Source organism: Microbacterium trichothecenolyticum (assembly GCF_000956465.1).
Taxonomy (GTDB): domain Bacteria; phylum Actinomycetota; class Actinomycetes; order Actinomycetales; family Microbacteriaceae; genus Microbacterium; species Microbacterium trichothecenolyticum.
In genome coordinates this window covers 167,463-280,080 of the sequence record NZ_JYJA01000037.1, presented here as the reverse complement: position 1 = coordinate 280,080, position 112,618 = coordinate 167,463, and the positions used below count along the sequence as shown (strand labels likewise).

Sequence of the window (112,618 nt, the reverse complement as noted above, 5' to 3'; positions counted from 1 at the left end):
CCGTTTCCTCGGCTCCGGTGCTCGAAGTGAAGAAGATCGTAAAGACCTTCCGACACGTCGAAGCACTCCGAGGCGCAGACTTCGATGTCCGAGCTGGCGAGATCGTCGGCCTCGTCGGAGACAACGGTGCGGGGAAGTCCACGCTGATCAAGACCATCTGCGGGGTCTACGAGCCCACCTCGGGGGAGATCTTCGTGAACGGCAACAAGGTGGACATCGACTCACCCTCCGTGGCTCGTGGGCTGGGCATCGAGGTGGTGTACCAAGACCTGGGACTCGCCCCTGATCTCAGCGCCGTCGAGAACCTGTTCCTCGGGCGGGAGATCATCCGCGGCGGCAAGTTCGGGCAACTGTTCGGATTTCTGAATCGCCGCGCCATGCTCCAAGAGACGAACGAGGCGATGGCCAAGTTCAAGCTCGAGATCGTCAAGCCGACCCGTGAAGTCGGCACCATGTCGGGCGGTCAGCAGCAGCGAGTGTCGATCGTGAGTGCCGCGATGGGCGAGGGGCAGGTGCTGCTTCTCGACGAACCGACGGCTGCTCTCGGCGTCGAAGCCCGCCGCCGGGTGAACGACCTCATCCGCAACATCCGCGATGGGGGGGCCGGCGTGGTCATCATCAGTCATGACCTCCCCGACCTTCTCGAGATCGCGGACCGCATCCACATCATGCGTCAGGGCCAGCGAGTGGCCGTGCTCGACCGCGAGGACTTCGACCTCGAACTGATCGTGGACATCATGTCAGGAGCCTTCGTATGAGCACCTCAGTACCCGAGTCGGCGGGCAATCCGGCGGACGGTGGCGCGACCGGGGCCCCCGTCACGCGCACGATGCCCCGTCTCTCGGCCAAGTCGCAGATCTTTACGATCGATGACCGCACCTCAACGGTCGCCGTCGTTGAGTCGACGAAGTCGGTGCGCAACTTCGGAGCCCAGGCGCAGCGCCTCGGCCTTGTGATCGCGCTCGTGGCCCTGTTCGGCTTCTTCGCGATTATCGAGCCCCAGGCGTTCCTCAGCCCGATCAACATGCGGGCGCTCGCGGAGACAGCCGTGCCGATTCTCATCGGTGCGGTGGCCATGACCTTCATTCTGGCCAGTGGCGGCATCGACCTGTCCGTCGGCAGCGTGATCGTCTTGTCCGGGGTTACCGCGCAGACATACTGGGACGCCATGGGCGGGCGGGACGTCAGCGGCGAAATCCTCCTCGTAGGCATCCTGATCGCCCTCGCAACGGGTGTGGTGTGTGGCCTGATCAACGGGATCATCATCACCAGACTCGATATACCCCCGCTGATCGCCACTCTCGGGATGATGGGTGCCGCGCTCGGCGCCGCGCAGTTGATCACGGGGGGGCAGGACAAGACCAACGTCCCTGAGATCCTCACCGAAGCGGTGCGGCTGCGGCCGTTCGGCATTCCGGTGACAGTGTTCGTCGCACTGGCGATTGCGATCCTCGGTGCGGTGATCCTCAAGAAGACCCGATTCGGCCTTCGCGTGCTTGGCATCGGATCGGACGAGCGGATGCTCAAGCGCCGCGGTATCGGCGTCGACGCGTACAAGGTCCGCATTTATGCTCTGTCGGGGCTGCTCTACGCCATCATTGGCATCCTGACTCTCGGTCGGTTTTCCACGACTGCGATCGGCGGCCAAACGGAAACACCGCTGGTGATCATCGCAGCGGTTGTCATCGGTGGCACGAGCCTCTTCGGTGGATCCGCGACGATGCTCGGGACCCTGATCGGTGTGCTCATCCCGGCCGTGCTATATGACGGACTCGTGATCGCCGGCATCGAGTCCTACTGGCAGGAAGTTGTGATCGGCATCGTCCTCATCGTTGCGGTCTTCTTCGACCAGCTGCAGCGACGCCGTCGGGGCACCTGATCCGATCCAGCCGTTCACGAGCGCTCGTGACCGGCGAGCCCCATACGCAGTATTGGAAGTAATTAGGAAGGAATGCGGTAGCGCAAATGTCAGACGCGGCGAATGAGACGAAGCCTCTCGGCTGGGCGGTAATCGGTACCGGTTGGATGACCCGCACGCACATGGTGCGGGCGATCAACAAGGCCTCCGGCAGCAAGGTGGTTGCCGTGTTGAGTTCCTCGCAAGAGCGTGCCGAGGAGTTCGCGAAGGAGTTCGACATCCCGAACGCGTACAGCTCGCTTGACGACCTGGTCGCGGACCCGGCAGTGGATGTCGTCTTCGTCAGCTCGACCAACGAGCTGCACAAGCCCCAGACCCTCGCCGCAGCGTCTGCCGGCAAGCACGTGCTGTGCGAGAAGCCTCTGTCGACCAACATCCAGGACGGGCTGGACATCGTCGAGGCCTGCCGCGAATCCGGTGTCGTGCTGGGCACCAACCACTACCGTCGACTCAAGACCACGATCCAGACGGTCCGTCGCCTCATCGCCGAGGGGGCGATCGGACGCCCGATCCTCGCTCGCGCGACGAGCACAGGATGGCTGAGCGAAGAGCAGCAGACTTGGCGACTCACAAGTGTCGAGGCTGGAGGAGGTGTGGTGCTCGACATCGGCGTGCACGACGCTGATCTGCTCCGCTACCTGCTGGACGACGAAGTCGACGAGGTGTCGGCAGCGACCGGGCACAGCGGTCTGCTCAAGGGCGAACTCGAGGACTACGCGGTCACTACGCTGCGATTCCGCAACGGAACGATCGCAACGTCGACGGTGAGCTTCTGCACCCCCGGTTCCATCGGAGCGATCGAGGTCATGGGATCCGAGGGCACGATCTTCGCGCGTGACCTGCTTGCTGACAAGCTCGGCGGAGAGATCTACCTCCGCCGGGGCGGACTGGACCTCGAGAAGGTCGACATCGGCTCCGAAGAGGAGCACTATGCGGAGGCTGTGCACCAGTTCAACGAAGCCGTCCGCGGCAACGGCGCACCGGCGGTCACCGGTGAAGACGGTGTCCAGTCTCTCGCTGTGGCCATCGCGGCGCTGCGTTCTGCCGAGCGCGGAACGGTGGTCAAGCTCAGCGAAGTGCTCACCGAGAGCGCTCTCGTCGCATCCTGAGCTGGCGAGCCGCGGGACGACCTATGCGGAAGGTGTGTCGTCCCGCGGCCCGCTGTTTTCATCGCACGGCGCGACTCGTGCGATACACGATCGTGAGTGGAGATCAAATTGGAAGAGCGATCTGCGGCACCGCCGCAACTCGTTGTCATGGGCGTATCGGGCGCTGGAAAGACCACCGTCGGTCAAGCACTGGCCGAAGCGCTGTCTCTTCAATTCGTTGACGCAGACAACCTCCACCCGGCGTCGAACGTTGCGAAGATGGCCGCAGGCATTCCCCTGAACGATGAGGATCGATTCCCGTGGCTAAGGCAAGTCGGAGCCGAGTTGGACCGCTTTCAGGGTGAGGGAATCGTCCTCGCGTGTTCGGCGCTGAAGCGGCGGTACCGGGATCTGATCCGGGAGCAGGCGGCGGGGACCACCTTCGTTCACCTCTCCGCGAGCGAGCGCGTCCTGGCAAACCGCGTGATCGGCCGTCCCGGCCACTTCATGCCGGCGAGCCTGCTGCAGAGTCAGATTGCGACGCTGGAACCCCTCGAGCAGGGGGAAGCCGGAGTGACTGTGGACTGCTCTCAACCGGTGGCGGAGTTGGTACGAGAGGTCGTTTCAGCGCTCACCGCGGCCGCACCAGGCGCGGAATCGCACGCTCTCTAGGCTGCGCGCTGCCGCACCTTGCTGTGGAAAGGAGCCACCGTGATCGATCGCGAACGATTCCCCGTCGACCCGTGGCGTCTGGTCGAGACGTCGTTCGAATCGTTTGACGCGAGTGTAACGGAGAGCATCTTCGCTCTGTCGAATGGCTACCTGGGTCTGCGCGGCAATCAGCCCGAGGGGCGTCACGCGCACGAGCACGGCACGTTCATCAACGGGTTCCACGAGACGTTCCCGATCCGTCACGCCGAGCAGGCCTATGGATTCGCCGAGGTCGGTCAGACGATCATCAACGCCCCTGACGCGAAGGTCATGCGCGTCTACGTCGACGACGAGCCGCTGTCGCTCGATGTCGCCGACGTGCGCGAGTACGAGCGGACGCTCGACATGCGCGACGGCGTGCAGCGCCGGCACATCCTGTGGGTCACGCCGTCGGGCAAGGAGGTGCGGATCGATTACGAGCGGCTGGTGTCGTTCGAGGAGAAGCACCTCGCGGTCATGACGGTGGACGTCACCGTGCTGAACGCCGACGCGCCGGTCACCGTGAGCTGCCAGATCCTCAACCGGCAGGACGGCGAGGACGTCTACGGCGGCACGCCGCTGGCGCCGCGCAAGGCCGGGTTCGACCCGCGCAAGACCGAGAAGCTCGAGGAGCGCGTCCTGCAGCCGCAGGAGTACTGGCAGGACAAGCTGCGCTCCGCCCTGTCGTACCGCGTCACGGACTCGGGCATGACGATCGCGGTCGTCGCCGACCATCTGGTCGAGACGGCGAACGAGTACACCTCGCGCACGCTCATCGAGCCCGACATCGCGAAGAACGTGTTCCGCGTGAACGCGAAGGCCGGAGTGCCGATCCGGGTCACGAAGCTCGTGAGCTACCACACGTCGCGTGGCGTGCCCGCGCGCGAGCTCGTCGACCGCTGCCGCCGCACCCTCGACCGCGCCCTCGGCGAGAGCGTCGACGCGATCCGCGCGCAGCAGCGTGCGTGGCTCGACGCGTTCTGGGAGCGTTCGGACGTGCGCATCGGCGGCCACGACGACCTGCAGCAGGCGACCCGCTGGTGCCTGTTCCAGCTCGCGCAGGCCTCGGCGCGTGCCGACGGACAGGGTGTGCCGGCGAAGGGCATGACGGGCTCGGGGTACTCCGGGCACTACTTCTGGGACACCGAGATCTACGTTCTCCCGTTCCTCGCGTACACGACGCCGTTGTGGGCGCGCAACGCGCTGCGGATGAGGTACCTGATGCTGCCCGCCGCGCGTAAGCGCGCGTTCCAGCTCAACGAGGCGGGCGCGCTGTTCCCGTGGCGCACGATCAACGGCGAGGAGGCTTCCGCCTACTACGCGGCCGGCACCGCCGGCTATCACGTGAATGCCGACGTCAGCTTCGCGCTCGCGAAGTACGTGCGGGCGACCGGCGACACCGACTTCCTCTTCCGCGAGGGCGTCGACATCGCCGTCGAGACGGCGCGGCTGTGGGCGACCCTCGGCTTCTGGCGTTCGAACGACGGCGTGGTCGACGGCGAGGGCGACACGTTCCACATCCACGGCGTCACCGGGCCCGACGAGTACACCACCGTCGTCAACGACAACCTCTTCACGAACGTCATGGCGCGGTTCAACCTCCGCTTCGCCGCCCGCACCATCCGCGAGATGGCGGAGGCCGACGGCGAGGTCTACCGTCAGATGGTCGACCGCCTCGCCCTCGAGCCCGGTGAGCCCGAGGCGTGGGAGCGGGCCGCCGAAGCCATGCACATCCCGTTCAGCCCGAGCCTCGGCATCCATCCGCAGGATCATGTGTTCCTCGAGCGCGAGATCTGGGACCTCGAGAACACCCCGCCCGACAAGCGGCCCCTGCTGCTGCACTTCCACCCGCTGGTGATCTACCGGTACCAGGTGCTCAAGCAGGCCGACGTCGTGCTCGCGCTGTTCCTGCAGGGCAACCACTTCTCCGACGAGGACAAACTCGCCGACTTCGAGTACTACGACCCGCTGACCACGGGCGACTCGACGCTGTCGGCGGTCGTGCAGGCGATCCTCGCCGCCGAGGTCGGCTACCAGGACCTCGCGCTCGAGTACTTCCGGCAGTCGATCTTCGTCGACCTCGGCGACCTGCACCACAACGCCGCGGACGGCGTGCACGTGGCCTCGGCCGGTGGCGTCTGGACCGCACTCGTCGCAGGATTCGGCGGCATGCGCGACCACTTCGGTGAGCTGTCGTTCAATCCGCGGCTTCCCGTCTCGTGGCCGTCGCTCGAGTTCGTCCTGCACTGGCACGGCACGCGGCTGGTCGTCACGGTCACCCGTGAGGAGCTGCGTGTGCGCGCCACGGAGGGCGACCCCGTCGGCTTCAGCGTGCGAGGCGTGGGCTACGTGGTCGGCGCGGGCGAAGAGGTGGTGGCACCGCTCGACGGGCAGGGCCCGGTGATCCCGGGGCGTCCGTCGCTGCGCGAGCTCGGCGACGCCCGCCGCGAGGACGGTTCCCTGATGTCCGCGTCAGTGCCCACCGTCACAGCCGCGATCCCCCTAGTAGTCGAGGACGGGGTAGTTGGGTCGAGCACCTCAGGGTGAGGGCGGCTTGAGTACCAGCCCCGCCGATCGCTCCGGCAGCCGGCCGACCGTGCTGCACGCGCTGCGGCGCCCTCGCCTCGTCACGCGCGAGGTCGTCGCCGGCCTCGTCGTCGCGCTCGCCCTGATTCCCGAAGCGATCGCCTTCTCGGTCGTCGCGGGCGTCGACCCGCGCGTCGGACTGTTCTCATCGTTCGTGCTCGCCGTCGTCATCGCGTTCGCCGGCGGGCGTCCGGCCATGATCACCGCCGCCGCGGGCGCGGTCGCGCTGGTGATCGCACCCGTCGCGCGCGAGTATGGCTCGGACTACCTCATCGTCACGATCGCGCTGGCCGGCCTCATCCAGGTGCTGTTCGCGGTGCTGGGCGTCGCCCGGCTCATGAGGTTCATCCCCCGCAGCGTCATGGTCGGCTTCGTGAACGCCCTCGCGATCCTGATCTTCCTGTCGCAGATGCCGCAGCTCGTCGACGTGCCCTGGGCGGTGTACGTGCTCGTCGCCGCGGGTCTCGGCATCCTGTTCGTCTGGCCGCGCATCACGCGCGCGATCCCCGCACCGCTCATCGCGATCGCGGTGCTCACGGTGGTCGTCGTGGTGTTCGGCCTCTCGGCGGTGCCGAACGTCGCCGACCAGGGCGAGCTGCCCCGGAGCCTTCCGGAGCTCCTCATCCCGAACGTCCCGCTGACGTGGGAGACGCTGCAGATCGTCGCGCCCTACGCGTTCGCCGCCGCGCTGGTGGGGCTCCTCGAGTCGCTGATGACCGCGAAGCTCGTCGACGACATCACCGACACCCACTCACGCAAGACCCGTGAGGCGTGGGGACTCGGCGTCGCCAACATCGCGTCGGCGTTCCTCGGCGGCACCGGCGGCTGCGCGATGATCGGCCAGACGATGATCAACGTGAAGACGTCCGGCGGTCGCACGAGGATCTCGACGTTCATGGCGGGCGTGTGGGTGCTGATCCTCGTGGTCGCCCTCGGCGACATCGTCGGGCTCATCCCGATGGCCGCGCTCGTCGCCGTGATGATCGTGGTGTCGGTCATGACGTTCGACTGGCACAGCATCCGTCCGTCGACGCTGAAGCGGATGCCGCTCAGCGAGACCCTCGTGATGCTCGTCACCGTCGTGGCCACGGTCTGGACCCACAACCTCGCCGTCGGCGTGATCCTCGGCGTGCTCGCCGCCATGGTGCTGTTCGCCCGCCGCGTCGCTCACTTCACGACCGTGACGCGCGAGGTCGACGGCCACACCGCCCGCTACCGCGTCGACGGCGAGCTCTTCTTCGCCTCGAGCAACGACCTCACCACGCAGTTCGAGTACGCTGCCGATCCGCCGCACGTCGTCATCGACCTCTCGCGCACCCACGTCTGGGACGCCTCGACGGTCGCCGCCCTCGATGCCATCGTCACGAAGTACGAGGCGCGCGGAACGAGCGTCGAGCTGTACGGGATGACGGATGCTGCGGCCCGCTTCCATGGCCGCCTCAGCGGAGAGCTCGGCTCGACCTGATCAGGCGTCGGTCACGGAGCAGGATGCGTCGTTCACGGGTAGGTGGCTCGCGAGTGCGGACGTGCTGAGTGGGAGTTTCGTGGGGTCGACACGCGCCACGTCAACCGCGAGCTCGGGCGTCGGCTGCAGCCTTGTTCGCGGGGGCATCCCAAGGCGTCAGAATTGTTGCCGCGACAGCGACGAGGATCAAGACCAGTGGGATCAGCATGGCCGTGCGCAGGCCAAAGTGCTCGCCGAAGAAGCCGAGCACTGGGGGACCCACGAGGAATGCGAAGTACCCCGCGGTTGCGACAAGCGAGAGTCGGGCCGCGGCGTCTGGTCCGGAGTCACCCGCGGCGGACAGCGCAACGGGGAAGCCAAGGGAGGCGCCGAGACCCCACAAGATCACGGCGGCTACCGCAAGTTGTGGGTTGGGAGAGAGCGACACAACTGCGAGCCCGATGGCCGCACTGATGGCGCTCGCCGCCAGCACGGGACGTCGACCCAAACGATCGACCAACGCAGCCCCCGCAAACCGGCCAACGGTCATTGAGATCGCGAAGATGGCAAACACCCCCGAACTCCACGCCGGGTCGAAGCCATGACCGTCAACCATGATGAGCGGAAGCCAGTCATTGGCTGTGCCCTCTGCGAGTGCCATCGCGAGGAGGATCACTCCGATCAGTTGGATCCGCCTGTCGCGGAGCAGAGATGACGTGCTAGCGACGATGTCGCCGTCATGACGGGCGGATGCCGCCCGTCGACCTACCCCGCGGGGAATCGCCGGCACCGCCGCGGGCACCGCGACCAGACACACGGTCGACACAGCGAACAGGTGCCAACTTACGGGCATCGCGATTGCCGAAAGCGCCATTCCGACCACTGCCCCGATGGCCGTACCCAAGCTGAAGCAGCCGTGCATGACGGGCAGGAAGGAGCGGTGGGTGAGTTGCTCCACCTCACCCCCGTCCACGTTCATCGCGACCTCTGCGGAGCCCATCCCCAGTCCGCAGATGCCGAGTCCGATCGCGACGATGACCATGGTCCCCGACATCGACCCGGCAGCGACCACTGGCAGGCTGAGGGCCGATCCGCTGGCCCCGAGGAGGATGACGGTGCGGGTTCCTAACCGTGCCACAAGCGACGCGGAGAACAGGATGCCGATCATCGAGCCGATCGCAAGCCCGAACATCGCGAGACCCATCTCTGCAGTAGATGCAGTCAAGGAATCCCGTATCGCCGGGGTTCGGGTGACCCAGGACGCCATCACCAGCCCTGGCGTGAAGAACAACACGCAGAGCGCGAGGCGCCGGGAAGCTGTTGCCCGGGCAGCCGTACTCCGACGTTGAACCGCGCGCGATGGCTCTGAGTGAGACGGTCTCTCCCTCAAAGTCGGACACGCTCGCCGGATCGTGAGGACGTCTGAATCGCGGTCGCGACGCTGAGGGCTCGAGTCGCTGTCTCACCATCGACGATCGGCGCCCCCTCCCCGCCGGACGCCGCGACGAACGCTCTGATCGTGCGTTCATACGCATTTCCACGGTCCTCGACATCAACACGACGCTCGCCGCGTGCGTCGACGAGGGAGACCTCCCCGATCGGATCGGGGGTCATGATCTCCGGTGCACGGATGCTTCCCGCGGTCCCGTGTACTTCGGCGAGACTGCGCGCGAATGGCGTGGCGTAGCTGTCGTGGAAGGAAGCAATGACGTCATTCTCGTATCGGACCACTGCTACGGAGGTGTCTGCGCTCTCAGACGGGCGTTCTCCGTGGGCCACGGTCACGGCAGCAACCTCCACCGGACGCAATCCGAGAAGGTGCTCAGTCACAGACGCGTCGTGGGTTGCGATGTCTAGAACGATGCCAGCGCCAGGTCCGCTACCAAGACGCCATCCAGCCAGATGTTCGGGGAGTAATCCGGTATTGCGGATCGCCACGCTGAGAGGACGTCCAATCGCCCCGCTCGCCACAAGCTCGCGGATCTTGCGATGCGTCTCCATTGCGGGGAGATGATGATTGATCGCTAGCGTCACCCCGCGATCGCGGCAGAAGTCTGTCATCGCCGACGCGTCGGAGACGGTCACGGCGATCGGCTTCTCACAAAGCACGTGCTTGCCCGCAGTCGCCGCCGCCTTCGCCTGGTCAAGGTGGCGCTCGTTGACACTGGAGATGTAAACCCCGTCGATGTCGTCACGGGCCAGCAGCTCCGCGAGGTCTGTGTGCACTGAGGGGATCCCGTTCCGCGCCGCAAAGTCATCGGCATGGTAACCCGACCCGCTGCTCACGGCGGAAATTCGCTGACCAAGCGCTCGAATCGCAGGGATCACCCGGGTATCCGCGATATCGCTGGCGCCGACCAGGCCCCAGCGGAAGAGTGCGACGTCAGTCATTTTGTACGATTCCTCGCTTCAGAAGGCACGCGTCGACGCGGTGGTGAGTTGGGGAGGCCAGCGCCCCGCGCGACAGCGAGCGTCCCGTGGAAGACGGAAGTCCGGGACCCCGCACCGGGGCCCCGGACAATCGCTCCTCAACGTTTCTATCGGTGAAGCAACGCGGTGGATACGAGCCAAGTGTGCAAATCACGCGCGGCCGATTGCACACCCTGACAGCCGAGTCCGGGTCCATCGCGTGGCTGGTCACAGCCGCCTTGGACAGTCATCGAGCTCATAAGGCAACCAGATGAATAAGACAAGATGACTGACCGTTGTCTGATACATGCCGCATTTGTAGCCTGACCAAAGTCGATCTGGGCTGAAGGAGGAGAGATCCGATGGTTGGATACGAGCGATTCATGGCTGACGAGCTGCCAGAGCTGACCGAAGAGGAGAAGCGGTCGCCTTTCAGCGGCTTCTACAAGCGCGACATCGGGGATCTCGCGCCTGAGATCGCGGCCGCGTTCCAGCCCGGCGTGACCATCGATCCTTCGGAGGCGGTCATGCCTGAGGACCTCTGGGAGTATCTGCTTCCCGACGGGCCCACGCCCGAGATGGGGTACTGCCTGCTTCCCAACGGTGCCGGATATACGTGTCTCGTCGCTGACGTGCCCGGCGTGACCAAGGCGATGTTCGACTTCCGGCTGCGTCTCGTCCTAGCCGACCACATGGGCTTCATGATCGAGTTCCCAGGCAAGCAACTCGGACATTGGGAAGGCCTCTGCGTCGAAGACTTCGGCGTCGGCTACATGCACGGCACCATCCTCACTCGCAACTACTCCGCGTACGAGCTGGGGTACCCGACTCATCCGACGCTCGCCAACCCGGAGATCGTTGAGTTCATCGCTAAGGAAGCCGACGAGATCTCACTTGAGGGCCCGATAGACCCGACGCGTGGCAAGTGCATGGTGGTGTTCGTGACGAGGGAGACGGCGACCGGTCTGCGCTGCTGGGCGATCACCTACTCTGGACTGCATCTCGTCGATGGAGTATCGACCGCGGTGCTGGCGCCGGACGAGGAGATCACGCTCGAGATGTGCCGCCTGCGCGGCCTGCACCACGCCTACGAGTACGTCGGGCGCAAAGAACTCCTCGACCAGTACTACGAGGAGTACAAGGATAAGCAGCTTGCTCCTGCGAAGCCCTGGCCCGAGCGGTTCCTTCCGTACCGCCACTGACGGCGCCGCCACCCCCTGACTTGACTAGCAACGTTCGAGGGCCGACATCGGAGTCGACCTCGGGGAACGCGAGAGGTCGCGGTGGGGCCCACGTAGGCGCTCGGTCACCGTCGGCGTGGTCCGGGTGCCGCGCAGCGGACGTAACGCGTCAGGCGCGATAGCGCATCGGCACGGAGGACACGACGTCTACTTCGCCGTGGAGCTCGCGCTCGCGACGCAGGTGCTGCCCGACCCCGACAATCCCGCCAAGGATCTCGGCATCCTCAAGATCGCCGACAACCTCCCCGTCTCGATCGTCGCCGCCGTCGCGTCCGCGCTGCTCGCGATCGGCGCCGCATCCGCTGCCGACCAGCACTTCGCCGCCCTCTTCCTCGCCGGTGCACTCTCGGCGATCGTCGGCGGCTTCGTCATCCTGCTCGTGAAGGGAGCCCGCTGATGTCCATCACCGATTCCGAATTCCTCTGGGGCGTAGCCACCGCCGGTCACCAGGTCGAAGGCGACAACGTCGACAGCGACGTCTGGTTCCTCGAGAACACGACGCCGTCGTTGTTCCGCGAGCGCAGCGGTCCCGCGTGCCGCAACTACCAGCGCTGGGAGGAGGACCTCGACATCGTCGTGGGTCTCGGTCTTTCGGCATACCGCTTCTCGGTGGAGTGGTCGCGCATCGAGCCGGCTCGTGGCGAGGTCTCGTCGGACGCGCTCGACCACTACGAGCGCCTCGTCGACGGATGCCTCGCCCGCGGCCTCGCGCTGCTGGTGACGTTCAACCACTTCGTCGCACCGCGCTGGTTCTTGGCGGCAGGATCGTGGCTGGCCGATGACGCCGCGGACCTCTACGCCGACCAATGCGCGCGCGTGATGGACCGCTTCGGTGATCGTCTCGCGGTGACCTTCAACGAACCGAACCTCGAGCAGTTCCTCCACTCGACCGGACGGCTTTCCCGACTTGCTCGAAGGCGTGAAGACCGAGATGCTCGCCGCCGCCACGCAGCGCGCAGGCTCTGACCGCTACTTCGCCGGCAATGTCATTCCCTTCGCCGCGCAGGATCAGTTCCAGGAGGCGCAGACGCTCGCGCACCTCGCCGCGAAGGCCGCGATCAAGAGCCGTCGCGCCGACCTCCCGGTGGGGCTGTCGATCGCTATCGCCGACGAGGTCGCGCTCCCGGGCGGCGAGGCCCGCCGGGATGCGAAGCGCGCCGCAGCCTACGACCACTGGCTGCGGCTCGCCGTCGCCGACGACTTCATCGGCGTGCAGAACTACGAGCGCATCGTGCACGGACCCGACGGCGAGGTGATCCCCGAGGGCGAGGTCAGCGGCATGGGCACGGTCATCGAGCCGGGCTCGCTGGCGGGCGCCGTGCGCTACGCCTTCGAGACCGCGGGCGTTCCCGTGCTCGTGTCGGAGCACGGTCTGCAGAGCGACGACGACACGCAGCGTGCCGCGTTCATCCCGGCGGCGCTCGATGCGCTCGCCGCGGAGCGCGCGGCCGGCGTGCCCGTGCTCGGCTACTGTCACTGGACGCTCATGGACAACTTCGAGTGGATCTTCGGGTACGGCCCCAAGCCGGGTCTGTTCTCCGTCGAACGCGCAACCTTCGAGCGCACGGCCAAGCCGAGCGCCGGTGTCTACGCGGAGTATGTGCGGCGCGCGTAGGGGAACCAAGGTTGAGGCCCGCTGAGTTACAGCGATGACGACCGACCGAAGATCAGCGTCGCTGCAATGCGGATTCCGCGCCAGGCCGAGGACATTCCCGAAGTTTGCTGAGCAACACGCGGGCGGGGCGTCCCGGTTATCAGGAACCGCAGCCACGAAGTGCGCTACGACGCGCTGACGACGGCAAGACGCGCGGCCGCGGGGGAATGAGCCTCCCTGGGGTCAAATCCCACCGTCTGCGCGGACATGGGTCTCGTGTAGTTGGCCGACCTTGGGTGTTATCCGAGCGCGCCGTGTAACGTGCTCGCTACGGAGTCCAGGTTGGCGCTGCGCATTAGCCGAGTGAGGCGCGTGCCCGCAGTGCGACGGTGCCTCGGTGAGGAAGGCGACGATGGCTGCGGCGCCTGCGCCCCGCGGTGGTGTGTAGAACCGGCCCCAGGTGATGACGGTCGCGAGCAGGATGCCGTGCGCCAGGTTGGCGATGACGATCGCGACGATGTTGATCTGGTCCCTCGAGATCATCTCCACGACTTCGGGCGTGAGTTCGCTGAAGCCGGCGAGGAGGTCCTGGAAGAAGGTCGCGTAGATGAGCAGGGTGAGGCCGAAGACGGGGACGGCGCCGACGACGGAGGCGACCAGGAAGGCTGCGGTCCCGGTGTGCTTCATGGATGTCGTCCGATCTGTTCGAGGCTTCGTGAGGGATCACTCGTAGCGGAGCGAGTCGACCGGATCCGCCTTCGCCGCCCGGGCGGCCGGGAGCGTCCCCGCGAGGAAGGCGATCGCCATGACAAGCAGGATGATCGCGGCGACCGAGGCCGGGTCGAACGCGATGAGGGTCAGCCCGGGGAGGTCGGCGAGCAGCGTCCCGGAGAGCACTGAGCTCAGCCCGGTGCCGGCCGCGATCGCGACCGCTGCGCCTATCGCGGATCCGAGGAAGCCGATGAACGTGGCTTCGAGGCTGAACAGACCGAAGAGCCTTCCGCTTCCCATACCCATCGCCTTCATCAGGCCGATCTCCCGGGTGCGTTCCTGCACCGACATGTAGAGCGTGTTCACGATCCCGAACGCGGCGGCGAGGAGCGCGATGATCGCGAAGGCGTTGAGGACGAGGACGACTCCGTCGATCACGGTGGTGATCGTGCCCAGCTGATCTGCGATCGTCGTGCCGGTGAAGCCTGCGCCAGCGAGTCGTTCCTTGAGCGCCTCCACCTCGGCGTCGGTCGCATCCGGGTCGAACCAGACGCTGGCGGACGAGTGCCGGTCCGCTTCCTCGGCGGGGATCCCGGTGGACTGAGCCTCGAAGAGTGCATCCGTGAGCGTGGCGTTGATCAGAATGCTGGAGCCTGTCGGCGAAGCGAGGGCCGCCTCCGTGATCCCGACGACGGTCGCGTCGATGCTGTGCCGGGTGCGCAGGGCGTCGGTGATCCCGATGGTGACGGTCTGTCCGATCGCATCGGCGTCGGTGTCGAACCCCAGCGGCTGCACGTACGACTGAGGGAGGGCCACCTGATAGTCGGCGGTGTCGTTGTCGGGTTCTGTGCCGTCGGCGAGGACCGTGGTCTGGCCGGCCACGAGGCTGCCGACCGAGGCGACGAACCTCGTGCCGTCCTCGAACTGAACGAAGTCCGGGCTGATGTTCCGCTGCGGGTCGACGCGGATCACTCCCTCGATTCCTTGAATGGTGTCGATGTCGTCGGGGGTGAGGGCGGTGACGGTCATCCCGGGAATGCCCGTGGAGACGGCGTCCGGATCGTACTCCCGCGGTTCATCCGTCGCGAGCGGATCGCCCGCGCCCTCGGCGGTCTTGGTTACCGTCATCGCGTCGGAGGCGCCGACTCCGGAGACGGTGTCGTCGATGTAGGCGTTGATCCCGGTGCCGAGGCCACTCGTGATCGCGAGGGTGAAAGCGCCGATGAAGATGGACAGGATGGTGAGGATCGTGCGGGTCTTCGACCGGAACGTGTTGGTGACGGCGGAGCCGATCAGATCGGGGGTCTTCACGCGGCCACCCCCTGGGCGGTGTCGTCGACAAGCTCGCCATCGCGGATCCGCAGCTGTCGGTCGCACCGGGCGGCGAGGTCCTCGTCGTGAGTGACGATGATGAGGGTGATGCCGTGCTCCCGGTTGAGGCCGAACAGGATGTCCTCGACGATCGCCCCGGTCTTGGAGTCCAGATTGCCGGTCGGCTCGTCCGCGAAGATGATCCGCGGGTTGTTGACCAGGGCGCGGGCTATCACGACGCGCTGCTTCTGCCCACCGGAGAGGTTGACGGCCTTGTTCTTGGCTTTGTCGGCGAGCTCGAGCTGCTCGAGCGCGGCGATGCCGCGGCGCTTGCGTTCGGGGGCGCCGACGCCGGCGATCTTCAGTGGCAGGGTGACGTTGTCGAGCACGGAGGCGTTGGGGACGAGGAAGAACTGCTGGAACACGAACCCGAAGGTCTTGTTCCTGGTGCGATTCAACCGTCGACCCTTCAGTGAGCGCGTGTCGATTTCCCCCAGCGTCAGGCGCCCGTTGGTGGGGGCGTCGAGGAGGGCGAGGATGTGCATCAGCGTGGACTTCCCGGAACCGGACTTACCGAGGATGGCGATCGACTCGCCCTCACCGATACTGAAGCTCACTCCTTTGAGCGCGTCGAAGCGGGTCTGGCCGCGGCCGTACGACTTGTGCACGTCGTCGGCGCGGATGATCGAGGTACTCATGGGATGGCTCCTGAATGCCCAAGTGGCGTGGTCGGTTGATGAGTCGACTTCCACCATCCGCTCCCCGCGCCGTTCATGCGTCACCCGGCCGCAGACACTCGTGTACCGCGGTCGCGGTATCTTCGGATCCCGCACGAGGGTGACGACCTGCCGCTCTCGTCGCGGCACACTGGTGGGGTGACCCGCGACCCGACCAGCCCGGCCCCGACGCCGGACACGCTCGCACCGCCGCACCCGGTGATTCCGGCATGGGTGGGCGATGTGATCGCTGCTGTCCTGATCGTCGCCGTCGCATTCGCCCCGCTGCCGGGACCCGAGTTCCGGCCGGACGGGTGGGCACAGCTCGCGCTGGTGGTCGCGCCCGCCGCGCTCCTGCCGTTCCGCCGGCGGTGGCCGGTCTCGGTGCTGCTCGTCTGCCTTGCGCTGTACGGAGTCGCGGCGTGGATCGGGTTGCTCTCACCCGGGATCGGACTGGGAGTCGCGATCGCGATGTTCGGCGTCGCGAATCGTTCCACCCGCCGCCGCACCGTCATCATCGGCGCGATCACCGTCGTGATCGTGTTCGTGTTCAGCATTCCGGCGGCGGTGGGCAGCGTGTTCGATCCACGGGTGTTCCAATTCGTCTTCGCGGTGGCGTTCGCCGCCGCCGCCGGTGACGGGGCTCGCTCACGCCGCGCGTACATCGCGGCGATCACCGAGCGCGCCGAGCGCGCCGAACAGACCAGGGAGGCCGAAGCTCGCCGCAGGGTCACCGAGGAACGGCTGCGCCTGGCGCGCGACCTGCACGACGCCGTCGCGCACCAGATCGCGGTGATCAGTCTGAACGCGGGCGTCGCCTCTTCCGCACTTCCCGGCCACCCCGAGCGCGCCGCAGCCGCCCTCGGCACGATCCGTGGTGCCGCCCGCACCGTGCTGGGGGAGATCGGCGGGCTGCTCGCGATGCTGCGCGCCGATGACCCGGACGACGGCGTCGATGCGCCGCAGGTCGGTCTGGAACGGCTGCCCGATCTGCTCGATCAGTTCCGCAGCACCGGCTTGGACGTGCAGGTGCGCATCGAAGGAGGTATCGATCAGGCGACCGGGGCGGTGGGGATCGTGGCGTATCGGGTGATTCAAGAGGCGCTCACGAATGTCCACAAGCACGGCGCCGAGCATCGCGCCCACGTCTTGATCGACGTGGGCACCGCTGCTCTGCGGGTGGTGGTGACGAATCCGGTCCATGCCCGCTCTGCTCGCGGGGGCGCCGGTACCGGGGTGGGGCTGATCGGACTGAGGGAACGCGTCGGCTCCGTGAGGGGGTCCGTGCACGCCGGCCCCGCACCCGGCGGGTGGAGGCTGTCCGCGATCCTGCCGCTGACGAAGGAAGGAGCCCCATGATCGACGTGCTCGTCGCCGACGACCAGGCGCTGATCAGGCAGGCCGTCACCGATATCCTCGCCGGCCACTCCGATATCACCGTCAGTGGTCGTGCCGTCGACGGAGCCGACGCCGTCGACCAGGCCGGGCGACTCCGCCCGGACGTCGTCGTGATGGACATCCGCATGCCCGCCCTCGACGGCATCGCGGCGACCGCCCGTATCTGCGCCGACCCCGCCCTCGCCGATACCCGCGTACTCATCCTCACCACGTTCGAGGAAGACGAGTATCTCGTGGCCGCGCTGCGCGCCGGTGCGAGCGGATTCATCGGCAAGGGCGCCGAACCTGAGGATATCGTGCGCGCCGTGCGCGCCGTGCACGCGGGCGACGCGCTGCTGTCCCCGGCGGCGACGCGCGCCCTGATCACACGGTACGTCACCGTCCCCGCGCGCCCGGCGCTCGAGACCATCCCGGAACTGGCGGAGCTGACAGATCGGGAACGGGAGGTGCTGCTGCTGGTCGCCAGAGGGCGGTCCAACCAAGACATCGCCGAGGACCTCGTCATCTCCCCGCACACGGCGAAGACGCACGTGAACCGGGTGATGACGAAACTGCACGCCCACGATCGCGCCCAGCTGGTGATCATCGCGTACGAGACCGGCCTGCTCGCCCCGGGGACCTGAGCGCGTACTGTGGACGCGGTACGCGAAAATGCCGCAGTGGGGGGACGCGCCACGGGCGATCGGCTCGGACGATTGAGGGGTGAGTGAATACCGCCCCGACACGACGACCGCGAGCCGGACCGGTTCCCGCCATATCCTGCCCGTCTTCGCCGGGCTGCTGGTGGCGATGCTGCTGGGTTCGTTGGATCAGACGATCTTCTCCACCGCGCTGCCGACCATCGTGGGCGAGCTCGGAGGGGTGAACCACATGCTGTGGGTGACCACGGCGTACCTTGTCGCGTCGACGATCATGATGCCGATCTACGGCAAGCTCGGCGATCTGATCGGCCGCAAGGGCCTGTTCATCGGGGCGCTGTCGATCTTCCTGATCGGGTCGGTCGTCGGCGGGCTCGCACCGGACATGACGTGGCTCATCATCGCCCGCGCCGTGCAGGGCGTCGGTGGGGGCGGGCTGATGATCCTGTCGCAGGCGATCATCGCGGACGTCGCCCCGGTGCGCGAGCGCTCCAAGTACATGGGGGTCATGGGCGCCGTCTTCGGCCTGTCCGCGGTCGTCGGACCGCTGCTGGGCGGGTGGTTCACCGAGACGGCGCACTGGCGGTGGGCGTTCTGGATCAACATCCCTCTCGGCATCGTCGCGATTGCGCTCGCCGCGTTCTTCCTCAAACTGCCGAAGCACGACACCAGGATCCGGTTCGACACCTGGGGCGTGCTCACCATGGCGATCGCGGTCTCCGCGATCATCCTGGTCGCGTCCTGGGGCGGCACCGAACATGAGTGGGACTCACCGCTCATCATCACGCTGATCGTCGTCGCGACCCTCTTCAGCGGGCTCTTCGTTCTGGCGGAGCACAAGGCGGTCGAACCGATCATCCCGCTCGCGCTTTTCCGTTCCCGGAACTTCGTGCTCGCCACGGTGGCCGGGCTCTTCATAGGTGTCGCGATGTTCGGCGCGATCGCCTACCTGCCCACCTATCTGCAGATGGTCACCGGCGTGAACGCCACGGTGTCGGGGCTGATGCTGATCCCGATGATCGCCGGTCTCATGGTCGGGGCGATCACCACCGGACAGCTCGCGGCGAAGACGGGACGGTACAAATGGATGCCGATCGCCAGCATGATCGGGCTTGGCATCGGTCTGTGGCTGCTGTCGACCCTCGCCGTCGATACGCCGCTCGGGGTCCTGATGAGCTATCTGTTCGTCCTCGGACTGGGCGTGGGCCTCGGCATGCAGATCCTCGTGCTCGTCGTGCAGAACTCGTTCCCCGACTCCCAGGTGGGCACCGCCACGGCGTCCAACAACTTCTTCCGTGAGATCGGCGCCTCCCTCGGCGGCGCGATCGTCGGCGCACTGTTCACGGCCAACCTGACGAGCCTTCTCGCCGAGCGGATGCCTGCGCGAGGGGGCGAAGCCGGCGATCTGAACTCGCTCACGCCGGCGATGGTCCGCGACCTGCCGGATCAGCTCCGGGAGACGATCATCGGCGCCTACAACGACGCCCTGACTCCGGTCTTCGCGACCCTGATTCCGATGGTCGTCGCCGGATTCATCGCGGTGCTCTTCATCCGGGAGGTGCCGTTGCGAGCTTCGAGGGATGACCGGGAAGCCGCCCCGCGGACCGAAGGCGGCGCTGATGCCGCGGAGTCCGCCGCGAGCGGCATGGCCGACGTCGACTCGTCTGCGTAGCGGCGGGGCAGGCGCCCCGCTTGCGAGCTGGAGGAGTGCGGATCGCGGGGGCGCGACCTGATGTGCGCGGATGTGCGCTTCGGTGCGTTCGGGGGGATCGTCGGTCCATCATGGTGGCGAATCGAGTCGGGAAACGATTTCCCACAATGATCGAGGAGGATCCGATGGTTCAACGGACTGCGAGGCGACGCTCGGCAGGAGTCGCCGCAGCCACGATCTCCGTACTGGCGGTCGCACTGCTGCCTGGCGTGAGCGCGATCGCCGCAGAGAGCGTCACGGACGTGTCGTTCGACTTCGGCCCCGTGGGCAGCGCGTCACCCGAGGGATGGATCGGGGTCGACCCCACCGTTGCGTACTCGCCCGAACTCGGATACGGCTTCACGACAGCCCCGAGGGACGCGAAGGACCGCGGCGGGGAGGACCTGATGCGCGGGGACTTCGTGAACTCGACACCATACGAATTCGTGGTGGACGTTCCGAACGGCCTGTACAACGTGACGGCCTGGATGGGAGACATCCAAGCCGGCTCCGGGAACCGCACAAACCTGGAGATCGAGGGGACGCTGTACCCGGGGCCCAGTACGCCCGGCGGTGAGATCCGTGAGCACACGTTTGCGAGCATCGCCGTGACGGACGGACAGCTGACGATCAAGGCGCTCCAGAACGTCGGCCGGCTGAACGGCCTGCATGTCTACGCGTTGCCGAACGCGCCGACTGGGTTCGTGGCATCCGATACCGACCCGGCGGCAGCGACTGTCACGCTGGCGTGGGACGCGATGCCCGGTGCAACCGGGTACACCGTGTACCGGACGGGCGGGGGACAGAGCCGCGTCGAGGCGGGCACGACGACCGAACCGACGTTCACCGACACCGGTCTCATCCGCGGAGAGGCCTATAGCTACACCGTGACACAGCAGCGGGGTGAGTACGCTTCCCCGGACAGCGATCCCGTCGAAGTGACCGTGGTCGACCCCGACGCCGAGGCACCCGCTCCGCCCACAGGATTGCGCGTCGAAGCGCTCGAGCGTGAGTCTGCCACCATCGCGTGGGACGGGGGTGGTGGGGACGCCCTCGAGTGGATCGTGTACCGGACGACGCAGACGGACATTCCGTTCGAACTGATCGCGCGCGTCGACGAGCCGACGTATGTGGACAACGACGTCTTCACGACCATCCCCTACATCTATCAGGTGGTCGCTGTCGGTGTAGGCGGCTCGTCGGAGGCCTCCGAGTCGCTCACGACGGAGATCACGGAGCGTCTTGTGCGTCCGATGGAGCGCCTCGACCGCGGCGTCGTCGCGGTTCGTGCCAACGAGACGGATGTGCATGTCAGCTGGCGCCTGCTCGGCCTCGACCCCACCGATCTCGGATTCGTCGTCGAGCGTTCGACTGGTGGTGCGCCCTACAAGACGCTCACTCCGGCGCCGCTGACAGGTGGCACCAGCTTCATGGACGCGACGGCCGATCTGTCGAAGTCGAACTCATACCGCGTGCGACCTGTGGTCGATGGCGACAAGCAGACTCCGAGCAAGGCGTTCACGCTGTCGGCCGACCACGCCATCGAGCCGATCGTGCGCATCCCGCTGCGCGAGGACAAGGGGCCGATCAAGTTCACGTGGACCGGTGACCTCGACGGCGATGGGGCGTATGACTACCTCGTCGACCGTCACAACGAGCAGCAGCAGATCGAGGCCTATCGCAGCGACGGGACCTTCCTGTGGTCTGTCGACTTCGGCTACAACAGCATCGACCAGGACAACGTGGAGGGCGGCTCGGCCACAATCGACGTCGGGCACAACGATGGTGTGGCCGTCTACGACTTCGACAGCGACGGCAAGTCAGAGGTGGCGATCAAGCTCGCGAACGGTGTCACGTTCGGCGACGGTCAGGTGTTCACCGGGGGATCTGACGATCTCGACCAGTACGTCGCAATCCTCGATGGTGAAACCGGCACGTTGCGGGCGACAGCGCCGCTCCCGGACAATTACGTGTCCGACGGCGCTCTGTACGTCCGTTTCAGCGTCGCCTACCTCGACGGCGAAACGCCGAGTCTCGTCGCGTACATGAAGAATCGCATCGGCGGGGGCCAGCCGGCGAGGATGAACCTCGCGCACGCAGCCTGGAACTTCGACGGTGAGCAGATCTCCGAACTGTGGCAGTTCCACCGCGGATCCCAGGATCTGCACGACGGCCACAACTCGCGGATCGTCGACCTCGATGGCGACGGGCGGGACGAGATCCTCGAGATCGCGTATGCGCTCAACGGCGACGGAACACTCCGGTACAGCCTCACCCCGCAGGACATCCGTCACGGCGACCGCTATTACGTCACCGACATCGACCCGGCACGGCCTGGACTCGAGGGCTACGGCATCCAGCAGACCCACGCAGGGAACCTCCTCGACTACTACTACGACGCGTCGTCCGGCGAGGTGATCTGGAAGCACTTCTCGAACAAGCCGATGGGCGAGGGCGATGCCGGTCGAGGCAACGTCGCCGACGTCGACCCGCGCTTCCCCGGTCTGGAGACCTACACCCTGGACGGCGAGCCCAACTGGGAGGCGAGCCAGATCGGGCTGTGGAACGCCGCGACCAACCAGCTCGTGGAGGCCGACACCGCGAAGCAGCCGTGGCCTGGCCACAACGTCTGGTGGGACGGAGACCCGCTCCGCGAGATCTGGCACGCCAACCCCACCCCCGACAACCGCGACGCGCGCGTCACGAAGTGGGACTGGGAGAACCCGACCAACTGGGACGAGACCCCGACGCTGCTGCGCACGGAGGAGTATGGCGCGGTCACCGCTTCCGGCGGTTCGGTGAATTACCTGCACGTGGGTGACATCTTCGGCGACTGGCGGGAGGAGATCGTCCTGACCACGCCCGAGTTCGACGAGCTGGTGATCTTCACCACCGACATCCCGACGGACCAGCGCCTCTACACACTGGCCCACAACCCGCTGTACCGCGGTGGAATGAACCAGAAGGGATACGTCCAGTCCGGCCAGGTCGACTACTTCCTGGGGCACGACATGGAACAGCCGCCGACCCCCGACATCCGTTACGCCGGCGCCGAGCCGGCAGCGGACACGGTGCGTCCCGAGGTGTCGCTGGTGGCGCCGTCGGCTGGTCTGGTGCGTGAGCTGCAGATTCAGGTCGACGCGTCGGACGCTGGTGGTCTCGAGAAGATCGTCGCGAACGTCTACCGCGGAACCCAGTTGGTCAAGAGCACGCAGACCAACGTGAACGGCGCTTCCTCGGGCACGCACTCGGCGACAGTCGGCCTGGCAGACGGCGCTTACACGATCAAGTTCAATGCTCACGACTGGGCAGGCAACGTATCGCGAACGGGCGCATTCCACGTCGTCGTGGACGCGAAGGCACCGACAGCAACAGTCAAGGAAGGGTCGAGCTTCACGCGCGCCACCGGCGATACGTTCGATGTCGTCAGCTACAAGCTGTACGACGCAGGCAAGATCGACCGCGTCGAGCTGAACGGCGTCGTGAAGGATCTGACCGACAACACCTGGTCCGACGTAAACGGCATCCGGCCGGGCGTCTTCGGCGCTGTCAGCGGCCCGAACGAGCTCGTCGTGTTCGATGCGGCAGGAAACAGCCAGAGCTACAAGTTCACCCTCAACTGATCTGACATCCCCACTGCTGCTGCCCCTTCCGGCTACGGGAGGGGCAGCAGTTTGGTTGTACGAGGGGTAGCGCGTGGTGGCGAGTCGGAGCAGTGCAGGATCAGAGAGTCGTAGGGCCTCAAACCAGGAGGCGAAGTCCGACTTCGCGAGCGGCTAGAAAGGCTGCGAGCACATCCCCGACCGATCAGGTGGCGCCGCTCACTCTCGAGGACAGCCGCCAGCATCCTGCCGCGGCATCGTGCCGACGAGTCCGGAATCGGATCGGGCGGCGAAAGTCACCGCGCGAGGTCGCCATCGGCGAGGAACCCCGTCGCCCACAGCGCGAGTCGTCGCACCAGGTCGCGGTGTCCGGCGGACTCGAACGAGCGCTCATCGTGACCGAGCACATCCACGGCGATCCGCGCGGCGCCCGCGCGACGTACCCACGCGGTCGGCTCCATGCCCGCGATGCCCTCGTGGTCCGCGACGACCCTTGAGCGCCCGATCCGTTGCAGCGAGCAGTATCGCTCGTCGAACACCTCGAAACAGCCTCGCTCCGAACCGTCCTGCGCGAGTTCGCGCACTGACGTGGGCCCGATCGGCGGATGGTGCGAAACTCGTGGCACCCAAATGGCGCCGACGGCCGGCGCCCACTCCGGATAGTCGCGCAGTGACGACACAGCGGAATGCATCGCGAGAACGCCGACCCCGCGGTCGAGTGCGCGTGCGAACGGCGCCGTATCCGGCGTCGTAGCCACGACGGCGTCGCCTGCGGGGGACCGCCAAGGATCGCCAGCGTTGACTACGAGCAGGTCGAATCCGTCCAGACGGGTGAGCGCGCGGTCTACATCGTGATCGATCGATACCAGAAACCCCGCGGCGTGCAAGATGGAGCCGAGCCGGGCGCTGCTGCGCGGGAACGGGTGCCAGGGATCCCCGTAGCGCCCGCTCCCGCTGGCGATGAGGGCTTTCACAGAGGCACTTCAGGCGATCTTCGCCAGATCGGGCGAGGTCACCTCGCCGGCGAGCTCGTCGCTGGTGACATAGCGTTCGACCTCGTCGACGACGGACGAGCCGATACGCTGCAGCTCGTTACCCAGCGAACCCGCCACGTGAGGGGTGAGAGTCACGCCCGGCAATGTGAACAGCGGGTGGCCCGGCGGGAGCGGTTCCGGATCAGTGACGTCGAGGACGGCGCGGAGACGGCCCGACGCCACTTCGGCTACGAGCGCGTCCGTGTCGACGAGCGCTCCGCGCGCGGTGTTGATCAGGACGGCATCGTCCCGCATGAGCGCGAGTTGCTCACGTCCGATCATCCGCCGTGTCTCCGGCAGCGAAGGTGCGTGCACCGTGACGACATCCGAACGCGTGAGAAGCTCCGCGAGGGTCGCCGGCTGCGCGCCGAGGGCGCGTGCCTCCGCGTCGGTGAGCGAGGGGTCGTAGAGAAGACAACGGATGTCGAAAGGACGGAGCAGTTCGATGACGCGCCGCCCGATCCTGGATGCCCCGATGATGCCGACGGTCACGCCGAACGCCCCGAAACGGCCGCTCGGGAGGGACGCCAGGAGGTTCTGCGTCGACGCGAACTCTCGCGACGACTCCAGCGTGCGCTTCACGCTCAGCAAGATCATCGCGAGTGTGTATTCGGCCACGGGATAGGCGTTCGCCTGCGCACAGCTGGAGACACGGATCCCTCGGTCCCAGAGGTCGGGGGTGACGAGACGCTTCACCGAGCCGGCGGCATGTACGATCGCCCGCAGATTGGGCCAATGCGACAGCATCTCCGCATCGAAGCGGGGTGCACCCCAGCCCGTGATGAGGAGTTCGACGTCGCGAGCCCGCGCCGGGATGTCGGTGAGGTCCGCCGTGAGCAGCTCATCGTCCAGGGTGATGTAGCTACGGAGTCTGGCGACGGCATGCTTGTCGAACAGATCGTCGAAGAGGCTCGCCGAGCCTGCCGCGAACATTGCGTGAGGAAGGCTCATCAGCGGACCACGCCTTCAGCAGCAACCTCGTCAACCGTGCCGTCGGCCCACCTCACCGTGATCGATCCCGGTGTGACGTCGAGCGAGACGATCGGGTCGCGGTCGGGTGAACCGGTGCCGAGAATCACGAGTGCAGCGGCAACCTGACCGGGGGAGACCTCGGGGGTCTCGGCCCAGGGAGTCAGCGAGTTGCGCGAGAACGGAGTCGGGATCCCGCCACGGCGGACCCCGCTGCTGTCGACTACGCGAATGCCGATGACACTCGTTCGGATGCCATCGGCGCGCACCGCGCTGCCTGCGGATGTCTCGGCCTCGTGCGGGTCGTCGACGGGAAGTGCCCACCCATCGAAGCGGACTCGCCAGGGGCCGGAGGCGGCCGGCCATGCCGCGTCGGCATCGTCGATCTTCGTCGGATGGGCGACGACCGGAACCGGCTCGTACCAGGCGAGGCGCAGCTCATGGACCCCGTTCACCACTGATGCGGTCGTGACGACGGGTCCGCGACGCATCCCCACCCAGACATCGGAGTCCGGTGTGTGGACGGAGCCTGGCATATCGAGCCAGTGCACCCGCGATCTCGACACCGCGACACGTTCGCTCAGGTGCAGGCGCTCGATCCTGCCGCGATGGGACGGCACGCCGTCGGCGTCGAGCAGCGACGTGTGGCTCTCGCGGGGCCCAATGATGCCGTTCGGCGAGAGATCGGGCGCCGTCACGTTCGAGTACGCAAGGCGCTGATAGAGCGGCTTGTCGGCCCGCGCACCCTCCGGGTGGTGGCGGTCGCCATCGGTGCCGTGGTTCAGGGCGCGCACGATTCCGTCTTCGGTTCGCACAACGATCCAGCCGGGTGCTTCGAGGGCGCGCTGCCTCACAGGCTCGCGTGCGTCCGCAGGAGGTGAGTCGACCCATTCCGGGTGATCGGCCGGCAGCAGCAGACCGAGCAGACCCTTGCTGGCCCAGTACGTCGAGCCTGCACCGGTATAGAGCTGGCGGATAGGCAGGAACTCGCGGTGCCACCCGATCGAGAGGAGGCCGCGCTCATCGACGGCGCCCGCGTCGCGGAAGTACTGCAGGACGCGATCGGCGATGACCCGTGTCTCGCCGCTTCGCAACGGGCCCGCATCGGCGATCGCCGCGGCCCAGAACGGCGCGAGCATCGCGAACCGATAGGTGAGAGAGCGCCCCTGGAACAGCGGAGCTCCGCGTGTTCCGATCAGGTCGACCGCCTGCTCGACATACGCGGCGAGGCGCTCCTTGTGCGTGGCCGACAGCTCCCGCCGCTGGATGCGCGCGTGCAGCAGGGGGTAGACGTGCCAAGCCCAACCCGCGTAGTAATCGAAGTTCTGCTTTGCGCCGACCGGGTTCGCGCCGTCCGAGTACCAGCCGTCGCGGACGTAGAGCCGCTCCTGAATCTCATCATTGCGGTCGAGGTCGGCTTGACTCCACGGACCGCCCACCTCGGCCAGGAACGCCTCGATCACGTTCTGGAACCAAGTCCAGTTGTTCGTGTACCCGGCCGTGCCGACGACGCCTGCGAGATAGTCGATCGTCCGAGCCTGTACCGATTCGTCGAGGCGGTCCCACAGCCAGGGTTTGGTCTCGCTCAGCGCGATCGCGATCGAGGCGGCCTCCGGAACAGACTGCCGGCGCTCGGCGATCGTCGGCCACCTTTCGGCATGGTACGGATCTACTCCGGCGGCCAGACCGCTCGCGTACCGCTCCATCCAGCGTGAGGGGTCGACGCCGTCGGCCCCTCGGACGCGGAATGCGGCCGCGAGGAACGTCCGGGCATAGCCCTCGTGCGCCGTGCTCCAACGGCCTGACGCGCTGACAGGGCCAGGAAGGTCCAGCAAGGCCCCGGACGGTGAGGCGTAGTTCCATGCGGATGCGACGAGTGCGTCGGCGAAGGACTCCCACCGAACGCGGCCGACCCGCGCCGGGTCGACGTCAGTGAGGCCGGTCACTGGCGGGGGGAAATCAGAGTGGTGCGTCATCGTCACAATCCCGATCGTGCACTAAGCTCTGGTGCTCGTTCACGCATCGCACATTTTCGATCACGCTGAACAAGCATCAGGATCCGCAAAGGAGTGGAATTGACTGTGAGCACCTCGCTGCCGAGAGCTCGACACGAGCACATCCTGCGCCACATCGAGCTACACGGAACAGTCAGCGCGACCGGTGTCGCCCAGGAACTGGGAGTGTCGCCCATGACCATCCGACGAGACATGGACGAACTCGAAGAGGCAGGGAGGCTCGTTCGTGTACACGGCGGTGCGATCGCCGCGACCGCACCGCCCGTGCCGCAGTCCGCGCTCACGAACATCGGAGTGGTCGTTCCGGGGACCGTCGGGCACTTTCCGATGATCATTCGTGGCATGGATGCCGCCTCCCATGCGCTGCGAGCGCGTTTGGTGCTGGCCACGTCGCAGTATCACCCGGATGTCGAGCGCAGACAGGCCGAGCGACTGGTCGAGGCCGGAGTAAAGGGGCTCATCCTCGCACCCACCCTGAGGGAACAGACGGAAGAAGAGCTCGCTGAGTGGGTGCGCCAACAGCCCGTTCCGGTCGTCTTCCTGGAGCGCCGGCTGGAATCGACCGCGTTGGCGTCGTTCGACAGTGTGCGCAGCGACCACGCTCGGGGAGCGGTCCTCGCAGTGGAGCATCTGCACCGACTGGGCCACGAGCGTGTGGGAATAGCCCTTCTTGAACGCACCGCGACCGCGCCCCTCATTCGTGAAGGGTATGCCCGCGCTATCGAGCGGCTCGGGATGAAGTCGGCCCCGTATCGTGCACTGCCGAAGCGCGATGAGGAGCACGACGGGCGCTTGGACATCGAACTGGCCGCTTTCATCGACGAGTGCCTCGAGTCCGGGACCACCGCAGCACTCGTTCACACCGATGTCGAAGCCGCGCGAATCGTCGAACTCGCCGTGGATCGTGGGCTGCGAATTCCGGACGATCTCGCGCTCGTCGCGTACGACGACAACACGGCCGCTTTCGCCCTGGTCCCTCTGAGTGCCGTCACCGCTCCACGTCGCGACCTCGGAGGCGAGGCTCTGAGCACCGTGATGCACCGAGTGTCGGAAGCCGGCGACGGCGATCGGGCTCCGCGGAACCTCGCGATACTTCCGCGACTCACCGTCCGAGAGTCCTGCGGCGCGAGAGCTTGAGCGAAATTGTGCGCTTGGTTCTAGATGCACACCATCGTGCGTACATTCATCTCGCACGCCCCTCACTGTGTCCGAGTGGGCGAATGAGGCAACTGAGCAAGGAGGCTCCGATGACATCCCGAGCATTCAAGAGCGTCGGCGCAGCTCGACGGCGCCGTTTCGCTTTGACGGCGGGGAGTGCCCTCGCGATCGGCGCGATGGCGATTCTGACCGGCTGTGCCGGCGGGGGCGAGCAAGAGCCCGCCGCCACCCTCGACCCTGACGAGGAGGTGACACTCAACTTCGCGTGGTGGGGCGACGCCAGCCGCGCCGAGCGATACGAAGCCGCCATCGACATCTTTGAAAAGGCCAACCCGAACATCACCATCCAGACGAGCTTCGCAGGGTTCGGTGACTACTGGACGGCTCGGAACACGGAGGCCGCCAGTCGCAGCCTGCCTGACGTGTTCCAGATGGACCTCGCGTACCTCGCCGAGTACGGCGGTTTCGGCCACGTCGTCCCTCTCGACGACTACTTCGGCGACCTCATCAACGTCGACGCGATCGATCCCTCTCTGGTGGATGCCGGCGCGGTCGACGACGAGGTGTTCGGCCTGTCGTCATCCAGCAGCACGTTGGCCACCCTGTTCAACGGCCCGCTCCTGGAGCAGCTCGGGGTCGAGGTGCCCGAGGGTCAGGTGACGTGGGACGAGTGGGACGAGTTCCTCGCTGAGGTGAGCGCAGCCGGAGCGGCCAACGACCCGGCCGTGTACGGCGGTCAGGACTACACCCAGTACTTCTGGCTCTTCCAGATCTGGCTCGGCCAGCAGGGCCTCTCGTTGATCGAGGATGGCGAGCTCGGGTTCGACAAGAGCGACCTCGTGGACTGGTGGTCGCGCAGCACGGTTCTCAACGAAACCGGAGCCGTCATGCCGCAGGAGCGCAAGGCACAGCTCGACGGTGTCGACGCGCTCGGATCGGGTGAGGTCGCCACCGATGTCAGCTGGGCGAACTTCCTCCCGCGCTTCAGCGAAGGCCCCGCAGCGCCGGAGCTCTCCCTGGTGATGCCCCCGTACGACGATGAGGACAACACCGGAATGTTCCTCAAGCCGGGCCTCATGCTCTCGATTGCGGCAAACTCGGAGCACCCGGAGCACGCCGCCAAGTTCATCGACTTCCTCGTGAACGACCCCGAGGTCGGCGCGATCTTCGGAATGTCGCGTGGTGTTCCCGCATCGCAGACGGCCGCAGACGGCATTGAGGCGACGGAGCTGGACGCGCAGATCCTCGCGTACCAGGAGGAGGTCACCGACAAGCTCGACGGTGCCTCACCTCCGGCCGTCAAGGGTCTGGGGACGCTCGAGCAGACCTTCGTGGCCATCTCGGGAGACGTGTCGTACGGGGTCACCACCCCGGACGAGGCTGCCGATCGCTGGTTCGCTGAAGCCGAGATCGCCCTGGGCTGATGATCAATGTGGACGGCGCGCGGCACCGCGCGCCGTCCACCTGATCCTGGAGACACCATGACTCTTGAAATGACCGCACCAACCGTGGTCGAACCTCCCGAGCTTCCTGCGCCGCCACGGAAACGTCGCCGCAAGTGGGAGGACATCCGCGCCGCCTACGTCTTCCTCGGGCCATGGCTCGTCGGCTTCCTGCTGCTGACTGCGGGTCCGATGGTCGCTTCGCTCTACCTCGCCTTCACCGACTACAACCTCTTCACCGCCCCTGAGTGGGTCGGCTTCGACAACTTCATCCGGCTCTTCAACGACCCGGACTACCACCAGGCGTGGAAGGTCACCGCAACGTATGTGGTGCTCGGAACCCCGCTGAAGCTGGCCGCCGCTCTCGGGGTCGCACTCATCCTGAACGCGACGTTCCGGGCCACGGGCTTCTACCGCTCTGCGTTCTACCTGCCGTCCCTGGTGGGCGCTTCCGTGTCGATCGCGGTCGTGTGGAAAGCGCTGTTCATGGATGACGGTCCGGTCGACAGCATCCAGCAGTTCTTCGGCTTCCCCGCCGGCGGCTGGGTCGGTGATCCCGACATGACCATGCCGATGCTCATCCTCTTGACGATGTGGCAGTTCGGCGGCCCGATGGTCATCTTCCTCGCGGGACTCAAGCAGATCCCGGCGGAGCTGTATGAGGCGGCATCCGTCGACGGCGCCGGCCCGATCCGCAAGTTCGGCGCCATCACGATCCCGATGCTGTCCCCAGTGATCTTCTTCAACCTGCTGCTGGAGACGATCAACGCGTTCCAGATCTTCGGGTCGGCGTTCATCATCTCAGGAGGCACCGGCGGCCCGGCGCGATCGACCCTGTTCTACACCCTCTACCTCTACTTCCGCGGATTCCGCGACTTCCAGATGGGATACGCCTCGGCTATGGCCTGGGTCCTCACGCTGGTGATCGCCGTGATCACAGTGATCTACTTCCGCAGCTCCCGATTCTGGGTGCACTACGCAGGAGACGAAGGACGATGAGCGCAACGCAGCTGCTCGTGACCACCCGGACGAATAAGCCCCGCCGACGCTGGACGGTGCGCGAGGTCGTCTTCCATCTGATCGTGCTGGCGATCCTCGCCGTGATCCTCTATCCGGTCGCCTGGATGCTCTTCTCGACATTCAAGCCCTCCGAGCAGATCGGCGGCACCGCCCAACTCCTTCCGAGCGAAGTCACCTTGGACAACTACACGAAGGCGCTCAGCGGGATCGGGGGCGTGTCGTTCTGGACGTTCTTCCAGAACTCCGTGATCCTGGCCGTTCTCGCGGTCATCGGCACTGTGCTGTCGTCCGCGCTCGCCGCGTACGCGTTCGCCCGGATCAACTTTCCCGGCCGGGCGGTGTACTTCGCCATCATGATCGGCACCTTGCTGCTGCCGTTCCACGTCGTGATCATCCCGCAATACATCATGTTCAACGCGGCCGGGATGGTGAACACGTACACGCCGCTGCTGCTCGGCAAGTTCCTCGCGACGGAAGCGTTCTTCGTGTTCCTGATGGTGCAGTTCATGCGAGGACTTCCGCCAGAACTCGACGAGGCTGCGCGCATCGACGGAGCAGGCCACTACCGCACGTTCTGGGCGATCATGCTGCCGCTGCTGAAGCCCGCCCTGGTGACGAGCGCGATCTTCACATTCATCTGGACATGGAACGACTTCCTCGGGCCACTCCTGTACCTCAAGGACCCGGACCTCTACACCCTCCCGATCGCGCTGCGCCTGTTCGTCGACCAGACCTCGGGAGCCGACTACGGCGCCCAGATGGCGATGGCCGTCCTGGCACTGATCCCCGTGTTCCTCTTCTTCCTCATCTTCCAGCGGTACCTCGTCGACGGTGTCGCCACCCAGGGATTGAAGGGCTGACGGATGGCCACCATCAGCACTCCCGTGGCGAACGCAGGCAAGAAGCCCCGGCGCGGCGGGGCGCGGAGGATCACTCGCGCCCTCTCGGGCCAGAGCCTCGGGCTCTTCGCGGAGACGATCGTGGTGAGCTTGGCGGTCGCGCTCCTGGCCCTGCCCGGGGTGACCGCGCTGCCTGCCATGGCAGCGGGGGCGGCGCACCTGCGTCGCCACGTCGAGGGGGAGACGGACTCGCTCTTCGCCCTCGTCCGCGACTTCTGGCGTGCGCTCCGCGGTGGCTGGGCATGGGGAGTGCTCAGCGCGGCCGGGTTCGCCGCGATCACCATCACCCTGACCAGCCCGATGACAGCCGATATGCCGGGCGGCGAAGTCTTCCGCTGGGTGTCGGTCGCGTTCGGCGCGGTGGCTGCCGTCGTGCTCCTCAGGGCGACGACAGCGTGGCAACCCGACTCGCGGTGGAGCGTACTTGTTCGGACCGCCGCCGAGTCCGCGGCGAGGGACGTACGCGGTTCGCTTCTTCTGGTGCTCGCGCTCGGGCTCAGCTTCCTGATCGTGTGGATGTTCGCGCCGCTGGTCGTTCTTGTTCCAGGGCTGTTGGTGCTCGCTGCGCGGGCCGTGGAGATGCGGACGAGGTGATGATTGCCGCGGCTCGGCGGTCTGCCATCGGTCGCCGGAGAGACAGGCAACTCGAGCACGGGATCGGCTCGAAGGACGTCGGTGCCACCCTGGTCGACGTCGCCCGAGCCGCCGGTGTCTCGCAGTCGACGGCGTCGCGAGTCCTCAACGGCTCAGCACGATCGGTGCTCCCGGAGAACGAAGAACGCGTGCGCGCTGCAGCACAGCGACTCGGATACTCGGTAGATCTCCACGCTCAAGCAACCGCGCGACGCGACTCCACGATGGTCGCGATCGTCGTCGACTCGCTCACCGATCCGGAGTCCATGGAGATCGCGATGGGAATCCATGAGCGAGCTGAGCTGAATGGATACGCGGTTCGCGTCGCCGTCTGCCGGCTTGCGTCGGACGAGGGCCTTGCGGTGCTCCGCGCTGTCCGCGGGGAGAGGCCTCGCGGGATCTTCGTGATCGTGCCCAGAGACAAGACCATCCACGATGCCGTCAAGGCAGAGGTCGTGGAGTACCAATCACAGGGCGGTTCCGTGATCGTGATCGATCAGGCGGTGCGACGAGATCACTGCGCGGAGTCGTCCGGACTATGGCAATACGGTCGCCGCCTCGCCGTACGGATGCTCGCCGAGCGGTCTTCGAGCAGCCGATCCGATCGGAATCTGAAAGGACAATCGTGACAGACCACCCCTCACGCCCTCGACTCGGAATCCAGGGACCCGTCGTCGCATGGCAAGACCCGTGGGCGAAGGAAGAATCGGATGCAATCATGCGGACTGGCACCGGTGTGCGTCTCGACTCACAGGATCCGACGCCGACCGTCGCGGGATACCTCTCCCTACTTCGAGATCTGGGTGCCGACTTCCATGTCCACCACGTCATCCCCGGCCTCCAAGGCCAGGCGCAGATGTTGTACGACTCCGCTCGCGCCGGTCTCGACTTCGTCCTCGGCAACGAGTACGGGAACATCAACGGGCCGTTCGTGCCCGGGACCAACCGCTGGGACGTGCCGGCAGAGCTACTGGAAGATGCTGCGGCGACGGGCGGTCTCATCGGCGTACTCTACGATGAGCCGGAGCACCTCCAGATCAACGCAGATCAGTACCGGAAGGATGCCTTCCACCCGCATTTCGCCTCCACCGACGGGCTCGCGGCAGAAGCGGCCGCCGACCGGGTCGCGGATTCGGCCGCGGCGATCGTTCACGATGTGGACACCGCCACGACAGGTGCGGGTGCCCGTGTCCCCGTGCTGGCGGAGCAGGTGTTCCCTGTCCTCTTCCACACGCTCGCCCGCGGAGGGATGACGCCGACCCCGAAGATCATGAAGGAGTCGTTCCAACCCCTTCAACTCTCGACCGCCCTCGGTGCCGCCCTCCAGTACGGGCGCGACTTCTGGGTGTGTGCCGATCTGTGGGGTCCTGACGTCGGGCCGTGGTTCACCCGCGCGCCGGGTTTCCCCGGTCACGCGCCGGCCGAGTATGCGTCCGCGCTCCGCATGGGGTATCTCTTCGCCCCGTCGCACCTCTTCACCGAGAACATCGATGTGCTCATCCATCACCGGGGCCACGATCGATTCGAGCGGACCGAGTTCGGAGACGTCTGGGACGAGTTCGTGCGCGACTTCATCCCGCGCACTCCTCTCGAATGGAGCTTCGCTGATGCCCGACCGGACATCGTCTTGATCCACGCAGAAGACAGCAACTTCGGACGCGGCACGCTGCCGTTCGGCAATCGCGGCGCCTCCGCCCCACGAGCGTCGAAGAGCGTCTTCGCCGCCTGGCACCTGCTGAGCCACGGATCGATACCGCCGGACGGGAGCTGCATGCACATCGACCGCTACACGTTCCCGCGCCATGCGCTCAACGGCATCCCGCGCTCCACGTTCCCGTTGAGCCAGGGCGCGGAAACCGTCACGCACACGCACCCGCTCTTCCATCCCGTCCGCAACACGCTCGTATTCGACGAGACGGTCACGCCCGACCGTCTGGGGGAGCCAGAGCTGATCGTCGTGGCTGGTACACGGTTGCCCGCACGGACCCGTGACCTGTTGCGACGGCGTGCCGAGTCGGGCGCTGTCGTCGTCATCCCTCGGTGGCTGGCCGGTCCCACAGGTGGAGATCGTGAACGGGTCGGATCGGGCGCCTGGATCGTCTACGACGACCTGCTGCACGACGATGACGCGAAACTGGCGATCTCGACGCACCTCGGTTCGCCCGACCGCTGGACGCAGCGCTTCGGCGACACGGAGGTCGTCTTCGAGGCGGCCGACGCTGACGGAGTGACGCTTCACGCGGAGGCAGTTGCTTCGCGTAGCGCGCGGGTCTGACGCCCTCGCCTGCCAGCAGGCTTGACCGTTCTCGGTACACGCCCCCGATGGTCATCCGTCCGATACGTACGGGCTTGCCTCGTCAGGAGATCGAGGGCGCCTCCCGTGCGATGCGCTGCAGGATGCGGTGCGCGAGCCGCATGAACTGCGCCGTGGCCGGTGAGATGGCGCCGCCCCGACGTGTCACGAAGGCGTAGTGCTCGACGATGGGCGGGTCCAGCGGCGCCCATGAGAGGCCGCGCGCCTTCATGAACGGGCGCCCGACGTGGAAGGAGACCAGGGAGTCCCCGACGCCCTGGGCGGCGAGTTCGAGTGCGTGGGTCTGGAACTCCACCTCGACGATCGGGTGTATGACGGCGCCCTCGCGCTGTGCGCGCTCGGTGAGGGACACACGCAGCGGGTCGTCGTGCGACCACCGCGCCTCGGACAGGATGAGGGGGCGCGAGGCGAGGGTCACGATGTCGATCGGCCCGACTGTGTGCTCTGGGTTCCGCGACACGTACACGGCCTGATCGCGGAACACCGAGGGCGTCAGCTCGAGTTCGCGGTCGTCGATCGGCAGCTGCACCAGCCCGGCCTCGAGCCGCCCCTCGCGCACTTCGTCGGCCACCTCTGACGAGTTGAGTCCGACCACCTGGATGCGCACCGAGGGGTACAGCTCGTGGAACTCGCGGATCAGATCGGTGAGCAGATACAGGTGCGCGCTGTTGAAGGTGCCGAACGAGACAGTGCCCTCTTCGAGCGATCGCAGCCGCCTGCTCCACTCCGAGAACTCCCGCGCATCGCTCAACGTGCGCTCGGCGAGCGGGAGCAGCTGCTTGCCTGCATCGGTCAGAAGCAGTCGTCGTGACGTCCGGGTGAAGAGCGCCACGCCGAGCGAGGTTTCCAGCACACTGATCTGCTCCGAGAGGCTGGGCTGCGCAATGTGATGCTCGGCCGCCGCTCCCGCGAACGTTCCGACACGGGCCGCCGAGACGAAGTACTCGAGCTGGCGGACGGTGGGAAGCGCCATCCTGGGCTCCTTTCTCAAGGTTCAACCTATGTCTACCATCTGAGACAAAGCATTGCCCTGCCTTTTCTGGACTGGTGCACTGGGTTCCCAACAGCGAACAACGCAGCGAAAGGTCGGAACTCACATGCAGGGCACTCAGCGCACCGTCGTCGTCACGGGAGCAGCATCGGGGATGGGGCTGTCCACCGTCCAGACGTTCCTGCGCTCGGGATGGCGGGTCGTCGGCCTCGATGTCGTCGAGAGCGGCGTGGACGGGAGCGAGCCCGGGGCATACCTCTCCGCCGTCGCAGATGTGCGCTCCCGCGATGCCCTCGAGCGCGTCCTCGGGGAGTTGCTGCCGGCCGGCGAGCCCATCCACGCCGTGGCGAACATCGCCGGCGTCTACCCTCCCACGAGCCTCGAGACCTACGACGAGGCGACCTACCGGCGGATCTTCGACATCAATGTGCTCGGCATCCTGAACGTGATCGCCGCGGCCCGCCCCCGGCTGGTCGACGGCTCTGCCGTCGTCAACTTCGCATCGGTCGACGCGTTCACGGTCTCGCCCGGCCAGTTGCTCTACGGCGCCTCGAAGGCTGCGGTCGTGATGCTCACGAAGGCTCTGGCCCTCGAGTTGGCCCCTGCGGGCATCCGGGTGAACGGCATCGCGCCGGGTTGGGTCGCGACGCCGGGAAACGCCGCGACGGGACGGATGGATGCTGCCGCCGCCGGCATTCCGCTCGGCAGGGTCGCACAGCCCGAAGAGATCGCGGACTGGGTGCTGCTGCTCTCCACGCCGAACGCGGTCGCGTTCATGACCGGGGAGACAGTCGTACTCTCGGGCGGGGATGTGATCCGATGAGCGCCCCCGACACGATCGTCATCACGGGTGCCGCGCGCGGCCAGGGCGCCGCCCACGCCGCACACCTCGCACGCGGCGGGACCCGGGTGGTGCTCACCGACGTGCTCGACGAGGAGGGCGAGAACACGGCCGCCGTGCTGCGGGCCTCCGGGGGCGATGCGGTGTACCGCCACCTCGACGTCACCGACGAGGAGTCGTGGGCGGAGCTTGCCGCCGAGCTGTCCGGCGCGAAGCACCGGGTGCGCGCGCTCGTGAACAACGCCGGGATCCTGCGCTACAGCGCCATCGCCGACACCAGCCTCGACAGCTGGCGGCTGCACGAGCGGGTGAACGTGCACGGGGCGTTCCTCGGCATCCGCGCGATCGCCCCGCTCCTCGTGACCGGCGGATCGATCGTGAATGTGTCGTCCACTGCGGCGCTCGTCGGCAGCGCCGGCTATAGCGCCTACGCGGCGTCGAAGGCCGCCGTGATCGCTCTGACCCGTGTCGCGGCCGTCGAGCTCGCACCGCGGGCCCGCGTCAACGTCATCTGCCCGGGAGGCGTCTCGACCGCCATGAACGACGACGAGCCCGCCGGAGGGACGTCTTCGCTCACGCCGCTCGGCCGCCGCGCGCACGCCGACGAGATCTCGCCGCTGGTCGAGTACCTGATCTCGCCTGCCGCGTCGTTCGTCACCGGCTCCGTCTTCACCATCGACGGCGGCCTCACCGCCGTCTGACACGTCCCCGTCCGCCCTCGATCAGAAACCCGCACCACCCGCACCCACAGCACCACCCCCACAGAGAAGAGAACCCGATGAACACCCGCACCTTCCCGCGCCGAATGGCGGCCGCCATCGCCGCCCTGAGCCTCGCCGGCCTCGCACTCGCCGGATGCGCCAACGCGTCGGCATCCACCGTCGATGCGAGCTGCGAGCCCGCCCACGACGGCCTCACCACCTACACCGCCGGCACCCTCACCGTCGGCGTCCCGGAGAACCTGCCCTACACCCAGACGAAGGGGTCTGACGCGGCAGGGCTCGAGATCGACCTCGTCAAGAAGATCGCGGCGGCCGAGTGCCTGAACATCGCATTCGTGCCGATCACGTACGCCAACGGCATCCCGATGATCAGTGAGCAGAAGAAGGCGGACCTGATCACTGGCGGCTGGTACGTCACCGAGGCCCGCGCCGAGCAGGTCGGGTTCACGGCGCCGACCTTCTACGACAGCATGGGCATCATCTCCAAGGACGGCCTCACCACGGTCACCGAGCTGGAGTCCGCCGGCGATGTCGGCAGCGTCGCCGGGTTCTCGTGGGAAGCCGACATGAGCGCCGTGCTCGGCGACCACCTGAAGACCTACCCGGGCACGGTCGAGACCAAGCAGGACCTCCTCAGCGGGCGCATCCAGGCCGCGCTCGACGGCTACGCGGTCGCCACGGTCGCCTACGCGGGCACCGACTACAAGGTCGAGCCGGCCGAGGTCGACGAGCGGATCGCGATCACCACCTCGATGCCGATCATCGCGTTCCCGATCGCCAAGGAGAACTCGGCGCTGTCGGATGCGATCAGCGAGCACATCAACCAGTTCCGTGAGGACGGAACGCTCGAGGAGGTGCTGGCCGACTACGACTTGCCGGCCAGCCTGCTCGTACCGGCCGACGTCGCCGAGACCTCCATCCGCTGACAGGATCCGGGCGCCGGCGAGATGCCGGCGCCCGGCACCATTCCCGAGGAGTCCCCATGAACCCCGGACTGATCACCCAGAGCAACGCGATCGCCCATGCGGGTGTCGAGATCTCGCACCTGTCGAAGAGCTACGGCGACAACCTCGTGCTCGACGACATCTCCATCTCGGTCAAACCCGGCAGCGTCACCGCGCTGATCGGCCCCTCCGGCTCCGGCAAGAGCACGCTGCTGCGCTGCGTCAACCTGCTGGAGACGCCCGACAAGGGCACCATCACCGTCGGCACTCAGACCATCGAGGCCGGCCGCAAGGTCAAGGACCGACAGCTGCTCGAGCTGCGCCGGCAGGTCGGCATGGTCTTCCAGTCGTTCAACCTGTTCCCGCACTTCTCGGTCCTGCGAAACGTCGCCTTTCCTCAGGAGAAGATCCTCGGACGCAGTCGCGAAGAGGCCGAGGCGCGTGCACTGACACTGCTCGAACGCGTCGGCCTGAAGGACAAGGCACACCAGCACCCGAGCCGGTGCTCCGGCGGCCAGCAGCAGCGCATCGCGATCGTCCGGGCGCTCGCTCTCGACCCCCGCGCGATGCTCTTCGACGAGCCCACGAGCGCGCTCGACCCCGAGGTCGGCATCGAGGTGCTCGCGGTGATGCGCGAGCTCGCCGACGCGGGCATGACGATGATCGTGGTGACCCACGAGATGTCGTTCGCCCGCGACGTGGGGGACCACCTCGTGGTGATGGCCGAGGGGCACATCGTCGAGGAGGGTGACCCCGCCCGGATCATGGCCGACCCCCGCGAGGAGCGCACCCGTCGCTTCCTCAGCGCCGTGCTGGATCGCTGACATGCAGGACGCACTCATTGCCGTCCTCATGGGACTGCCGATGACGCTGCTCGTGACGGCCCTGGCCTTCGTGATCGGCGCGATCGGCGGCGTCCCGATCATGCTCGGCCTGCGGTCGAAGTGGGCGCCGCTGCGCGCGACCATCCGCTTCGTCGTCGACCTGATCCGCGGCATCCCGCCCATCGTGTGGCTGTTCCTCATCTACTTCGGAGTGCAGATCGGCTCGATCCGGCTCGACTCGCTCACCGCCGCAGTCATCGGCCTCGGGATCATCTCGAGCGCCTACCTCGCCGAGATCTACCGCGGCGGCTTCACGACGCTCCCACGTGGGCAGGGCGAAGCGGCGGCCGCGCTCGGCCTCGGCACCCGCACCACGTTCGGCAGGATCCTCGCGCCGCAGGCGCTGCGCACCGCGCTCCCGTCGATCACCACGCTCCTGCTGTCACTGCTGAAGGACTCGTCGATCGCCTCCACGATCGGGGTGGCCGACATGGTGTTCGCAGCGAACATGTTCGCCCGTCAGAACCCCGCGACGGCCGGCATCCTGCCGTTCTTCATCGCCGCGGCGGTGTACCTGATCGTCAGCATCCCGATCGCGATCGCGGCGCGACGACTCGATACGCGACTGAGGAAGGCGCAGTGATGGACATCGTCGAATACCTCCCGCGACTCCTGCAAGGACTCGTCGTGAGCCTGCAGCTCACGGTGCTCTCCGTCGTCTTCGGCTACGCGATCGGCCTCGTCTTCGCGCTGGGGGTGAGTTCGGTGCGGCCGTGGCTGCGCTGGCCAGCGCTCATCGTCGTCGAGATCGGCCGCGGCATCCCGGCCCTCGTCGTGCTGTACATCGTGTACTTCGGGCTCCCGGCCCTCGGCATCCTGTTCGAGAACTTCTGGGCGGCCGTGATCGGCCTGACCTTCTCGGCGGGCGCCTACTCTTCCGAGATGATCCGCGCCGGCATCCAGTCGGTGCCGCGCGGGCAGACGGAGGCGTCATCCGCCCTCGGGCTGCCGCGCTCCACGTCGTTCACGCGCATCGTGCTGCCGCAAGGGCTGAGATCGGCGATCCCAGCGCTCATGGGCTTGGCGATCATGTCTTTCCAGGCGACATCGCTCGCCTACTCGATCTCGGTCAACGAACTGATGAGCCAGGCGTACCAGATCAGCAACATCACCTTCGAGTACCTTGCCGTCTACTCGGTCACCGGCCTGATCTACGCCGCGATCGCTGTTCCGGCCACGTGGCTCTCGGTCGGCGTCGAACGCCGGCTCTCGCGCGCGCACGCCTGAACACGCCGGTTCGTGGATGCTGCACCCCGCCGTTCGGGCGGGGTGCAGCATCCGTCTTCCTGCCCTGAAAATGCCATAGGAGAAACCTTTATCTCTCATCAGAGACTGAGTCTTTCCCTCTGCCGCACACGCTCATAACGTCGTTCACAAGCACGAACACCCCAAAACGAAGGAAACGACATGACCCGCTACGCGGTTATCGGTGCCGGCGCCGCCGGCATCTCGGCCCTGCAGCAGCTGCGCCAGGCCGGGTACGAAGCCGACTGCTTCGAGAAGACCGACCGGGTCGGTGGCCACTGGCACACCGACTACGACGCCCTGCACCTGATCACCTCGCGCGACATGACGCACTTCGAGGACTTCCCGATGCCGGCCGGCTACCCGCACTTCCCGCGCCGCGACCAGGTGCGCGAGTACATCGAGTCGTACGCCCGGCACCACGGCCTCTACGACGTGATCCGGTTCAACACCGCCGTCGTCTCGGTCACGCCCATCGCCACCGACGGCCCCGTCGGATCGGCCGGCTGGACCGTGACCCTCGACACCGGCGAGCGCATCGACTACGACGGCGTGCTGGTCGGCAACGGGCACCTGTGGGACCAGAGGACACCCGCGGTCGCGGCCGACTTCACCGGCACGCAGGTGCACTCCGGGTCGTACCGCAACACCGGCGACATCGACGGCACGCGCGTGCTCGTCGTCGGCGCCGGCAACTCCGGCTGCGATCTCGCGGTCGACGCCGCCCAGCACCGCTACGACGTCGACATCGTGATCCGCGAGGGCACCTACTTCCAGCCGAAGTCGTACTTCGGCGTCCCGCGGCAGGAGGTCGCCTGGCTGGCCGAATTCGCGCCCGATGAGCAGGACCTCATCTCGCGGCTACTGGCTCGCGTCTCGATCGGCGAGGCCAAGGACTACCCGGGACTTCCCGTGCCGAAGCACCGCACCCTCGCCGAGGGCAGCACGGTCGTCAACAGCCTGCTGCTCTACTGGCTGCAGCACGGCCGCGTCACGGTGCGCCCCGGCATCGAGCGCATCGCCGGCGCCACCGTGCACTTCATCGACGGCACTGCCCGCGAGTACGACACGATCCTGTGGGCGACGGGCTTCCACTCAAGCCTGCCGTTCCTGGCCGACGAGCTCGTCGAGCGCCGTTACGGCGCGCCGCTCCGCTACGCCGGAGGCGTCGTCCCGAAGGGCCTCGAGAAGCTCTACTACATCGGCATGGCGGCCCCGCGAGGCCCGCAGATCCCGGTCTACGGGGTGCAGGCGAAGCTCGCCATCCGTATGATCGCGCTGCACGAGGCGGCCGACGGCGGCTTCGCCGGCGTCGCGGCGTACCTCGGTGGCCTGCAGGACGACGAACACCGCATCGACATCGTGCGCGCGATCTGGAACGACCAGATGGCCGACACCGAGCGGCTGCTCGACGCTTTCGCCGCCGCCCGCGAGACGGAAGCCCGCGAGATCCGCGAGAGCCACCCGGTGCCCGAGGCGGTGGCGTGATGGACCCGCATGACGCGTCGGCGATCGAGGACCAGTGGGACCCCATCACCGAGGCTGTCGTCGTCCTCGGCTACGACTGACCGACGCCCGCCTGTCAGACCCACCGATCCGATCGATACGAAGAAGGCAACTGCAATGACGCTCACCGCCCCCATCCCGATCATCACCTCGCCGCTCGCCTCTGCGCGGCGCCAGCTCTCGGACGCCGCCGCGTACCTCGAGCTCGACCACGGCCTCTACGAGATGCTCGCCCGGCCCCGCCGGGAGATGACCGTCAGCGTGCCGCTGCGGCGCGACGACGGGTCGATCGTGCTGTACACGGGCCACCGTGTGCAGCACAACCTGTCGCGCGGCCCCGCCAAGGGCGGCATCCGCTTCAGCCCCGGCGTCGACCTCGATGAGGTGCGCGCTCTCGCGATGTGGATGACGTGGAAGTGCGCGCTGGTCGACATCCCCTACGGCGGGGCGAAGGGTGGCGTCACGATCGACCCGCGCTCACACTCGCAGGCCGAGCTCGAACGGGTCACCCGCCGCTACGCCAGCGAGCTGGGCGAGTTCATCGGCCCCGAGCGCGACATCCCGGCACCCGACATCGGCACGGACGAGCAGACGATGGCCTGGATCATGGACACCGTCTCCACCGGCCGCGGCGTCACCCTCCCGGGCACCGTCACCGGTAAGCCGCTGGCGCTCGGGGGATCCCTCGGCCGCGCCGACGCCACGTCCGTGGGCGTGACCGTGGTCGCCCTCGAGGCGCTGAGCTCCTACGGGCTGCTCCCATATCGCCCGACCGCCGCGGTGCAGGGCTTCGGGAAGGTCGGTGCCGGCGCGGCGCGCCTGCTCGCGGCATCCGGAGTCCGTGTCGTCGCGGTGAGCGACCAGTACGGAGCGCTCCACGCTGACGGCGGGCTCGACATCGACGCCCTCGAGACGCATGTCGCCCGCACCGGATCGGTGGTCGGGTTCGCCGGCGGCCAGCCGATCGACGGAGCCGAGCTGCTCGAGTTGCGCGTAGACGTGCTCGCACCGTGCGCCGTGGAGGGAGTGCTGCACGCCGGCAACGCCCACCGCGTCCAGGCGCGCATCGTCGTCGAAGGGGCCAACGGCCCGACGACGCCCGAAGCCGACGACGTGTTCCGCGAGCGCGGCATCGTCGTCGTCCCCGACATCCTCGCGAATGCCGGTGGCGTCATCGTCAGCTACTTCGAGTGGGCGCAGGCGAACCAGGCCTACCGCTGGACGAGCCGCGAGGTCGAGGAGCGCCTCCGGGAACGGATGTCGGAGAGCTGGGCGCACGTGCACACCCAGGCGCAGCGCACCGGACGCTCCCTCCGCCAGACGGCGACCGTGATCGCCGTCGAGCGCGTCGCCGACGCCCACCGCCTGCGCGGCCTGTACCCGTGATCACCATCCCCGCAAGGAGTCCTTCGTCTATGACACCTACCGCCAACGCGCGTGCCCTGCAGCTCATCGATGACGAGCTGAGCGGCGTGATCGGCCATCTCGCGTCCGAGCGCGCGGATCGAATCGCCGCGCTCGCCGCCGAGCTCGTGGGCGCCCGCCGCGTGTTCGTGCTCGGGCTCGGCCGGTCCGGCCTCGCGCTCGAGATGACCGGGATGCGCCTGATGCACCTCGGTCTCACCGTCCACATCGTCGGCGACGCCACCACCCCCGCCATCGGCGTCGGCGACGTGCTCCTCGCCGCGAGCGGCTCCGGCACCACCGGCGGCATCGTGCGCGCGGCAGAGAACGCGGTCTCCGCCGGCGCCCGCGTGGTCGCGATCACCGCGAACGCGGACTCGCCGCTGGCGGCAGCATCCGTCGCCACCGTCGTGGTTCCGGCGGCCGGCAAGCTCGACCGCTCCGGAGCTGCCTCGGCGCAATACGCCGGGAGTCTCTTCGAACAAGCCGTCGTCGTGATCGGCGACGCCGTCTTCCACACGCTGTGGCTCGCCTCGGGCGCCACCGCCGACGACCTGTGGCCCCGCCACGCGAACCTCGAATGACCGCAGCAAACGAAAGGAACCCTATGAAGCTGCAGTTCGCCATCGACACCCTGACCACCGAGCACGCGCTCGCGCTCGCCGCGGCCGCTGCGCCGCACGTCGACATCCTCGAGCTCGGCACCCCGCTCATCAAGAGCGAGGGGCTCTCCGCGATCACCGCCATCAAGCAGGCGCACCCCGACAAGGTGGTCTTCGCCGACCTGAAGACGATGGATGCCGGCGAGCTCGAGGCCGACATCGCCTTCGGCGCCGGCGCCGACCTCGTGACCGTTCTCGGCTCAGCCGACGACAGCACCATCGCGGGCGCTGTCAAAGCGGCGAAAAAACACGGCAAGGGCGTCGTCGTCGACCTCATCGGCGTCGCCGACAAGCCGACCCGCGCGAAGCAGGTCGTGGACCTCGGCGCCCAGTTCGTCGAGATGCACGCCGGCCTCGACGAGCAAGCGCAGCCCGGCTACTCGCTCGACAGCCTGCTGCGCGACGGCGAGGCAGGGGGAGTGCCGTTCTCCGTCGCCGGAGGTGTGAACGTCTCGAGCATCGCCGCGGTGCAGGCCTCGGGGGCGCGCATCGCCGTCGCCGGCAGTGCGATCTACAGCGCCGACAACGTGGCTGAGGCCGCGGCGCTCCTTCGCGCCGGCATCACCGTTTGATCCGGGCGGGGTCGGGTGCGCAGCGCCCGGCCCCGGTCGATGTCAGCATGTGTGCACGCATGTGTGCACTTGCCCATGAAATCCGCGGAATCACACGGAATCCGCCTCGTATCCCGCTTGTCTACGGATCAGACGGTTCAGAAGGCGCTCATTTCAGCCGCTGACCGCCACGCGTCCACTGTCGAAAACTCAGGCATGCAAAAGCCGTTGCCTCCACGCCCACGCTCGGACAGGATAAAACCGGCACTGACCTGCGAAGAAGGAGAGATCATGGCCGGCAAGTACGAGCTGTACAAGGACTCGGCGGATGGCTTCCGATTTCGTCTGAAGGCCGCGAATGGAGAAGTCGTCGCGACTTCCGAGTCCTATGTTTCCAAGTCTGGTGCGCAGAGCGGGATCGAGTCGGTTAAATCGAACGCCAGCTCCCCGGTCGTCGATCTCACCTGAACCCTGAACAGGGTCTATGGCGCGACTGCGGCCGCGCATGCCGCCGCACTCGAACACGGAGTCCCCTGATGGCAAGGACACGAGCCAGCGCAGTCAGGGTGACCCCGGCCGTCGATCTCAGTGACTCAAGGGGCACCTTGCCATGGGCGCTCAGTGTCGAACGAGGTGGCTCGGCGGGGGCTGCGCGTGCCCACAGTTTGCCCACGAACCGCGCAGAACGGCGCCGATCGGCGCGTCTGGAGACATGGCCAGATCCGCGAATTTCCGCGGTTATCGGACCATATCGGGTCGACGGCAGACCCAGGGTCAGTCCTCATAATCGTGAGGTCGCGGGTTCAAGCCCCGCTCCTGCTACAGATCGAAACCCCCGGAACTCCGGGGGTTTCGTCGTGTCAGACCTCCGGCGCAGGAGCTTGAGCACTTCGTCTTGCGTTCCCGAGCCTTCGGCGACGACGCATGTGAGGCTCGTCCTCGCCCACATTCCGGTCACGGACTCGAAGACCTGGTGTTGAAAGCCGCCGGCCGGCCAGCTGTACTGCCCAGGGGGAGTAACTGCCGAGACCCAGCCCACTCACGCCGGTCGTCAACGCGCTCGAAGCGTCCTTGACGCACTCATTGCCCAGGGGCCACCGGGCGTCGGCCGCGCTACGCGCCCGACTTCTTCTGCGCCACCACAGCCGCCCCGATCAACCCACCCGCAGATGCCAGCAGCGCGAGAGCTCCAGTGATCATGGCGATCTCAACGGCCGTCGGCAACTCCAACGCCACCGACAGGACGCACAGAACAACGGCGAGACCCGCGACACACGCCGCAAGAGCGCCGACCGACTTCGTCTCCATGCTCGAACTCTACCGAGCGAACGCGACACCCATCGCACGTCAGACGCCGGAGCCAGGCGGGCTGCACCGAACCCGCCCATCGCCGCCCGGCGATGGGTCGTTCACTGCGACAGCCTGCCTGAAAGGCGGACCGATCGCCGCAACGTCGAGAGCGGTGACAGCGGCAAGCGGAGGGCAATGATCCCACGCCTGCTCGGAGCGGCGGCCCGTTCAGCGTGCTGGCCCGAGGTCGACGACTGCACGGTCACCCGTAAGAGCGTGTCCTACTCTCTGCCGTCCTCTAGGGGAATGAGCATGGTGCGGAACGGACCCGCGACGGCGTGGAGGTCCCAGATGCGATCGGCGACGTCGTCGATGCCATTGACAAGCTGAAGCTTGGGAATCGATCCCGGGATCACGAGTTGCGCGACTCGGACGCCCTCACCCTCGAGTGCGTCGTGGAGCATCTCACCGTAGGCGCTCTCGGCCGGGAACGCGACCGATGTGCCTGCGAAGTCGGCGCGTGCCTTCACCGATGTTCCGCCGTTGATCAGGATGACGCTGCCGTCTCCGGCCCCGCGCATTGCCGGCAGCACCGCACGCACTGCGTGGATGAGCCCGAGGGCCGAGAACTGCAACGCTTCCAGTGCCAGCTCCGGGGTCATCTCGAGGACCGGCTTCAGGTATTCACGCGCCGGAAGGGGGCTGTACTGCAACGCGGTGATGGGTCCCAACTCCGCCGCGGCCCGTGCAAGGGCTTCCCCAAGCGCGGTCGGCACTCGAACGTCCGCGGCGTACCCACGGGCGATCACGCCTCCGGCGTTGAGCTCCGCAGCCATCGCGTCAAGCTTCGACTGGTTCCTCGAGATCAGGGCTATCGAGAAGCCTTCGCGCCCAAACCTTCGAGCAACGGCCGCTCCGAGTCCCGGTCCAGCTCCGATGATCGCGATAACAGGCACGGTAGATTCCTTCGATTCATGGGTCTTGTCTCGACCATAGCGCTGGCCAGAGTGGGCGACAGGCTATCGTCCTCACCGAGGGAACCCCCCAATGGCCGACTGAGGATCCGCGGGTCAGAAGCCGTCCCGCAGCGCGCGGGACGATGCTTCCGCGCCGCGTAACGAGGACGTCGTGGGATGGACCGTCGCCCGTGTTCGCCGGCCCTCCCCACGACCGTTGAACGTACGATCAGCAGATGGATGACGAAGACGTCTCGGAGCTGGTTGACGGCGCAGCTCCAGCGCCGGTGAAGATCGCTCGCCTGTGGTGGGTGGTGTCGGCGGCCGGCGCGTTGCTGCTTGTCGTTCTGCTCGGTGCGGTGATCTTCTATCGCCAGGCGGACAAGCCGTTCGGTTTCGAGGTGGAGTGGATGGGAGAACTGGTCGAGGCTCGCGCGCCGGTGTTCACGGTCCCCGCGCTGGCCTTGAATTGGATCGGCGGGGGCATCAGCGGGGTCGCGATCGTTCCGCTGGTCATCATCGCCGGGCTGCTCATCTGGCGACGGCCGTGGGCGGCGCTCTATTTCGGCTGTGCCTCGATCGCGAGCGCGCTGGTGGTCCTCGTCATAAAGAACCTCGTGGGTCGTCCGCGTCCGACGGATATCCTCGTCGCGGCCGACGTCGGCTCGTTCCCGTCCGGCCACAGCGCGAATGCGGCGCTCATCGCCACAACGCTGGGAATCATCTTCTGGCGGACGTGGGTATGGATCGTGGGAGCCGCCTACACACTTCTGATGATGCTGAGCCGCACCTACCTCGGAGCGCATTGGATATCCGACACCGTCGGGGGGATGCTGGTCGGAGTCGGTCTTGCGGTGATCATCTGGGCCCCGTTTGCGTTTGTGCTCTATCGCGAGCGCCGCAAACCACATCCGCCGATTTGGGTGAAGGTTGCACCCTCCGCGGCGGCGATCCCTCAGCCTGGAGAGGGCTCACACTGACCAGCGGCCGCGAGGCGCCGGTTGTGCAGGGGAACGACGGCAAGGCCGGGCATCAGCGCAAAAGCGATGACGGCAACTGACCAGTACCCATTCGAGCTCGACCGAACCGGGACGTGCAATCGTCGATGAAGACAACTGATCAGCGGCAAGAAATCCCTGACCGTCGCCGGCGAACGGATAGCTGTGAGTGCGCGGTGCGAGTGAGCGTCCATGCCGGCGTGCTCTGCGAGCGGGGCCGGCCGGGATTCCGACCGGCCCCGGCAAGTCAGAGGCTCGCGAGGATCTCCTCCATGGTGGCGATCTCGGCGGTCTGCGAGGTGATGATGTTCTGCGCGAGCGCGAGCACATCGGCGTTCTGTCCGTTGTCGACTTCGTTCTGCGCCATCTCGATCGCGCCCTGATGGTGCTCGATCATCTGCTCGAGGAACAGACGGGATGCCTCATCGCGGTTGGCGCCCTCGAGGGCTTGCATGTCGGCAGGGGACATCATGCCGTCGCCCATCCCGCCCATGTCACCCATTCCGGTGCCCCAGTCATCGAGCCACGACTCCATCTGCTCGATCTCGGGCCCCTGAGCGGCCTTGATCTGCTCGGCGAGGGCGGTCACCTGCTCGTCTATGTCGTCCTTGGCGAGGATCACGTCGGACATCTCGATGGCCTGCCGGTGGTGGGGGATCATCATCATCGTGAACTGGATGTCGGTCTGGTTGACGTCGGCAGCCGATGCGGATGCGCCCATTCCGGGCATGTCGTCGTGCATGCCGCCATTGCTGGTGGTGTTGGCGCAGCCGGCCAGGGCGATCAGGGCGGTCAGCGTGATTGCGGCAACTGCCGCGGCACGGATCTTCATTTGAGTTCTCCTCAGTCGTTGGGTGGCGTGCACGATCCGAGTGATCGCGCGCGAAAGCTCTGCTGACCTGCGAAGGGTCAGCGAGGGCGTATCACGTGCGACTGATGCAGAGAACGAGAAGAGACGGTGGTTTCGAGAGCGGTGTCACCCAGGACAGCGGGGAGGGGCCGGCGCGGCGTAGCGCCGCTGTCCGGGTGATGCCAAGTCGTGGCAACAGGAGCAACAGCGAGACCACCAGAAAGGCGAGGACGCAAGTCAATGCCAGCATGCTCGTGTGACCGCCGCAGTCGCTGCAATGCTCCTCCGTCGCCGGTTGGGTGGTGCCGTGATCGGTGGCATTCGCGTCATGGACGGACACCACCGCCGTCGGTTCCGCGGGCGCAGTGTGGCTGTTCAAGGAGTGCATCGCGAGCAGCCCGACGATGATCGCAGCGGTGACACCGATGAGCAGCAAGACGGAACGGCGCAGCCCGCCTGGGCTGCGGCGCAGGTGATGCGCGAGGGCGATCATCGACATGTCACCTCCTCCGGTCCAGGCTAAATCGTCGACGCAGATGACGTGAAGCTGGTCTGTATCGCTGATGCCTGCTGCGGTGCCATCTGGGCTTCACACGACGGCGACGGCCGGTGCGGGCGGCCGGAAGCCGAGCACGAGATCGACGGGCACGACCACGCCAGGCGCCACGCGCAGCCTGGATTCGTGCGAGTGACCTCGCTGCGCAACCCCGGCATCCGGGCCGCCCTGGTGGCGGCGCTGCTGTTCGGTGCGGGCACGCCGATCGCGAAGCCAGCACTCGACATCGGGCACGGTCGTGCGTGAGGAGACGCGCGAGCAGAGATGAATCGCGATCGCGGCAGACGAAGGTAGAGGGTGAGTGAGTTCGGGCTCGTCTGCCGCGGTCGGCACGCTGTGCAGGTCCGTCGACGGCCTCTCGCCCGCGCCGACGTCGCGGGTGCCGCTGTGCCGCCTGACCCGAGTCCGGAATGCACATTCCGCGGCGGGAGAGAACCCCCTGTCCCCGGGCAGGGTGGACTCGCTACGCTTCGGCCGTGACCAAGAAGAGCGCCAAGAAGTCGTCCGTGAAACGTCTGAACAAGCGGCTGTACAAGGCGGAGCTGGAGCGGCTGCAGACCGAGCTGGTGGAGATGCAGCAGTGGGTCGCTTCGTCAGGGAACCGCGTGCTCGTCCTCTTCGAGGGTCGCGACGCAGCGGGCAAGGGCGGGGCCATCAAACGTGTGATGGAGTACCTGAACCCGCGGCACGCGCGCGTGGTCGCGTTGCCGAAGCCCTCCAAGAAGGAGCGCGGGCAGTGGTACTTCCAGCGCTACATCGAGCGCCTGCCCACCGCGGGGGAGATCGTGCTGATGGATCGCTCCTGGTACAACAGGGCCGGGGTCGAGCGTGTCCTGGGGTACTGCACCGAGGAGAAGTACCAGGAGTTCCTGCGCCAGGCTCCGGTCGTGGAGCATCTGCTCATCGAAGACGGGATCATCCTGATCAAGTACTGGTTCTCCGTCTCTGACGACGAACAGCAGGCGCGCTTTGCTTCCAGAGTCGGTGATCCGATGCGTCGATGGAAGCTGTCGCCGACAGACCTCGAGTCGATTCTTCGCTGGGAGGACTATTCGCGTGCGAAGGACGCGATGTTCGCTGCGACGGATACCAAGGAATCGCCGTGGTGGACCGTCGAGAGCGACGACAAGAGGAGTGCTCGGCTGAACGTGATCAGCCACCTGCTCAGCGCCATTCCCCACGGGCGGCTCGAGCTCGACGAAGTATCGATCCCCGATCGGCCGGATGGCGACGGCTACGAGCGACCGCCCGCAGACCAGTTCAACTATGTCCCTGACATCGCCGCCGACCTCAGTGCCGCCAAGTCGAAGAAGGCCGCCTGAGATGCGGGCTGCGATCGTCTGGAACCCGTCCAAGATCGAACGCGACACCCTCGAAGCGGAACTCGCGCAAGCCAGGGGGGAGGCCCCGATCGAGGACGTGCGGTGGTGGGAGACAACGGAGGAGGATCCCGGCCAGGGTGCTGCCGAGGCGGCCCTCGCGGCGGGTGCGGAGGTGCTGATCGTCGCCGGTGGCGATGGCACGGTCCGGGCAGTCGCCGAGCATCTCGCGAGCACATCAGCCGACGCCGAGATGGCGATCATCCCGCTCGGCACCGGCAACCTCTTCGCGCGCAACCTCGATATCCCCATCAACGACCTCGCGGCGGCGTTGGAGCTCGCTCTGGCGGGTGAAGCTCGACCGATCGACGTCGGCTGGGTCGAGATCGAGCGCGAGGGGGGCCCTGAACGGCACGCGTTCGTCGTCATGGTGGGTTTCGGGTTGGACGCCCACATGCTCGCCGAGACCGACGACGATCTCAAAGACAAAGCGGGATGGCTCGCGTACGTCGAGTCGCTCGGACGAGCATGGTCGGCCAGCGACGTCATCCCGTTCACCATCACCACGGATGACGGGGCGGCGCAGGACCGGGAAGGTCATACTGTCCTGGTCGCCAATTGCGGCACGCTCCAGGGCGGCATGCGGCTTGTCCCGGACGCAGACCCGTCAGATGGCGAGCTGGACTATCTCGTGCTGAGCGCGGAAGGGCTGGCGCAGTGGCTGGGGACGCTGAAGACGATGGTGTGGGACAACGGGCTGAAGAGACTCATCCACACGTCCGACGAACCGACCAGCACCGACTCGACCGAGCACGGTCGCGCTCGCAAGGTTGCCATCGCACTTCCTGATGCGCACGCGTTCGAGATCGACGGCGAGGAGGCCGGCGACGCTCGCGCATTCACGGTGACGATCCAGCCATCCGCCCTCCGCGTGCGATCGCTGATCACCGATACCCGCTAGTGTCGATGGGCGCTGCGGGGTCCGCGGCGGATCGCGAGAGAGGGCACCATGTCATCGACGTTCCGGATCGAAGGACTGCCCGAACTCGAGTGGACGCATTCCGCGTCCACGGCGCGGTACGACGAACAGGCCCGTGCCCTCGAGCTGACCTCTGCCGCCGGCGTCGACTGGACGAACGATGCGACGGGAGCACCGCCGCAGCACGAGGCATCCAGTCTCTCCTTCGTCGCCCCGGCTTCGCCCTTCACCCTGCAGGCGCGTGTCGAGGTGGTCGGCGAACGCACGACGTTCGACGCCGGCGCCCTGACGATCTGGCGCGACAGCGATCACTGGGCGAAGCTCTGCTTCGAGTTCTCACCGCAGGGCGAGGCGATGGTCGTCAGCGTGGTCACGCGCGGCCTGTCGGATGATGTGAACTCCGCCGTCGTCACGGACCGGGCGGTGTGGCTGCGGATCGCTTTCCTGGGCGGGGATGCGTGGGCGTTCCACGCCTCTCAGGACGGCGTCCGGTGGGACTTCGTCCGGCTGTTCTCGCTGGTCGACGGCGCCGCGCCGGTTCGGGTGGGTTTCATGGTCCAGGCACCGCTCGGGGACGCCTGCACCGCGGTGTTCGGCCAGATCGGTCTGCGTGCGACCCTCGTCTCGGATCTGCGCGACGGATCGTAGACGGATGCCGCGCCTATGAGTGGGCGCGAGTGCCGCCGCGTCGCGCGGCCAGGTACTCCGCGGGCATGCCGGGCCCGATGCGGATCGCCACCTCGTCCGCCGGCACGGAGCCGCACGCGTCGCAGGTCGCGGTGGCGTGGATCGCGCTGTCGCACACCGAGTGGCGGTAGAGGATCGGCGGATCGATCGGCGACGCCCACTCGTCGCCCCACTCCGTGAGGGCGATGAGGGAGACGGCCAGCGCCCGGCCCTTCGGCGTGAGCACGTAGTCGGCGGCGCCGTCCCGCTGCATGATGCCGGCGGTCACGAACGCCTCCAGTCGCGAGGTGAGGACGTTCGTCGCGATGCCCAGGTTGTGCTGGAAGTCGCCGAATCGCGTCACACGCGCGAACAGGGCGTCGCGGATGATGAGCAGGCTCCAGCGTTCTCCGACCATCTCGAGGGAGCGTGCGATCGAGCACACCTGGGTGTCGTACGTCCTGCCGAGCATGGCTCGAATCTATCACTTGCGTGATGCAAGTTGCGGCACTATGGTCGCTTGCATCACGCAAGTCATCGATCCGATCGGATCGCGAGCAAAGGAGCAGGAAGCATGACCGCGAGCTTCACCACGACGATCACCGTGAACGCCTCGGCGCAGGACGCGTTCGACGCGATCAACGACGTCTCGGGCTGGTGGGGCCGGACCACCGGTTCGACCACAGCGGTGGGGGGCGAGTTCGTCTACGTGGTCCCAGGCCTGCACTACAGCGGATTCCGGGTCACCGAGCTGGTGCCGGGCCGCCGCGTGGCGTGGCTGGTCACCGGCAGCCACCTCGACTTCGTCGCCGACAAGCAGGAGTGGAACGGCACGACCGTCCGGTTCGACATCCTCGAGGGGGAGGGCGGCACCCGCGTCGTCTTCACCCACGACGGGCTCACCGCCGACGACGACTGCTACGACATCTGCACCAACGCGTGGGGGATGTTCGTGAACGGCAGCCTCAAGGCGCGCATCGAGACGGGCGAAGGCGCGCCGTACGTCTTCGGCGGCGACGAGGAGCTGACCGCTGAAGACCACGATGAACTGCACAGTCAGGTCGCGGCGGCCAAGGGGCGTGTCGGTGGTGCCGCTTAGAGTGCGCCCATGCCGGAGCGGGTGGAACTGTGGTGGGCGAGGCGCCAGTTCTCGAAGGGCGTCGACGTGCCGTACCCCGTGGGCACCTACCGAATGCAGTGGGCGGCGTATCCCGCGCTCATTCGGCAGTATCACCCCGATCTGAACGCCGGCATCACCCTCACCCAGGTGCCGCCTGCCGCAGACGTGCTGCTGCTGTGGCAGTGCGAGGCGGGTCATACGTTCGCCGCGACTCCGTCGGAGCAGCGCGAGCGGCCCGGTCGCGAGCGGCGCCGCTCGGCGTGGTGCCCGGAGTGCTCCGCAGTGGCCAAGCCGCCTCGCATCGTCGCCCGATCTCCCACCGCGGAGCGCGCGCCGCGCCGCAAGCCTCTGCGGACACTGTGCGCCAAGACGCCTGATCTGCCGGTGGGGGAGCCGTTCGTGAGCGTGTGCGCGCCGAAGCCGGCGTCGGCGGTCGAGGCGCGGATGCGTGCCGATGTCTTCGCGATGCTGGCGGTCACGCCGGGGTTCACCGCGATCCGGACGCCGCGGCCCTTCTTCGATCACCTCGAGGTGTGGCCCGACATCCTCCTCCCTGAGCTCCGGGTTGCGCTCGAATACGACACCGTCGGCAAGCACGGGCTGGAGCATGTCGGCAAGCGCGAGGAGGCCGACCGGCGCAAGGACCGGGCTGTGCGCGCCGCGGGGTGGGAGGTGGTCCGCGTGCGCACGGGCAAGCTGGAGCGGCTCGGTCCGCACGACGTCGTGATGTCGGCGTGGACCACGCGCAGCCGGGAGGCGCTCCTCGACGCTCTGCGCGGCATCCGGGGCGCGCTCTTCGTCGATGCGTACCTGAGGTGAGTCCGCGCGTGAGGCGCGCGCGTGTCGGAGGTCGTCGCTACGGTGGTGGGCGGAGGGGACATGAAGACGAAGAGACTCGCCCGCACCCCGTCGCGTCTGCCGCGCCGAGGCCACGTTCTGGTGACCGTGTCGGTGGTCGACGAGAACGGATTCACCTCCCAGTACGAGACCGTCGAGGTGCCTGTCGGGGCGCTGCGCGACGGCGTCGCGGCGATCCATCTCGCAGCGGTGGATGCTGCCGCTGAGGCCGACAGCCGAAGCGCGTAGGCCGAACGAATCCACTGTTGCGCCGGGGCTTCTTGCGTCCTAGAATCGAACATAGATTCGACGAAGGAGGAGCATCATGCGGATGGTGGCACGTGAAGATGTTCAGGTCTGGTGCGAGCACGGGCGGCCGGTGCGACTCGTCGTCGATCATGAGCGGTGGCGCATCATCGACACCCCGACGCGCAGTGACGGCGGCCGGCTCTTCCAGAGCTGGCGGTTCACGGCGCGCAGTGATGTCGACCACCGCACGCGCGTGATGGACGTCGAAGAGGTCGACGGCCACTGGATGCTCGTCGCCGCGTGGGAGTGAGCGGGGGTCCGCGACAAGCCGGCCGGCTGTCGAAAGCGAGAAGATCCGGCGAACTTCACTCGTCTGCCTGAGTCAACCCCCTTGAAACCTGAATCGCTCGTCAGGTAACGTCCCGCAGGGCGGTTCCCCCCGAGCCGCTTCCGCGCTCTACAAGGAGGTACCAGCGCATGGCATCACCCCAGACACCCCCGGCCTCGATGAAGCAGTCGAGCCTGCGCCGGGTCGTCACGGCTTCGATGGCGGGCACCGTCGTCGAGTGGTACGAGTTCTTCCTCTACGCCACCGCCGCGACGCTCGTCTTCAACAAGATCATGTTCCCGCCGTCGGACGACCCGTACGCCCCCATCATCGCGGCGTTCGTCACGTACGCGGTCGGCTTCGTCGCGCGGCCGCTCGGCGGCATCGTGTTCGGCCACTTCGGCGACAAGTACGGGCGCAAGAAGCTGCTGCAGTTCGCGATCATCCTCGTCGGCGTGGCGACCTTCCTGATGGGGTGCCTCCCCACCTTCGACATGGTCGGCTACTGGGCGCCCGCGCTCCTGGTTGCGCTGCGCTTCGCGCAGGGCTTCGCCGTCGGCGGCGAATGGGGCGGGGCGGTGCTGCTCGTCGCGGAGCACTCGCCCAACAAGACGCGCGGCTTCTGGGCATCGTGGCCGCAGGCCGCCGTGCCGATCGGAAACCTGGTCGCGACCGTCGTCCTGCTCGTGCTCAGCCGCACGCTCACCGAGGAGCAGTTCCTGTCGTGGGGCTGGCGCATCGGCTTCTGGCTGTCCGTCGTGATCGTCGCGATCGGCTACTACGTCCGCACGCGGGTGACCGACGCGCCGATCTTCCTCGAGGTTCAGAAGGAGGTCGAGCAGTCCAAGGCACTGCGCTTCGGTGTGCTCGAGGTGATCAAGCGGTACCCGCGCGGGGTGCTCACGGCGATGGGCCTCCGCTTCGCGGAGAACATCATGTACTACCTGGTCGTGACGTTCTCGATCACGTACCTGGCGGTGGCGCTCAAGGTCGACACGGCCGAGATCCTCGGCCTCCTGGTCATCGCGCACATCGTGCACATGATCGTCATCCCGCTTATCGGCGGGCTGACCGACAGGATCGGCCGCAAGCCGGTGTACCTCATCGGCACGCTCGGTGCAGCGGCCTGGGGCTTCGTCGCCTTCCCGATGTTCGACACGCGCAACCCGGTGATCATCGTCGCCGCGATCTGCCTCGGCCTGTTCATCCACGCGTTCATGTACGCGCCGCAGCCCGCGATCATGTCGGAGATGTTCCCGACGCGCATGCGGTACTCCGGCGTCTCGCTGGGTTACCAGGTGACGTCGATCGTCGCCGGTTCGCTGGCGCCGATCATCGCGACCGCGCTCCTGGCCAGCACCGGCTCGTACGTCCCGGTCGCCGTCTACCTCGCGATCGCGGCAGCTGTCACGCTCGTCGCGGTCATCTCCATGCGCGAGACGAGGGCGTCGTCGCTGCACGAGCTCGACCGTCTCGACGAGGAGAAGCTGGCGGCCGAGAAGGAGTCGGTCGGCGCCTGAGGCCCACCCGGACCGCCTCGCCGCGCTGCGGCGGGGCGGTCCGCCGTTCCGCCACACGGCGGCGAGGCGTGGGTCGCCTACGCGCCTTGCGGAGTGCGGCGCATGCCCGGCACAGTCTGCGGGCGCAGCACCATCGCGGTCGTGATCCCGAGGAGCACGATGCCGATCGACTCGACGATCACGGTCTGGGGCACGAGGGTGAAGTCCCAGGTCTCGTGGATTCCGAACAACCCCACCGTGAGGGCGAGGACGAGCGCCCCGAGCGTGGCGATGAGGAACAGCAGGCTCAGCACGGTCACGAGCTGCAGGAGCCGATCGCGCAGGAGCAGCATCCCCGCCGCCAGGACGAGCCCGGCCACGGCGTTCAGGATGAACATCACCCCCAGCAGGCCCCCGACGCCGTTCAGAGCAAGATAGAAATGGATGCCGCCCGTGGCGAGGAGGGCGATCGCGCTGAGGATGCGCATGGTCCAGAGCGCCCGCCCGCTGGATTCGGTCATGGTCCTACCTGCTCTCTTCCGGAGGCGAGGTCGACGCCTTCTCGAGGGAAACGAGCGGGGCGCCGGCGAGGTTCAAACGCGCGAGCCAGAGCACATCGCGTCCGAAGGACTCGAGCACCAGCAGCAGCGCTCCGACCGCGACGAGGACATTCACCGGGGGCGGCAGCAGCTGGGACGCGACGACGGCGAGCGCGACGCCGCAGGCGGCCGTGACGACCTTGCGCCAGTATCGCGGCGGCAGCGTCTGCCTCATCCACGGAAGCAGGAACCCCGCGACCACGAACGCGTACCTGAGCAGGCCGATCGTGAGCACCCACCAGCCCACGTATCGCACGTCGTACACGCACAGCACCAGCAGCAGGAACGCGTCGACCTCCATGTCGAAGCGCGCACCCAGCTCGCTCTCGCTCCGGGTGCGTCGGGCCACGTAGCCGTCGACGCCGTCGAGGGCGAGCGCCACGGCGACGAGCCCGACGAGCAGGGCCGTCGTCACCTCGCCCGCGAAGGAAGCCACCACGAGGGCGGTCACGAGTCCCACGAGCACGGACCGCGTCGCGGTGACCGCGTTCGCGGGCCCGAAGCGCTCGACTCCGCCGCGACGGATGCCCCGCATCAGGAGTGCCGTCGACACGACGAGGTATCCGACGCCCACGGCCCACGCCGCCGCGGGCAGCCGCACCGTCGTCCCGGTCGCCGCCAACCCGGCGATTCCGGCCGCGACCCACCACCAGGGCACCCACTGAACTTTTCCCATGCGCGCTCCGTGTACTCCTCATGGCGGTCACGGGGAACACGAGACAGGGACCCGCTGAGGTTCACCGCGAGATTCCGGATGCTGCGACCGCCTGGTGGACGGTCGGCGCCGGGCGGGGCGAGTTCCGCCGCGAGCGGATGCCCGACATCTCAGACGGCGAAGCGTCGGTGCGCACCCTCTTCACCGGCGTCAGCCGCGGCACGGAGGCTCTCGTCGCCCGCGGCGAGGTGCCGACGTCGGAGCGCGAGCGCATGCGCGCCCCCTTCCAGGCCGGAGAGTTCCCCTTCCCGGTGAAGTACGGGTACCTCAACGTCGGGACGGTCCAACATGGACCGGACGCGCTTCAGGGCCGCACCGTGTTCTCGCTGTTCCCGCACCAGTCGCACTTCGTCGTTCCCGAGGAGGCGCTCCATCCCGTGCCGGATGCCGTCCCGCCGCGCCGAGCGGTGCTCGCCGGCGCAGTGGAGACCGCGGTCAACGTGCTGTGGGATGCCGCCCCGCTCGTCGGCGACCGCGTGGTCGTCGTCGGCGCGGGCATGATCGGGTGCGCGATCGCGCGCGTGGCGCGCAGCATCCCGGGTTCCGAGGTCACCCTCGTCGATGTCGACCCGGCGCGCGCGGCGACCGCCGAGGCGCTCGGCGTCGGCTTCGCCCTCGCGACGGAGGAGATCGCGCCGGCTGACGTCGTGATCGAAGCCAGCGGCGCGGGCGCCGGACTGCAGCTCGCGCTCGGCATCGCGCCCACGGACGGAGAGGTGATCGTCGCCAGCTGGTATGGCAGCCGCCCGGTCTCGCTGGAGCTCGGCGCGGACTTCCACTCCCGCCGCATCGCCCTCCGGCCGAGTCAGGTCGGTGCGATCGCCGCGCGCCGGAGAGGTTCCCGCACGACGCGCAACCGTCTTGCGCTGGCGTTGCGACTGCTGGAGGATCCTGCGTTCGACGAGCTTCTGTCGGGGGCCTCGACGTGGCGGCAGCTGCCGGAGGTCACCGCTGCACTCGCCGACGGCACCGCCGGCGAACTCTGCCACACGATCGATTGGACTGCCGAATGAGCTTCAGCGTCACCGTCCGCGACCACATCATGATCGCGCACAGCCTGCGCGGCGACGTCTTCGGCCCCGCGCAGCAGCTGCACGGCGCGACGTTCCTCGTCGACGCGACCTTCCGTGCCGACGAGCTCGACGGGCACGGCGTCGTCGTCGACATCGGTCGCGCGAGCGAGGTGCTCCGCGACATCGCAAGTGCGCTGACCTACCGCAACCTCGACGAAGAGCCCGACCTGCAGGGGATGAACACCACGACCGAGCGGTTGTGCCAGATCATCGGCGATCGTCTCGCCGCGCGGGTGAAGGACGGCGGCGTCGGCGAGGCGAACCTGAGCGGGATCGTCGTGACGCTGCACGAATCGCACGTCGCGTGGGCCTCCTACGAGGTGACGCTGTGACGGATGCTCCGTCCCTCCGCTTCGTCGTCCCTGCCGGGATCGACGACCCCCGACGTGTGAGCGGCGGCAACGTCTACGACCGGCACATCCGCGATGGACTCCGCCACCGCGGCTGGGAGGTGGACGTGTGCGAGGCGGCTGACGCGGGGGACGCAGCATCCGTCCTCCGTGGCGCGCCCGACGGGTCGCGGGTGCTCGTCGACGGACTCGTGGCGGGATGGGCGCCGGCCGCGATGGAGGAGGCGGCGGGGCGGGTGCGACTGACGGTGCTCGCCCACATGGTGACGGCGGCCTTCGCGGATGCCACGGATGCCGCGATCGACGCCGAACGCCGGGCCCTCGCGTCGGCGCACGACGTGCTCGTCACGAGCGAGTGGACAGCGGACGAGCTCGCCCGACGAGGACTCGCGGATTCGGATCGCACGGTCGTGGCCGTTCCGGGAGCCCGCCAGGCGGAGCCGCCGACGCCGTCCGGGGAGGGCGAGCTGCTGTGCATCGGGGTGATCGCCCCGCACAAGGGGCAGGACACGCTGCTCGCCGCGCTCGCCCGGCTGAGCGCCGACGACTGGACCTGCACGATCGTGGGGTCCGGCGAGGTGTTCCCGGAGTTCGCGGCGGGGATCGCCCGACAGGCCCACGCTCTCGGGGGCAGGGTGCGGCTCGCCGGCGTGCTCGACGAACGATCTCTCGCGGACGAGTACCGGCACTGCGCGCTGCTGATCGCCCCTTCCCGCGTCGAAAGCTCCGGGATGGCGATCGCAGATGCGCGGGCCCGGGGGATCCCGGTGCTGGGCGCCGACGCCGGAGGCATTCCCGACGCGCTCGCCGGCGGGGGAGGCCTGCTCGCGCGACCCGGCGACCCGGCCGCGCTCGCCGCGGCGCTGGAGACCTGGCTCTCCGACCCGTCACTGCGGGCGCGCCTGCGCCGCGAGGCGCTCGCCGCGCGCGCGACCCTGCCGACGTGGCGTGACACCGTGAGCCGCGTGGCCGCGGCATTGGAGGCGGCATGACCGCGATCTCGACGGCGACGGCCGGGTGGCTCGCGCTGCGGGCGCCGGCCGACGACGACGCGCGCTCCGCCGATCTCGCCCACGACCTGGCGCGGCTGATCGCGCCCGGCTCTGAGTCGGCGCCGGTCGTGCTGCACGACCTCGGCGCGGGCACCGGTTCGATGACGCGGTGGCTCGCTCCGCGACTGCCGGGACCTCAGAAGTGGGTGCTCCGCGACGGCGACGCCGACATCGTCGAGCACCTCGACCTGCGCACGGTCCTCGACGCGGCCGACTGTCCCATCACCTCGGACGTGGTCGTGGAGCACCTGGCCTCGCTGCCGCTGGACGCCTTCCGCGGTGCGGCGGCGGTGACGGCATCCGCTCTCCTCGATGTACTCACCGAAGCGGAGGCCGCCCACGTCGTCGCCGCCTGCGTCGCCGCAGGTACGCCGGCGCTGTTCAGCCTCTCGGTGACCGGCTCGGCGCGGCTTCGCCCCGCCGAGCGGCCCGACGCGCTCGAGCGCGCCATCGAGTCCGCCTTCAACGACCACCAGCGTCGGGACGCGTCGGGGCGACGGATGCTGGGACCCGACGCGGTGCCCGTGGTCGCCGGCCTCTTCGCCGACGCCGGCTGGATCGTGCGCACGGCGGCGACGCCATGGCGCCTCGCGCATCGCGAGACGGCGCTCATCGGCGAATGGCTGGACGGCTGGATCGCCGCCGCGCTCGAGCAGCGTCCCGAACTCGCGTCCGCCGCAGGCGAGTACCGCGAGCGCCGTCTGGCGCAGGCCGCGGGCGCGCGCCTGCGCGTGACCGTCTCGCACGAGGACCTGCTGGCATGGCCGCGCTGAGCGGCATCCCCCCGCGCGTGCGGTCGTTGCTGCGGATCGCCGCGGCGCTGGCCGTCGTGGCCGGGACGATCGGCGTTGTGGGCGTCGGGCCCTTCCTGCAGGGGCTGGCGTCGATCTCGCCGGCGACGATCCTGGTCGCCGTGGCGCTCGCCGCCGTCGCCACGGCGGCCGCGGCCTGGCGCTGGCGGATCGTCTCGGCAGGCTTCGGGCTCCCGCTCCCGTGGACCGAGGCGTTCACGTCGTACTACCGCTCGCAGTTCCTGAACACGGTGCTGCCAGGAGGGGTGGTCGGCGACGTGCATCGCGCCTACGTCCACGGTCAGCACCACGAGCGTGTCGACCTCGCCGCTCGCACCGTCGCGGCCGAACGGGTCGCGGGCCAGCTCGTCCAGGTCGTGCTCACGCTCGCGATCCTGCTGCCGCTGGGGCTGGCGTCGCCGCTGGCGCCGCTCGCATGGATCAGCGGTGCGATCGTCGTGCTCGCGATCGCATTCGTGGGAGTGGTCGCGGCGACCCGCCGCGGACGCGCCGCTCTGCTGCGGGAGTACCGGATGCTGCGCCCCGTCCTGACGCGGCCGGCCGCGCTGTGCGCGATCGCGGCCGCATCGATCGTGGTGGTCGCGGCGCACGCCGCCACCTTCGTGGTCGCGGGGCTTGCGGCGGGGGTGCACGCCGGCGCGGACGAGCTCGCCGTCGTGGCGCTGATCGTGCTCGGCGCCGCCGCGATCCCCGTCAGCATCGGCGGCTGGGGGCCGCGCGAGGCGGTCGCCGCCTCGGCGTTCGCTCTCGCGGGACTCGGCGCGGGAGCGGGTGTCGCGGTGTCGACCGCGTTCGGCGTGCTCACCGTGGTCGCCGTCCTGCCGGGCGCGCTCGCGCTGGTCGCCGACCGCTTCCGATCGGTGCCTGCGAGGAGCATCATCGTGAAGAGGAGATCCGCATGAGCGAGCGCCCGTACGTCACCCTCAGCTGCGCGATGTCGATCGACGGTTATCTCGACAGTGCCGAGCCGCACCGGCTCGCGATGTCGAACGCCGCCGACCTCGACCGCGTCGACGACGTGCGCGCTCTTCACGACGCGATCATGGTCGGCGCATCGACCGTGCGACGCGACAACCCCCGACTGCTGGTGAGGGATGCCGCGCGCCGCGCGCGACGGCGGGCTGCGGGGCGTCAGGAGTCCCCGGCGAAGGTGACGGTCACCGCGAGCGGGGACCTGTCGGCCGACGCCGCGTTCTTCACGACGGGCGAGGGGCCCCGCATCGTCTACTGCCCGCGCGAGCGCGCGGCGGAGCTCTCCGCCCGGCTCGGCCATCGTGCGGTCGTGGTCGGGATCGGCGACGAATGCGTCACGATGGACGCTCTGCTCGACGACCTCGGAGCCCACCACGGGATACGCAGCCTCATGGTCGAGGGCGGCGGCACGGTGCTGACCCAGTTCCTCGGCGCCGACCTCGTGGACGAGTTGCACCTGGTGGTCGCACCGTTCTTCGTGGGCGAGACCGCAGCTCCGCGGGTGGTCGGCCCCGCCGCCTATCCGTGGACGGCCTCGCGCCGCGCGCACCTCGCCGACACCCGCCAGATCGGCGACGTCGTCCTGCTGCGCTACGCGCTGTCCGACCGCTTCGGCATGCTCGACCCTGATCCAGAGCCGACGGGAGCCGGACGCATCGCCGTCGAACGCCCGTGAGCACGATGTCCGGCCTGCGGGTCGCCCCGGTCTGGCGCAGACGGCTCGCCCTCGCGGGTGCGATCGCCGCCCTCGTCGTCCTTCCCCTCATCCCGGGGGCTCTCGCGACCGGGTCGGTCGTCGACCTCATCCGCATCCCGGTCGAATCGATCGTGGTGCTGCTGGTGCTGACGCTGATCCCGTGGCGGATGCTGCGCCTCGCCGTAGCGACCGCCTTCGCCGTGTTCGTGGCCGTCGCCGTCCTCCTGGCGAGCATCGATCGCGGCTACGAGGCGGCGCTCGGCATCCATTTCGTTCCCCTCGACTGGCTGCAGCTGGGGGACGCGTACGGGGTCGTCGCCTCGGCGATCGGGCCAGGTCCGGCCAGCGCCGTGTTCACCGCGGCCGTCGCCGTGATCGTCGCCGTGGGGATCGCCGCGGGCTGGGGTGCGCTCCGCGTGGACGCTGCGCTGAGACGTCGAGGCGATCGCGGACGCAGCGCTCTCGCCACCGTCACCGTGGCCTGGATCGTGATGGCGGCGGTGGCGCCGCCCCTGCGGATCCAGGACCCGGTCGCGGCTGCGGCATCCGCCACATCCGTCGGCTCCGCGGTGTCGCGTACCGTGTCGGCGCTCGAGACCAGGGCACGGGTCGCCCGCGACGTCGCCGAGGATCCGTTCGCCACGCTGCCTGCGGCGGACCTGCTGACCTCACTGCAGGGCAAGGACGTGCTGTTCGTGTTCGTCGAGAGCTATGGGCGGGTCGCACTTGAGGGCGACCGCATCTCGGAGGGGGTGAACGACGTCCTGCGCCGTGGCGACGAGACGCTCGGGGCCCACGGGTACGCGACGCGGAGCGCCTGGCTGACCTCGCCCACGTACGGCGGCGTGAGCTGGCTGGCGCACTCGACCCTTCAGACGGGGGTGTGGGTCGACTCCCAGGCGGTGTACGACCTGGTGGTGCGGACCGACCGGCTGACCCTCAGCGCGGCGTTCGGCCGCGCGGGCTGGCGCACCGTCAGCGACGTGCCGTCGAACCGGCACCCGTGGGACGTCGGTACGTCGTTCTACCACTACGACACGCTGCTCGACGCGACGAACGTCGACTACCGCGGCCCTTCGTTCGGATACGCGCGCGTCCCCGACCAGTACACGCTCGAGCACTTCGCCGACCGGGTGCTCGCTGCTTCGGACCGACCCGTCATGGCGGAGCTCGACCTGGTGTCGTCCCACACCCCGTGGGCGCCGCTTCCCGAGCTCGTGCCGTGGGGCGAGGTGGGGGACGGCTCGATCTACGACGACCAGCCTGCGCGCAGTCAGCAGGCGAGCGAGGTCTGGAAGGACCCGCGTACGGTCCAGCGCTACTACGGGAGGTCCGTCGAGTACACGCTCGGGTCGATGCTGTCGTTCCTCGAGAACGTCGACGATCCGAACCTGGTCGTGGTCATGCTCGGCGACCACCAGCCGGCCGCGATCGTCAGCGGCGATGGCGCCACTCGCGACGTGCCCATCAGTGTCATCGCGAAGGACCCTGCGGTCCTCGACGCGATCACGGACTGGAACTGGACTCCCGGACTGCGCCCGTCGGACGCGTCGCCGGTGTGGCGCATGGATGCGTTCCGCGACCGCTTCTTCGCGGCATACGGCTCGGCCGGGTGACACCCTGTGCGCGCGCGTCGCGCCCGCTGGCAGGATGACGGCATGACGTTCACCCTGCGCGTGCCCGAGCCACGCGACGCGGCCGAGATCGCAGCGCTCCACGTGGCCACGTGGCGAGAGACGTACACGCACCTCCTGCCCGCCGGCTTCTTCGACGACGACTTCGTGCAGGGGCGCCAGAGCATGTGGACCCGCATCCTCGGTGACCCCCGCGACGAATGGCGCGTCTGGATCGCCGAGAGCGAGGGCCGCATCATCGGCTTCGCGACCTCGGGACCGGGCCAGGAGTTCGAGGGCGCGCCGCCGCCCTGCGAGCGCCAGCTCTACATGCTCTACGTCGCGGCCGCCGATCACGGCGGGGGAGCTGGGCAGTCGCTGCTCGATGCGGTGCTCGACGAGGGGCCCGCTGTGCTGTGGGTGGCGAAGCAGAACCCCCGCGCCATCGCCTTCTACCGGCGCAACGGGTTCGACTTCGACGGCGCCGAGCAGACAGACCCGATGGTGCCGTCGATCATCGACGTGCGCATGCTGAGGTGATCTGCGTCACAGGGTCTCAGCCCGAGAAGTCCGAGTCGTCGGTCCAGGCGGCGATGTCGACGCCGTGGTTGTCGGGTGAGATGAGGGTCCACCACTCCGGCGCGTGGGAGTCGTCGGCCATCCGCCCGCCCGCGGCCAGCGCCGCCGCGACGCGCGCCTCGACCTGATCGCGCGGCACGGAGATGTCGATGTGCGTGCGCCCGCGGCCCGGCTTGGGCGGGTCGAGAGGATGGAACCACACGTGCGGGTTGCGGCGCAGAGGGTCGATCGCGTCCTCGGCGCCGAGGGGGTCGTAGCCGAGCGCGGCGCTCCAGAACGGCCGGACGTGCGCGTCGGGTCCCTGGGCGACGGCGATGCCGACGACGGTCAGCACGGACGGGTCGGCCTCGAGGCCGAGTTCGCCGGCGGCACGTGACACGGATGCGGCGAGTTCGGCATCCTTCCGGCTCAGCGCCCCGTCGCGACGGCTGAAGGTCTTGACGAAGACGCCCTCGGGCCGGAGGTCGATGTCGGGATAGTGATCGAGACCCTCGGCGATCGCGGCGACCTCCGCCACCAGACGTGCGCCGTGGGAGAGCGATTCGGCGCGGAAGAAGGCGTGCGCGCCCCAGTAGAGGACCCGCCAGTCCGCCACGCCCTCGGACGCGTGGAAGGCCACGGGGCTGATCGTCTCGACGTCCGGGGCGATGGTGCCGTCGCCGAGCGGTGGCTGGGCGAGGATGATGCGGGCCAGCTGCTGCGGACGCGTCAGCTGCGGCCAGTGCCCCGTCGGCAGGTCGATGTAGGTCACGTCGCGCAGGCGCGCGAACTCCTGCACCGGCGGCGCACCCGCGTCGATCCAGCTCTGCAGGTCGGCGACCGTGTACTCGGTCGCGATGGCTGTGACCGGGATGTCGAGGCGGCGGTCGTCACCGAGGCGCTGGATGCCCGTGACGACGCCGGCGGGCGAGGGGATCGCATACGCGCGGAACGCCGTCATGCCGCCGTCGCCGAGATCGCGCAGATCGGCGTCATCGAACTCGCTCCACGGCGGCAGCGGCAGCTCGCCGCCCTCCGTCGCGAACCCGTCGAGCAGGGGGTCGCCGTCGGCCGTCGGGAAGCCTCCGATGAGGATCAGACGCGCGACACGATCGGGGCGCGCGTCGGCCGCCGCGTAGACGATGCCCGCGCCCGCGGAGTGTCCGACCAGGACGACCCGCTCGCCGGGCGCCTCGTCGATGGCGGCCACGACAGCCGCGACGTGGTCGGCCAGGGTGATCGCCGAGCGGTCGGCATCGGCCGATCCCATGCCGGGGAGGGTGAGCGGCACGGGCCGATGCCCTTCACGCTCGAGGGCCGGCGCCACCTCGTACCACGCCCATCCGCCCATCCACAGGCCGGCGACCAGGATGATGTCCATTCGTGCTCCTCGCGACTCCAGGGTGATGTCAGTGTCGCGCGCTCCGCCGACATCCGCCAGGATTCGGCGCGAAGGGGAATAGCGCGTTCGCGGGGTCGATTGAACCTGATACCCCTAGGGGGTATAACAGAAGCGTACTTCGACGAGGAGATCACCGTGACCGATCCGCATCGCGACCAGGACCACTCCGGGCACGACCACGACCACTCCGCTCATCAGGCCATGAGCGCGACCGCCACGACCGACGCCGACCACGCCGCGCACGCCGATCACGCCGATCACATGGGTCACGGAGGCCACGCCGGCCACGGCGCGGACCACGTCGCCCGCTTCCGCCGCCTGTTCTGGATCAACCTCGCCCTCGCGGTGCCCGCGGTCGCGTTCTCGGGCATGTTCGCGATGGTGCTCGGCTACACGCTGCCCGACGCCCCCTGGGTCCGCTGGATCTCGCCCCTGCTCGGCACCGTCATGTACTTCTGGGGCGGCTGGCCCTTCCTCTCGGGCGCCGCATCGGAGCTGCGCTCCCGCAAACCCGGCATGATGCTCCTCATCGGCCTCGCGATCACGGTCGCGTTCTTCGCGTCGTGGGGTGCGAGCCTCGGGCTGCTGCACCATGAGCTCGAGTTCTGGTGGGAGCTGGCCCTGCTCATCGTGATCATGCTGCTCGGCCACTGGATCGAGATGCGCTCACTCGCCCAGACGACCTCAGCGCTGGACTCGCTCGCGGCGCTGCTCCCCGACGAGGCCGAGCGTGTGGAGGGCGACCGCATCTTCACGGTCGCACCGTCCGAGCTGCGGCTCGGCGACGTCGTCGTGGTGCGCCCCGGCGGCAGCGTTCCCGCCGACGGCCGGATCGTCGACGGCGGCGCCGACATGGACGAGTCCATGGTCACGGGCGAGTCCCGGCCCGTCGTCCGCGGCGTCGGCGATCACGTGACCGCCGGCACGGTCGCCACCGACTCGGGGCTGCGGGTCGAGGTCACCGCGACCGGCGACGACACCACGCTCGCCGGCATCCGACGGCTCGTCGCCGAAGCGCAGAGCTCGACGTCGCGTGCGCAGCGCCTGGCCGACCGTGCGGCCGGCTGGCTGTTCTGGTTCGCTCTCGGCGCCGCTGCGCTGACCGCGATCGTGTGGACCATGCTCGGACTGCCCGACGAGGCGGTCGTGCGCACCATCACCGTGCTCGTGATCGCCTGCCCTCACGCGCTGGGCCTCGCGATCCCGCTCGTGGTGTCGATCGCCACGGAACGGGCCGCGCGCGGCGGCGTGCTGATCAAGGACCGTCTGGCGCTCGAGAGCATGCGCACGATCGGCGCTGTGCTGTTCGACAAGACGGGCACCCTCACGAAGGGCGAGCCGACGGTGGTCGACGTCGCATCCGTGGCGGTGACCGGCGAGGACCCGATCGATGCCGACGGCGTGCTCGCGCTCGCCGCGGCAGCCGAGGCCGACAGCGAGCACCCGCTCGCGAAGGCCATCGTGCGCGCTGCGAAGGAGCGCGGTCTCGCGGTCGCCCCCGCGTCCGGCTTCCAGTCGTCGCCGGCCGTCGGCGTCACCGCGACCGTCGAGGGGCATGTCGCGCGGGTGGGCGGCCCTCGCCTTCTCGACGAGATCGGCCGTGCCGAAATCGTGGCCGCGCGTGCCTGGCGGGACCAGGGCGCGATCGTGCTCCACGTCGTCCGCGACGGCTCCGTCGTCGGGGGCCTCGCGCTCGCCGACGAGATCCGCCCCGAGTCCCGCGAGGCCGTCGACGCGCTGCACCGGCTGGGCGTCGAGGTCGTCATGATCACGGGCGACGCCGAGCCCGTCGCGCGGTCCGTCGCCGAGGCGCTCGGCATCCGTCGCGTCTTCGCCGGGGTGCGCCCGGAGGACAAGGAGCGGAAGGTCGCGGAGCTGCAGAGCGAGGGCCTCAAGGTCGCGATGGTGGGCGATGGCGTCAACGACGCCCCCGCGCTCGCGCGGGCGGACGTCGGCATCGCGATCGGCGCCGGAACCGACGTGGCGATCGGGTCGGCGGGGGTCATCCTGGCGTCGAGCGATCCGCGCTCGGTGCTGTCGGTGATCGAGCTGTCTCGCGCGAGCTACCGCAAGATGACGCAGAACCTCTGGTGGGCCGCGGGCTACAACCTCATCTCGGTCCCGCTGGCGGCCGGAATCCTCGCCCCGATCGGCTTCGTGCTGCCGATGTCTGTCGGCGCGATCCTCATGTCGCTGTCGACGGTCGTCGTGGCGCTCAACGCGCAGCTGCTGCGCCGGCTCGACCTCAGCCCGGAACGGAGCGCCCGCGCGGTCCTCGACCGCTGATTCGGGAACCGGATGCTGCGCCCCGGCGCCGGGGCGCAGCATCCGCGATCCGTGCCTCCGGAGGTCGCGGAGATAGGGTTTGAGGATGACGACGACTCCTCCCGGCTGGTACGACGACGGTCACGGCGCGCTGCGCTGGTGGGACGGGACGCAGTGGACGGAGCACGTCGCTCAGCCCGACCCGGAGGCGTCGCCGGCCCCGACGGAGGCCGAGATCGTCGCCGGAGCCGAGGCATCGGGGGAGAGCCAGCAGGAGGCGTTCGCGTCGCAGCCCGTCTCCCCGGCGGCGCAGCCGTACCCGGCGCAGCCGTACCCGGTGCAGGAAGGGTACGCGCCGGTCGAGGGGTCTCCGCAGGGCGTGTACCCCGGAACACCGGCAGGCGTCGCTCCTGCCGGTGGCGGCTTCACGGCGGCGACCGAGCCGCGGAGAACGTCGAAGCTCTGGATCGTGTGGGTGGTGCTCGGCGTGGTGCTGCTCGGCATCGTGATCGCCGCAGCCGTCGTGATCCCGCTGCTGCTCCTGTCGGCGTCGACCGCGAACAGCGCCGGCCAGTCCGATGACGAGCGAGCCGCCGTCGCGACCGTGGGCCTGTACGACGACGCGTGGCAGGAGGGCGACTGCGACTCGTTCGCCGCCGCCACGTCCGAGAACTTCCGCGACACCGTCGGGCTGCTCGACTGCGCGACGTTCGAATCGCAGGCATCCGCCTTCGACGAGAACTTCGACGACTACGAGATCAAGGTCACCGACGTGGAGACCATCGGCGACCAGGTCGCGGTGACGACGAACGAGACGTACACCGCGCTCGTCGACGAGGACGGCCAGCCGACCGACCCCGCGCCCGGCGCCACGGTGTACCACTACACGCTGGTGCAGTCGGACGGCGAGTGGGTCATCGACGACCTGTCGTACGAATGACCCCGCCCGAGACGGCGCGCCCTCTCCACGACGCCAGGTTCTTCCTGACCTGCGTCGGCATCGGCCTCGTTGCAGGTCTCCTGTCGGGCCTGTTCGGCGTGGGCGGCGGCACGGTCATCGTGCCGTTCCTGGTGCTCTTCCTCCGCTTCGACCAGCGGCTCGCCGCGGGCACATCGCTCGCCGCGATCGTGCCCACCGCGACGGTGGGCGTCATCTCGTACGCCGTGCACGGCTCGGTCGCCTGGATCCCCGCGCTGCTGCTCGCCGCGGGCGCGGTCGTCGGCGCCCAGATCGGCACGTGGCTGCTGCCGCGGCTCTCGCTGACGGTGCTGCGATGGGCGTTCGTCGGCTTCCTCGCCGCAGTGATCGTCAGCCTCTTCATCGTGATCCCGTCCCGCGATGCCCAGTTCTCCCTCACCTGGGTGAGCGGAGTCCTGCTCGTCGTGCTGGGGGTGGTCACCGGCATCCTGTCGGGGCTGATCGGCGTCGGCGGCGGGATCATCGTGGTGCCGGCGCTCATGGTGCTGTTCGGCACGAGCGATCTCGTGGCCAAGGGCACGTCGTTGCTCATGATGATCCCGACGGCCGTCTCGGGAACGGTCGGCAACATCCGGCGGCGAAACGTCGACCTCGTCGCGGCGGCGATCGTCGGCGTCGCGGCGTGCACCACCACGGCGCTCGGCGCGTGGGCGGCGACGCTCATCGATCCCTTCGTCGGCAACATGCTGTTCGCGGCGTACCTCGTGATCATCGCGGTGCAGATGGGCCTGCGGGCCTGGCGCGGGCGCCCTCGCCCGACGACCGGCCCGGCCGGCCCGGGGGATGCTGCTCGGTAGGATGGGCGGGTGCCAGTGAACCCCGAGCTCGTCGGCCGCGACTTCCCGCCGACGACCCCCTACCTCGTGGGTCGCGAGAAGGTGCGCGAGTTCGCGCGCGCCGTCTTCGCCGATGACCCGCAGCACACCGACCTCATCACCGCCCGGGCGCTCGGCTACGCCGACGTCGTCGCGCCGCCGACCTTCGCGATCGTGGTGACCGACGCGACGCTCCAGCAGCTGCTGGGGGAGCCCGACTCGGGCATCGTACTGAAGAACGTGCTGCACGCCGAGCAGAAGTTCCGCTACTCGCGGCCGATCGTTGCGGGCGATGAGCTCACCGCGAAGCTGTCGGTCACCGGCATCCGTGCCATGGGCGCGGCCGCGATGGTCACGAGCGAGTCCGAGATCACGGATGCCGCGGGCGGCCACGTCGTCACCACGACGTCCGTCCTGCTCGTGGGGGAGGGCGACGCATGAGCGCGCTCGCGAACCTGACCGTCGGCGACGTGGTCGCCGAGCGCACCGTGCACCTCACGCGTGAGTCCCTCGTGCGCTACGCCGGGGCCTCCGGAGACTTCAACCCGATCCACTACCGCGACGACGTGGCTTCGGCGGTGGGTCTGCCGGGCGTGCTCGCCCACGGCATGCTCACGATGGGCCTCGCCGTCGGCACGATCGAGTCGTGGCTCGGCGACACCGGCCGCATCCTCGAGTACGGTGTGCGCTTCACCAAGCCCGTCGTCGTCGACCCCGAGACCGGGGCCGACGTCACCGTCGTCGCGAAGGTCGGGGCGGTCGACGAGGAGTCCGCCCGCATCGACCTCACCGTGTCGTTCGAGGGTGTCACCGTGCTCGTCAAGGCGCAGGTGCGCGTCCGGACCGTCTGACGCATGCCCGACATCACCCCCATCCCGCTCGCGCGGCTCACGACGCTGCGCACCGGCGGCACGCCGGAGCGCATGATCGACGCCCACACGACCGATGAGCTCGTCGACGCCCTGCGCGACGTCTGGGCCTCCGGCGACGAGTGGCTCGTGCTGGGCGGCGGGTCGAACCTGTTCGTGGGCGACGAGTCCTTCGCCGGCACGGTCGTGCGCGTGCTCACGAAGGGCATCGAACGGATGCCGTCGCCCCTGTCCGGACGCGTCCGGCTCAGAGTCCAGGCGGGTCATGACTGGGACGACCTCGTCGGCTTCGCGGTCGCCGAAGGGCTCGGCGGCATCGAGGCGATGTCGGGGATCCCCGGAACCGTCGGCGCCGCCCCGGTGCAGAACATCGGCGCCTATGGCCAGGAGATCGTGCAGACCCTGAGCGAGGTCGAGCTGCTCGATGAGTCGACCGGAGAGGTGTCGACCGTTCCCGCCGCCGAGCTGGGCCTGGGCTTTCGGACCTCCGTGCTCAAGCACCACTACGGCTCGGTGCCCGCGCGCCGCGCGGTGATCCTGTCGGTGACGCTGGACCTGCCCGAGATCGGCCAGGGCGCCCGCCGCATCGCCGGGGATCAGCTCCGCACGGCACTCCGCCTCGGCCCCGACGACGAAGCGACCCTCGCCTGGGTGCGCGAGCGCATCCTCGAGACCCGGCGCACCAAGGGCATGGTGCTCGACGCCGATGATCCCGACACGTACAGCGCCGGGTCGTTCTTCCAGAACGCGGTGGTGTCGGCATCCTTCGCCCGGACGCTTCCCGAGGCGTGCCCGCGCTGGCCGGTGCACCCCGACCTCGACCCGGTGCTCGTCATCCCGCTCGCGAACTTCGACGGCTACGTGCCCGCGCCCACGACGGTGGAGTCCGACGTCAAGGTGAGCGCCGGCTGGCTCATCGAGCATGCCGGCGTGCGCAAGGGCTTCCGGCTGCCGCGCTCGCGCGCCGGCCTGTCGACGAAGCACGCGCTGGCGCTGACGAACCGCGGCAGCGCGACCGCAGCCGAGCTCGCCGAGCTCGCCCGCTTCATCCAGGGTCGCGTGCAGTCCGAGTTCGGTCTGATCCTGCAGCCCGAACCCGTCCTGGTGAACGTCGAGCTCTAGCCCCCGGCCGCGGCATCCGTCCCCCCCTACGGTTCGGGGCGCACGGCGAACGTTCGGGGCGCACGGCGCGCGCCCCGACGGCACGGAACGCGCCCCGAACCCCGAAGCGACCCGCCGACAGACGCAGAAACGCGGATGCCTGAGCCGAGGCATCCGCGTTCTGAAAGGGTTGTTACGACGCGAAGAGGCGCTGCATGCGCTGCACGCCCTCGAGGAGGGCGTCGTCGCCCAGCGCGTACGAGAGGCGCAGGTAGCCGGACGGGCCGAAGGCCTCGCCCGGAACCACGGCGACCTCGGCCTTCTCGAGGATGAGGTCGGCCAGCTCGAGGGAGGTCGTCGGCGTGACACCCGCCCACTCGCGGCCGAGGAGCCCGCGCACGTCGGGGTAGGCGTAGAAGGCGCCGAGCGGCGTCGGCACCTCGACCCCGTCGATCTTCGACAGCTCGGCGACGATCAGCTTGCGGCGGCGGTCGAAGGCCTGGCGCATCTGCTCGACCTCGTCCTGGGGGCCGGTGAGCGCCGCCAGCGCCGCGCGCTGCGCGATGTTGTTCACGTTCGAGCAGAGGTGCGACTGCAGGTTGCCGGCGATCTTGATCGCGTCCTTGGGGCCGACCATCCAGCCCAGGCGCCAGCCGGTCATCGCGTAGGTCTTGGCGACGCCGTTGACGAGGATCGTCTGGGCGGCCGCCTCCGGCACCGCCTCCACGATCGACACCGCGCGCGTGCCCTCGTAGACGAGGTTCTGGTAGATCTCGTCGGAGATGATCCAGATGCCGTGCTCGACGGCCCACCGGCCGATCGCCTCGGTCTCCTCCAGCGTGTACACCGAGCCGGTGGGGTTCGACGGCGACACGAACACGAGCGCCGTGGTCTTGTCGGTGCGGGCGGCCTCGAGCTGCTCGACCGTCACCTTGTAGTCCTGGTCGGCACCGGCGAAGACCTCGACCGGGATGCCGTCGGCCAGCGCGATCGCCTCGGGGTAGGTGGTCCAGTACGGAGCCGGCAGCAGGACCTCGTCGCCGGGGTTCACCACGGTCTGGAAAGCCTGGTAGACGGCCTGCTTGCCGCCGTTGGTGACGATGACCTGCGACGGGTCGACCTCGAGACCCGAGTCTCGCAGCGTCTTCCCTGCGATCGCCTCGCGCAGGACCGGGAGTCCGGCGGCGGGGGTGTAGCGGAAGTTCGCGGGGTTGTGCAGCGCCTCTGCAGCCGCGTCCACGATGAACTGCGGCGTCGCGAAATCGGGCTCGCCCGCCGCATACGAGATGACCGGTCGACCGGCGGCCTGGAGCGCCTTCGCCTTGGCATCGACCTTCAGGGTCGCGGACTCGGCGATGGCGGAGAGCTTGCGGGAGAGCGGAGCGCGTTCTGTCACGGTTCGAGCGTAGTCCGCGCGGCGGGAGGCTTCAGCCGCCGATCGCGCACGCGTGGCCCGCGCGTGTGCGCGATCCGCCGCCGACACGACGGAACGTCCGGGGTAAGCGCTCTTCCGGATTCGGCCGGTGCGGCGGTAGCCTGTGCGTCGTGGACGCCTGGATCTGGGGAGCCGTCGTGCTCGCCATCGTGCTCGTCATCGCCGGTGGGATCGCCTGGTGGCTGGCGCGCGGGTGCGTGCTGACCATCATCGGCGCCACGGGCGCCATCCTCGGCGGCCTCGTCGCCCTGATCAGTCTCGTGCTGCTGCTCGACCCCGATGTCGGCCTGCGCGTCGCGTTCATCGTCACGGTCGGCTCGGGGGTATGGCTGCTCGCCTGGGCTCTGGCGGGGGGAATCCGTGGTCAGCGCATGCTCCGCGCGGAACAGCGTGCGGAGGTCGATGCCCGAGCGGTGCGTGTCCCGGTGATGGTCGCGTCGCGGCACTGATCAGCGTTCGGGCTTGCCGACCGCCCACGGTGGGCGTGGCATCCACCGAATGGGGGATGCCGTCTCCTGCGGATGACCACTGGGCGCAGCATCCGTCATCCGTGACGCTGGAAGCATGCAGACACAAGCGGTGCGGGTGCGGAACCTGCGCAAGACGTATGGTGACCGCACGGTCGTCGACGGGGTGTCGTTCGAGATCGAGCGCGGCGAGACCTTCGCCCTGCTCGGGCCGAACGGCGCCGGCAAGTCGACGACCGTCGAGATCCTCGAGGGGTACCGGCGCCGCACGGGCGGTGACGTCGAGGTGCTCGGCGTCGACCCGGCGACGGGTGGGCTGGACCTCAAGGCCCGGCTCGGCATCGTGCTCCAGTCGACCGGCCAGTCCGGTCTCGTCACCGTGCGCGAACAGCTCCGGCAGTTCGCGGGCTTCTATCCGGATCCGCGCGACGTCGACGAGGTGATCGCGGCCGTCGGTCTCGAGGCGCAGGCGAAGACGCGCATCTCCAAGCTCTCCGGAGGCCAGCAGCGCCGCGTCGACGTGGCCCTCGGCATCATCGGTCGCCCCGAACTGCTCTTCCTCGACGAGCCGACGACGGGCTTCGACCCGCATGCGCGTCGCGAGTTCTGGGAGCTGATCCGACGCCTCCAGGCCGAGGGAACGACGATCGTGCTGACGACGCATTACCTCGACGAGGCGGCGCAGCTCGCCGACCGCGTCGCGGTGATCGCAGCCGGTCGGCTGCAGGCGATCGGGCCCGTCGCGGGGTTCGGCGGCGATGCGGCGCGCGTCCCGGTCGTGCGATGGGTGGAGGACGGGATGCCGCGGCACGAGCGCTCCGAGGACCCCTTCGCGTTCGCGACCGCCCTGGCTGCGCGGCTGGGCGCAGCGCCCGCCGAACTCGAGATCGTGCGGCCGAGCCTCGAGGACGTCTACCTCGAGCTGGTCGGCGAGACGACCGCCGACGCGGTCCCGGGTGCGGCCGTCCAGAAGAAGGGAGCGGTGCGATGAGCGCCACCGTCGAGACAGCGCGGGCGGTCGGCCTCCGTCCGCGTCGTGCACGCCGCAACGTCATGAGCGTGGGCGTCTGGCGCACACGGTTCGAGCTGATGCAGTACTTCCGCTCGGGCGACACGCTGTTCTTCACGTTCCTCTTCCCCGTCTTCATGCTGGGGCTCTTCAGCGTCGCGTTCGGCTCGGACGGCGACGTGCAGATCGCCCCGGGCGTGCCGGCGATCTCGATGGCCGAGCTGTACCTGCCCGGCATGATCGCCGCGGGCCTGCTGCTGTCGGGCTTCCAGAATCTGGCCATGGACATCGCGATCGAGCGGTCCGACGGCATGCTGAAGCGTCTCGGCGGCACGCCGCTGTCACCGGTGAGCTACTTCATCGGCAAGATCGGACAGGTGCTGGTCACCGGGGTGCTCCAGTCCGCCCTGCTGCTGGTGTTCGCGTCAACGGTGCTCGGGGTCGAGCTGCCGACGGAGCCGGCGCGCTGGGCGACGTTCGCGTGGGTGTTCGTCCTCGGCATCACGACGTCAGCCCTCCTGGGCGTCGCGCTGTCCTCCGTGCCTCGCACCGCGAAGAGCGCGACCGCCGTGGTCGTGCCGATCGCTCTCGCGCTGCAGTTCATCTCGGGCGTGTACCTCACGTTCTCGCAGCTGCCGGAGTGGCTGCAGAATGTCGCCGGGCTCTTCCCGCTCAAGTGGATGGCCCAGGGCATGCGGGCCGTGTTCCTGCCCGACGCCTATGCGACCCTCGAGCAGAACGGCGAGTGGAACCTCGCGGGCGTCGCGATCGCGCTCGGTGTCTGGCTGGTCGTGGGACTGGTGCTCTCGCGGATCACCTTCCGCTGGATCCGACGCGACGCGTAGCCTGCCGGTGGGCCGAGGGGAAGAGGGACGATGCTGACCAAGCGCGGATGGGATGCGATCGTGTCGGTCGTCTGCGCCGTCATCGCCGTCGCGCTCGTCTTCCTCTTTCCGCCTGCCACCGCCGTCCGCACCGCGATCGCACTCGGCGCGATCGGTCTTTTCGTGCTCGGCTATGCGCTGATCGGCCGCGACGCGATCGAGCCGCCGCGCGCGGCGTGGCGGTACCCCGCGTTCCTGTCGGTGGCTGCCGTCGCCGCGGGGATCGGCGCGGGTGCGGCGCCGTTCATGGCGATGCTCCAGACTCTGGCGTACCCCCTGGTGTGGGTCATCGGCGACTCCCGACGTCGCGGGATCGGCGGCTCCGCGGTCATTGCGGGGAGCGTCTTCGTCGGGGCGAGCTTCGGCTACGGACTGAACATGGAGTCCCTGCTCGCCGGCGGGACCACCGCGGTCTTCTCCCTCTCCTTCGCGATCGCCATCGGCCTGTGGATCGCCCGCATCGCCGAGTACGGCGAGGAGCGCGAGCGCCTTCTCGCCGAACTGACGGCGGCGCAGACCGAGGTCGAGGCGCTCAGCCGGGAGCGCGGCGCGTCGGCCGAGCGCGAGCGCCTGGCCCGCGACATCCACGACACGCTCGCCCAGACGCTGGCAGGGCTGGTGATCTTCGCCGAGCGCGCAGGCCGCCAGTCCCGGGAGGGGCAGACGGATGCTGCCGCCACCACGATCGCGACGGTGGAGCAGGTCGCGCGCGACGCGCTCGCCGAGTCCCGCGCGCTCGTCGCCCGCACGGCGGCCGTTCCCCGCGAGCCGGCGTTCGGCGCCGCGGTCGAGCGCCTCATCGAACGATTCCGGGAACATGGTGCGGCGCGCATCGCGCTCGACACCGCCGGCGTGGAGGGCGAGCTCGACCGTGAGGCCCAGGTGGTGCTGCTGCGCTGCCTGCAGGAGGCGCTGTCGAACGTGACGAAGCACGCCGCGGCGGCGGAGGTGACGGTGCGTGTGGAGGTCGCCCCCGACGGCGCCGCGGCGCTCGAGGTGATCGATGACGGACGCGGGTTCGACACCTCGCGGCCCACGAGCGGGTTCGGGCTGGACGGCATGCGCGAGCGTGTGGCGCTCGCGGGCGGCACGTTCGACGTCGTCTCGGCGCCGGGCGACGGTGCGAGGCTGACGGTCAGGCTTCCGGCGGTGTCGCAGGACGCGCGGGGTGCCGGAGAGCCCGCCCCGGTGATGACCGCCACGATGGAAGCTGCGACGGCCGAGGCCGTGCGGACGAAGGGGGATCGCCTGTGATCCGGCTGCTGATCGCCGACGACCATCCGGTGGTGCGTGCCGGCCTCGCGGGCCTGCTCTCGGACGAGCCCGGATTCGAGGTCGTGGCCGAGGCATCCGACGGCGACGAAGCCGTGCGTCTCGCGGGCGCGACCCGCCCCGACGTGGTGCTGATGGACCTGCGCATGCCGCACGTAGACGGCGTCGCCGCCACCGCCCGGATCGCCGGCGGCGAGGCGGGCGACCCGCCGCCGCGCGTGCTGATCCTCACGACGTACGAGTCCGACGACCAGATCCTCGCGGCCATCGAGGCCGGCGCGACGGGGTACCTTCTGAAAGCCGCACCGCGGGCCGAGATCGTCGCCGGCATCCGCTCGGTCGCGGCGGGGCAATCGGCGCTGTCGCCGCAGGTCGCGGTGCGGCTCGTCGAGCGCATGCGCCGCCCGGAGCCCGAGACGGTGCTGACCGCGAGGGAGCTCGACGTGCTGCGGCTGGTCGCCACCGGCCACAGCAACAAGCAGATCGCGGTCGTCCTGGGCATCGGCGAGTCGACGGTCAAGACGCACCTGCTCAAGGTGTTCGAGAAGCTCGGCGTCGCCGACCGTACGCGTGCCGCGACCCTCGCCATGGAACGCGGACTGCTCGCCCAGCGCTGACCACGCGAACGACGGATGCTGCAACCCGGCCGGGTTGCAGCATCCGTCGTTTCCCGCACTCAGCCGAACTGGTTCATCGTGTTGTGCTGGCCGCCCGCCTTCAGAGCGGCGTCGCCGGCGAAGTACTCCTTGTGGTTGTCGCCGATGTCGCTTCCCGCCATGTTCTGGTGCTTCACCGTGGCGATGCCCTCGCGGATCTCGCGACGCTGGACGCCTTTCACATAGGCGAGCATGCCCTCGTCCCCGAAGTAGCCCTTCGCCAGGTCATCGGTCGACAGGGCCGCCGTGTGGTAGGTCGGCAGGGTGATGAGGTGGTGGAAGATCCCGGCGCGGGCCGCCCCGTCGCGCTGGAATGTGCGGATCTTCTCATCGGCCACTCGCGCCAGCTCGGTGTCGTCGTAGGCGACGTTCATCAGGTCGCCACGGTCGTACGCCGAGACATCCTCGCCCTGCTCCGCCAGCAGGTCGTACGCCTGCTGCCGGAAGTTGAGCGTCCAGTTGAACGACGGGCTGTTGTTGTAGACGAGCTTCGCGTTCGGGATGACCTCGCGGATCGCGTCGACCATGCCGGCGATCTGCTCCACATGGGGCTTCTCGGTCTCGATCCACAGCAGGTCGGCGCCGTTCTGCAGCGACGTGATGCAGTCGAGCACGACGCGCTCCTCACCCGTTCCGGGGCGGAACTGGTACAGGTTGCTGGCGAGCCGCTTCGGGCGCAGCAGCTTGCCGTCGCGCTTGATGACGACGTCGCCGTTGCCGAGGTCGGCGTCCGAGATCTCCTCCACGTCCAGGAAGGAGTTGTACTGGTCGCCGAGGTCGCCGCTCTGGTGCGTGACGGCGAGCTTCTGCGTGAGCCCGGCGCCGAGCGAGTCGGTGCGGGCCACGATCACGCCGTTCTCGATGCCCAGCTCGAGGAACGCGTAGCGGACCGCGTTGATCTTCGCGATGAAGTCCTCGTGCGGAACAGTCACCTTGCCGTCCTGGTGGCCGCACTGCTTCTCGTCCGACACCTGGTTCTCGATCTGGATGGCGCACGCGCCGGCCTCGATCATCTTCTTCGCCAGCAGGTACGTGGCCTCGGGATTCCCGAAGCCCGCGTCGATGTCGGCGATGATCGGCACCACGTGGGTCTCGTAGTTGTCGATCTGCGACTGGATGAACTCGACCGCGGTGTCGTCGCCGGCGACGCGTGCGTCGTCGAGCTGCGTGAACAGCAGATCGAGCTCGCGGGCGTCGGCCTGACGGAGGAACGTGTAGAGCTCCTCGATGAGGGCGGGCACCGCCGTCTTCTCGTGCATCGACTGATCGGGAAGCGGCCCGAACTCGGAGCGCAGCGCCGCGACCATCCACCCCGACAGGTAGAGGTAGCGCTTGTTCGTGGTCTTGAGGTGCTTCTTGATCGAGATGAGCTTCTGCTGCCCGATGAAGCCGTGCCAGACGCCGAGCGACTGGGTGTAGACCGACGAGTCCGCGTCGTACTCGGCCATGTCGCGGCGCATGATGTCGGCCGTGTACTGGGCGATGTCGAGTCCGGTCCGGAACCGGTTCTGCGCCCGCATGCGGGCGGCGGACTCGGGGTCGATGGCATCCCAGCTCGAGCCGTGCTGCTCCTTGAGCGCCCGGATGGCTTCGATGTCGTCCTGATAGGCAGTCATTTTCGTTCCTTGTTCGTGTCGGGGGATCAGTCGGTCTCGACGAGGTACTTCGCGTAGGCGGGCAGCGTCAGGAACGCCGGGAAGTCCTGGCCGAGCGCGACCTCGCGGAAGATGTCCGCGGCGTCGTCGAACCGGTCGCCCTCGCGGCGGTCCGCCTCGGCCAGCACCTGCGCGACGAGTGCTTCGATCGACTCCCGCGTGATCGGCGTGCCGTCCTCGGTGGTGCGGTCCTGGTGGATCCACTGCCACACCTGGCTGCGGCTGATCTCGGCGGTGGCAGCATCCTCCATGAGGTTGTCGATGGCGACGGCGCCGAGGCCTCGCAGCCACGCCTCGATGTAGCGGATGGCCACCGACACGTTGCCGTGCACCCCCGCTGTCGTGATCGGGCGTCCGATGTGGACGTCGATCAGGTCGGCGGCCGCCACCTCGACCTCGGGACGCTGCCGGTCGAGCTGGTTCGGGCGATCACCCAGCACGGCGTCGAACTCCGCGCGGGCCACCGGGATGAGGTCGGGGTGCGCGACCCACGTGCCGTCGAAGCCGTCGCCGGCCTCGCGCTTCTTGTCGGCCGCCACCTTCTCGAACGCGCGCTCGGTGACCTCGGGGTCGCGGCGGTTCGGGATGAAGGCGCTCATGCCGCCGATCGCGAAGGCACCGCGCTTGTGGCACGTCTTCACGAGCAGCTCGGTGTATGCCCGCATGAACGGGACGGTCATCGTGACCTCGCTGCGGTCGGGCAGCACGAACCGTGCACCGCGACCGCGGTAGTTCTTGATGATCGAGAAGATGTAGTCCCAGCGACCCGCGTTCAGGCCCGCGATGTGGTCGCGCAGCTCGAAGAGGATCTCCTCCATCTCGAACGCCGCCGGCAGCGTCTCGATGAGCACCGTGGCACGGATGGTGCCGTGGGGGATGCCGACATACTGCTCGCTGAACGTGAACACGTCGTCCCACAGCTTCGCCTCTTCGCTCGACTCGAGCTTGGCGATGTAGAAGTAGGGGCCGCGCCCGTTCGCGATCAGCTGCTCGGCGTTGTGGAAGAAGTACAGGCCGAAGTCCACGAGCGAGCCCGACGCGGCCATCCTGCGGCCGGTGCGGTCGGTGAAGCGGATGTGCTGCTCGGGCAGGTGCCACCCACGCGGACGCATCACGATGGTGGGCGTCTCGGTCGCCGTGACCTCGTAGAGCTTGCCTTCGGGGCTCGTGAACGAGAGCTCGCCGCGGATCGCGTCGCGCAGGCTCAGCTGGCCCTCGATGACGTTCTTCCAGGTCGGGCTCGTGGCGTCCTCCTGGTCGGCGAGCCACACCTTGGCGCCGGAGTTCAGCGCGTTGATCGTCATCTTCGGGTCGGTCGGGCCCGTGATCTCGACGCGGCGGTCCTCGAGGCCGGGTCCGGCGCCGGCGACCTTCCACTCCGCGTCCTCGCGGATGTGGCGCGTGTCGTCACGGAACTGCGGGTCGTGGCCGTTGCCGATCTCGAACCGGCGGCGCATGCGGTCGGCGAGCCGGTCGTGGCGGCGGGCGCCGAAGCGGTGGTGCAGCTCGGTGAGGAACGCGACCGCCTCGGGCGTCAGGACTTCGTCGTAGCGCGGGCCGAAGCGGCCGGCGATCTCGATCGAAGGCTCGTGGGTCTGGGTCGGGATGGGGCCGGTGCGCGTACGCATCGGGGTGGCGGTCGCAGGTGTCATGTCCCTGCCTTCCTGTGATGGACTGCGTTGAGTGTGTGGGGGATGCCGCTGCCCGGCGTGTGCGCCGGGTCGAGGCATCCGGTGATCCGCGTTCTGGGTGGATCGGTGGTGGGCGTGAGACCACTCTGCGGTGAAGTTCGGCGGTCGAACCGACGAATTGGGGTGTGAAGTTTTCCGGTATTTCTGCTTTCGTGACAGAATCGCGGCGTGACGACGACGTTGACCTCGGATGTGCGGGGTGAAGTCCCGGACGATGGTGAGGTGGATCCCCTCACCATCGGCCGCCGCATCCGGCAGCTGCGCACCGACCGCGGCATGACGCTCGAAGAACTCGCTTCCGCGGTCGACCGCGCGCCGAGTCAGCTGTCGATGATCGAGAACGGCCGCCGCGAGCCGAAGCTCACGCTGCTGCAGGCGATCGCCCGGGCGCTGGGTTCGTCGATCGATGCGATCCTCGAGTCCGAGCCGCTCGACGAGCGCGCCACGCTCGAGATCTCGCTCGAGCGGGCGATGCGCGGCCAGACGTTCCAGGCGCTCGGTATCCCCCCGTTCCGGATCGGCAAGACGGTGCCGACCGAGGCGCTCAAGGCGATGCTGGCGCTGCAGGGCGAGATCGAGAGGCTGCGCGACGAGCGCGCCGCGACCCCCGAAGAGGCGCGACGTGCGAACGTGGCGCTGCGCAAGCTCATGCGCACGCAGAACAACTACTTCGCCGAACTCGAGGAGCAAGCGAGGCGCATCCTCGATGCGGTCGATCACCCGGGCGGCCCGCTGACCCAGCGCACGGCGTCGGACATCGCCGCACACCTCGGCTTCACGCTGCACTACGTGCCCGACCTGCCGCAGACGACGCGGTCGGTCGCCGACATCAAGAACGGCCGGCTGTACCTGTCGAGCCGACTGGCCACCAAGGGCGACCCACGCACGGCGGTGCTGCAGGCGCTGTCGAGCCGCATCCTCGGACACCGCGAGCCGACCTCGTACGCGGAGTTCCTGCGCCAGCGCGTCGAGACGAACTACCTCACCGGCGCTCTGCTCATCCCCGAGGCGCACGCCGTGCCGTTCCTGCAGGAGGCGAAGAAGGAACGCTCGATCTCGATCGAGGACCTCCGCGACGCCTACTCGGTGTCGTACGAGACGGCCGCGCACCGCTTCACGAACCTCGCGACCATGCACCTGGGCCTGCCCGTGCACTTCCTGAAGGTGCACGAGTCGGGCGTCATCACGAAGGTCTACGAGAACGACGACGTGAACTTCCCGACCGACCGCCTCGGCGCGATCGAGGGGCAGATGTGCTGCCGCAAGTGGACCTCGCGCGTCGTGTTCGACGTGGACGACCACTTCAACCCGTACTACCAGTACACCGACACCGGCAACGGCACGTACTGGTGCACGGCCCGCGTCGAGCTCTCGAGCGAGGGCGCCCACTCGATCAGCGTGGGCGTGCGCTTCGACGACACGAAGTGGTTCCTCGGCCGCGACACCCCGAACCGCGGCGTCTCGAAGCACTCCGTGGAGGTCTGCTGCCGGCGCGCGCCCGCCGAGCTCGAGGCGTCGTGGCGCGAGCAGTCGTGGCCGAACGTGCGCACGCCGCGGACGCTGCTGGCGACGCTGCCCACCGGCTCGTTCCCCGGCGTCGACACGACCGACGTCTACGAGTTCCTGGAGGCCCACGCCCCGCGCTGAGCCGCGGCCTGGGCGACGCGCGGGCCCGGACGCAGGTGCGACTGCGCCACTTTCCTGCGAGTGCTGCGTCGCGCGACGCAGCACTCGCAGGAAACTGCAGCGCTCGCGGGGCCGGAGGTCAGTGGCGGCCCGCGACGACGTCCGCGACGTGCGCCGGCCACGCCGTGCGGTCGGAGGATCCGGATGCCTCGACCCGGTCCGCCATCCGATACGCGGTGTAGATCGCGTTCACGGCGGTCCACCGGAGCGGCTCGACCTCCCAGCGCCGCGTGCGGTGACCCACCCAGGGGAGCCGGGTGAGGCCGGTGTCGCGCTCGAGCACCAGGTCGGCGAGCGTGCGGCCCGCGAGATTCGTCGCGGTCACGCCGGTGCCGACGTAGCCGCCGGCCCAGCCGAGGCCCGTCGCTCGGTCGTGGACGACGGTCGCGGCCCAGTCTCGGGGCACGCCGAGCACGCCGGCCCAGGCGTGCGCGATCGGCGTACCCGCGGCATCCGGGAAGAACTCCCGCAGCAGCCGCGCGAGCGAGGCGATCGTGCGGGTCTGCGTCGTGCCGTCGGTGTCGACGCGCGAGCCGTAGCGGTAGGGCACGCCGCGGCCGCCGAACGCGATGCGGTCGTCCGCCGTGCGCTGCGCGTACATGTACACGTGGGCGAAGTCGCCGAGCGTCTCGTACCCGTCCCAGCCGACCTCGTCCCAGAACGAGGCCGGCAGGGGCTCGGTCACGATCATCGACGAGTTCATCGGCAGCCACGCGCGGTGCTCGCCGCGGAGGTCGGCGGTGAAGCCCTCGGTGGCGCGCAGCACGTGGGTCGCGCGCACGGTTCCGCGGTCGGTGACGGCCCGTCCGGGGGTGATCTCGCGCACAGCGGTCTGCTCGTGGATCGGCACTCCGAGCCGCTCGACCGCGTCGGCGAGGCCGCGCACGAGCTTCGCCGGGTGAACCCGGGCGCAGTGCGGGTGCCATGCTGCGCCGAGCGAGCCGGCGATGCGGATCCGGGATGCTGCGGCCGCAGCATCCATCCACTCGATGTCGGTGTGCGGCCAGGCCTGTTCAGCGGCGACGGCCGCCCGCAGTCGCGCGAGCTGTGCCGGCGTGCGGGCGACGCCGTACTCGCCGCCCTTGAGGATGTCGGCGTCGATGCCCTCGCGCCTGGCGACGGCGACGACCTCGTCGACGGTCTCGTTGAGCGCGCGCTGCTGCGCGATCGCCGCGTCGCGGCCGTGCGACTCGGCGTAGCGTTCGCGGCCGCCGGTGACGGTGTTGGTGAGCCACCCGCCGTTGCGGCCGGACGCCCCGAACCCCGCGAACCGCTGCTCGAGCACGACGACCCGCAGGTCGGGCTGGGCCTGTTTCAGGTAGTACGCGGTCCAGAGCCCGGTGTACCCGCCGCCGACGATCGCGACGTCGACGTCGGTGTCGCCGGGCAGGGGAGCCCGCGGCGCCGGCGTGCCGCCGAGGCTCCGCCACCACCACGACACGTCGCCGTTGGGCACAGGGGGCTCGGTCATGCGCCCATCCTTCCGGGTGCTGTCGCCCGCGACGAGGAACGATCTGTTGCGAACGCGCGACCGAGTCGGACCGACCGTGCGCCATGTCTCTTTCGGTCGATGAACCTCCGGCGAGCGCGGAGGTCGCGCGGTCGATCAGACCGACGCGTCGAGGGCGCGCAGCGCCGCCCACAGCTCGGCGCGCGTCGCGAACGACGAGAGATCCCGGCCGAGCACGCGCTCGATGAGGGCGAGGCGCGTGCGCACGGTGTGGCGGTGCACACCCAGCGCCTGCGCGGTGGCCTCGTGCGAGCAGTCCTCGTCGAGCCATGCCTTCAGCGTCGCGACGAGGTGGGTGCCCTGCGCGGCATCATGGTCGCGAAGCGGTGCGAGCTCCGCTCGCGCCAGCGCGCGGGCCTCGTCCGTGAGCGCCGAGAGGACGCCGGCGCGGGCGACCTCGGCGAACGCCGTGACCGGACGGATGCCGCGATCCCGCGCGACGCGCGCCTGCCCGAGCGCAGCGGCGAAACCGTCGTAGCCGGTCGGATCCGACAGCCCGACGCGCACCTCGAAGCGTGCGACGAGCTCGTCGATGCTCGAGCGGTCGTCTGCGGGCACGACCAGCACGAGGCCGTCCTCACCGCGGCCGAAGAACAGCGCTCCGCGGCGCTCGTCGGCCCAGAGCTCGAGCAGCTCGGCGATGCCGTCGACGCGCGCGGCCGCGGCATCCGTCACCCCCACGACGACGGGGGCGGAGGGAAGCGGTCCCCACAGCTCGCGCGAGGTGCGGCGGGCGAGGGCCGGGTCCCCCGTGAGGAGCGACTGCACGAGGCCGGCGCGCAGCGCCGAGCGTGCGCGGCCGAGGCCCTGCTGCTGCTCCAGCGCGAGGCCGGCCATCGCGATGACCGCGGTGACGACGACGCGGCCCTCCTGGTCGAGGTCTCCGGCGGCGATCGCGATGACCCCGCGCAGGTGTCCGCCGCGGCCGAGGGTCTGCAGCGAGAACGGCGTCTCGCCGATGTGCAGAGACGAGCCCGCGCGCGCGCCGCGATGCAGCACCCCGGTGACCTCGCGCTGGAGAGCCGCGGCCGTCTGGGCGTCGAGCCCGCCCGCGGGGTGCTCGCGCGACAGTTCTCCGGCGGCGTCGAACATGCCGACCCAGGTGTCGAGCTGCTTGGCCAGCTCCGCGACGGTCGCGCCGAGTCCGTCGGGCCGCAGGGCCGCCAGCGCGATCGCGCGCTGCGCGGCCAGCGCCCAGCTGCGCCGCGCGTAGGCCTCGGCGGCGATCGCCTCGGCGTTGGCCCGGGCCACGGCGATGAAAGGCGTGCGGTACGGCACCTCGAACAGCGGCATCCGTTCGTCACGGCACGCGTCGATGAGGGCGGGAGGGATGCCGGCGCGCGCGACCTCGGTGCCGAAGCCGAGGCCGACCACGCCCCGCGTCGCCAGGCGGTGCACATACGCCCGGTAGACCGCGGAGGCGTCGGCGTCGGCGTCGTCGCCGTGCGGGAACTGCGTGCCGGTGGTCAGCAGCACGAGCCCCTCGGACAGGAAGGGCGTGGGGTCGGCGAGATCCGAGCTGTGGACCCAGCGGATGCCGCGGTCCAGTGCCTGCGGATCAAGGTCGTCGCCGGCCAGCGAGAGCTTCAGATCCCGCCGGGCGAGGAGGGCGCGAAGGGTGGGGGCGTCGGCGTCCATAATGCTCCGAGTGTACGACTCGTACAGCAGGCCGGACAGAATGTACACGGGGGCGGGTGCGGGCGTTCCCGGCGACGAAATACGCTCCCCAGCATGAGCAGCGCAGCCGACACCCTCACCGAAACGCCCCTCGGCGGTCCGACCCTTCCGCAGGAGCGTCGCCTGGTCACCAGCATCCCCGGTCCCCGCTCGCAGGAGCTCCTCGCCCGCAAGGCCGACGCTGTCGCCGCAGGCGTCGGCCACACCGCGCCCGTGCAGGCCGTGGCGGCGGGCGGCGGCGTCATCGTCGACGCCGACGGCAACTCGCTCATCGACCTGGGCTCGGGCATCGCGGTCACGACGATCGGCAATGCGCACCCCAAGGTCGTCGCGGCGGTGCAGGCGCAGGTCGCCCAGTTCACCCACACGTGCTTCATGATCGCGCCGTACGACTCGTACGTCTCGGTCGCCGAGGCCCTCAACCGCATCACGCCGGGCGACCACGCCAAGAAGAGCGCCCTGTTCAACTCGGGCGCCGAGGCGGTGGAGAACGCGGTCAAGATCGCCCGCAAGTACACCGGCAAGCAGGCGGTCGTCGCGTTCGATCACGGCTACCACGGCCGCACCAACCTCACGATGGCGCTCACCGCGAAGTCGATGCCGTACAAGAGCGGCTTCGGCCCGTTCGCGTCGGAGATCTACCGCGCGCCGCTGTCGTACCCCTACCGCGACGGGCTCGACGGGGGCCTCGCCGCCAAGAAGGCCATCTCGATGATCGAGAAGCAGGTCGGCGCCGACAACCTCGCCGCGATCATCATCGAGCCCATCCAGGGCGAGGGCGGCTTCATCGTCCCCGCCGACGGCTTCCTGCCCGCCCTCGTCGAGTGGTGCCGCGCCAACGACGTGGTGTTCATCGCCGACGAGATCCAGACCGGCTTCGCTCGCACGGGCGAGATGTTCGCGAGCGACCTGTTCGGCATCGTGCCGGACCTGATCACGACCGCCAAGGGCATCGCGGGGGGCCTGCCCCTGGCGGCCGTGACGGGCCGGGCCGACATCATGGACGCCTCGCACGCGGGCGGCCTCGGCGGCACCTACGGCGGCAACCCCATCGCGTGCGCCGCCGCACTCGCCGCGATCGACGTGTTCGAGAACGACGGGATGCTCGAGCGCGCCCGCGAGATCGAGACCGTTCTGAAGGGCCGTCTGCAGGACCTGCGGGCCACCGACCCGCGCGTCGGCGATGTGCGAGGCCATGGCGCCATGATCGCCGCCGAGTTCGTGGATCCCGCGACGGGCGAGCCGGACGCCGCGCTCACCGCCGCGGTCGCGAAGGCGTCCATCGCACAGGGCGTCATCGTGCTCACCTGCGGCACCTATGGGAACGTGATCCGCTTCCTGCCGCCGCTGTCGATCACCGACGACCTGCTCCACGAGGGCATGGACGTCGTCGCCGCAGCCCTCGCGGCTGCGTGATCACGGATGCTGCGACCGCCGCACGCACGGCGGTCGCAGCATCCGTCTCCCGCACTTCACACAAGACCAACGCAACCTCGCCTGACGAAGGAGTCCGAATGACCGAGCTGACCCGTGACGTCGTCATCGTCGGCGCCGGCGCCGCCGGCACGACTGCTGCCAACGAACTGAAGAAGGCAGGCCTCTCGGTCGTCGTGCTCGAGGCGCGCGACCGCGTGGGCGGGCGCCTGTGGACCGACGTCGTCGACGGCGCGATGCTCGAGATCGGCGGGCAGTGGGTGTCGCCCGACCAGGACGCGCTCAAGGAGACCCTCGCCGAGCTGGGGCTCGAGACCTACAGCCGCTACCGCGAGGGCGACTCGGTCTACATCGGTCAGGACGGCGAGCTCACCCGTTTCACGGGCGAGATCTTCCCGGTCGCTCCGGAGACCGAGAAGGAGATCGTCCGCCTCATCGAGGTGCTCGACGGCCTCGTCGCGCAGATCGACCCCGACAAGCCGTGGGAGCACCCCGACGCCGAGGCGCTCGACCGCATCTCGTTCGAGGCCTGGCTCCAGGAGCAGACCGACGACCAGGAGGCGCGCGACAACATCGCCCTCTTCATCGCCGGCGCGATGCTGACCAAGCCCGCCTACGCGTTCTCGGCGCTTCAGGCGCTGCTGATGGCGGCGAGCGCCGGCAGCTTCTCGCACCTGGTCGACGCGGACTTCATCCTCGACGAGCGCGTGGTCGGCGGCCTGCAGCAGGTGCCACTGCTCCTCGCTGAACGCCTCGGCGACGACGTCATCCTGGGTCAGCCGGTGACCGAGGTGCACTGGTCGCAGGACGGCGTGCGCGTGGTCACCGACAACGGCCTCGAGGTGCGCGCCCGCTTCGTCATCCTCGCGCACGCGCCGATCCTCTACCCGTGGATCGAGTTCGCGCCGCCGCTGCCGCGCCTCAAGCAGCAGATGCACCAGCACATCTCGATGGGCTTCGTCATCAAGGTGCACGCGGTCTACGATCGCCCGTTCTGGCGCGAGCAGGGCCTGTCGGGCACCGCCTTCAGCCCGTACGAGATCTCGCACGAGGCGTACGACAACACCAACCACGACGACGAGCGCGGAACCCTGGTCGGCTTCGTGTCGGACCGCAACGCCGACGACCTCTTCCGGGTGTCGGCGGAGGAGCGCAAGGAGCGCATCCTCGAGTCGCTGTCCCACTACTACGGCCCCGAGGCCAAGACCCCGCTCGTCTACTTCGAGAGCGACTGGGGCGCCGAGGAGTGGACCCGCGGCGCGTACGCCGCGAGCTTCGACCTCGGCGGTCTCGCCCGCTACGGCGCGGACCTGCGCACCCCCGTCGGCCCGATCCACTTCGCCTGCAGCGACATGGCCGGCGCCGGCTACCAGCACGTCGACGGTGCCATCCGCATGGGCCGACTCGTCGCGGCGAACATCGTCGAAGCGGCACGGCGATGAGCGACCGCATCGTCGTCGGATACACCGCAACGGATGCGGGCGCCGATGCCGTCGCGCTGGGCGCTCGCCTGGCGGCGGCCATGGACGTGTCGCTCGACCTCGTGCTGGTGCTCCCGGCCGAGGACCGCAGCGTCATCACCCCGCCCGATGCCGGCTATGACCGCTACCTCGTGACGCAGGCCGAGGCCTGGCTCGCCGAGGCGGCGGCCACGATTCCGGATGCCGTGACCCACGCGTCGCACGTGCGGTTCGGCGACTCCTTCGCAGAGGGCCTGATCGCCGCCGCGCACGAGTTCTCGGCATCCCACATCGTCGTGGGCGCCGCCAACGGCGGGCTCCGTGGGCGTCATCGTCTCGGCACCGTCGCCAACGAGCTGCTGCACTCGTCGGACGTGCCGGTCGTGCTGGCTCCGGAAGGCTCGCGACGTCTCGAGCCGTCGACGGGCATCACGCGGATCACCGCCGCGATCGGCACGCGTCCCGGCGCCGACGTGCTCCTCGAGGAGAGCGTCGCCCTCGCCGTCGCGACCGGGGCGGGCCTGCGGCTCCTCTCGCTCGCCGCGGTGGACATGCCGCCGAGCCTCGAGGCGATGGAGTTCGGCGCCCGGCACGCGGACGACGTCTTCGTGCACGTGCGGGCGGCCCTTCCGAAGGACATCGACACCGACGCGGTCGTCGGTCTCGGCGACAGCGTGGAGGACGCCGTCTCGCATCTGAGCTGGGAGCCCGGCGAACTCGCGGTGGTCGGCTCCAGCAGGTTGGCCCGGCGCCGGCGCCTCTTCCTCGGCTCGACAGCGGCGAAGATGCTGCACGAGCTTCCCGTTCCCATGGTCGTGGTGCCCCGCACGCGCGGCAAGAAAGGCGCACGCTGATGAGCGCTTCCGAGAGCCGCGGCGCAGCGCCGCTGGCCCCGTCGACCGGCGCGCGCGCCGGTGAGCTGTCCAAGAAGGGCCTGAGCGCCGGCGCTGTCGGCGTCCTCGGCGCCGTCGTCATCGGCGTCTCGACCATCGCCCCGGCCTACACGCTCACGGCGTCGCTCGGGCCGACCGTGTCGGTGGTCGGCACGCAGGTGCCCGCGATCATCCTCGTCGGGTTCATCCCGATGCTGCTGACGGCGTTCGGCTACCGCGAGCTCAACCGCGCGATGCCAGACTCCGGCACCTCGTTCACGTGGGGCGTGCGTGCCTTCGGCCCGTGGATCGGCTGGATGACCGGCTGGGGCCTCGTCGCCGCCACCGTCATCGTGCTGTCGAACCTCGCCGGCATCGCCGTGGAGTTCCTGTTCCTGCTGATCTCGCAGTTGAGCAACAACCCCGACATCGCGGACCTCGCGTTCAACCCGTTCATCAACGTGGTGGTGTGCCTGCTGTTCATGCTGGGCGCGACGCTCATCTCTTACCGCGACATGCAGACCACGCAGAAGTTCCAGTACATCCTGGTGACGTTCCAGGTCGCCGTGCTCCTGCTGTTCGCCGTCGTGGCCATCGTCAAGGCGGTGTCGGGCGACGCCCCCGACCCGACGGCGTTCTCGTGGTCGTGGTTCAACCCGTTCGAGGTGCCGACGTTCAGCGCGTTCGCCGCCGGCCTGTCGTTGTCGATCTTCATCTTCTGGGGCTGGGACGTCGTCCTCACGATGAACGAGGAGACCAAGAACCCCGCGAAGACCCCCGGCCGCGCGGCCATGCTCACGGTCGTGATCGTCGTCTCGCTGTACCTGCTGCTCTCGATCGGCCTGATCATGTTCGCGGGCGTCGGCGACGGCCCGCTGGGGCTGGCGAACGAGGACATCTCGGCGAACGTCTTCTTCGCGCTGTCCGATCCGATCCTCGGCCCGCTCGCGTTCCTCGTGTCGCTGGCGGTGCTGTCGAGCTCGGCCGCGTCGCTGCAGTCGACCGCCGTCGGCCCGGCCCGCACCCTCCTGGCGATGGGGCACTACGGCGCCCTGCCGGCGAAGTTCGCGCGCGTGAGCCCGCGGTTCTTCACGCCCGGCTACGCCACCGTGGTGTCCGCGATCGTCGCGTCCGTGTTCTACGCCGTCATGCGCGTGATCAGCGAGAACGTCCTCACCGACACGATCCTGTCGCTCGGGATGATGATCTGCTTCTACTACGGCCTCACCGCGTTCGCCTGCGTCTGGTACTTCCGCAAGCAGTGGTTCGACTCCGTGCGCAGCTTCTTCTTCACGTTCCTGTTCCCGCTCGTGGGAGGCGCGATTCTCGCGGTGCTGTTCGTCACGACGCTCATCGACTCGATGGACCCGGCGTACGGCAGCGGTTCGAGCATCGGCGGGCTGGGCCTCGTGTTCGTCCTGGGCGTGGTCGTCATCCTCGCCGGCGTCGTGATCATGATCTGGCAGGCGATCAAGCGTCCGGCGTTCTTCCGCGGTGAGACACTCGGTATCGATGCCCCCGAAAGCCTTCGACGTGCCCGCCGCCGGCAGGCAGACTGACCCACACCATCCGATCGGAGAGTAAGCATGACCGACTACGCCGTCGTCAACCCGGCCACGGGGGAGACCCTGGCCACGTATCCGACCATCACCGACGAGGCCCTCGAGGCCGCGATCGCCGGAGCGGATGCTGCGTACCGCACCTGGCGCGACCGGCCGGTGGCCGAGCGCGCGGCCGCCATCCGCAAGGTCGCGCAGCTGCACCGTGAGCGTCGCGACGATCTCGCCGCCATCATCGTGCGCGAGATGGGCAAGCCCCTCGAGGCCGCGCTCGGCGAGGTCGACTTCGCCGCAGACATCACCGAGTACTACGCCGACCACGCCGAGAAGATCACCGGCGACCAGCCGATCGACATCGACGGCGAGGGCACCGCGGTCATCCGCCGCTCGCCCCTGGGCGTGCTGCTGGGCATCATGCCGTGGAACTTCCCCTACTACCAGGTCGCCCGCTTCGCCGCGCCCAACATCGTGGTCGGCAACACCATCCTCCTGAAGCACGCCCCGCAGTGCCCCGAGTCCGCCGCCGCCATCGCGGCGATCTACGCGGACGCCGGCCTCGAGGGGGTGTACACGAACGTCTACGCCACGAACGACCAGGCGGCGACCGTCATCGCCGACCGCCGCGTGCAGGGCGTTTCGGTGACCGGCTCGGAGCGCGCGGGCGCCGCGGTCGCCGAGATCGCGGGCCGCAACCTCAAGAAGGTGGCGCTGGAGCTCGGCGGGTCCGATCCGTTCATCCTGCTCTCGACCGACGACCTGGACGGGGCGGTCGAAGCCGCCGTCGCCGCGCGCCTGGACAACACCGGGCAGTCGTGCAACGCCGCCAAGCGCTTCATCGTCGTCGACGGCCTCTACGACGCGTTCCTCGAGAAGTTCACCGCCGCGATGTCGGGTGCGAAGGTCGGCGACCCGTTCGCGGATGACACCGTGCTCGGCCCGCTGTCGTCGCTCACGGCGGCGGAGCGCCTGGCGGAGCAGGTCGACAGGGCCGTCGCCCAGGGCGCCACACTTGTCGCCGGCGGAAAGCGCGACGGCGCCTTCTACCCGGGCACCGTGCTCACCGACGTCACCAGCGACATGGACGCGTACCGCGAGGAGTTCTTCGGCCCCGTGGGAGTCGTGTACAAGGTCGCCGACGAGGACGCCGCGGTCGCGCTCGCGAACGACACCAGCTACGGCCTCGGTTCGTACGTGTTCACGACCGACGAGGAGCAGGCCCAGCGCGTCGCCGACAGGATCGATGCCGGCATGGTCTACGTCAACGTGGTCCTCGCCGACGAGCCCGGTCTGCCCTTCGGCGGCGTGAAGCGCTCCGGCACGTCCCGCGAGATGGGCCTGCTGGCCGCGGACGAGTTCGTCAACAAGAAGCTCATCCGCGTCGGCGCCTGACGCCTGCGCCGAGGGGGCGTTTCGACTCGCGAGCGAGTGAAGCGAGTCGAAACGCCTAGAGCGCGGCGCGGGCCTCGGCGAGGGCTTCGTCGGCCCACTGCACCTGCTGCGGCGTGCCCCAGCGGGTCGCGGCATCCCGTGCCGACTCGAACTCCGTGATCGCGTCGTCGAGGCGCCCGGCGTCGAACAGGCGCCAGCCGGCGTTGTTGTGCAGCGACACGTTCCAGCGGAGGGTGCGCGGCTCCGCGACGCCCTCGAGTGCCCCGAAAGCCGCAGACGTCCATTGCTCGGCCTGATCGGGCTCGGCGATGGCGAGCATGTGCAGCGCGTCGACCTGCAGGAAGCTCAGGCCGGCCCCGGATGCGGCATCCACCGCCGCGAGGAAGTACGGCACCGCGGCCTCGGGATCACCCGCCGAGTTCCGCACCCGGCCCCGCTCCAGCGCCGCACGGGCCGCGACGGCGGCGTCCTCGATCGCGACGGCGTCGAGCACCGCGTCGGCCTCGTCGAACCTCTCCTGCAGGCCCAGGGCCCGCGCGACCTGCGTCTCGAGTTCGGCGCGGGCGGCGGCATCCGTCTCGTCTGCCGCCGCCGCGCGCAGGCGCGCCTCGGAGCCGGCAGCGTCGGAGAAGTCCCACAGCTCGTCGAGCAGGGTCTGCGCAACAGTCATGCCGGAATGCTAATGCCGTCATCCGGGGGTGTCGCCGACGGAGCGCGAGCGCGAGGATGGAGTCATGGCAGACACACCGGACCCCGTCGTCTCCCTCTCCGATGAAGAGTGCTGGGAGCGCCTGCGCGGACAGGAACTCGGCCGCCTCGTCACGCATGTCGGCGACGTGCTCGACATCTTCCCCGTGAACTACGTCGTCGACGGCGAGAGCGTGCTCTTCCGCACCGCGCAGGGGAGCAAGCTGTTCGAGCTCACGGTCAACGACGAGGTGCTCTTCGAGGTGGACGACCACACCGATACCGACGCGTGGAGTGTGATCCTGCGCGGTCGCGCCCATCCGCTCGACCGCTCCGCCGACGTGGAGCGCGCCGACGGCCTGGGTCTTCGGCCCTGGATCCCGACGCTCAAGTACACCTATGTGCGCGTCGAGGCCACGTCGCTGTCGGGGCGCGCCTTCGAGCGCGCGCCCGAGCCCGATCGCTACGGCGTGCAGCAGTACTGATCCGGTGTGCGCACGCGTGCGGAGGCGCCTCGGTTCGCGGGGCCTGCGGGCATGCCGTACACTGGATCGTGCAGTCGAAGTCTGCATTCTTTCGCCGTGCCCGGTCCTCGGGTGCGGATCCTCAAGCCGCGGTGAGAGGGGAAGAGTGCGGGTTTCGCGAGACCTCCGGGTCTCTAGGGCGGTAGCTCAATTGGCAGAGCAGCGGTCTCCAAAACCGCAGGTTGCAGGTTCGATTCCTGTCCGCCCTGCGCGTCAGCGCAACGCCGGTGACATGCTGGTGGTTGACAACACAGTGTGCCGATCCGTGTCGGCTCACGGAAGGTAATCAGGTGGCATCGATGGTTCAGGACGAGCCGAAGGGCGAAGTCGTCCCCGCAGAGGGAACGGCCGCGCCTCGCGAGAAGAAGCCCAACGTCTTCGCTCGTATCGCCCTGTTCGTCCGCCAGGTCTTCGCCGAGCTCCGCAAGGTCGTCACCCCGACGCGCCAGGAGCTGCTGAAGTACACGGCGGTGGTGCTCGGCTTCGTCGTCGTGATGATGGCGCTCGTCTACGGCCTGGACGTGCTGTTCGTGTGGATCACGTCGTACGTCTTCGGAGTGCCCGGCGCCTGATCCCCGAGCGTCCCGGCTCGCACCAGGGGCATGACACGGGCGGACCGCAGGTCCGGCAGCGGACGGAACGGAAGAGAATTCACGTGACTGAAAGATATGTCGACGACGCCGATTGGGCGACCGCCGCGGAGCAGTCCTCCGAGGACGACGAAGCCCAGGAGGGCAACGTCCTCGCGGAGGAGGAGCGGTCGGTCGAGGCCGCCGAGCACGTCGCGATCCACATCGTCGACGACTCCGACGAGGACGACGCCGACCTGGACGACATCGACATCGACGACCCGGAGGCGGACGCCATCGTGAACGACGCTCTCAACCTGGACGAGACGGCCGAGACCGAGGCCGCGGCCGAGGTCATCAACGACTCCATCGCCGAGGAGGTCGCCGAGCGCGAGGCCGAGGAGGCCTCCGAGGTGACCCCGTACGACGGTCCCGACGTGAACGGCGATGAGGACGAGCCCGAGCTCGACGAGGACTTCGTCGCAGAGGTGGACGCCGCCGCCGCGGTCGTCGACGACGTCGAGGCATCGGTCTCCCCGGCCGACGCCGCCGAGGCCCCCAAGACCGACGACGAGGACGACGACGAGGACCCCTTCGAGGCGTTCCGCGCGGACCTGCGCACCCTCCCGGGCAAGTGGTACGTCATCCACTCCTACGCCGGCTTCGAGCGCAAGGTGAAGGCCAACATCGAGCAGCGCAAGTCGACGCTCGAGGTCGAGGAGGAGATCTACCAGATCGAGGTCCCGATGGAGGACGTCGTCGAGATCAAGAACGGTCAGCGCAAGATGGTCACGCGCGTCCGGATCCCGGGCTACGTGCTCGTGCGCATGGAGCTCAACGAGGACACCTGGTCGGTCGTTCGCCACACGCCCGGTGTCACCGGCTTCGTCGGCAACGCCCACAACCCGACGCCGCTGCGCTTCGAAGAGGCCTTCAACATGCTGAAGAGCCTCGTCGAGGTCAAGGAGGTCGCCGGCGCGAAGGGTGGTGCGGCCAAGAAGGGCGGCGCCGCCGCGGCCCGCGTCATCCCCGCCGAGGTCGACTTCGAAGTCGGCGAGACCATCACGATCAAGGAAGGCTCGTTCGCGGGCCTGCCCGGCACGATCAGCGAGATCAAGCCCGAGAGCGGCAAGCTCACGGTCCTCGTCTCGCTCTTCGAGCGCGAGACCCCGGTCGAGCTCAGCTTCGACCAGGTCACGAAACTCTGATCCATCTGCTGGTAGACTCTGCAGGTTTGCGCGCGCCTTGAGCGCGTGCGTCTGACACCGCGTTCCGGAACCGCCGGATTCGCGGGAGAACCGGCTGCCCCAGCAGCCGTCGTTCGACGAAAGGAAGAAGAATGGCACCGAAGAAGAAGGTGACCGGCCTGATCAAGCTTCAGATCAACGCCGGTGCAGCCAACCCGGCGCCGCCGATCGGCCCCGCGCTCGGTCAGCATGGCGTCAACATCATGGAGTTCTGCAAGGCGTACAACGCCGCGACCGAGTCGCAGCGCGGCAACGTCATCCCCGTGGAGATCACCGTCTACGAGGACCGCAGCTTCACGTTCATCCTGAAGACCCCGCCGGCCGCTGAGCTCATCAAGAAGGCCGCAGGCGTCCAGAAGGGCTCCAAGACTCCTCACACGGTCAAGGTCGCCAAGCTCACCAAGGAGCAGGTGCGCCAGATCGCTGAGACGAAGCAGCCCGACCTGAACGCGAACGACATCGAGGCCGCCTCGAAGATCATCGCCGGCACCGCCCGTTCCATGGGCATCACGGTCGAGGACTGAGGGGGATAGGAAACATGGCTACCAAGTCCAAGGCCTTCCGGGCCGCCGCCGCCAAGATCGAGGCGGACAAGTTCTACAGCCCCACCGAGGCCGTCGCGCTCGCGAAGCAGACCGGCTCGGCGAAGTTCGACTCGACCGTCGAGGTCGCGCTCAAGCTCTCCGTCGACCCCCGCAAGGCCGACCAGATGGTGCGCGGCACCGTCATCCTCCCGCACGGCACCGGCAAGACCGCCCGCGTCATCGTGTTCGCGACGGGTCCGGCCGCTGAGGCCGCGATCGCCGCGGGTGCGGACGAGGTCGGCGGCGCCGAGCTCATCGAGAAGGTCGCCGGCGGCTGGACCGCGTTCGACGCGGCCGTCTCGACGCCCGAGCTCATGGGCCAGGTCGGTCGTCTCGGCAAGGTGCTCGGCCCCCGCGGCCTCATGCCCAACCCGAAGACCGGCACCGTGACCCCCAACCCGGCCAAGGCCGTCGAGGAGATCAAGGGCGGAAAGATCGAGTTCCGCGTCGACAAGCACGCCAACGTGCACTTCGTCGTCGGCAAGGCGTCGTTCACCGCCGAGCAGCTCGACGAGAACCTCGCCGCAGCGCTCGAGGAGATCGTGCGTCTGAAGCCGTCGAGCTCGAAGGGGCGTTACATCCAGAAGGGCGCGGTGTCGACCACGTTCGGCCCCGGCATCCCGCTGGACGTCAACGCGCTCGTCTGAGTCGTCTTCGTACGAAGGCCCCACCCATCCGGGTGGGGCCTTCGTCGTTCCCGCGTGACTCCGGGCCAGGGAGCGCGGGGCGGGAGTAGCGTCTGAGACATGTCGAAGACGCTCCAGGACCTGTTCGGAATCGACGCGCCGATCGTGCTCGGCCCCTTCGGCGGACTGTCGTCGATCGAACTGACGGCGGCGGTGAGCGAGCTCGGCGGACTAGGCTCGTACGGTCTGTACGGCTACCCCGCCGATCGCATCAGCGACACCATCGCCGCGCTGCACTCCGCGACGCGGCGTCCGTTCGCGGTCAACCTGTGGCTGCCGACGGGCGACGAGGTCGCACCGGGCGACGTCGACCTCAGGCCTGCGATCGAGGCGGTCGCGCCCCTGTACGACGAACTGGGTCTCGCGCACCCGACGCCTCCGATCGAGTTCCTGCCCGACCTCGACTCTCAGCTGACGGCCGTAATGGATGCTGCGCCCGCGGCGTTGAGCGTGGTCTTCGGCGTGCCGTCGGAGCACGTGGTCGCGGCGGCGCGGAGCCGAGGCATCCGCGTCATCGGCACGGCCACCACCGTCGCGGAGGCCGTCGCGCTGGAAGCGGCCGGGGTGGACGCCATCGTCGCGACCGGCGCCGAGGCGGGCGGTCACCGGGTGTCGTTCCTGCGGCCCGCGGAGCAGTCGCTCGTCGGCACGTTCGCCCTCGTGCCGCAGGTGGTCGACGCGGTGGAGGTGCCGGTCATCGCGGCCGGCGGCATCGGAGACCGACGCGGCGTCGCGGCGGCATTCGCCCTCGGCGCGTCGGGGGTGCAGGTGGGTTCGGCGTTCCTGCGCACCCGCCAGTCGGCCGCCACCGAGGCGCACCGTCAGGCGATCGCCGATGCCGCCGACACCGCCACCGTGCTCACCCGCGCGATGAGCGGGCGACTGGCGCGCGGCATCCCGAATCGGGCGATGCGCGAGATCGAGACGACCGGGATCATCGCGCCGTTCCCGGCGCAGAACTGGCTCACCGGCCAGTTCCGGGCCGAGGCCGGGCGTCGCGGCGACGGCGACCTCGTGTCGCTGTGGGCCGGACAGGCGGCCGGGCTCGCGCCCAGCGACGACGCGGCCGAGGTGTTCGCCGAGCTCGCGGCCGGCGTGCCCGACTGACGAGCGCGGTCTCGCCCGTCGCAATCCGCAGCCCGGTCGTCCCCCCGCGACGGACTGCGACAGTGGAGCAAGGAGGCCAGGAAGCTGCTGCTTCAGGCGGTCGGGCGCACGTCGAAGCCGCGTTCGCCGATGGGTTCGGCATCGATCACCGTCGCCGCGTCGACGAGAGCGCCGGGCGGCCCCGCGGCCATCCACGCCAGCACCTCGTCGACCTGACCGGGCGTGCCTTCGACCTCCGCCTCCACGGAGCCGTCACGTCGGTTGCGCACCCACCCCGCGGCGCCCGCCTCCCGTGCGACCATGAGCATGGTGTAGCGGTAGCCGACGCCCTGCACGTCGCCGCGGACCGTCACGTGCACGCGTCTCATGCGGCCCATCTTGCCGTGACGCGCGGGCGTGGGCCAGGATGCCGCCATGGGAACCGTCGACGACTATCTCGAGAGCCTCGATCCGGATGACCGCGCCGTGGTGTCCCACGTCTTCGACGTCGTGCGCGAGGCGGTGCCCGATGTGGAGCAGGGCATGAGCTACGGGATGCCGGCTCTGAAGTACCGCGGCAAAGCCCTCATCGCGGTGATGCGCACCAGGAAGCACATCGGCGTCTACCCGTTCAGCGGCCGCGTGCCCGAGGTGGTCGCGGAGGGACTGCCTGCGGCCGAGCGCGAAGCGCTCGCGTACGACAAGGGCACGATCCGGTTCCAGCCCGACCACCCGCTGCCGGACGACACGATACGCGCGATCGTCGCAGCGCGTGTGGCGGAGATCGAAGATCCCGCTCTGCGCAAGGGCTGATCCGCGGGCGTCAACCGCCCTCGGCCAGAGCCGCCCGTTCGCGGGAAGCGAGGAGGTCGGGCACATGCTGCTCGGCCCAGTCGCGCATCCCCTGGATCGGCTCCAGCAGGGAGAGGCCGAGATCCGTGAGGGCGTACTCGACACGAGGCGGCGACTCGCGGTACGCCCGGCGCGACAGGAGACCGTCGGCCTCGAGCGCGCGCAGCGTCTCGGTGAGCACCTTCGCGGTGACCACGCCGACGCGCGCCTTGAGGTCGGTGAAGCGCATCGGTCGCCCGTCGGAGAGAGCGAGGATCACGAACATGGTCCAGCGTTCGCCGATCCTGCTGAAGACGACGCGGCTGGGGCAATCGGGATCCATCACGTCCATCGGGATGGTATCGCTGGGCGTCGAGCCGTCGTTCATCGCTTCCTCCCGTGCGCGTTCGCGGCTCGGTTACGTCAAAGGAAGTTCCGTTGAAGTAACCGGTTTCGAATCCATACTGTTGCGGCATGAGGATTCTACTGACCGGTTCCACCGGCTACATCGGCTCCGTTCTGCTCGAGCGTCTCGTCGCGTCGGGCCACGAGGTCACCGCGGTCGTCCGCACGCCCGAGGCGGCGGCGCGGGTCGTCGCCGCCGGGGCGCGCGCAGCCGAGGGAGACCTCGCGGACACCGCGTGGTTCGCCGGACTCCTGGCAGATGCCGATGCCGCCGCGCACCTGGCCGCCCCTGCCGAGGGAGCGGCCGCGCTCAACGAGGCGGTGGTCGACGCCGCCATCGACGCCTACGCGAGCACGGGCAGGAGGTTCGTGCTGACCAGCGGCATCTGGCTGTGGGGATCGGCCTCGGACATCACCGAAGAGACGCCGCCGCGCGCACCGGAGCTCGTCGCCTGGCGCGTGCCGGTCGAGGAGCGCCTGCTCGCCTCCGACGTCGATGCGACGGTGCTCGCGCCAGCGGTCGTCTACGGGCGCGGCACCGGGCTGCTGGGCCTGATCACAGACGGCGCCCGCACGCCCGAGGGCGCGCTGCGGCTGATCGGCGACGGCGAGCAGCACTGGAGCTGGGTGCACGTCGAGGACCTCGCCGTGCTCTACGAGCTCGCGCTCACCCACCCTGCGGCGAGCGGGCGGCTGATCGCCTCGGACGGAGCGCCCGCCCGCGTGCGCGAGATCGCCGAGCGCGCCGCCGGCGACGCCGGTGTCGCGGCGGAGGGTGCCGGTGCCTCGCGCGAGCGCCTGGGCGCGGCGTTCGCCGACGCTCTGCTTCTGGACCAGCGCGCCGGTGGGGAGCGCGCGCGCTCCCTGGGCTGGACCCCGGTGCACACCAGCGTCCTCGACGAGGTCGCTGTGGCGGCATCCGTCTCCTGAGTCACCGTGCCCGGGCGCGCCGCCTGGGCGGGGGCGCCCGGGCACGGTGACCGCCGGAGGTCAGTGCGGGAGCACGAGTGAGACGCCCAGTGCGATCATCACGAGCGCGATCACCGCGTCGAGGATGCGCCACGCGCGCGGTGTCGACAGCCAGCGGCCGAGCAGGCGCGCGCCGAATGCGAGACCGAAGAACCAGATGACGCTCGCGGCCATGGCGCCCGCGGCGAAGAGCCAGCGGGAGTCGCCGTGGGTGTTCGCGACGGTGCCGAGGAGGAACACGGTGTCGAGGTAGACGTGCGGGTTGAGCCACGTCAGCGCCAGACAGGTGAGCAGGACCGGGATCAGGCGGGCGTGCGCGGCGGGCGTCGCGGCAGTGCGGATGTCGCTGCGCACCGCGGAGGCCGAGGCGTCGGCTTCGAGCGCCTCACCGGTGTGGGTGTGCGCGGGCGGTGCGGGCGCGTGCGCGCCGGGCGATGCCGACGGAGCCGAGTCCGCCGCGTCGGCGCCGAGCGTCTCGCCCGACGGGCGCCAGGCGCGCCGTGCCGCCAGCACGCCGTATGCCACCAGGAACAGCGCACCTGCCCAGCGCACCACGTCGACGAGCCACGGCACCGCTTGCAGCACGAACCCGATGCCCGATACGCCGAGCGCGATGAGCACGGCATCCGAGATCGCGCAGATCGCCGCGACGGCGAGGACGTGCTCGCGGCGCAGACCTTGGCGCAGCACGAACAGGTTCTGGGCGCCGATCGCGATGATGAGCGAGAAGCCGAGGCCGAGGCCGGCGAGGACGGGGGAGAGCACGTCTCGACGCTACGAGTCGCGGCATCCGTAGTCCAGCTCATGGATCTTCAGTACCATTAGCTCTACTTACGATGCGCATTCCCTTCGAGCTGGCCGAGACCCTGGCCGTCGTCGTCGACGAGGGCACGCTCGACGCCGCCGCACGGCGTCTGCACGTCACGCCGTCGGCGGTGAGTCAGCGCATCAAGGCGCTTGAGGAGCAGCTCGGGCGGCTGGTGCTGGTGCGCTCCAAGCCCGTGCAGCCGACGGCGGCCGGCATGTCGGTGATCCGGCTCGCGCGGCAGACGGCGCTGCTCGAGCACGATGCGCTCGCGGAGCTCGGTGCCGGCGACGACGAGGCCGCGCTCACCGTGGTCTCGCTCGCGGTCAACGCCGACTCGCTGGCAACATGGTTCCTCGAGCCGCTCGCGCGACTGGCGGAGCGCCATCCCGTCGTCTTCGACCTGCACCGCGACGACCAGGACTTCACAGCGGGGCTGCTCGAGTCCGGAACCGTGATGGGCGCCGTCACCTCGCGCGCCGCGCCGGTCGCCGGATGCCGCAGTTCAGTGCTCGGGGCGATGCGGTACGAGGCGGTCGCGACGCCCGCGTATGCGGCGCGGTGGCTCGGCGGAGACCGTGCGACCGCGCTCGCGAACGCGCCGCTCGTGGACTTCGACCGCCGCGACGATCTGCAGAACGAGTGGCTCGGTCAGCAGGGCGTCGACCCGGCCCGGCCGCCGCGGCACTACGTGCCCGCGTCGAGCGACTTCGCATCCGCGGTGCGGCTCGGCCTCGGCTGGGCGATGCTGCCGCGCTTCCAGTCCCACGACGCGCTCGCGCGCGGCGAACTCGTGCTGCTGGGCGGCCCACCGGTCGACGTCGCGCTGCACTGGCAGCAGTGGAACCTGCGCTCACCGCTGCTCGACGCCATCGCCGACGCCGTCGTGGCGGAAGGGCGCCGCGTGCTGGTCATCCCTCCAGCTCCGTGAGACCACAGCCGGCGGACGAGACCTTGGGGTCGACCCGCGGTCTCGTCCGCCGACTGTCGTCTCGCGATCAGGCGCATCCTGCAAGGGCTGACGGGGTTCAGCCGTCGCTCACGCGGAGCACGACCTTGCCTCGCGTGTGCCCGGTCTCGATCGCGCGATGCGCGGCGGACGCCTCGGCGAGGTCGAACACCTGCTCGATGTAGACCTGCACCGAGCCCGAGTCGAGGAGACGCCCGATGGTCGCCAGGGCACCGCCGTCGGGGACCACCTTGTACGAGGTGGTGCGCACGCCGGCCTCGGCCGCCGCTTCGGCATAGCCCGGCCACGAGCCGGTCGGCACGAGCACGTAGAGCCCGCCGGGTCGCAGCACCTCGAGCGAACGCGCGCCGGTCTCGGCGTGGACGTTGCCGACGAGGTCGATGACGACGTCCACCTCGCCGACGACCTCTTCGAACCGCGTGGTCGTGTAGTCGATCACGACCGCGGCGCCGAGCTCGCGCAGCCACGCGGCGTTGCGGCCGGAGGCGGTGACGGTGACGTGAGCGCCGAAGTACGCGGCGAACTGGACGGCGAAATGACCGACCCCGCCGCTGCCGGCGTGGATCAGCACGCGTTGCCCCTCGTGGGCGTGCGCGGTCTCGACCACGAGTCCCCAGGCCGTGAGCGCGGCGAGCGGTACGCCGGCGGCCTCCACGTGCGACAGCGATGCGGGCTTGCGGGCGACCGAGAGCGACGGCGCCACGACGTACTCGGCGTACGAGCCGCCGGTGCGCGGGAAGGACGCCATGCCGAAGACCTCCGTGCCGGGGGCGAGCGGGTGGGCCTCGTACGGGCTCTTCACGACGATGCCGCTGAAGTCGTAGCCGAGCGTCGCGGGGTACCCCGCGACGGCACCCGAGACGCCTCGGCCGCTGCGCGTCTTGGCGTCGATCGGGTTCACTCCCGCAGCGACGACCCGCACCAGCACTTCGCTCAGCACGGGAGAGGGGACGGGAACGGATGCTGCGCGCAGCGCGTCCGCGTCACCGGGGGCGTCCACGACCATCGCCTGCATCTCGGCGGGCGGCTCCTCGACGGGGGTGAGCGGGGTCTCGGGTGCCGATCGCAGCGGTCGGATCCTCATCGTGCGCTCCTTCCGCGGGTGTGCCGCCTTCGGCACCAGAACTGAAACCCCGTGGCTACAGTCAACCCTGCCTTCGTCTCGCCCGTGTTACGCGGGTGCTACCGGTGTCGCAAAACGTCAGGCCCTGCGGTCAGGCTCGCGCGGCGCGGAGCTCGACGGCCGCGGGCGAGAGCACCTGCTGCGTGACCATGATCGCCGCCCCCAGCACGCCTGCCGTCTCGTCGGCCTGCGATTGCACGATGCCCAGATGCTGCGTGGCGAGCGGGATCGAGCGGCGGTAGACGACCTCGCGCACACCGGCGAGCAGGTGCTCCCCGGCGCGGGCCACGCTGCCGCCGATCACGATGACCGACGGATTGAGCATGTTGACGACGGTCGCGAGCACCTCGCCGACCTCGCGGCCGGCCTGCCGCGTCGCGGTGATGGCGGCCTGATGCCCTGCGCGGACGAGAGCGACGACATCCGCGCTCCCGGCGGCGTCGATGCCCTGTGCGCGTAGGTCGGCGGCGATCGCGGTGCCGCTCGCGACGGCCTCGAGGTCTCGTTGGTCGCCGGGTGGTCGCGGCGAGTCGTGGCTGTAGGGCACCTGCACGTGCCCCATGTCGCCGGCTGAACCCTGGGCGCCGCGCTGCAGCGTCCCGCCGGAGATGATGCCGGCGCCGATGCCCGTCGACACCTTGACGAAGATCAGGTCGGCGACGCCAGGCCAGCTGAGCGCCTGCTCGCCGAGCGCGAGGATGTTGACGTCGTTGTCGACCAGCACCGGAACGTCGAAGGTGCGCTGCACGTAGTGCGGCACGTCGAAGCGGTCCCAGCCCGGCATGATCGGCGGGTTCGTCGGACGGCCGGTCGAGTGCTCGACGGGTCCTGGCACGCCGATGCCCACGCCGACGACGTGCGACGCGGCGATGCCCTCCTGTTCCAGCAGGGCCGCGCCCTCCGAGATCACCGCGTCGAGCACCGCCTCCGGGCCGTCGGCGATGTCGAGGGGATGCGTGTTCGACGTGAGGATGCTCGCGGCGAGATCGGCGACCGCGATCGTCGCGTGGGTCGCTCCGAGGTCGACAGCGAGCACGACCCCTGCCGACGGATTGAACGCGACGCGCGCCGGCGGGCGTCCGCCGGTGGAGACCGCCTCGCCCGCGGACCGCAGCAGTCCCGCGGCGAGCAGGGTGTCGACGCGGCCGGAGACCGTCGATCGGGCCAGGCCTGTCAGCGTCGCCAGCTCGGCTTTCGTGCGCGCATGGCCGTCGCGGAGGATCTGGAAGATCTCGCCCGCGCCGTTGCTTCCGACGGCTCCGCTGCCGCGCACTGCATCGACCATGGCGACAGTAAAGCACGGGCTTCTGACCGAAGTCAGCAGGACTTAAGGTCACGGCAAGGTTACTTTTGACGAAGTCCTAGCAAAAGTCGGATGCTGCGTGCCATGATCGCCGCATGACTACGGAAGTCATCGACACTGTCGTCGGCACGGTTCGCACCGGACTCGTCGGCGGCGGGTTCATGGGGCGGGTCCATGCGGCTGCCGCGCGGCGGGCGGGGGCGCGGCTGGCGTCAGTCGCCTCCGCGAGCCGGGACCGCGCCGAGAAGGTGGCTCGAGAGCTCGGCGTCTCCCGCGTCGCCGACGACGCAGGCGGTGTGATCGCAGCATCCGATGTCGATGTGGTGCACATCTGCACCCCCAACGCGACCCATGCGGCGCTGGCCGAGGCGGCGCTTGCCGCCGGCAAGCACGTCGTGTGCGAGAAGCCGCTCGCGACGTCCGTCTCAGACGCGCGGGCACTGGCTCGTCAGGCGTCCGCGACCGGGGTCGTCGCCGCGGTTCCCTTCGTCTATCGCTACCACCCGATGGTCCGCGAGGCCCGCGCGCGCGTCGCATCCGGCCGGATCGGGACGCTGCTCTCGCTCGACGGCTCGTACCTGCAGGACTGGATGCTGCGGCAGGAGGACGACGACTGGCGAGCGGATGCTGCGGCCGGAGGCCCGTCGCGCGCCTTCGCCGACATCGGCTCCCACCTGTGCGACCTGGTCGAGTTCGTGACCGGGGAGCGCATCGCACGCGTGGCCGCCCGCACCCGCCGGGTGTTCGACGAGCGGGCGGGCCGGTCGGTCGCGAACGAGGACGTCGCCGCGCTGCTGGTCGAGACGGAGTCCGGCGCGCTCGGCACGCTGCTCGTGTCGCAGATGGCCCCCGGCCGCAAGAACGCGCTCGTCCTCGAGCTGCACGGCACGCGCCGGAGCCTGCGCTTCGACCAGGAGCGCCCCGAGGAGCTGTGGGTCGGGGCACGCAAGGGCTCCCGGCTCGTGCTGCGGGACCCGGCCGCCGACCACCCCGACTCGGCGCGGCTGCAGACCGTGCCCGCGGGGCATCCCATGGGGTACCAGGACGCCTTCGACGGATTCGTCGCCGACGTCTACGCGGCCATCGGCGGGGCGCAGCCGGACGGGCTGCCGACGTTCGCCGACGGCCTGCGCGCGGCCGTCCTGACCGCGGCCGTGCTGGAATCCGCTCAGACCCGAACCTGGATCGAGGTGCCGGCATGACCGGCACGATGCTCGCCGACACGCCGGTGCCGCCGGGCGGCTCCGACGTGGTGCTCCGCGCCCGTGGGGTCTCGAAGTCGTTCTTCGGCGTGCGCGTGCTCTCGGACGTGGCCCTCGACGTCCGCCGCGGCGAGGTCCACGGGCTCGTCGGCGAGAACGGCGCGGGCAAGTCCACGCTCATGAAGGTGCTCGCCGGCGTCCATCATGCCGACGCCGGGTCGGTGGAGTTCGAAGGGCAGCCGGTGATGTGGGGCCACCCGCATCAAGCGATGGACGCCGGTCTCGTGACGGTCTTCCAGGAGTTCAACCTGCTGCCCGAGCGCACCGTCGCACAGAACGTGTTCCTCGGTCGCGAGCCGCGGCGCGGCGGCTTCATCGACAAGAAGGGGATGCAGCGCCGCACGCGCGAGCTGCTCGACGGTCTCGGAGTCTCGTTCATCGACCCGGGTGCCCGCATCTCGTCGCTGACCGTCGCGGAGCAGCAGATCGTCGAGATCGTCAAAGCCCTCTCGTTCGACGCGCGCGTGATCTCGATGGACGAGCCGACGGCGGCACTGAGCGACCACGAGGTCGAGCTCCTCTACGCCATCATCCGGAGGCTCACCGCACGCGGCGTCGCCGTCATCTACGTCTCGCACCGGCTGAAGGAGATCTTCGACCTGTGCGATCGCATCACGATCCTGAAGGACGGCGCGCTGGTGTCGACGGATGCCGCGACCGACCTCACTGATGCGGAGCTGGTCCGTCGGATGGTGGGTCGCCCGCTGCAGTCCTACTTCCCCGGCCCGGTCGAGGGCACGACGCTCGGCGGCCCGCGCCTGGAGCTCAGCGAGTGCGGCAACGAGTACGTGGACGGCGTCTCTCTCACGCTGCGCGCCGGCGAGATCGTGGGACTGGCCGGGCTGCAGGGGTCGGGGCGCACCGAGCTCGTCGAGGGCATCTTCGGCGTGCACGGCTTCACCCGCGGCGGCATGACGCTCGACGGTCGCACGGCGCGGTTCACCAGTCCGCGAGCCGCGGTCCGGGCGGGACTCGCGCTCGTGACCGAGGATCGCAAGGCGCAGGGCCTCGCGCTCGGCCAGTCCGTGCTCGACAACTCGCTGCTCGTGGTGCGCAGCGTCTTCGCCGGACGCACCGGCGCCTCGCGCAAGCGGGTGCCCGGCATCCTGAGCTCGCTGGAGGTGTCGTCGCGCGGCGTCGACCAGGAGGCGCGGTTCCTCTCCGGTGGCAACCAGCAGAAGGTCGTGCTCGCGAAGTGGCTCGTCACCGACCCGCAGATCGTGCTGTTCGACGAGCCGACACGCGGCATCGACGTCGGCGCGAAGGTCGCGGTCTACCAGCTCATGCGCCAGCTGGCCGCCGAGGGGAAAGCCGTGCTCATGGTGTCCAGCGAGCTGCCCGAGATCATCGGCATGAGCGACCGCATCCTGGTGATGCGAGACGGCGAACTCGCCGCCGAGCTAGCGGCGGGTTCCGCCGAGCACGAGGTGCTCGCGGCCGCCACCGGCTCCGCGGACGCGGACACGCCCGACGATCCGGGCTCCGACGACGAGGGGAGCCGTCCGTGAAGCGCGTGCGCGTCGACTCCACCGTGATCGTGCTCGGGATCCTGATCCTCGTCATCGCGATCGGCGCGATCCTCGTGGCGACAGTCGGTCGCAGCTTCTTCAGCCCCGGCAACATCCGCGACATCCTCACCGGCATGAGCGTGCTGGGCCTCGTCGCGATCGGGCAGACGCTCGTCATCCTCGGCGCGTCACTCGACCTCTCGGTCACCTACGTCATCAGTCTCGCGAGTCTCATCGCGGCCACCACGATGAACGGGAACGCGGCGAACATCCCCTGGGCGGTGACGTTCACGCTGCTGGTGTGCGCCCTCATCGGGCTCGCGAACGGCCTGATCGTCACCGTGCTGAAGGTCAACGGGTTCATCGCCACGCTCGGCGTCGGGCTCATCCTGCAGGGCGTCCTGAACACGAACTTCCAGGGGAGCGCCGGATCGGTGCCGTGGGCGTTCCAGCTCATCGGCGCGACGGGCGTCGGGCCGGTGCCGGTGTCGACGATCATCATGATCGCGCTCGCCGCGGCCGTCTGGTTCCTGCTCGACCGCACCCGCACCGGCGCGCACCTGTTCGCGGTCGGCGGCGACCCCGAGGTGGCCCTCCTGTCGGGTGTGCGCACGCGTCCCCCGCTCATCGCCGCACACGTGATCTGCTCGGTCTTCGCCGGGCTCGCCGGGCTGCTGCTCGCGAGCAGGCTCGGCGTCGGCAGCCCGACCGTGGGCCAGCAGGGCGGGTACGCGCTGCTGTCGATCGCGGCCGTCGTGCTCGGCGGGACACTGCTCCTCGGTGGCCGGGGGTCGGTCTGGGGCACGATCGGCGGCGTCGCGATCTTCGCGGTCGTCGACAACGTCATGAGCGTCATGCAGGTGAACCCCTTCCTCAAGGACGTCGTGCGCGGCGTCGTCATCGTCGCCGCGGTCGCCGTGTACAGCCGCCGGGCGATCGTCCGCCGGCGCACGCGGTTCGGCCCGGGCGGCACGAGGACCGGGGGCGACGCCCAGGCTGAGGCTGCCGCACCGGCGATGGTCGCGGCATCCCACGCCCTAGAGGCGGACGCCGACGCCGCCGATGGCGGCGCTGCGACCCAGGGAGGTGCGCGATGAGGTTCCTGAAAGCGCTCGTGAGCCCGCGCGGCGCGGTGTTCCTGCTGCTGGTGATCCTGCTCGTCGCCATCATGCTGCTGAACCCGAACTTCGCCGAGCCCGGCCAGATCATGCGGTACATCCAGCGGGTCGCGCCCGTCGCGATCGTCGCGATCGGCCAGTACTTCGTCATCATCGCGGGAGAGTTCGACCTCTCCCAGGGCTCGCTCATCACGGCGCAGGTGATCGTCGCGGGCAACCTCGTCGGCCAGGACGACGCACGCACCGTGCCGGTCCTCGCCCTCATGATCGTGCTCGGCCTGTTCGTGGGGCTCGTGAACGGGCTGCTCACGACCCTCCTCAAGGTGCCGTCGTTCATCGTGACGCTCGGCATGATGCTCGCGCTCCTCGGCCTGGTGCTGTGGTGGACGGGCGGAGCGGCGACGGGGAACCCCGCCGACAGCTTCCGCCAGATCGGCCGCGGCGGCATCCGCGAACTTGCGGTGATCGACTTCCTGCCGTGGTCGGTGCTGATCCTCGCGGTGTGGCTCGCGCTCGGCATCTGGATCACCAAGCGCCCGCTGGGCAAGCTGCTGATCGCGATCGGCGACAACGCGCGCGCGACGCGCTACTCGGGCGCCCGCGACTGGTGGGTCACGACGCGCGCCTTCATGATCTCGTCGCTGTCGGCGACCGTCTCGGCCGTGCTGCTCGTCGGCTACGCCGGCGTGCACCCGTCGGTCGGGCGCGGGTACGAGTTCGTCGCGATCACCGCCGTCGTGCTCGGCGGGGTCGTGCTCGGCGGCGGCCGCGGCTGGATCGTCGCCGCCGTGGCCGGCGCCTTCGTGCTCGAAGCGCTCTTCCTCCTGCTCAACATCGCCGGAGTGCCGTCGTCGCTGCGCGACGCGGTCCAGGGCGTCATCATCATCGCCGCCGTCGCCTACTCGGGATTGGTGTTCCGGTCCCGGCGGCGCAGCGGCCCACCGACCCCTCCCTCACCAGGGAAGGAACCCGACGCGCCCGACGGCGCCGAGGAGTCGTCCGCAACACCGGCCCTCGCAGGCGAGGGCGCAGCACACAACAACAGGAGCTAGCAATGCGACGATCAGTGAAGATCGCCACCACCGCGGTGGCGCTCGTGGGTCTCTTCGCCCTGGCAGGGTGTACGACCGATCCGAATGTGGCCCCGCCGGACTCGTCGGCCGAGCCCACCGAAGAGGGCGGCGCCAACGAGTGGTTCGACCAGGCGCTGTTCGACACCCAGATGGCCCAGCGCGAGGTCGTGCCGGAGGGGCCCGAAGACGAGCCGTACCTGCAGTACATCGACGCGGAGATGGTCGACACGTCGCAGTACGCGAGCAGCGGCGCCAAGAAGGCGTGCTTCGCGAACGCGTCGATCTCGAACCCCTGGCGCCAGACCGGGTGGATCACGATGAACGAGCAGCTGAAGGTGCTCCAGGAGCAGGGCGCGATCAGCGAGATGGAGACGCGTGACGCGCAGGACTCCGATGACACGCAGATCGCCGACATCGACTACTTCATCTCGGACGGCAACTGCGACGTCTTCATCATCTCCCCGAACAGCACCGCGGCGATGACGCCGGCCGTCGAGCGCGCGTGCGACACCGGCAAGCCGGTGATCGTGTTCGACCGCGGCGTCGAGACCGACTGCCCGGTGACGTTCATCCATCCCATCGGCGGTTTCGCGTGGGGCATCGATACCGCGCAGTTCCTCATCGACAACCTCGAAGAGGGCGACAAGGTCGTGGGCCTGCGCATCCTCCCGGGCGTCGACGTGCTCGAGCAGCGGTGGGCAGCGGCCGAGAAGATGTTCGCCGACGCGGGCATCGAGGCCGTCGACTACTTCACCGGCGCCGACCCGGCCGAGATCAAGAGCATCATCTCGGACGAGCTCGCGAAGGGCGACGTGGCGGGGATCTGGATGGATGCCGGTGACGGCGCCGTCGCCGCCATCGAGGCCTTCGAGGACGCCGGCGTCGACTACCCCGTCATGACGGGCGAGGACGAGATGAGCTTCCTGCGCAAGTGGAAGGAGACGGGCCTGACCGGTCTCGCTCCGGTCTACTCCAACTTCCAGTGGCGCACCCCGCTGCTGGCGGCGCAGAAGATCTTCGCCGGCGAAGAGATCCCGAAGGAGTGGGTGCTGCCGCAGAGCCCGATCACGGCCGAGGAGGTCGACCAGTACCTCGAGGCCAACGACGGCATGCCCGACGGGCACTACGCCAAGTTCGGCGGCGAGAACCTGCCGGGTTACCCCGAGGTCTGGCAGCAGCGCCAGATCCCGTAAGGGAGGTCCAGGGCGTTTCGTCTCGCTCCGCTCGCTCGACGACCGGTGCCCCCGGTCGTCGAGCGAGCGAGGAACGAGCCGGACGAAACGCCTCGAGCCCATGACGGACGAAAGGATCTGCATGCAGCGCACGATCGGCGTCAACACCTGGGTGTGGACCTCGCCGCTGACCGACGAGTCGCTGGCCGAGCTCGCGCCGAAGATCGCGCGCATGGGCTTCGGCGCGATCGAGCTGCCGCTCGAGAACGCGGGGGACTGGGATGCTGCGCGCGCGGGCGATCTGCTCGGCTCGCTGGGTCTCGTTCCCGTGGTGATCGGCGCGATGGGTCCGGGCCGTTCGCTCGTCGATCGGGCGGGCAACGTGCCGGCGACCCAGGCGTATCTGCGCACGTGCCTCGCCGCAGCCCGCGGGGTCGGGGCATCCGTCGTCGCGGGGCCCTTCTATGCGCCCACAGGGGTCACCTGGCGCATGACGGCGGGCGAGCGCGCCGAGGTCGTGGCGCAGCTGCGCCGCAACCTCGGACCCCTCGTCGACGAGGCCGCAGCGGCCGGACTCGCGCTCGCCGTCGAACCCCTCAACCGGTATGAGACGAGCGTCATCAACACCGTCGAGCAGGGCCTCGAGGCGCTTGGGCCGCTGTTCGGGCCGGGGCTCGGCCTCGCGCTCGACACCTACCACCTCAACATCGAGGAGAAGCGACCGGACGCTGCGATCCGCGCCGCCGCCGGGAACATCGCGCACGTGCAGGTCTGCGGCAGTGATCGGGGGCCGGTCGGCGACGATCACACCGACTGGCCCGAGACTCTGGCGGCCCTCGACGACGCCGGGTACTACGGCATCCTGGGGCTGGAGAGCTTCACGGGCGAGAACGCCACGATCGCGGTCGCCGCGTCGGTGTGGCGGCCGCTCGCGTCGAGCCAGGACGATCTGGCCGAGCGTTCGCTGCGCTATCTCACGGCACTGCAGGGGTCGCGCTGAGCGATCACGGCCGGCCACGGAGTCTGCCGTTGCCCCGGGCTGCCGGTGATGCGGAAGACTCGGAGCATGCCGATTCAGCACACCGTCGTCTTCCGCCTCGCCCACCCCGCCGGCTCGCCGGATGAGACGGCGTTCCTCGCCGACGCGCGCGCCGCGCTCACGTCGATCCCGGGCGTCGAGGATTTCCGCATCAACCGGCAGGTGAGCGCGAAGAGCGACCTCGAGCACCAGTTCTCGATGGTGTTCCAGGACGCCGCCGCGTACCAGGCCTACAACGACCACCCCACCCACGTCGCGTTCGTCGCCGAGCGCTGGGTCCCCGAGGTGGCGGAGTTCCAGGAGTACGACTTCGTCGAGGCCTGAGCCCGCGTCAGGACGCCGGGCGCTCGCCGATGGTGAGCGCGTGCAGCAGGCGCGTGAGGTTGAGGATGTCGTCGACCGGCCACTCCTCGAGCGCGTCCACGAGCAGGTTCTCCTGCGGGGCGCGCGCCTCGGCCAGGCGCTCCAGTCCGAACGGCGTGGGGGAGAGCAGGCTCGACCGGCCGTCGTCCGGATCGGGCGTGCGCTGCACGAGGCCCAGCTGCTCGAGCTCGCGGACCGTGCGGCTGATCTGGCCCTTGTCCGACGTGAGCGACTCTGCGAGCGCAGAGAGCGTGATGCCCTCGCGGCGCACGATGGTGGTGAACACCTTGTAGGCGCCCGGCAGCATGCCGGGGCTCACGCGGTTGGCGTTGTCGATGAGGATCCGCCGGATGCGGTTGATCAGCTCAGAGAACTCCGCCTCGAGGGCGCGCACCGCCTCGGTGCGCGCCGCTCGAGTGTCGTCGGAGGTCATCAGGTTCGACATTAGCGTCGAGGGGCGGATGCCTCGTCCGCCGTGTCTGCGGTGGCCGCGGGGGTGCCGGGGCCGCGGGTCGCGGCATCCGTGTCCACCGTCGCGGTAGCCGTCAGCGTCTCCATGCCCTCGGCGACCGAGACGGTCGCGAGGTCGGCCTCGCTCGCCTGCACCCGCTCGCTCGTGGTCATGCGGGTGAGCGGCTTGTTGGGCAGGAAGATGATCGCGATGAGGCTGACCACGGCCAGGGGCACGGCGATCAGGAACGAGTGGGCGATGGCCTGCGCGTAGATGTCCTCGACGATCACGCGGATCGACTCGGGCAGCGACGAGACCTGCGGGATGGTGCCCGACGCGAGCTGCTGGCCGATGGCCGCGCCCTTCTCGCCGAGTGCCATGAGCGCTGCGCCGATGTC

The 112,618-nt window shown here is 69.0% G+C and carries 112 protein-coding genes, 1 tRNA gene and 1 pseudogene (2 of these 114 only partly in view); 84 read left to right on the top strand and 30 right to left on the bottom strand.

Features of this window, described 5'->3' with window-relative positions; all coding sequences use genetic code 11:
- The 6 genes from RS82_RS14295 to RS82_RS14270 form a co-directional block, all read left to right on the top strand.
- Window positions 1-758, top strand: the 3' portion of a protein-coding gene (locus tag RS82_RS14295; RefSeq protein ID WP_045300519.1) for an ATP-binding cassette domain-containing protein. The gene continues 28 nt to the left of window position 1, outside the view; only the last 758 of its 786 coding nucleotides appear in the window; the start codon falls outside the window, past its left edge; its stop codon occupies window positions 756-758.
- The gene (locus tag RS82_RS14290) at window positions 755-1,879 is read left to right on the top strand and encodes an ABC transporter permease (protein WP_052676848.1); all 1,125 of its coding nucleotides are present in this window, start codon (window positions 755-757) and stop codon (window positions 1,877-1,879) included. The genes RS82_RS14295 and RS82_RS14290 overlap by 4 nt, the downstream gene beginning before the upstream one ends.
- 86 nt (window positions 1,880-1,965) lie before the next feature.
- The gene (locus RS82_RS14285; RefSeq protein WP_045300517.1) at window positions 1,966-3,027 is read left to right on the top strand and encodes a Gfo/Idh/MocA family protein; all 1,062 of its coding nucleotides are present in this window, start codon (window positions 1,966-1,968) and stop codon (window positions 3,025-3,027) included.
- 96 nt (window positions 3,028-3,123) lie between these two features.
- Window positions 3,124-3,678 (top strand): gluconokinase, encoded by a 555-nt coding sequence (locus RS82_RS14280; protein WP_245619617.1) that lies wholly within the window; start codon window positions 3,124-3,126, stop codon window positions 3,676-3,678.
- Window positions 3,679-3,717: 39 nt separating this feature from the next.
- The gene (locus RS82_RS14275; protein WP_045300513.1) at window positions 3,718-6,243 is read left to right on the top strand and encodes a glycoside hydrolase family 65 protein; all 2,526 of its coding nucleotides are present in this window, start codon (window positions 3,718-3,720) and stop codon (window positions 6,241-6,243) included.
- Window positions 6,244-6,250: 7 nt separating this feature from the next.
- Window positions 6,251-7,747, top strand: a complete 1,497-nt coding sequence (locus RS82_RS14270) for a SulP family inorganic anion transporter (RefSeq protein ID WP_045300512.1) — start codon at window positions 6,251-6,253, stop codon at window positions 7,745-7,747.
- 100 nt (window positions 7,748-7,847) lie between these two features.
- On the opposite strand, the gene RS82_RS14265 is transcribed toward RS82_RS14270, so the two are convergent.
- Both RS82_RS14265 and RS82_RS14260 read right to left on the bottom strand, forming a co-directional pair.
- Window positions 7,848-9,020: an MFS transporter gene (locus RS82_RS14265; protein WP_045300511.1), complete on the bottom strand. Its 1,173-nt coding sequence runs from the start codon at window positions 9,018-9,020 to the stop codon at window positions 7,848-7,850.
- A 92-nt stretch (window positions 9,021-9,112) separates the two neighbouring features.
- Window positions 9,113-10,117, bottom strand: coding sequence for a Gfo/Idh/MocA family protein (locus tag RS82_RS14260; protein WP_045300510.1), 1,005 nt, complete (start codon window positions 10,115-10,117; stop codon window positions 9,113-9,115).
- Window positions 10,118-10,518: 401 nt separating this feature from the next.
- Here RS82_RS14260 and RS82_RS14255 point away from each other — a divergent pair, with 401 nt between their 5' ends.
- The 4 genes from RS82_RS14255 to RS82_RS21685 all read left to right on the top strand — a co-directional run bounded on the left by RS82_RS14255 (window position 10,519) and on the right by RS82_RS21685 (window position 12,991).
- Complete coding sequence (locus RS82_RS14255) at window positions 10,519-11,337, top strand: DAPG hydrolase family protein (RefSeq protein ID WP_045300508.1); 819 nt, start codon at window positions 10,519-10,521, stop codon at window positions 11,335-11,337.
- 196 nt (window positions 11,338-11,533) lie between these two features.
- Window positions 11,534-11,773 (top strand): hypothetical protein, encoded by a 240-nt coding sequence (locus RS82_RS14250; RefSeq protein ID WP_045300507.1) that lies wholly within the window; start codon window positions 11,534-11,536, stop codon window positions 11,771-11,773.
- Window positions 11,773-12,342 (top strand): family 1 glycosylhydrolase, encoded by a 570-nt coding sequence (locus RS82_RS21690; RefSeq protein ID WP_211255941.1) that lies wholly within the window; start codon window positions 11,773-11,775, stop codon window positions 12,340-12,342. The genes RS82_RS14250 and RS82_RS21690 overlap by 1 nt, the downstream gene beginning before the upstream one ends.
- Window positions 12,296-12,991 carry a family 1 glycosylhydrolase gene (locus tag RS82_RS21685; RefSeq protein WP_211255940.1) on the top strand — a complete coding sequence of 232 codons (696 nt, stop codon included), beginning with the start codon at window positions 12,296-12,298 and terminating at the stop codon, window positions 12,989-12,991. The genes RS82_RS21690 and RS82_RS21685 overlap by 47 nt, the downstream gene beginning before the upstream one ends.
- Window positions 12,992-13,213: 222 nt before the next feature.
- Here the strand turns inward: RS82_RS21685 and RS82_RS14240 are convergent, their stop codons facing one another.
- The 3 genes from RS82_RS14240 to RS82_RS14230 are packed head-to-tail and all read right to left on the bottom strand — an operon-like array spanning window position 13,214 to window position 15,690.
- The gene (locus RS82_RS14240) at window positions 13,214-13,657 is read right to left on the bottom strand and encodes a hypothetical protein (RefSeq protein WP_045300505.1); all 444 of its coding nucleotides are present in this window, start codon (window positions 13,655-13,657) and stop codon (window positions 13,214-13,216) included.
- A 36-nt stretch (window positions 13,658-13,693) separates the two neighbouring features.
- The gene (locus tag RS82_RS14235) at window positions 13,694-14,992 is read right to left on the bottom strand and encodes an ABC transporter permease (RefSeq protein WP_045300503.1); all 1,299 of its coding nucleotides are present in this window, start codon (window positions 14,990-14,992) and stop codon (window positions 13,694-13,696) included.
- A complete protein-coding gene (locus RS82_RS14230) occupies window positions 14,989-15,690 on the bottom strand; it encodes an ABC transporter ATP-binding protein (protein ID WP_045300501.1) in 702 nt (233 codons plus the stop codon). The genes RS82_RS14235 and RS82_RS14230 overlap by 4 nt, the downstream gene beginning before the upstream one ends.
- A 177-nt stretch (window positions 15,691-15,867) precedes the next feature.
- On the opposite strand from RS82_RS14230, the gene RS82_RS14225 reads away from it, so the two are divergent.
- From RS82_RS14225 to RS82_RS21385, 4 genes are all read left to right on the top strand, one after another.
- Entirely contained in the window at window positions 15,868-17,067 is a 1,200-nt protein-coding gene (locus RS82_RS14225) for a sensor histidine kinase (RefSeq protein WP_052676846.1), read from the top strand.
- On the top strand, window positions 17,064-17,729 hold the full coding sequence (locus tag RS82_RS14220) for a response regulator transcription factor (RefSeq protein WP_045300500.1): 666 nt from the start codon (window positions 17,064-17,066) through the stop codon (window positions 17,727-17,729). The genes RS82_RS14225 and RS82_RS14220 overlap by 4 nt, the downstream gene beginning before the upstream one ends.
- 79 nt (window positions 17,730-17,808) lie before the next feature.
- Complete coding sequence (locus tag RS82_RS14215) at window positions 17,809-19,416, top strand: MDR family MFS transporter (protein WP_245619616.1); 1,608 nt, start codon at window positions 17,809-17,811, stop codon at window positions 19,414-19,416.
- 164 nt (window positions 19,417-19,580) lie between these two features.
- On the top strand, window positions 19,581-23,057 hold the full coding sequence (locus RS82_RS21385) for a rhamnogalacturonan lyase family protein (protein WP_157005589.1): 3,477 nt from the start codon (window positions 19,581-19,583) through the stop codon (window positions 23,055-23,057).
- Window positions 23,058-23,332: 275 nt separating this feature from the next.
- Here the strand turns inward: RS82_RS21385 and RS82_RS14205 are convergent, their stop codons facing one another.
- From RS82_RS14205 to RS82_RS14195, 3 genes are read right to left on the bottom strand one after another with little or no spacing between them, the layout of a single operon-like run.
- Window positions 23,333-24,010: a ThuA domain-containing protein gene (locus RS82_RS14205; protein ID WP_052676845.1), complete on the bottom strand. Its 678-nt coding sequence runs from the start codon at window positions 24,008-24,010 to the stop codon at window positions 23,333-23,335.
- A gap of 9 nt (window positions 24,011-24,019) precedes the next feature.
- Entirely contained in the window at window positions 24,020-25,021 is a 1,002-nt protein-coding gene (locus tag RS82_RS14200; protein WP_045300497.1) for a hydroxyacid dehydrogenase, read from the bottom strand.
- A complete protein-coding gene (locus RS82_RS14195) occupies window positions 25,021-26,985 on the bottom strand; it encodes a DUF2264 domain-containing protein (protein WP_169748706.1) in 1,965 nt (654 codons plus the stop codon). The genes RS82_RS14200 and RS82_RS14195 overlap by 1 nt, the downstream gene beginning before the upstream one ends.
- A 135-nt stretch (window positions 26,986-27,120) precedes the next feature.
- On the opposite strand from RS82_RS14195, the gene RS82_RS14190 reads away from it, so the two are divergent.
- From RS82_RS14190 to RS82_RS14160, 8 genes and pseudogenes are all read left to right on the top strand, one after another.
- Window positions 27,121-28,191 (top strand): LacI family DNA-binding transcriptional regulator, encoded by a 1,071-nt coding sequence (locus RS82_RS14190; protein ID WP_245619615.1) that lies wholly within the window; start codon window positions 27,121-27,123, stop codon window positions 28,189-28,191.
- 110 nt (window positions 28,192-28,301) lie between these two features.
- Window positions 28,302-29,636: an ABC transporter substrate-binding protein gene (locus RS82_RS14185; protein ID WP_045300495.1), complete on the top strand. Its 1,335-nt coding sequence runs from the start codon at window positions 28,302-28,304 to the stop codon at window positions 29,634-29,636.
- Between the two features lie 69 nt (window positions 29,637-29,705).
- Window positions 29,706-30,653 carry a carbohydrate ABC transporter permease gene (locus RS82_RS14180; RefSeq protein ID WP_045300493.1) on the top strand — a complete coding sequence of 316 codons (948 nt, stop codon included), beginning with the start codon at window positions 29,706-29,708 and terminating at the stop codon, window positions 30,651-30,653.
- Window positions 30,650-31,534, top strand: coding sequence for a carbohydrate ABC transporter permease (locus tag RS82_RS14175; protein WP_045300491.1), 885 nt, complete (start codon window positions 30,650-30,652; stop codon window positions 31,532-31,534). Before RS82_RS14180 ends, RS82_RS14175 begins: the two co-directional genes overlap by 4 nt.
- 3 nt (window positions 31,535-31,537) lie before the next feature.
- Window positions 31,538-32,167, top strand: coding sequence for a hypothetical protein (locus RS82_RS14170; protein WP_239065591.1), 630 nt, complete (start codon window positions 31,538-31,540; stop codon window positions 32,165-32,167).
- A pseudogene (locus RS82_RS22055) lies at window positions 32,167-32,376 on the top strand (LacI family DNA-binding transcriptional regulator); the annotation flags it as partial. The gene RS82_RS14170 and the pseudogene RS82_RS22055, both read left to right, overlap by 1 nt.
- A gap of 54 nt (window positions 32,377-32,430) precedes the next feature.
- A complete protein-coding gene (locus RS82_RS21870; protein WP_245619614.1) occupies window positions 32,431-32,835 on the top strand; it encodes a type 1 periplasmic-binding domain-containing protein in 405 nt (134 codons plus the stop codon).
- Between the two features lie 89 nt (window positions 32,836-32,924).
- Window positions 32,925-34,481 carry a hypothetical protein gene (locus RS82_RS14160; RefSeq protein WP_211255939.1) on the top strand — a complete coding sequence of 519 codons (1,557 nt, stop codon included), beginning with the start codon at window positions 32,925-32,927 and terminating at the stop codon, window positions 34,479-34,481.
- Window positions 34,482-34,563: 82 nt separating this feature from the next.
- Here RS82_RS14160 and RS82_RS14155 read toward each other — a convergent pair whose 3' ends face one another.
- Window positions 34,564-35,493, bottom strand: coding sequence for a LysR family transcriptional regulator (locus tag RS82_RS14155; protein WP_045300487.1), 930 nt, complete (start codon window positions 35,491-35,493; stop codon window positions 34,564-34,566).
- A gap of 124 nt (window positions 35,494-35,617) precedes the next feature.
- Between RS82_RS14155 and RS82_RS14150 the strand changes: the two genes are divergently transcribed.
- The 11 genes from RS82_RS14150 (at window position 35,618) to RS82_RS21120 (ending at window position 44,738) form a co-directional block, all read left to right on the top strand.
- Window positions 35,618-36,334: an SDR family NAD(P)-dependent oxidoreductase gene (locus RS82_RS14150; protein WP_045300485.1), complete on the top strand. Its 717-nt coding sequence runs from the start codon at window positions 35,618-35,620 to the stop codon at window positions 36,332-36,334.
- The gene (locus RS82_RS14145; RefSeq protein WP_045300483.1) at window positions 36,331-37,053 is read left to right on the top strand and encodes an SDR family NAD(P)-dependent oxidoreductase; all 723 of its coding nucleotides are present in this window, start codon (window positions 36,331-36,333) and stop codon (window positions 37,051-37,053) included. Before RS82_RS14150 ends, RS82_RS14145 begins: the two co-directional genes overlap by 4 nt.
- 77 nt (window positions 37,054-37,130) lie before the next feature.
- A complete protein-coding gene (locus RS82_RS14140) occupies window positions 37,131-38,000 on the top strand; it encodes a substrate-binding periplasmic protein (protein WP_045300481.1) in 870 nt (289 codons plus the stop codon).
- A gap of 56 nt (window positions 38,001-38,056) precedes the next feature.
- On the top strand, window positions 38,057-38,842 hold the full coding sequence (locus RS82_RS14135) for an amino acid ABC transporter ATP-binding protein (RefSeq protein ID WP_045300479.1): 786 nt from the start codon (window positions 38,057-38,059) through the stop codon (window positions 38,840-38,842).
- A gap of 1 nt (window position 38,843) precedes the next feature.
- Window positions 38,844-39,485 carry an amino acid ABC transporter permease gene (locus tag RS82_RS14130; RefSeq protein WP_045300478.1) on the top strand — a complete coding sequence of 214 codons (642 nt, stop codon included), beginning with the start codon at window positions 38,844-38,846 and terminating at the stop codon, window positions 39,483-39,485.
- Window positions 39,485-40,129 (top strand): amino acid ABC transporter permease, encoded by a 645-nt coding sequence (locus RS82_RS14125; RefSeq protein ID WP_045300476.1) that lies wholly within the window; start codon window positions 39,485-39,487, stop codon window positions 40,127-40,129. The genes RS82_RS14130 and RS82_RS14125 overlap by 1 nt, the downstream gene beginning before the upstream one ends.
- 180 nt (window positions 40,130-40,309) lie before the next feature.
- Entirely contained in the window at window positions 40,310-41,635 is a 1,326-nt protein-coding gene (locus RS82_RS14120; RefSeq protein ID WP_045300474.1) for a flavin-containing monooxygenase, read from the top strand.
- A 135-nt stretch (window positions 41,636-41,770) separates the two neighbouring features.
- A complete protein-coding gene (locus tag RS82_RS14115; RefSeq protein ID WP_045300472.1) occupies window positions 41,771-43,039 on the top strand; it encodes a Glu/Leu/Phe/Val family dehydrogenase in 1,269 nt (422 codons plus the stop codon).
- A gap of 29 nt (window positions 43,040-43,068) precedes the next feature.
- Window positions 43,069-43,641, top strand: coding sequence for a 6-phospho-3-hexuloisomerase (gene hxlB / locus RS82_RS14110; RefSeq protein WP_045300470.1), 573 nt, complete (start codon window positions 43,069-43,071; stop codon window positions 43,639-43,641).
- 23 nt (window positions 43,642-43,664) lie between these two features.
- Entirely contained in the window at window positions 43,665-44,291 is a 627-nt protein-coding gene (hxlA, locus tag RS82_RS14105; RefSeq protein WP_045300468.1) for a 3-hexulose-6-phosphate synthase, read from the top strand.
- 270 nt (window positions 44,292-44,561) lie between these two features.
- Entirely contained in the window at window positions 44,562-44,738 is a 177-nt protein-coding gene (locus tag RS82_RS21120; protein ID WP_084695656.1) for a YegP family protein, read from the top strand.
- Between the two features lie 645 nt (window positions 44,739-45,383).
- Here the strand turns inward: RS82_RS21120 and RS82_RS14100 are convergent.
- Both RS82_RS14100 and RS82_RS14095 read right to left on the bottom strand, forming a co-directional pair.
- A complete protein-coding gene (locus tag RS82_RS14100; RefSeq protein WP_045300466.1) occupies window positions 45,384-45,578 on the bottom strand; it encodes a hypothetical protein in 195 nt (64 codons plus the stop codon).
- A 263-nt stretch (window positions 45,579-45,841) separates the two neighbouring features.
- A complete protein-coding gene (locus tag RS82_RS14095; protein ID WP_045300464.1) occupies window positions 45,842-46,516 on the bottom strand; it encodes an SDR family NAD(P)-dependent oxidoreductase in 675 nt (224 codons plus the stop codon).
- A gap of 236 nt (window positions 46,517-46,752) precedes the next feature.
- On the opposite strand from RS82_RS14095, the gene RS82_RS14090 reads away from it, so the two are divergent.
- On the top strand, window positions 46,753-47,496 hold the full coding sequence (locus tag RS82_RS14090; protein ID WP_045300462.1) for a phosphatase PAP2 family protein: 744 nt from the start codon (window positions 46,753-46,755) through the stop codon (window positions 47,494-47,496).
- 265 nt (window positions 47,497-47,761) lie between these two features.
- On the opposite strand, the gene RS82_RS14085 is transcribed toward RS82_RS14090, so the two are convergent.
- Both RS82_RS14085 and RS82_RS14080 read right to left on the bottom strand, forming a co-directional pair.
- Entirely contained in the window at window positions 47,762-48,346 is a 585-nt protein-coding gene (locus RS82_RS14085) for a DUF305 domain-containing protein (protein ID WP_045300460.1), read from the bottom strand.
- Window positions 48,347-48,437: 91 nt separating this feature from the next.
- Window positions 48,438-48,863, bottom strand: a complete 426-nt coding sequence (locus RS82_RS14080) for a DUF6153 family protein (protein WP_052676843.1) — start codon at window positions 48,861-48,863, stop codon at window positions 48,438-48,440.
- 533 nt (window positions 48,864-49,396) lie between these two features.
- Between RS82_RS14080 and ppk2 the strand changes: the two genes are divergently transcribed.
- Genes ppk2 through RS82_RS14065 form a run of 3 tightly spaced genes read left to right on the top strand, consistent with a single transcriptional unit; the run spans window position 49,397 to window position 51,866 of the window.
- Entirely contained in the window at window positions 49,397-50,242 is an 846-nt protein-coding gene (gene ppk2, locus RS82_RS14075; RefSeq protein ID WP_045300459.1) for a polyphosphate kinase 2, read from the top strand.
- Window positions 50,187-51,200 carry a diacylglycerol/lipid kinase family protein gene (locus tag RS82_RS14070; RefSeq protein ID WP_342666942.1) on the top strand — a complete coding sequence of 338 codons (1,014 nt, stop codon included), beginning with the start codon at window positions 50,187-50,189 and terminating at the stop codon, window positions 51,198-51,200. Before ppk2 ends, RS82_RS14070 begins: the two co-directional genes overlap by 56 nt.
- A 48-nt stretch (window positions 51,201-51,248) precedes the next feature.
- Window positions 51,249-51,866, top strand: coding sequence for a DUF1349 domain-containing protein (locus tag RS82_RS14065; RefSeq protein ID WP_045300455.1), 618 nt, complete (start codon window positions 51,249-51,251; stop codon window positions 51,864-51,866).
- Window positions 51,867-51,879: 13 nt separating this feature from the next.
- On the opposite strand, the gene RS82_RS14060 is transcribed toward RS82_RS14065, so the two are convergent.
- Window positions 51,880-52,356, bottom strand: coding sequence for a winged helix-turn-helix transcriptional regulator (locus RS82_RS14060; RefSeq protein ID WP_045300453.1), 477 nt, complete (start codon window positions 52,354-52,356; stop codon window positions 51,880-51,882).
- 102 nt (window positions 52,357-52,458) lie between these two features.
- Between RS82_RS14060 and RS82_RS14055 the strand changes: the two genes are divergently transcribed.
- From RS82_RS14055 to RS82_RS14035, 5 genes are all read left to right on the top strand, one after another.
- Window positions 52,459-52,983, top strand: a complete 525-nt coding sequence (locus tag RS82_RS14055; protein ID WP_084695655.1) for an SRPBCC family protein — start codon at window positions 52,459-52,461, stop codon at window positions 52,981-52,983.
- 9 nt (window positions 52,984-52,992) lie between these two features.
- Window positions 52,993-53,823: a zinc-ribbon domain-containing protein gene (locus RS82_RS14050; RefSeq protein ID WP_045300451.1), complete on the top strand. Its 831-nt coding sequence runs from the start codon at window positions 52,993-52,995 to the stop codon at window positions 53,821-53,823.
- A gap of 60 nt (window positions 53,824-53,883) precedes the next feature.
- Window positions 53,884-54,090, top strand: coding sequence for a hypothetical protein (locus tag RS82_RS14045; RefSeq protein ID WP_045300449.1), 207 nt, complete (start codon window positions 53,884-53,886; stop codon window positions 54,088-54,090).
- 82 nt (window positions 54,091-54,172) lie between these two features.
- Window positions 54,173-54,400, top strand: a complete 228-nt coding sequence (locus RS82_RS14040; RefSeq protein WP_157005585.1) for a hypothetical protein — start codon at window positions 54,173-54,175, stop codon at window positions 54,398-54,400.
- Window positions 54,401-54,567: 167 nt separating this feature from the next.
- On the top strand, window positions 54,568-55,938 hold the full coding sequence (locus RS82_RS14035; protein WP_045300445.1) for an MFS transporter: 1,371 nt from the start codon (window positions 54,568-54,570) through the stop codon (window positions 55,936-55,938).
- A gap of 77 nt (window positions 55,939-56,015) precedes the next feature.
- On the opposite strand, the gene RS82_RS14030 is transcribed toward RS82_RS14035, so the two are convergent.
- A complete protein-coding gene (locus RS82_RS14030; RefSeq protein ID WP_045300443.1) occupies window positions 56,016-56,438 on the bottom strand; it encodes a hypothetical protein in 423 nt (140 codons plus the stop codon).
- Between the two features lie 4 nt (window positions 56,439-56,442).
- The gene (locus tag RS82_RS14025) at window positions 56,443-57,192 is read right to left on the bottom strand and encodes a CDP-alcohol phosphatidyltransferase family protein (protein ID WP_045300441.1); all 750 of its coding nucleotides are present in this window, start codon (window positions 57,190-57,192) and stop codon (window positions 56,443-56,445) included.
- A gap of 20 nt (window positions 57,193-57,212) precedes the next feature.
- Here RS82_RS14025 and RS82_RS14020 point away from each other — a divergent pair, with 20 nt between their 5' ends.
- Genes RS82_RS14020 through RS82_RS13985 form a run of 8 tightly spaced genes read left to right on the top strand, consistent with a single transcriptional unit; the run spans window position 57,213 to window position 64,340 of the window.
- Window positions 57,213-58,244: a zinc-dependent alcohol dehydrogenase gene (locus tag RS82_RS14020; RefSeq protein ID WP_084695654.1), complete on the top strand. Its 1,032-nt coding sequence runs from the start codon at window positions 57,213-57,215 to the stop codon at window positions 58,242-58,244.
- Window positions 58,241-58,636, top strand: a complete 396-nt coding sequence (locus RS82_RS14015) for a 6-pyruvoyl trahydropterin synthase family protein (RefSeq protein ID WP_045300439.1) — start codon at window positions 58,241-58,243, stop codon at window positions 58,634-58,636. The genes RS82_RS14020 and RS82_RS14015 overlap by 4 nt, the downstream gene beginning before the upstream one ends.
- Window positions 58,633-59,646 (top strand): glycosyltransferase family 4 protein, encoded by a 1,014-nt coding sequence (locus RS82_RS14010; RefSeq protein WP_045300437.1) that lies wholly within the window; start codon window positions 58,633-58,635, stop codon window positions 59,644-59,646. The genes RS82_RS14015 and RS82_RS14010 overlap by 4 nt, the downstream gene beginning before the upstream one ends.
- Window positions 59,643-60,479, top strand: a complete 837-nt coding sequence (locus RS82_RS14005) for a hypothetical protein (protein WP_045300435.1) — start codon at window positions 59,643-59,645, stop codon at window positions 60,477-60,479. The genes RS82_RS14010 and RS82_RS14005 overlap by 4 nt, the downstream gene beginning before the upstream one ends.
- Window positions 60,467-61,420: a lysylphosphatidylglycerol synthase transmembrane domain-containing protein gene (locus RS82_RS14000; RefSeq protein ID WP_045300433.1), complete on the top strand. Its 954-nt coding sequence runs from the start codon at window positions 60,467-60,469 to the stop codon at window positions 61,418-61,420. Before RS82_RS14005 ends, RS82_RS14000 begins: the two co-directional genes overlap by 13 nt.
- On the top strand, window positions 61,417-62,166 hold the full coding sequence (locus RS82_RS13995; RefSeq protein ID WP_045300431.1) for a RibD family protein: 750 nt from the start codon (window positions 61,417-61,419) through the stop codon (window positions 62,164-62,166). Before RS82_RS14000 ends, RS82_RS13995 begins: the two co-directional genes overlap by 4 nt.
- The gene (locus RS82_RS13990; protein WP_052676842.1) at window positions 62,163-63,803 is read left to right on the top strand and encodes an alkaline phosphatase family protein; all 1,641 of its coding nucleotides are present in this window, start codon (window positions 62,163-62,165) and stop codon (window positions 63,801-63,803) included. Before RS82_RS13995 ends, RS82_RS13990 begins: the two co-directional genes overlap by 4 nt.
- A 42-nt stretch (window positions 63,804-63,845) precedes the next feature.
- Window positions 63,846-64,340, top strand: a complete 495-nt coding sequence (locus RS82_RS13985; RefSeq protein WP_045300429.1) for a GNAT family N-acetyltransferase — start codon at window positions 63,846-63,848, stop codon at window positions 64,338-64,340.
- A gap of 16 nt (window positions 64,341-64,356) precedes the next feature.
- On the opposite strand, the gene RS82_RS21995 is transcribed toward RS82_RS13985, so the two are convergent.
- The gene (locus RS82_RS21995) at window positions 64,357-65,739 is read right to left on the bottom strand and encodes an alpha/beta fold hydrolase (protein WP_342666940.1); all 1,383 of its coding nucleotides are present in this window, start codon (window positions 65,737-65,739) and stop codon (window positions 64,357-64,359) included.
- A 156-nt stretch (window positions 65,740-65,895) separates the two neighbouring features.
- Between RS82_RS21995 and RS82_RS13975 the strand changes: the two genes are divergently transcribed.
- The 6 genes from RS82_RS13975 to RS82_RS13950 all read left to right on the top strand — a co-directional run bounded on the left by RS82_RS13975 (window position 65,896) and on the right by RS82_RS13950 (window position 71,810).
- On the top strand, window positions 65,896-68,046 hold the full coding sequence (locus RS82_RS13975; protein WP_425411893.1) for a heavy metal translocating P-type ATPase: 2,151 nt from the start codon (window positions 65,896-65,898) through the stop codon (window positions 68,044-68,046).
- 85 nt (window positions 68,047-68,131) lie between these two features.
- A complete protein-coding gene (locus tag RS82_RS13970) occupies window positions 68,132-68,965 on the top strand; it encodes a DUF2510 domain-containing protein (protein WP_045300427.1) in 834 nt (277 codons plus the stop codon).
- On the top strand, window positions 68,962-69,801 hold the full coding sequence (locus tag RS82_RS13965) for a sulfite exporter TauE/SafE family protein (RefSeq protein WP_045300425.1): 840 nt from the start codon (window positions 68,962-68,964) through the stop codon (window positions 69,799-69,801). The genes RS82_RS13970 and RS82_RS13965 overlap by 4 nt, the downstream gene beginning before the upstream one ends.
- 9 nt (window positions 69,802-69,810) lie before the next feature.
- Window positions 69,811-70,260 (top strand): FAS1-like dehydratase domain-containing protein, encoded by a 450-nt coding sequence (locus RS82_RS13960; protein WP_045300423.1) that lies wholly within the window; start codon window positions 69,811-69,813, stop codon window positions 70,258-70,260.
- Window positions 70,257-70,670, top strand: coding sequence for a MaoC/PaaZ C-terminal domain-containing protein (locus RS82_RS13955; RefSeq protein ID WP_045300421.1), 414 nt, complete (start codon window positions 70,257-70,259; stop codon window positions 70,668-70,670). Before RS82_RS13960 ends, RS82_RS13955 begins: the two co-directional genes overlap by 4 nt.
- Before the next feature lie 3 nt (window positions 70,671-70,673).
- Window positions 70,674-71,810: a UDP-N-acetylmuramate dehydrogenase gene (locus RS82_RS13950; RefSeq protein WP_045300420.1), complete on the top strand. Its 1,137-nt coding sequence runs from the start codon at window positions 70,674-70,676 to the stop codon at window positions 71,808-71,810.
- 172 nt (window positions 71,811-71,982) lie between these two features.
- Here RS82_RS13950 and RS82_RS13945 read toward each other — a convergent pair whose 3' ends face one another.
- Complete coding sequence (locus tag RS82_RS13945; protein ID WP_045300419.1) at window positions 71,983-73,185, bottom strand: pyridoxal phosphate-dependent aminotransferase; 1,203 nt, start codon at window positions 73,183-73,185, stop codon at window positions 71,983-71,985.
- A 149-nt stretch (window positions 73,186-73,334) separates the two neighbouring features.
- Here RS82_RS13945 and RS82_RS13940 point away from each other — a divergent pair, with 149 nt between their 5' ends.
- The 5 genes from RS82_RS13940 to RS82_RS13920 all read left to right on the top strand — a co-directional run bounded on the left by RS82_RS13940 (window position 73,335) and on the right by RS82_RS13920 (window position 77,473).
- Complete coding sequence (locus RS82_RS13940) at window positions 73,335-73,673, top strand: hypothetical protein (protein WP_045300417.1); 339 nt, start codon at window positions 73,335-73,337, stop codon at window positions 73,671-73,673.
- A 115-nt stretch (window positions 73,674-73,788) separates the two neighbouring features.
- Window positions 73,789-74,682, top strand: coding sequence for an ABC transporter ATP-binding protein (locus RS82_RS13935; protein WP_045300415.1), 894 nt, complete (start codon window positions 73,789-73,791; stop codon window positions 74,680-74,682).
- Entirely contained in the window at window positions 74,679-75,545 is an 867-nt protein-coding gene (locus RS82_RS13930) for an ABC transporter permease (RefSeq protein WP_157005583.1), read from the top strand. Before RS82_RS13935 ends, RS82_RS13930 begins: the two co-directional genes overlap by 4 nt.
- A 30-nt stretch (window positions 75,546-75,575) precedes the next feature.
- Window positions 75,576-76,838 carry a sensor histidine kinase gene (locus RS82_RS13925; RefSeq protein ID WP_052676841.1) on the top strand — a complete coding sequence of 421 codons (1,263 nt, stop codon included), beginning with the start codon at window positions 75,576-75,578 and terminating at the stop codon, window positions 76,836-76,838.
- On the top strand, window positions 76,835-77,473 hold the full coding sequence (locus RS82_RS13920) for a response regulator (RefSeq protein WP_045300413.1): 639 nt from the start codon (window positions 76,835-76,837) through the stop codon (window positions 77,471-77,473). The genes RS82_RS13925 and RS82_RS13920 overlap by 4 nt, the downstream gene beginning before the upstream one ends.
- A 59-nt stretch (window positions 77,474-77,532) precedes the next feature.
- Here the strand turns inward: RS82_RS13920 and RS82_RS13915 are convergent, their stop codons facing one another.
- The gene (locus RS82_RS13915) at window positions 77,533-79,128 is read right to left on the bottom strand and encodes an isocitrate lyase (protein WP_045300411.1); all 1,596 of its coding nucleotides are present in this window, start codon (window positions 79,126-79,128) and stop codon (window positions 77,533-77,535) included.
- Window positions 79,129-79,154: 26 nt separating this feature from the next.
- Window positions 79,155-80,795, bottom strand: coding sequence for a malate synthase A (gene aceB / locus RS82_RS13910; protein ID WP_045300627.1), 1,641 nt, complete (start codon window positions 80,793-80,795; stop codon window positions 79,155-79,157).
- Window positions 80,796-81,080: 285 nt separating this feature from the next.
- On the opposite strand from aceB, the gene RS82_RS13905 reads away from it, so the two are divergent.
- A complete protein-coding gene (locus RS82_RS13905; protein ID WP_157005605.1) occupies window positions 81,081-82,505 on the top strand; it encodes a helix-turn-helix transcriptional regulator in 1,425 nt (474 codons plus the stop codon).
- A gap of 118 nt (window positions 82,506-82,623) precedes the next feature.
- Here RS82_RS13905 and RS82_RS13900 read toward each other — a convergent pair whose 3' ends face one another.
- Together RS82_RS13900 and RS82_RS13895 are read right to left on the bottom strand one after the other, a co-directional pair.
- The gene (locus RS82_RS13900; RefSeq protein ID WP_045300407.1) at window positions 82,624-84,015 is read right to left on the bottom strand and encodes an NAD(P)/FAD-dependent oxidoreductase; all 1,392 of its coding nucleotides are present in this window, start codon (window positions 84,013-84,015) and stop codon (window positions 82,624-82,626) included.
- 135 nt (window positions 84,016-84,150) lie between these two features.
- On the bottom strand, window positions 84,151-85,692 hold the full coding sequence (locus RS82_RS13895; RefSeq protein WP_045300405.1) for a PucR family transcriptional regulator: 1,542 nt from the start codon (window positions 85,690-85,692) through the stop codon (window positions 84,151-84,153).
- A 93-nt stretch (window positions 85,693-85,785) separates the two neighbouring features.
- Here RS82_RS13895 and gabT point away from each other — a divergent pair, with 93 nt between their 5' ends.
- The 5 genes from gabT to RS82_RS13870 all read left to right on the top strand — a co-directional run bounded on the left by gabT (window position 85,786) and on the right by RS82_RS13870 (window position 92,445).
- Complete coding sequence (gabT, locus tag RS82_RS13890) at window positions 85,786-87,147, top strand: 4-aminobutyrate--2-oxoglutarate transaminase (protein WP_045300403.1); 1,362 nt, start codon at window positions 85,786-85,788, stop codon at window positions 87,145-87,147.
- Window positions 87,148-87,245: 98 nt separating this feature from the next.
- Window positions 87,246-88,607 (top strand): flavin monoamine oxidase family protein, encoded by a 1,362-nt coding sequence (locus tag RS82_RS13885; RefSeq protein ID WP_045300401.1) that lies wholly within the window; start codon window positions 87,246-87,248, stop codon window positions 88,605-88,607.
- Window positions 88,604-89,479, top strand: a complete 876-nt coding sequence (locus RS82_RS13880; protein WP_045300400.1) for a universal stress protein — start codon at window positions 88,604-88,606, stop codon at window positions 89,477-89,479. Before RS82_RS13885 ends, RS82_RS13880 begins: the two co-directional genes overlap by 4 nt.
- Window positions 89,479-91,056, top strand: coding sequence for an APC family permease (locus RS82_RS13875; RefSeq protein WP_045300398.1), 1,578 nt, complete (start codon window positions 89,479-89,481; stop codon window positions 91,054-91,056). Before RS82_RS13880 ends, RS82_RS13875 begins: the two co-directional genes overlap by 1 nt.
- A gap of 27 nt (window positions 91,057-91,083) precedes the next feature.
- Window positions 91,084-92,445: an NAD-dependent succinate-semialdehyde dehydrogenase gene (locus tag RS82_RS13870; RefSeq protein WP_045300396.1), complete on the top strand. Its 1,362-nt coding sequence runs from the start codon at window positions 91,084-91,086 to the stop codon at window positions 92,443-92,445.
- Between the two features lie 55 nt (window positions 92,446-92,500).
- On the opposite strand, the gene RS82_RS13865 is transcribed toward RS82_RS13870, so the two are convergent.
- Window positions 92,501-93,115, bottom strand: a complete 615-nt coding sequence (locus RS82_RS13865; RefSeq protein ID WP_045300394.1) for a hypothetical protein — start codon at window positions 93,113-93,115, stop codon at window positions 92,501-92,503.
- Between the two features lie 64 nt (window positions 93,116-93,179).
- Here RS82_RS13865 and RS82_RS13860 point away from each other — a divergent pair, with 64 nt between their 5' ends.
- From RS82_RS13860 to RS82_RS13830, 7 genes are all read left to right on the top strand, one after another.
- Window positions 93,180-93,617 (top strand): pyridoxamine 5'-phosphate oxidase family protein, encoded by a 438-nt coding sequence (locus RS82_RS13860; protein ID WP_045300392.1) that lies wholly within the window; start codon window positions 93,180-93,182, stop codon window positions 93,615-93,617.
- 175 nt (window positions 93,618-93,792) lie between these two features.
- A tRNA-Trp gene (locus RS82_RS13855) sits at window positions 93,793-93,865 on the top strand.
- A gap of 90 nt (window positions 93,866-93,955) precedes the next feature.
- Window positions 93,956-94,228, top strand: a complete 273-nt coding sequence (gene secE / locus RS82_RS13850; RefSeq protein ID WP_045300625.1) for a preprotein translocase subunit SecE — start codon at window positions 93,956-93,958, stop codon at window positions 94,226-94,228.
- A gap of 83 nt (window positions 94,229-94,311) precedes the next feature.
- A complete protein-coding gene (gene nusG, locus RS82_RS13845; protein ID WP_045300389.1) occupies window positions 94,312-95,433 on the top strand; it encodes a transcription termination/antitermination protein NusG in 1,122 nt (373 codons plus the stop codon).
- Window positions 95,434-95,564: 131 nt separating this feature from the next.
- Entirely contained in the window at window positions 95,565-95,996 is a 432-nt protein-coding gene (rplK, locus tag RS82_RS13840) for a 50S ribosomal protein L11 (protein WP_045247325.1), read from the top strand.
- A gap of 14 nt (window positions 95,997-96,010) precedes the next feature.
- A complete protein-coding gene (rplA, locus tag RS82_RS13835; RefSeq protein WP_045300386.1) occupies window positions 96,011-96,703 on the top strand; it encodes a 50S ribosomal protein L1 in 693 nt (230 codons plus the stop codon).
- A 99-nt stretch (window positions 96,704-96,802) separates the two neighbouring features.
- Complete coding sequence (locus tag RS82_RS13830) at window positions 96,803-97,849, top strand: NAD(P)H-dependent flavin oxidoreductase (RefSeq protein WP_045300384.1); 1,047 nt, start codon at window positions 96,803-96,805, stop codon at window positions 97,847-97,849.
- A 92-nt stretch (window positions 97,850-97,941) separates the two neighbouring features.
- On the opposite strand, the gene RS82_RS13825 is transcribed toward RS82_RS13830, so the two are convergent.
- Window positions 97,942-98,217 carry an acylphosphatase gene (locus RS82_RS13825; protein ID WP_045300623.1) on the bottom strand — a complete coding sequence of 92 codons (276 nt, stop codon included), beginning with the start codon at window positions 98,215-98,217 and terminating at the stop codon, window positions 97,942-97,944.
- Between the two features lie 46 nt (window positions 98,218-98,263).
- Between RS82_RS13825 and RS82_RS13820 the strand changes: the two genes are divergently transcribed.
- A complete protein-coding gene (locus RS82_RS13820) occupies window positions 98,264-98,641 on the top strand; it encodes an iron chaperone (RefSeq protein ID WP_045300382.1) in 378 nt (125 codons plus the stop codon).
- A gap of 10 nt (window positions 98,642-98,651) precedes the next feature.
- Here RS82_RS13820 and RS82_RS13815 read toward each other — a convergent pair whose 3' ends face one another.
- Window positions 98,652-99,047, bottom strand: coding sequence for a winged helix-turn-helix transcriptional regulator (locus RS82_RS13815; protein WP_211255937.1), 396 nt, complete (start codon window positions 99,045-99,047; stop codon window positions 98,652-98,654).
- 86 nt (window positions 99,048-99,133) lie between these two features.
- On the opposite strand from RS82_RS13815, the gene RS82_RS13810 reads away from it, so the two are divergent.
- The gene (locus RS82_RS13810; RefSeq protein ID WP_045300380.1) at window positions 99,134-99,994 is read left to right on the top strand and encodes an NAD-dependent epimerase/dehydratase family protein; all 861 of its coding nucleotides are present in this window, start codon (window positions 99,134-99,136) and stop codon (window positions 99,992-99,994) included.
- Window positions 99,995-100,054: 60 nt separating this feature from the next.
- On the opposite strand, the gene lysE is transcribed toward RS82_RS13810, so the two are convergent.
- Window positions 100,055-100,798 carry an L-lysine exporter gene (gene lysE / locus RS82_RS13805; protein ID WP_045300378.1) on the bottom strand — a complete coding sequence of 248 codons (744 nt, stop codon included), beginning with the start codon at window positions 100,796-100,798 and terminating at the stop codon, window positions 100,055-100,057.
- Window positions 100,799-100,869: 71 nt separating this feature from the next.
- On the opposite strand from lysE, the gene RS82_RS13800 reads away from it, so the two are divergent.
- Window positions 100,870-101,769: a LysR family transcriptional regulator ArgP gene (locus tag RS82_RS13800; protein ID WP_045300376.1), complete on the top strand. Its 900-nt coding sequence runs from the start codon at window positions 100,870-100,872 to the stop codon at window positions 101,767-101,769.
- 97 nt (window positions 101,770-101,866) lie between these two features.
- Here the strand turns inward: RS82_RS13800 and RS82_RS13795 are convergent, their stop codons facing one another.
- Window positions 101,867-102,892: an NADP-dependent oxidoreductase gene (locus RS82_RS13795; RefSeq protein WP_045300374.1), complete on the bottom strand. Its 1,026-nt coding sequence runs from the start codon at window positions 102,890-102,892 to the stop codon at window positions 101,867-101,869.
- A gap of 130 nt (window positions 102,893-103,022) precedes the next feature.
- Window positions 103,023-104,216, bottom strand: a complete 1,194-nt coding sequence (locus RS82_RS13790) for an ROK family transcriptional regulator (protein WP_045300372.1) — start codon at window positions 104,214-104,216, stop codon at window positions 103,023-103,025.
- Between the two features lie 113 nt (window positions 104,217-104,329).
- Here RS82_RS13790 and RS82_RS13785 point away from each other — a divergent pair, with 113 nt between their 5' ends.
- The 7 genes from RS82_RS13785 to RS82_RS13755 all read left to right on the top strand — a co-directional run bounded on the left by RS82_RS13785 (window position 104,330) and on the right by RS82_RS13755 (window position 111,730).
- A complete protein-coding gene (locus RS82_RS13785) occupies window positions 104,330-105,436 on the top strand; it encodes a Gfo/Idh/MocA family protein (RefSeq protein WP_045300370.1) in 1,107 nt (368 codons plus the stop codon).
- Complete coding sequence (locus RS82_RS13780) at window positions 105,433-107,004, top strand: sugar ABC transporter ATP-binding protein (RefSeq protein ID WP_245619613.1); 1,572 nt, start codon at window positions 105,433-105,435, stop codon at window positions 107,002-107,004. Before RS82_RS13785 ends, RS82_RS13780 begins: the two co-directional genes overlap by 4 nt.
- Window positions 107,001-108,101 carry an ABC transporter permease gene (locus RS82_RS13775; protein ID WP_045300368.1) on the top strand — a complete coding sequence of 367 codons (1,101 nt, stop codon included), beginning with the start codon at window positions 107,001-107,003 and terminating at the stop codon, window positions 108,099-108,101. The genes RS82_RS13780 and RS82_RS13775 overlap by 4 nt, the downstream gene beginning before the upstream one ends.
- A complete protein-coding gene (locus RS82_RS13770) occupies window positions 108,098-109,174 on the top strand; it encodes an ABC transporter permease (protein ID WP_045300366.1) in 1,077 nt (358 codons plus the stop codon). Before RS82_RS13775 ends, RS82_RS13770 begins: the two co-directional genes overlap by 4 nt.
- A 2-nt stretch (window positions 109,175-109,176) precedes the next feature.
- The gene (locus tag RS82_RS13765) at window positions 109,177-110,388 is read left to right on the top strand and encodes a substrate-binding domain-containing protein (RefSeq protein ID WP_045300364.1); all 1,212 of its coding nucleotides are present in this window, start codon (window positions 109,177-109,179) and stop codon (window positions 110,386-110,388) included.
- A 121-nt stretch (window positions 110,389-110,509) separates the two neighbouring features.
- Entirely contained in the window at window positions 110,510-111,367 is an 858-nt protein-coding gene (locus tag RS82_RS13760) for a sugar phosphate isomerase/epimerase family protein (protein ID WP_045300362.1), read from the top strand.
- Window positions 111,368-111,433: 66 nt separating this feature from the next.
- The gene (locus RS82_RS13755) at window positions 111,434-111,730 is read left to right on the top strand and encodes a Dabb family protein (protein ID WP_045300360.1); all 297 of its coding nucleotides are present in this window, start codon (window positions 111,434-111,436) and stop codon (window positions 111,728-111,730) included.
- Window positions 111,731-111,737: 7 nt separating this feature from the next.
- Here the strand turns inward: RS82_RS13755 and RS82_RS13750 are convergent, their stop codons facing one another.
- Both RS82_RS13750 and RS82_RS13745 read right to left on the bottom strand, forming a co-directional pair.
- Window positions 111,738-112,202, bottom strand: coding sequence for a MarR family winged helix-turn-helix transcriptional regulator (locus tag RS82_RS13750; RefSeq protein WP_052676854.1), 465 nt, complete (start codon window positions 112,200-112,202; stop codon window positions 111,738-111,740).
- An 11-nt stretch (window positions 112,203-112,213) separates the two neighbouring features.
- Window positions 112,214-112,618: the 3' end of an MDR family MFS transporter gene (locus RS82_RS13745; protein WP_045300356.1), read on the bottom strand. The gene runs 1,356 nt beyond the window's last position; the window shows 405 of its 1,761 coding nt (coding positions 1,357-1,761); the start codon falls outside the window, past its right edge — the gene reads right to left on this strand; its stop codon occupies window positions 112,214-112,216.

Coding starts and splice junctions, on each gene's coding strand:
- RS82_RS14290 (WP_052676848.1), top strand. CDS start 755: ATGAGCACCTCAGTACCCGAGTCGGCGGGCAATCCGGCGGACGGTGGC.
- RS82_RS14285 (WP_045300517.1), top strand. CDS start 1,966: ATGTCAGACGCGGCGAATGAGACGAAGCCTCTCGGCTGGGCGGTAATC.
- RS82_RS14260 (WP_045300510.1), bottom strand. CDS start 10,117: ATGACTGACGTCGCACTCTTCCGCTGGGGCCTGGTCGGCGCCAGCGAT.
- RS82_RS14255 (WP_045300508.1), top strand. CDS start 10,519: ATGGCTGACGAGCTGCCAGAGCTGACCGAAGAGGAGAAGCGGTCGCCT.
- RS82_RS21690 (WP_211255941.1), top strand. CDS start 11,773: ATGTCCATCACCGATTCCGAATTCCTCTGGGGCGTAGCCACCGCCGGT.
- RS82_RS14240 (WP_045300505.1), bottom strand. CDS start 13,657: ATGAAGCACACCGGGACCGCAGCCTTCCTGGTCGCCTCCGTCGTCGGC.
- RS82_RS14230 (WP_045300501.1), bottom strand. CDS start 15,690: ATGAGTACCTCGATCATCCGCGCCGACGACGTGCACAAGTCGTACGGC.
- RS82_RS14220 (WP_045300500.1), top strand. CDS start 17,064: ATGATCGACGTGCTCGTCGCCGACGACCAGGCGCTGATCAGGCAGGCC.
- RS82_RS21385 (WP_157005589.1), top strand. CDS start 19,581: ATGGTTCAACGGACTGCGAGGCGACGCTCGGCAGGAGTCGCCGCAGCC.
- RS82_RS14200 (WP_045300497.1), bottom strand. CDS start 25,021: ATGAGCCTTCCTCACGCAATGTTCGCGGCAGGCTCGGCGAGCCTCTTC.
- RS82_RS14185 (WP_045300495.1), top strand. CDS start 28,302: ATGACATCCCGAGCATTCAAGAGCGTCGGCGCAGCTCGACGGCGCCGT.
- RS82_RS14180 (WP_045300493.1), top strand. CDS start 29,706: ATGACCGCACCAACCGTGGTCGAACCTCCCGAGCTTCCTGCGCCGCCA.
- RS82_RS14175 (WP_045300491.1), top strand. CDS start 30,650: ATGAGCGCAACGCAGCTGCTCGTGACCACCCGGACGAATAAGCCCCGC.
- RS82_RS14170 (WP_239065591.1), top strand. CDS start 31,538: ATGGCCACCATCAGCACTCCCGTGGCGAACGCAGGCAAGAAGCCCCGG.
- RS82_RS21870 (WP_245619614.1), top strand. CDS start 32,431: ATGGTCGCGATCGTCGTCGACTCGCTCACCGATCCGGAGTCCATGGAG.
- RS82_RS14160 (WP_211255939.1), top strand. CDS start 32,925: ATGCGGACTGGCACCGGTGTGCGTCTCGACTCACAGGATCCGACGCCG.
- RS82_RS14155 (WP_045300487.1), bottom strand. CDS start 35,493: ATGGCGCTTCCCACCGTCCGCCAGCTCGAGTACTTCGTCTCGGCGGCC.
- RS82_RS14150 (WP_045300485.1), top strand. CDS start 35,618: ATGCAGGGCACTCAGCGCACCGTCGTCGTCACGGGAGCAGCATCGGGG.
- RS82_RS14145 (WP_045300483.1), top strand. CDS start 36,331: ATGAGCGCCCCCGACACGATCGTCATCACGGGTGCCGCGCGCGGCCAG.
- RS82_RS14140 (WP_045300481.1), top strand. CDS start 37,131: ATGAACACCCGCACCTTCCCGCGCCGAATGGCGGCCGCCATCGCCGCC.
- RS82_RS14135 (WP_045300479.1), top strand. CDS start 38,057: ATGAACCCCGGACTGATCACCCAGAGCAACGCGATCGCCCATGCGGGT.
- RS82_RS14130 (WP_045300478.1), top strand. CDS start 38,844: ATGCAGGACGCACTCATTGCCGTCCTCATGGGACTGCCGATGACGCTG.
- RS82_RS14125 (WP_045300476.1), top strand. CDS start 39,485: ATGGACATCGTCGAATACCTCCCGCGACTCCTGCAAGGACTCGTCGTG.
- RS82_RS14120 (WP_045300474.1), top strand. CDS start 40,310: ATGACCCGCTACGCGGTTATCGGTGCCGGCGCCGCCGGCATCTCGGCC.
- RS82_RS14115 (WP_045300472.1), top strand. CDS start 41,771: ATGACGCTCACCGCCCCCATCCCGATCATCACCTCGCCGCTCGCCTCT.
- hxlB (WP_045300470.1), top strand. CDS start 43,069: ATGACACCTACCGCCAACGCGCGTGCCCTGCAGCTCATCGATGACGAG.
- hxlA (WP_045300468.1), top strand. CDS start 43,665: ATGAAGCTGCAGTTCGCCATCGACACCCTGACCACCGAGCACGCGCTC.
- RS82_RS21120 (WP_084695656.1), top strand. CDS start 44,562: ATGGCCGGCAAGTACGAGCTGTACAAGGACTCGGCGGATGGCTTCCGA.
- RS82_RS14100 (WP_045300466.1), bottom strand. CDS start 45,578: ATGGAGACGAAGTCGGTCGGCGCTCTTGCGGCGTGTGTCGCGGGTCTC.
- RS82_RS14090 (WP_045300462.1), top strand. CDS start 46,753: ATGGATGACGAAGACGTCTCGGAGCTGGTTGACGGCGCAGCTCCAGCG.
- RS82_RS14085 (WP_045300460.1), bottom strand. CDS start 48,346: ATGAAGATCCGTGCCGCGGCAGTTGCCGCAATCACGCTGACCGCCCTG.
- RS82_RS14080 (WP_052676843.1), bottom strand. CDS start 48,863: ATGTCGATGATCGCCCTCGCGCATCACCTGCGCCGCAGCCCAGGCGGG.
- RS82_RS14070 (WP_342666942.1), top strand. CDS start 50,187: ATGTCCCTGACATCGCCGCCGACCTCAGTGCCGCCAAGTCGAAGAAGG.
- RS82_RS14065 (WP_045300455.1), top strand. CDS start 51,249: ATGTCATCGACGTTCCGGATCGAAGGACTGCCCGAACTCGAGTGGACG.
- RS82_RS14060 (WP_045300453.1), bottom strand. CDS start 52,356: ATGCTCGGCAGGACGTACGACACCCAGGTGTGCTCGATCGCACGCTCC.
- RS82_RS14055 (WP_084695655.1), top strand. CDS start 52,459: ATGACCGCGAGCTTCACCACGACGATCACCGTGAACGCCTCGGCGCAG.
- RS82_RS14050 (WP_045300451.1), top strand. CDS start 52,993: ATGCCGGAGCGGGTGGAACTGTGGTGGGCGAGGCGCCAGTTCTCGAAG.
- RS82_RS14045 (WP_045300449.1), top strand. CDS start 53,884: ATGAAGACGAAGAGACTCGCCCGCACCCCGTCGCGTCTGCCGCGCCGA.
- RS82_RS14040 (WP_157005585.1), top strand. CDS start 54,173: ATGGTGGCACGTGAAGATGTTCAGGTCTGGTGCGAGCACGGGCGGCCG.
- RS82_RS14035 (WP_045300445.1), top strand. CDS start 54,568: ATGGCATCACCCCAGACACCCCCGGCCTCGATGAAGCAGTCGAGCCTG.
- RS82_RS14030 (WP_045300443.1), bottom strand. CDS start 56,438: ATGACCGAATCCAGCGGGCGGGCGCTCTGGACCATGCGCATCCTCAGC.
- RS82_RS14025 (WP_045300441.1), bottom strand. CDS start 57,192: ATGGGAAAAGTTCAGTGGGTGCCCTGGTGGTGGGTCGCGGCCGGAATC.
- RS82_RS14020 (WP_084695654.1), top strand. CDS start 57,213: ATGGCGGTCACGGGGAACACGAGACAGGGACCCGCTGAGGTTCACCGC.
- RS82_RS14015 (WP_045300439.1), top strand. CDS start 58,241: ATGAGCTTCAGCGTCACCGTCCGCGACCACATCATGATCGCGCACAGC.
- RS82_RS14005 (WP_045300435.1), top strand. CDS start 59,643: ATGACCGCGATCTCGACGGCGACGGCCGGGTGGCTCGCGCTGCGGGCG.
- RS82_RS14000 (WP_045300433.1), top strand. CDS start 60,467: ATGGCCGCGCTGAGCGGCATCCCCCCGCGCGTGCGGTCGTTGCTGCGG.
- RS82_RS13995 (WP_045300431.1), top strand. CDS start 61,417: ATGAGCGAGCGCCCGTACGTCACCCTCAGCTGCGCGATGTCGATCGAC.
- RS82_RS13985 (WP_045300429.1), top strand. CDS start 63,846: ATGACGTTCACCCTGCGCGTGCCCGAGCCACGCGACGCGGCCGAGATC.
- RS82_RS21995 (WP_342666940.1), bottom strand. CDS start 65,739: ATGGACATCATCCTGGTCGCCGGCCTGTGGATGGGCGGATGGGCGTGG.
- RS82_RS13970 (WP_045300427.1), top strand. CDS start 68,132: ATGACGACGACTCCTCCCGGCTGGTACGACGACGGTCACGGCGCGCTG.
- RS82_RS13965 (WP_045300425.1), top strand. CDS start 68,962: ATGACCCCGCCCGAGACGGCGCGCCCTCTCCACGACGCCAGGTTCTTC.
- RS82_RS13955 (WP_045300421.1), top strand. CDS start 70,257: ATGAGCGCGCTCGCGAACCTGACCGTCGGCGACGTGGTCGCCGAGCGC.
- RS82_RS13950 (WP_045300420.1), top strand. CDS start 70,674: ATGCCCGACATCACCCCCATCCCGCTCGCGCGGCTCACGACGCTGCGC.
- RS82_RS13935 (WP_045300415.1), top strand. CDS start 73,789: ATGCAGACACAAGCGGTGCGGGTGCGGAACCTGCGCAAGACGTATGGT.
- RS82_RS13930 (WP_157005583.1), top strand. CDS start 74,679: ATGAGCGCCACCGTCGAGACAGCGCGGGCGGTCGGCCTCCGTCCGCGT.
- RS82_RS13925 (WP_052676841.1), top strand. CDS start 75,576: ATGCTGACCAAGCGCGGATGGGATGCGATCGTGTCGGTCGTCTGCGCC.
- RS82_RS13915 (WP_045300411.1), bottom strand. CDS start 79,128: ATGACTGCCTATCAGGACGACATCGAAGCCATCCGGGCGCTCAAGGAG.
- aceB (WP_045300627.1), bottom strand. CDS start 80,795: ATGCGTACGCGCACCGGCCCCATCCCGACCCAGACCCACGAGCCTTCG.
- RS82_RS13900 (WP_045300407.1), bottom strand. CDS start 84,015: ATGACCGAGCCCCCTGTGCCCAACGGCGACGTGTCGTGGTGGTGGCGG.
- RS82_RS13895 (WP_045300405.1), bottom strand. CDS start 85,692: ATGGACGCCGACGCCCCCACCCTTCGCGCCCTCCTCGCCCGGCGGGAT.
- gabT (WP_045300403.1), top strand. CDS start 85,786: ATGAGCAGCGCAGCCGACACCCTCACCGAAACGCCCCTCGGCGGTCCG.
- RS82_RS13885 (WP_045300401.1), top strand. CDS start 87,246: ATGACCGAGCTGACCCGTGACGTCGTCATCGTCGGCGCCGGCGCCGCC.
- RS82_RS13880 (WP_045300400.1), top strand. CDS start 88,604: ATGAGCGACCGCATCGTCGTCGGATACACCGCAACGGATGCGGGCGCC.
- RS82_RS13875 (WP_045300398.1), top strand. CDS start 89,479: ATGAGCGCTTCCGAGAGCCGCGGCGCAGCGCCGCTGGCCCCGTCGACC.
- RS82_RS13870 (WP_045300396.1), top strand. CDS start 91,084: ATGACCGACTACGCCGTCGTCAACCCGGCCACGGGGGAGACCCTGGCC.
- RS82_RS13865 (WP_045300394.1), bottom strand. CDS start 93,115: ATGACTGTTGCGCAGACCCTGCTCGACGAGCTGTGGGACTTCTCCGAC.
- RS82_RS13860 (WP_045300392.1), top strand. CDS start 93,180: ATGGCAGACACACCGGACCCCGTCGTCTCCCTCTCCGATGAAGAGTGC.
- secE (WP_045300625.1), top strand. CDS start 93,956: ATGGTTCAGGACGAGCCGAAGGGCGAAGTCGTCCCCGCAGAGGGAACG.
- rplK (WP_045247325.1), top strand. CDS start 95,565: ATGGCACCGAAGAAGAAGGTGACCGGCCTGATCAAGCTTCAGATCAAC.
- rplA (WP_045300386.1), top strand. CDS start 96,011: ATGGCTACCAAGTCCAAGGCCTTCCGGGCCGCCGCCGCCAAGATCGAG.
- RS82_RS13830 (WP_045300384.1), top strand. CDS start 96,803: ATGTCGAAGACGCTCCAGGACCTGTTCGGAATCGACGCGCCGATCGTG.
- RS82_RS13825 (WP_045300623.1), bottom strand. CDS start 98,217: ATGAGACGCGTGCACGTGACGGTCCGCGGCGACGTGCAGGGCGTCGGC.
- RS82_RS13820 (WP_045300382.1), top strand. CDS start 98,264: ATGGGAACCGTCGACGACTATCTCGAGAGCCTCGATCCGGATGACCGC.
- RS82_RS13815 (WP_211255937.1), bottom strand. CDS start 99,047: ATGAACGACGGCTCGACGCCCAGCGATACCATCCCGATGGACGTGATG.
- RS82_RS13810 (WP_045300380.1), top strand. CDS start 99,134: ATGAGGATTCTACTGACCGGTTCCACCGGCTACATCGGCTCCGTTCTG.
- RS82_RS13800 (WP_045300376.1), top strand. CDS start 100,870: ATGCGCATTCCCTTCGAGCTGGCCGAGACCCTGGCCGTCGTCGTCGAC.
- RS82_RS13795 (WP_045300374.1), bottom strand. CDS start 102,892: ATGAGGATCCGACCGCTGCGATCGGCACCCGAGACCCCGCTCACCCCC.
- RS82_RS13790 (WP_045300372.1), bottom strand. CDS start 104,216: ATGGTCGATGCAGTGCGCGGCAGCGGAGCCGTCGGAAGCAACGGCGCG.
- RS82_RS13785 (WP_045300370.1), top strand. CDS start 104,330: ATGACTACGGAAGTCATCGACACTGTCGTCGGCACGGTTCGCACCGGA.
- RS82_RS13780 (WP_245619613.1), top strand. CDS start 105,433: ATGACCGGCACGATGCTCGCCGACACGCCGGTGCCGCCGGGCGGCTCC.
- RS82_RS13770 (WP_045300366.1), top strand. CDS start 108,098: ATGAGGTTCCTGAAAGCGCTCGTGAGCCCGCGCGGCGCGGTGTTCCTG.
- RS82_RS13765 (WP_045300364.1), top strand. CDS start 109,177: ATGCGACGATCAGTGAAGATCGCCACCACCGCGGTGGCGCTCGTGGGT.
- RS82_RS13760 (WP_045300362.1), top strand. CDS start 110,510: ATGCAGCGCACGATCGGCGTCAACACCTGGGTGTGGACCTCGCCGCTG.
- RS82_RS13755 (WP_045300360.1), top strand. CDS start 111,434: ATGCCGATTCAGCACACCGTCGTCTTCCGCCTCGCCCACCCCGCCGGC.
- RS82_RS13750 (WP_052676854.1), bottom strand. CDS start 112,202: ATGACCTCCGACGACACTCGAGCGGCGCGCACCGAGGCGGTGCGCGCC.